102 protein-coding genes (1 of these 102 only partly in view) are annotated in these 113,712 nt (G+C 70.7%); 42 read left to right on the plus strand and 60 right to left on the minus strand.

All coding sequences use genetic code 11. The annotated features are described in order from the left end of the window. The first annotated feature begins 157 nt into the window (after positions 1 to 157). Positions 158 to 1,048: an alpha/beta fold hydrolase gene (locus ABT147_RS11230; RefSeq protein WP_351404327.1), complete on the plus strand. Its 891-nt coding sequence runs from the start codon at positions 158 to 160 to the stop codon at positions 1,046 to 1,048. A 13-nt stretch (positions 1,049 to 1,061) separates the two neighbouring features. Here ABT147_RS11230 and ABT147_RS11235 read toward each other — a convergent pair whose 3' ends face one another. Further along, the gene (locus ABT147_RS11235; protein WP_351404618.1) at positions 1,062 to 1,967 is read right to left on the minus strand and encodes an NYN domain-containing protein; all 906 of its coding nucleotides are present in this window, start codon (positions 1,965 to 1,967) and stop codon (positions 1,062 to 1,064) included. A gap of 237 nt (positions 1,968 to 2,204) precedes the next feature. On the opposite strand from ABT147_RS11235, the gene ABT147_RS11240 reads away from it, so the two are divergent. Then, complete coding sequence (locus ABT147_RS11240; protein ID WP_020113966.1) at positions 2,205 to 2,357, plus strand: DUF8834 family protein; 153 nt, start codon at positions 2,205 to 2,207, stop codon at positions 2,355 to 2,357. Positions 2,358 to 2,447: 90 nt separating this feature from the next. Here ABT147_RS11240 and ABT147_RS11245 read toward each other — a convergent pair whose 3' ends face one another. The 4 genes from ABT147_RS11245 to ABT147_RS11260 form a co-directional block, all read right to left on the minus strand. Continuing rightward, on the minus strand, positions 2,448 to 3,053 hold the full coding sequence (locus tag ABT147_RS11245; RefSeq protein ID WP_351404329.1) for a MarC family protein: 606 nt from the start codon (positions 3,051 to 3,053) through the stop codon (positions 2,448 to 2,450). Positions 3,054 to 3,214: 161 nt separating this feature from the next. Next, positions 3,215 to 4,075: a PHP domain-containing protein gene (locus ABT147_RS11250; protein WP_351404331.1), complete on the minus strand. Its 861-nt coding sequence runs from the start codon at positions 4,073 to 4,075 to the stop codon at positions 3,215 to 3,217. Positions 4,076 to 4,304: 229 nt separating this feature from the next. After that, positions 4,305 to 4,946, minus strand: coding sequence for a DUF6758 family protein (locus ABT147_RS11255; RefSeq protein ID WP_257540894.1), 642 nt, complete (start codon positions 4,944 to 4,946; stop codon positions 4,305 to 4,307). A 242-nt stretch (positions 4,947 to 5,188) separates the two neighbouring features. After that, positions 5,189 to 5,773, minus strand: coding sequence for a suppressor of fused domain protein (locus tag ABT147_RS11260; protein ID WP_351404333.1), 585 nt, complete (start codon positions 5,771 to 5,773; stop codon positions 5,189 to 5,191). A 587-nt stretch (positions 5,774 to 6,360) separates the two neighbouring features. Here ABT147_RS11260 and ABT147_RS11265 point away from each other — a divergent pair. Both ABT147_RS11265 and ABT147_RS11270 read left to right on the plus strand, forming a co-directional pair. Beyond that, positions 6,361 to 7,485 carry a magnesium and cobalt transport protein CorA gene (locus ABT147_RS11265; RefSeq protein WP_351404335.1) on the plus strand — a complete coding sequence of 375 codons (1,125 nt, stop codon included), beginning with the start codon at positions 6,361 to 6,363 and terminating at the stop codon, positions 7,483 to 7,485. 47 nt (positions 7,486 to 7,532) lie between these two features. Then, positions 7,533 to 8,078, plus strand: coding sequence for a hypothetical protein (locus ABT147_RS11270; protein ID WP_351404337.1), 546 nt, complete (start codon positions 7,533 to 7,535; stop codon positions 8,076 to 8,078). 252 nt (positions 8,079 to 8,330) lie between these two features. Here ABT147_RS11270 and ABT147_RS11275 read toward each other — a convergent pair whose 3' ends face one another. Further along, the gene (locus ABT147_RS11275; protein WP_351404339.1) at positions 8,331 to 9,095 is read right to left on the minus strand and encodes a hypothetical protein; all 765 of its coding nucleotides are present in this window, start codon (positions 9,093 to 9,095) and stop codon (positions 8,331 to 8,333) included. Positions 9,096 to 9,271: 176 nt separating this feature from the next. On the opposite strand from ABT147_RS11275, the gene ABT147_RS11280 reads away from it, so the two are divergent. Genes ABT147_RS11280 through ABT147_RS11290 form a run of 3 tightly spaced genes read left to right on the plus strand, consistent with a single transcriptional unit; the run spans position 9,272 to position 12,452 of the window. Continuing rightward, positions 9,272 to 10,582, plus strand: a complete 1,311-nt coding sequence (locus ABT147_RS11280) for a magnesium transporter MgtE N-terminal domain-containing protein (RefSeq protein ID WP_351404341.1) — start codon at positions 9,272 to 9,274, stop codon at positions 10,580 to 10,582. Further along, positions 10,572 to 11,276 (plus strand): DUF1003 domain-containing protein, encoded by a 705-nt coding sequence (locus tag ABT147_RS11285; protein ID WP_502983068.1) that lies wholly within the window; start codon positions 10,572 to 10,574, stop codon positions 11,274 to 11,276. Before ABT147_RS11280 ends, ABT147_RS11285 begins: the two co-directional genes overlap by 11 nt. Before the next feature lie 42 nt (positions 11,277 to 11,318). Further along, positions 11,319 to 12,452 (plus strand): Mrp/NBP35 family ATP-binding protein, encoded by a 1,134-nt coding sequence (locus tag ABT147_RS11290; protein WP_351404343.1) that lies wholly within the window; start codon positions 11,319 to 11,321, stop codon positions 12,450 to 12,452. A 152-nt stretch (positions 12,453 to 12,604) separates the two neighbouring features. On the opposite strand, the gene ABT147_RS11295 is transcribed toward ABT147_RS11290, so the two are convergent. The 5 genes from ABT147_RS11295 to sigE form a co-directional block, all read right to left on the minus strand. Continuing rightward, positions 12,605 to 13,276 carry a hypothetical protein gene (locus ABT147_RS11295; protein WP_351404345.1) on the minus strand — a complete coding sequence of 224 codons (672 nt, stop codon included), beginning with the start codon at positions 13,274 to 13,276 and terminating at the stop codon, positions 12,605 to 12,607. A 302-nt stretch (positions 13,277 to 13,578) separates the two neighbouring features. After that, complete coding sequence (locus ABT147_RS11300; RefSeq protein WP_351404347.1) at positions 13,579 to 14,052, minus strand: sec-independent translocase; 474 nt, start codon at positions 14,050 to 14,052, stop codon at positions 13,579 to 13,581. A gap of 233 nt (positions 14,053 to 14,285) precedes the next feature. Continuing rightward, positions 14,286 to 15,923, minus strand: a complete 1,638-nt coding sequence (locus ABT147_RS47300) for a S1C family serine protease (RefSeq protein ID WP_502983076.1) — start codon at positions 15,921 to 15,923, stop codon at positions 14,286 to 14,288. Between the two features lie 1,348 nt (positions 15,924 to 17,271). Beyond that, entirely contained in the window at positions 17,272 to 18,483 is a 1,212-nt protein-coding gene (locus tag ABT147_RS11310) for a zf-HC2 domain-containing protein (protein ID WP_351404351.1), read from the minus strand. Continuing rightward, positions 18,480 to 19,181, minus strand: coding sequence for an RNA polymerase sigma factor SigE (gene sigE, locus ABT147_RS11315; protein ID WP_086755380.1), 702 nt, complete (start codon positions 19,179 to 19,181; stop codon positions 18,480 to 18,482). The genes ABT147_RS11310 and sigE overlap by 4 nt, the downstream gene beginning before the upstream one ends. 295 nt (positions 19,182 to 19,476) lie before the next feature. On the opposite strand from sigE, the gene ABT147_RS11320 reads away from it, so the two are divergent. Continuing rightward, positions 19,477 to 20,154, plus strand: a complete 678-nt coding sequence (locus tag ABT147_RS11320) for an O-methyltransferase (protein ID WP_351404622.1) — start codon at positions 19,477 to 19,479, stop codon at positions 20,152 to 20,154. Between the two features lie 131 nt (positions 20,155 to 20,285). Here the strand turns inward: ABT147_RS11320 and ABT147_RS11325 are convergent, their stop codons facing one another. Continuing rightward, entirely contained in the window at positions 20,286 to 20,453 is a 168-nt protein-coding gene (locus tag ABT147_RS11325; RefSeq protein WP_009997451.1) for a DUF3117 domain-containing protein, read from the minus strand. A gap of 375 nt (positions 20,454 to 20,828) precedes the next feature. Here ABT147_RS11325 and chcB point away from each other — a divergent pair, with 375 nt between their 5' ends. After that, entirely contained in the window at positions 20,829 to 21,620 is a 792-nt protein-coding gene (gene chcB, locus ABT147_RS11330; protein WP_351404353.1) for a 2-cyclohexenylcarbonyl CoA isomerase, read from the plus strand. A gap of 73 nt (positions 21,621 to 21,693) precedes the next feature. Here the strand turns inward: chcB and ABT147_RS11335 are convergent, their stop codons facing one another. Both ABT147_RS11335 and ABT147_RS11340 read right to left on the minus strand, forming a co-directional pair. After that, complete coding sequence (locus tag ABT147_RS11335) at positions 21,694 to 22,284, minus strand: DNA-3-methyladenine glycosylase I (RefSeq protein ID WP_351404355.1); 591 nt, start codon at positions 22,282 to 22,284, stop codon at positions 21,694 to 21,696. Further along, positions 22,281 to 22,631, minus strand: coding sequence for a DivIVA domain-containing protein (locus ABT147_RS11340; protein WP_351404357.1), 351 nt, complete (start codon positions 22,629 to 22,631; stop codon positions 22,281 to 22,283). Before ABT147_RS11340 ends, ABT147_RS11335 begins: the two co-directional genes overlap by 4 nt. 119 nt (positions 22,632 to 22,750) lie before the next feature. On the opposite strand from ABT147_RS11340, the gene folP reads away from it, so the two are divergent. Further along, positions 22,751 to 23,611 (plus strand): dihydropteroate synthase, encoded by an 861-nt coding sequence (gene folP, locus ABT147_RS11345; protein WP_351404359.1) that lies wholly within the window; start codon positions 22,751 to 22,753, stop codon positions 23,609 to 23,611. A gap of 179 nt (positions 23,612 to 23,790) precedes the next feature. Here the strand turns inward: folP and ABT147_RS11350 are convergent, their stop codons facing one another. Further along, positions 23,791 to 24,549 carry an LOG family protein gene (locus tag ABT147_RS11350; protein WP_351404361.1) on the minus strand — a complete coding sequence of 253 codons (759 nt, stop codon included), beginning with the start codon at positions 24,547 to 24,549 and terminating at the stop codon, positions 23,791 to 23,793. 106 nt (positions 24,550 to 24,655) lie between these two features. Further along, entirely contained in the window at positions 24,656 to 25,735 is a 1,080-nt protein-coding gene (gene dapE, locus ABT147_RS11355; protein ID WP_351404363.1) for a succinyl-diaminopimelate desuccinylase, read from the minus strand. Between the two features lie 118 nt (positions 25,736 to 25,853). Here dapE and ABT147_RS11360 point away from each other — a divergent pair, with 118 nt between their 5' ends. Further along, on the plus strand, positions 25,854 to 26,864 hold the full coding sequence (locus ABT147_RS11360) for a VldE C-terminal domain-containing protein (RefSeq protein WP_502983069.1): 1,011 nt from the start codon (positions 25,854 to 25,856) through the stop codon (positions 26,862 to 26,864). A gap of 312 nt (positions 26,865 to 27,176) precedes the next feature. Further along, complete coding sequence (locus ABT147_RS11365) at positions 27,177 to 27,590, plus strand: ATP-binding protein (protein WP_351404367.1); 414 nt, start codon at positions 27,177 to 27,179, stop codon at positions 27,588 to 27,590. 202 nt (positions 27,591 to 27,792) lie between these two features. On the opposite strand, the gene ABT147_RS11370 is transcribed toward ABT147_RS11365, so the two are convergent. Both ABT147_RS11370 and fdxA read right to left on the minus strand, forming a co-directional pair. After that, positions 27,793 to 28,893, minus strand: coding sequence for a bifunctional succinyldiaminopimelate transaminase/glutamate-prephenate aminotransferase (locus ABT147_RS11370; RefSeq protein ID WP_351404369.1), 1,101 nt, complete (start codon positions 28,891 to 28,893; stop codon positions 27,793 to 27,795). A 137-nt stretch (positions 28,894 to 29,030) separates the two neighbouring features. Next, positions 29,031 to 29,348, minus strand: coding sequence for a ferredoxin (fdxA, locus tag ABT147_RS11375; RefSeq protein WP_086754973.1), 318 nt, complete (start codon positions 29,346 to 29,348; stop codon positions 29,031 to 29,033). 140 nt (positions 29,349 to 29,488) lie between these two features. Between fdxA and ABT147_RS11380 the strand changes: the two genes are divergently transcribed. After that, a complete protein-coding gene (locus ABT147_RS11380) occupies positions 29,489 to 30,610 on the plus strand; it encodes a GNAT family N-acetyltransferase (protein ID WP_351404372.1) in 1,122 nt (373 codons plus the stop codon). Next, positions 30,607 to 31,479, plus strand: a complete 873-nt coding sequence (locus tag ABT147_RS11385) for a transglutaminase-like and tetratricopeptide repeat-containing protein (protein WP_351404374.1) — start codon at positions 30,607 to 30,609, stop codon at positions 31,477 to 31,479. Before ABT147_RS11380 ends, ABT147_RS11385 begins: the two co-directional genes overlap by 4 nt. Positions 31,480 to 31,590: 111 nt before the next feature. On the opposite strand, the gene ABT147_RS11390 is transcribed toward ABT147_RS11385, so the two are convergent. The 8 genes from ABT147_RS11390 to ABT147_RS11425 all read right to left on the minus strand — a co-directional run bounded on the left by ABT147_RS11390 (position 31,591) and on the right by ABT147_RS11425 (position 39,626). Further along, a complete protein-coding gene (locus ABT147_RS11390; protein ID WP_351404376.1) occupies positions 31,591 to 32,205 on the minus strand; it encodes a response regulator in 615 nt (204 codons plus the stop codon). After that, on the minus strand, positions 32,202 to 33,383 hold the full coding sequence (locus ABT147_RS11395; RefSeq protein ID WP_351404378.1) for a sensor histidine kinase: 1,182 nt from the start codon (positions 33,381 to 33,383) through the stop codon (positions 32,202 to 32,204). The genes ABT147_RS11390 and ABT147_RS11395 overlap by 4 nt, the downstream gene beginning before the upstream one ends. Next, the gene (locus ABT147_RS11400) at positions 33,380 to 34,120 is read right to left on the minus strand and encodes an ABC transporter permease (RefSeq protein ID WP_351404380.1); all 741 of its coding nucleotides are present in this window, start codon (positions 34,118 to 34,120) and stop codon (positions 33,380 to 33,382) included. The genes ABT147_RS11395 and ABT147_RS11400 overlap by 4 nt, the downstream gene beginning before the upstream one ends. After that, on the minus strand, positions 34,117 to 35,058 hold the full coding sequence (locus ABT147_RS11405) for an ABC transporter ATP-binding protein (RefSeq protein WP_502983070.1): 942 nt from the start codon (positions 35,056 to 35,058) through the stop codon (positions 34,117 to 34,119). The genes ABT147_RS11400 and ABT147_RS11405 overlap by 4 nt, the downstream gene beginning before the upstream one ends. Before the next feature lie 466 nt (positions 35,059 to 35,524). Then, entirely contained in the window at positions 35,525 to 37,696 is a 2,172-nt protein-coding gene (locus ABT147_RS11410) for a hypothetical protein (protein WP_502983071.1), read from the minus strand. 160 nt (positions 37,697 to 37,856) lie between these two features. Continuing rightward, complete coding sequence (locus ABT147_RS11415; protein WP_351404387.1) at positions 37,857 to 38,288, minus strand: DUF6113 family protein; 432 nt, start codon at positions 38,286 to 38,288, stop codon at positions 37,857 to 37,859. Between the two features lie 64 nt (positions 38,289 to 38,352). Beyond that, positions 38,353 to 39,303 (minus strand): N-acetyl-1-D-myo-inositol-2-amino-2-deoxy-alpha-D-glucopyranoside deacetylase, encoded by a 951-nt coding sequence (mshB, locus tag ABT147_RS11420; protein WP_351404389.1) that lies wholly within the window; start codon positions 39,301 to 39,303, stop codon positions 38,353 to 38,355. Between the two features lie 128 nt (positions 39,304 to 39,431). Then, the gene (locus tag ABT147_RS11425) at positions 39,432 to 39,626 is read right to left on the minus strand and encodes a hypothetical protein (protein WP_005480627.1); all 195 of its coding nucleotides are present in this window, start codon (positions 39,624 to 39,626) and stop codon (positions 39,432 to 39,434) included. Positions 39,627 to 39,850: 224 nt separating this feature from the next. On the opposite strand from ABT147_RS11425, the gene ABT147_RS11430 reads away from it, so the two are divergent. Then, on the plus strand, positions 39,851 to 41,974 hold the full coding sequence (locus tag ABT147_RS11430; protein WP_351404392.1) for a prolyl oligopeptidase family serine peptidase: 2,124 nt from the start codon (positions 39,851 to 39,853) through the stop codon (positions 41,972 to 41,974). A gap of 161 nt (positions 41,975 to 42,135) precedes the next feature. Here ABT147_RS11430 and ABT147_RS11435 read toward each other — a convergent pair whose 3' ends face one another. From ABT147_RS11435 to ABT147_RS11455, 5 genes are read right to left on the minus strand one after another with little or no spacing between them, the layout of a single operon-like run. Beyond that, a complete protein-coding gene (locus tag ABT147_RS11435; RefSeq protein WP_351404394.1) occupies positions 42,136 to 43,245 on the minus strand; it encodes an ABC transporter ATP-binding protein in 1,110 nt (369 codons plus the stop codon). Then, positions 43,202 to 44,221, minus strand: a complete 1,020-nt coding sequence (locus ABT147_RS11440; protein WP_351404396.1) for an ABC transporter ATP-binding protein — start codon at positions 44,219 to 44,221, stop codon at positions 43,202 to 43,204. The genes ABT147_RS11435 and ABT147_RS11440 overlap by 44 nt, the downstream gene beginning before the upstream one ends. Positions 44,222 to 44,230: 9 nt before the next feature. Further along, complete coding sequence (locus ABT147_RS11445) at positions 44,231 to 45,244, minus strand: ABC transporter permease (RefSeq protein WP_351404399.1); 1,014 nt, start codon at positions 45,242 to 45,244, stop codon at positions 44,231 to 44,233. Further along, the gene (locus tag ABT147_RS11450; protein WP_351404401.1) at positions 45,237 to 46,160 is read right to left on the minus strand and encodes an ABC transporter permease; all 924 of its coding nucleotides are present in this window, start codon (positions 46,158 to 46,160) and stop codon (positions 45,237 to 45,239) included. The genes ABT147_RS11445 and ABT147_RS11450 overlap by 8 nt, the downstream gene beginning before the upstream one ends. 50 nt (positions 46,161 to 46,210) lie before the next feature. Further along, complete coding sequence (locus ABT147_RS11455; RefSeq protein WP_351404404.1) at positions 46,211 to 47,857, minus strand: peptide ABC transporter substrate-binding protein; 1,647 nt, start codon at positions 47,855 to 47,857, stop codon at positions 46,211 to 46,213. Positions 47,858 to 48,277: 420 nt separating this feature from the next. On the opposite strand from ABT147_RS11455, the gene ABT147_RS11460 reads away from it, so the two are divergent. The 3 genes from ABT147_RS11460 (at position 48,278) to ABT147_RS11470 (ending at position 52,150) form a co-directional block, all read left to right on the plus strand. Then, the gene (locus ABT147_RS11460; RefSeq protein ID WP_351404406.1) at positions 48,278 to 49,279 is read left to right on the plus strand and encodes an ABC transporter permease; all 1,002 of its coding nucleotides are present in this window, start codon (positions 48,278 to 48,280) and stop codon (positions 49,277 to 49,279) included. Between the two features lie 76 nt (positions 49,280 to 49,355). After that, positions 49,356 to 51,143, plus strand: coding sequence for an ABC transporter substrate-binding protein (locus ABT147_RS11465; RefSeq protein ID WP_351404408.1), 1,788 nt, complete (start codon positions 49,356 to 49,358; stop codon positions 51,141 to 51,143). Between the two features lie 23 nt (positions 51,144 to 51,166). Then, positions 51,167 to 52,150, plus strand: a complete 984-nt coding sequence (locus ABT147_RS11470; RefSeq protein WP_351404409.1) for an ABC transporter permease — start codon at positions 51,167 to 51,169, stop codon at positions 52,148 to 52,150. Between the two features lie 119 nt (positions 52,151 to 52,269). On the opposite strand, the gene ABT147_RS11475 is transcribed toward ABT147_RS11470, so the two are convergent. From ABT147_RS11475 to ABT147_RS11520, 10 genes are all read right to left on the minus strand, one after another. Further along, positions 52,270 to 52,653, minus strand: a complete 384-nt coding sequence (locus tag ABT147_RS11475; RefSeq protein WP_351404412.1) for a VOC family protein — start codon at positions 52,651 to 52,653, stop codon at positions 52,270 to 52,272. Continuing rightward, a complete protein-coding gene (locus ABT147_RS11480) occupies positions 52,650 to 53,354 on the minus strand; it encodes an HAD-IA family hydrolase (RefSeq protein ID WP_351404414.1) in 705 nt (234 codons plus the stop codon). The genes ABT147_RS11475 and ABT147_RS11480 overlap by 4 nt, the downstream gene beginning before the upstream one ends. Before the next feature lie 103 nt (positions 53,355 to 53,457). Beyond that, complete coding sequence (locus tag ABT147_RS11485; protein WP_351404416.1) at positions 53,458 to 54,594, minus strand: ABC transporter ATP-binding protein; 1,137 nt, start codon at positions 54,592 to 54,594, stop codon at positions 53,458 to 53,460. A gap of 14 nt (positions 54,595 to 54,608) precedes the next feature. Beyond that, a complete protein-coding gene (locus ABT147_RS11490; RefSeq protein ID WP_351404418.1) occupies positions 54,609 to 55,670 on the minus strand; it encodes an ABC transporter ATP-binding protein in 1,062 nt (353 codons plus the stop codon). Between the two features lie 15 nt (positions 55,671 to 55,685). After that, a complete protein-coding gene (locus ABT147_RS11495) occupies positions 55,686 to 56,663 on the minus strand; it encodes an ABC transporter permease (protein ID WP_351404420.1) in 978 nt (325 codons plus the stop codon). 98 nt (positions 56,664 to 56,761) lie between these two features. After that, the gene (locus tag ABT147_RS11500; RefSeq protein ID WP_351404422.1) at positions 56,762 to 58,555 is read right to left on the minus strand and encodes an ABC transporter substrate-binding protein; all 1,794 of its coding nucleotides are present in this window, start codon (positions 58,553 to 58,555) and stop codon (positions 56,762 to 56,764) included. 102 nt (positions 58,556 to 58,657) lie between these two features. Continuing rightward, positions 58,658 to 59,701 carry an ABC transporter permease gene (locus tag ABT147_RS11505; RefSeq protein ID WP_351404424.1) on the minus strand — a complete coding sequence of 348 codons (1,044 nt, stop codon included), beginning with the start codon at positions 59,699 to 59,701 and terminating at the stop codon, positions 58,658 to 58,660. A 462-nt stretch (positions 59,702 to 60,163) separates the two neighbouring features. Beyond that, complete coding sequence (gene typA / locus ABT147_RS11510; RefSeq protein WP_351404426.1) at positions 60,164 to 62,071, minus strand: translational GTPase TypA; 1,908 nt, start codon at positions 62,069 to 62,071, stop codon at positions 60,164 to 60,166. A gap of 163 nt (positions 62,072 to 62,234) precedes the next feature. Next, entirely contained in the window at positions 62,235 to 62,897 is a 663-nt protein-coding gene (locus tag ABT147_RS11515; RefSeq protein WP_351404428.1) for a hypothetical protein, read from the minus strand. Positions 62,898 to 62,976: 79 nt separating this feature from the next. Then, on the minus strand, positions 62,977 to 65,268 hold the full coding sequence (locus tag ABT147_RS11520) for an ABC transporter family substrate-binding protein (RefSeq protein ID WP_351404430.1): 2,292 nt from the start codon (positions 65,266 to 65,268) through the stop codon (positions 62,977 to 62,979). Between the two features lie 578 nt (positions 65,269 to 65,846). Here ABT147_RS11520 and ABT147_RS11525 point away from each other — a divergent pair. From ABT147_RS11525 to ABT147_RS11540, 4 genes are all read left to right on the plus strand, one after another. Next, the gene (locus tag ABT147_RS11525) at positions 65,847 to 66,137 is read left to right on the plus strand and encodes an Rv0250c family protein (protein WP_351404431.1); all 291 of its coding nucleotides are present in this window, start codon (positions 65,847 to 65,849) and stop codon (positions 66,135 to 66,137) included. 70 nt (positions 66,138 to 66,207) lie between these two features. Further along, positions 66,208 to 67,044, plus strand: a complete 837-nt coding sequence (sdhC, locus tag ABT147_RS11530) for a succinate dehydrogenase subunit SdhC (protein WP_351404434.1) — start codon at positions 66,208 to 66,210, stop codon at positions 67,042 to 67,044. After that, entirely contained in the window at positions 67,044 to 68,996 is a 1,953-nt protein-coding gene (locus ABT147_RS11535; protein WP_351404436.1) for a fumarate reductase/succinate dehydrogenase flavoprotein subunit, read from the plus strand. The genes sdhC and ABT147_RS11535 overlap by 1 nt, the downstream gene beginning before the upstream one ends. Further along, a complete protein-coding gene (locus tag ABT147_RS11540) occupies positions 68,993 to 69,769 on the plus strand; it encodes a succinate dehydrogenase/fumarate reductase iron-sulfur subunit (RefSeq protein WP_351404438.1) in 777 nt (258 codons plus the stop codon). The genes ABT147_RS11535 and ABT147_RS11540 overlap by 4 nt, the downstream gene beginning before the upstream one ends. Positions 69,770 to 69,921: 152 nt before the next feature. On the opposite strand, the gene ABT147_RS11545 is transcribed toward ABT147_RS11540, so the two are convergent. Beyond that, positions 69,922 to 70,221, minus strand: a complete 300-nt coding sequence (locus tag ABT147_RS11545) for a hypothetical protein (RefSeq protein ID WP_351404440.1) — start codon at positions 70,219 to 70,221, stop codon at positions 69,922 to 69,924. A gap of 465 nt (positions 70,222 to 70,686) precedes the next feature. Between ABT147_RS11545 and ABT147_RS11550 the strand changes: the two genes are divergently transcribed. After that, a complete protein-coding gene (locus ABT147_RS11550; protein ID WP_351404443.1) occupies positions 70,687 to 72,579 on the plus strand; it encodes a hypothetical protein in 1,893 nt (630 codons plus the stop codon). Between the two features lie 124 nt (positions 72,580 to 72,703). Here the strand turns inward: ABT147_RS11550 and ABT147_RS11555 are convergent, their stop codons facing one another. The 6 genes from ABT147_RS11555 to ABT147_RS11580 all read right to left on the minus strand — a co-directional run bounded on the left by ABT147_RS11555 (position 72,704) and on the right by ABT147_RS11580 (position 79,684). Further along, entirely contained in the window at positions 72,704 to 75,460 is a 2,757-nt protein-coding gene (locus ABT147_RS11555; RefSeq protein ID WP_351404445.1) for a SpoIIE family protein phosphatase, read from the minus strand. Between the two features lie 317 nt (positions 75,461 to 75,777). Then, positions 75,778 to 76,185, minus strand: coding sequence for an ATP-binding protein (locus ABT147_RS11560; RefSeq protein ID WP_351404447.1), 408 nt, complete (start codon positions 76,183 to 76,185; stop codon positions 75,778 to 75,780). A gap of 304 nt (positions 76,186 to 76,489) precedes the next feature. Beyond that, positions 76,490 to 76,894, minus strand: a complete 405-nt coding sequence (locus tag ABT147_RS11565; RefSeq protein WP_351404449.1) for a (deoxy)nucleoside triphosphate pyrophosphohydrolase — start codon at positions 76,892 to 76,894, stop codon at positions 76,490 to 76,492. Positions 76,895 to 76,939: 45 nt separating this feature from the next. Beyond that, positions 76,940 to 77,140, minus strand: a complete 201-nt coding sequence (locus tag ABT147_RS11570; protein ID WP_351404451.1) for an SPOR domain-containing protein — start codon at positions 77,138 to 77,140, stop codon at positions 76,940 to 76,942. Positions 77,141 to 77,584: 444 nt separating this feature from the next. Next, positions 77,585 to 78,337, minus strand: coding sequence for a GntR family transcriptional regulator (locus tag ABT147_RS11575; protein WP_351404453.1), 753 nt, complete (start codon positions 78,335 to 78,337; stop codon positions 77,585 to 77,587). Between the two features lie 147 nt (positions 78,338 to 78,484). After that, positions 78,485 to 79,684, minus strand: a complete 1,200-nt coding sequence (locus tag ABT147_RS11580) for a DUF4190 domain-containing protein (protein ID WP_351404455.1) — start codon at positions 79,682 to 79,684, stop codon at positions 78,485 to 78,487. A 257-nt stretch (positions 79,685 to 79,941) separates the two neighbouring features. Here ABT147_RS11580 and ABT147_RS11585 point away from each other — a divergent pair, with 257 nt between their 5' ends. Beyond that, positions 79,942 to 81,048, plus strand: coding sequence for a pyridoxal-phosphate dependent enzyme (locus tag ABT147_RS11585; protein WP_351404457.1), 1,107 nt, complete (start codon positions 79,942 to 79,944; stop codon positions 81,046 to 81,048). 4 nt (positions 81,049 to 81,052) lie between these two features. Here the strand turns inward: ABT147_RS11585 and ABT147_RS11590 are convergent, their stop codons facing one another. Together ABT147_RS11590 and ychF are read right to left on the minus strand one after the other, a co-directional pair. Beyond that, on the minus strand, positions 81,053 to 81,226 hold the full coding sequence (locus tag ABT147_RS11590; RefSeq protein WP_020113949.1) for a hypothetical protein: 174 nt from the start codon (positions 81,224 to 81,226) through the stop codon (positions 81,053 to 81,055). A 79-nt stretch (positions 81,227 to 81,305) separates the two neighbouring features. Beyond that, complete coding sequence (gene ychF / locus ABT147_RS11595; RefSeq protein WP_351404459.1) at positions 81,306 to 82,394, minus strand: redox-regulated ATPase YchF; 1,089 nt, start codon at positions 82,392 to 82,394, stop codon at positions 81,306 to 81,308. 357 nt (positions 82,395 to 82,751) lie between these two features. Here ychF and ABT147_RS11600 point away from each other — a divergent pair, with 357 nt between their 5' ends. After that, on the plus strand, positions 82,752 to 83,300 hold the full coding sequence (locus tag ABT147_RS11600) for a DUF6542 domain-containing protein (protein ID WP_502983072.1): 549 nt from the start codon (positions 82,752 to 82,754) through the stop codon (positions 83,298 to 83,300). Positions 83,301 to 83,348: 48 nt separating this feature from the next. Here the strand turns inward: ABT147_RS11600 and ppgK are convergent, their stop codons facing one another. Further along, positions 83,349 to 84,095, minus strand: coding sequence for a polyphosphate--glucose phosphotransferase (gene ppgK / locus ABT147_RS11605; protein ID WP_351404464.1), 747 nt, complete (start codon positions 84,093 to 84,095; stop codon positions 83,349 to 83,351). 143 nt (positions 84,096 to 84,238) lie between these two features. Next, the gene (locus tag ABT147_RS11610) at positions 84,239 to 85,249 is read right to left on the minus strand and encodes a 4-hydroxy-3-methylbut-2-enyl diphosphate reductase (RefSeq protein WP_351404466.1); all 1,011 of its coding nucleotides are present in this window, start codon (positions 85,247 to 85,249) and stop codon (positions 84,239 to 84,241) included. Positions 85,250 to 85,591: 342 nt separating this feature from the next. Here ABT147_RS11610 and xseA point away from each other — a divergent pair, with 342 nt between their 5' ends. Both xseA and ABT147_RS11620 read left to right on the plus strand, forming a co-directional pair. Next, positions 85,592 to 86,878 (plus strand): exodeoxyribonuclease VII large subunit, encoded by a 1,287-nt coding sequence (xseA, locus tag ABT147_RS11615; protein ID WP_351404468.1) that lies wholly within the window; start codon positions 85,592 to 85,594, stop codon positions 86,876 to 86,878. A gap of 10 nt (positions 86,879 to 86,888) precedes the next feature. Further along, on the plus strand, positions 86,889 to 87,167 hold the full coding sequence (locus ABT147_RS11620) for an exodeoxyribonuclease VII small subunit (protein ID WP_351404471.1): 279 nt from the start codon (positions 86,889 to 86,891) through the stop codon (positions 87,165 to 87,167). 58 nt (positions 87,168 to 87,225) lie between these two features. Here ABT147_RS11620 and ABT147_RS11625 read toward each other — a convergent pair whose 3' ends face one another. Beyond that, positions 87,226 to 87,405 (minus strand): hypothetical protein, encoded by a 180-nt coding sequence (locus ABT147_RS11625; RefSeq protein WP_351404473.1) that lies wholly within the window; start codon positions 87,403 to 87,405, stop codon positions 87,226 to 87,228. Here ABT147_RS11625 and ABT147_RS11630 point away from each other — a divergent pair. Further along, positions 87,404 to 87,994 carry a malonic semialdehyde reductase gene (locus ABT147_RS11630; RefSeq protein WP_351404475.1) on the plus strand — a complete coding sequence of 197 codons (591 nt, stop codon included), beginning with the start codon at positions 87,404 to 87,406 and terminating at the stop codon, positions 87,992 to 87,994. The genes ABT147_RS11625 and ABT147_RS11630 overlap by 2 nt on opposite strands. A 133-nt stretch (positions 87,995 to 88,127) precedes the next feature. Here the strand turns inward: ABT147_RS11630 and ABT147_RS11635 are convergent, their stop codons facing one another. Continuing rightward, positions 88,128 to 88,637 carry a DUF4245 domain-containing protein gene (locus ABT147_RS11635; RefSeq protein ID WP_351404624.1) on the minus strand — a complete coding sequence of 170 codons (510 nt, stop codon included), beginning with the start codon at positions 88,635 to 88,637 and terminating at the stop codon, positions 88,128 to 88,130. A gap of 134 nt (positions 88,638 to 88,771) precedes the next feature. Between ABT147_RS11635 and glpX the strand changes: the two genes are divergently transcribed. Then, the gene (gene glpX, locus ABT147_RS11640) at positions 88,772 to 89,806 is read left to right on the plus strand and encodes a class II fructose-bisphosphatase (RefSeq protein ID WP_351404477.1); all 1,035 of its coding nucleotides are present in this window, start codon (positions 88,772 to 88,774) and stop codon (positions 89,804 to 89,806) included. A 164-nt stretch (positions 89,807 to 89,970) separates the two neighbouring features. Here the strand turns inward: glpX and ABT147_RS11645 are convergent, their stop codons facing one another. Next, positions 89,971 to 90,348: a WhiB family transcriptional regulator gene (locus tag ABT147_RS11645; RefSeq protein ID WP_351404479.1), complete on the minus strand. Its 378-nt coding sequence runs from the start codon at positions 90,346 to 90,348 to the stop codon at positions 89,971 to 89,973. Positions 90,349 to 90,522: 174 nt separating this feature from the next. Further along, on the minus strand, positions 90,523 to 91,245 hold the full coding sequence (locus tag ABT147_RS11650) for a DUF1707 SHOCT-like domain-containing protein (protein ID WP_351404482.1): 723 nt from the start codon (positions 91,243 to 91,245) through the stop codon (positions 90,523 to 90,525). 203 nt (positions 91,246 to 91,448) lie between these two features. Between ABT147_RS11650 and ABT147_RS11655 the strand changes: the two genes are divergently transcribed. The 4 genes from ABT147_RS11655 (at position 91,449) to ABT147_RS11670 (ending at position 98,041) form a co-directional block, all read left to right on the plus strand. Further along, positions 91,449 to 93,113 carry a fumarate hydratase gene (locus tag ABT147_RS11655; RefSeq protein ID WP_351404484.1) on the plus strand — a complete coding sequence of 555 codons (1,665 nt, stop codon included), beginning with the start codon at positions 91,449 to 91,451 and terminating at the stop codon, positions 93,111 to 93,113. Positions 93,114 to 93,381: 268 nt separating this feature from the next. Then, a complete protein-coding gene (locus ABT147_RS11660; protein WP_351404486.1) occupies positions 93,382 to 94,767 on the plus strand; it encodes a class II fumarate hydratase in 1,386 nt (461 codons plus the stop codon). A 114-nt stretch (positions 94,768 to 94,881) separates the two neighbouring features. Beyond that, the gene (gene fomD / locus ABT147_RS11665) at positions 94,882 to 95,574 is read left to right on the plus strand and encodes a cytidylyl-2-hydroxypropylphosphonate hydrolase (RefSeq protein WP_351404488.1); all 693 of its coding nucleotides are present in this window, start codon (positions 94,882 to 94,884) and stop codon (positions 95,572 to 95,574) included. A gap of 355 nt (positions 95,575 to 95,929) precedes the next feature. Next, a complete protein-coding gene (locus ABT147_RS11670; protein WP_351404491.1) occupies positions 95,930 to 98,041 on the plus strand; it encodes an ATP-binding SpoIIE family protein phosphatase in 2,112 nt (703 codons plus the stop codon). 176 nt (positions 98,042 to 98,217) lie between these two features. Here ABT147_RS11670 and ABT147_RS11675 read toward each other — a convergent pair whose 3' ends face one another. Beyond that, entirely contained in the window at positions 98,218 to 100,608 is a 2,391-nt protein-coding gene (locus ABT147_RS11675) for a transglycosylase domain-containing protein (RefSeq protein WP_351404626.1), read from the minus strand. Positions 100,609 to 100,956: 348 nt separating this feature from the next. On the opposite strand from ABT147_RS11675, the gene ABT147_RS11680 reads away from it, so the two are divergent. From ABT147_RS11680 to ABT147_RS11720, 9 genes are all read left to right on the plus strand, one after another. Then, complete coding sequence (locus ABT147_RS11680) at positions 100,957 to 101,481, plus strand: PadR family transcriptional regulator (RefSeq protein WP_033531809.1); 525 nt, start codon at positions 100,957 to 100,959, stop codon at positions 101,479 to 101,481. Then, on the plus strand, positions 101,481 to 102,173 hold the full coding sequence (locus tag ABT147_RS11685; RefSeq protein ID WP_351404493.1) for an ABC transporter ATP-binding protein: 693 nt from the start codon (positions 101,481 to 101,483) through the stop codon (positions 102,171 to 102,173). The genes ABT147_RS11680 and ABT147_RS11685 overlap by 1 nt, the downstream gene beginning before the upstream one ends. Continuing rightward, complete coding sequence (locus ABT147_RS11690) at positions 102,170 to 104,530, plus strand: FtsX-like permease family protein (RefSeq protein WP_351404495.1); 2,361 nt, start codon at positions 102,170 to 102,172, stop codon at positions 104,528 to 104,530. Before ABT147_RS11685 ends, ABT147_RS11690 begins: the two co-directional genes overlap by 4 nt. 96 nt (positions 104,531 to 104,626) lie before the next feature. Continuing rightward, positions 104,627 to 105,160, plus strand: a complete 534-nt coding sequence (locus ABT147_RS11695) for an alkyl hydroperoxide reductase (protein WP_351404497.1) — start codon at positions 104,627 to 104,629, stop codon at positions 105,158 to 105,160. A 231-nt stretch (positions 105,161 to 105,391) separates the two neighbouring features. After that, positions 105,392 to 106,168, plus strand: coding sequence for a class I SAM-dependent methyltransferase (locus ABT147_RS11700; protein ID WP_351404500.1), 777 nt, complete (start codon positions 105,392 to 105,394; stop codon positions 106,166 to 106,168). 787 nt (positions 106,169 to 106,955) lie between these two features. Beyond that, positions 106,956 to 107,729, plus strand: a complete 774-nt coding sequence (locus ABT147_RS11705) for an isoprenyl transferase (RefSeq protein WP_351404502.1) — start codon at positions 106,956 to 106,958, stop codon at positions 107,727 to 107,729. Positions 107,730 to 108,055: 326 nt separating this feature from the next. Continuing rightward, positions 108,056 to 109,381, plus strand: coding sequence for an RNA 5'-3' helicase PhoH2 (phoH2, locus tag ABT147_RS11710; RefSeq protein ID WP_351404505.1), 1,326 nt, complete (start codon positions 108,056 to 108,058; stop codon positions 109,379 to 109,381). A gap of 400 nt (positions 109,382 to 109,781) precedes the next feature. Further along, on the plus strand, positions 109,782 to 110,498 hold the full coding sequence (locus tag ABT147_RS11715; RefSeq protein ID WP_351404507.1) for an aggregation-promoting factor C-terminal-like domain-containing protein: 717 nt from the start codon (positions 109,782 to 109,784) through the stop codon (positions 110,496 to 110,498). Positions 110,499 to 110,686: 188 nt separating this feature from the next. Then, complete coding sequence (locus ABT147_RS11720; protein ID WP_351404509.1) at positions 110,687 to 112,138, plus strand: AI-2E family transporter; 1,452 nt, start codon at positions 110,687 to 110,689, stop codon at positions 112,136 to 112,138. Between the two features lie 61 nt (positions 112,139 to 112,199). On the opposite strand, the gene ABT147_RS11725 is transcribed toward ABT147_RS11720, so the two are convergent. The 3 genes from ABT147_RS11725 to ABT147_RS11735 form a co-directional block, all read right to left on the minus strand. Further along, complete coding sequence (locus ABT147_RS11725) at positions 112,200 to 112,781, minus strand: dihydrofolate reductase family protein (protein ID WP_351404512.1); 582 nt, start codon at positions 112,779 to 112,781, stop codon at positions 112,200 to 112,202. Positions 112,782 to 112,946: 165 nt separating this feature from the next. After that, positions 112,947 to 113,615: an OmpA family protein gene (locus ABT147_RS11730; RefSeq protein ID WP_351404514.1), complete on the minus strand. Its 669-nt coding sequence runs from the start codon at positions 113,613 to 113,615 to the stop codon at positions 112,947 to 112,949. A gap of 1 nt (position 113,616) precedes the next feature. After that, positions 113,617 to 113,712: the 3' portion of a hypothetical protein gene (locus ABT147_RS11735; RefSeq protein ID WP_351404516.1), read on the minus strand. It continues 510 nt past the right edge of the window; the window shows 96 of its 606 coding nt (coding positions 511-606); its start codon lies beyond the right edge, outside the window — the gene reads right to left on this strand; the stop codon is at positions 113,617 to 113,619.

Genomic DNA, 113,712 nt, shown 5'->3' on the forward strand with positions numbered 1-113,712 from the left:
CGCCTCATAGCTCGGGGATGAGTGTGATCGGGCGGGTGCGGGTCGTGAGTGGTTGCTCGCGCCGTTCCTCGCGCCCCTGCGGGGGGCCGCCTGCGAGGGTCGCCTGAGGGGGCTACCGGGGCGTTCGGGGGAGTTGTGGGGCGGTTACTCTCGGGTCATGAGTCGTCCTCCTACCTTCGCCCCGCCCGCCGGTGCCACGGCGCGTCTGTTGCGTACCCCTCGTGGGGAGTTCGCCGTGATCGAGGCAGGGACGGCGGTGAAGGGGACCGTGCTGCTCGTGCCGGGGTTCACGGGGAGCAAAGAGGACTTCATCGCGTTGCACGCGCCGTTGGCCGAGGCAGGGTACCGGTCGGTGGCGGTGGACGGGCGTGGGCAGTTCGAGAGCCCGGGGGCCGAGGACGACGAAGCGCCGTACGCGCAGGCGGAGTTGGCGAAGGATCTGCTCGCCCAGGCGGAGGCCGTGCGCGACGGCACCCCCCTGCACCTCGTCGGCCACTCCCTCGGCGGCCAGATCTCCCGCGCCGCCCTGCTGCTGGACGCGTCCCCCTTCGCCTCGCTCACCCTGATGGCCTCGGGGCCCGCCCAGATCTCGGCCGGCCAGCAGGAGCGCGTGAAGCTGTTGCGGGACGCCCTGGCCGTGATGACCATGGAGCAGGTGTGGGACGCCATCCAGGCGATGGACGCGCCGGAGCCGGAGGAGACCGAGACGGGCGCCCTCGACGAGGGTCTCGACGACCGCGCCGACCTGCGCCGCCGCTGGCTCGCCACCAGCCCCGCCCAGCTCATCGCCACCGGCCGCCAGCTCTGCGCGGAACCCGACCGCGTCGCCGAACTCGCCGCCGTGGACCTGCCCAAGCACGTCCTGTCCGGCGAACGCGACGACACCTGGCCGATCCCGGTCCTCGACGACATGGCCGTACGGCTGAACGCCCACCGCACCGTCATCCGCGACGCCGAGCACTCCCCCAACACCGACCAGCCGAAGGCGACGGCGGACGCCCTCATCGGCTTCTGGGACGGGACCGCCCGCCGATCAGCGGCAGGATGAGCCGCCAAAGCCCCTAGTACTGCGCCCGCAGGTGCTCCCAGAACCCGTCCCGCAGGGCCCGTCTCAGGTCCGCCTGCCCCCGCAGCGAGTACTGGAGCAGCCCCTCCGCCTCGATGAGCAGGTCCTGGTCGACGGAGCCGGGGAGGTACGGGTGGCCGTGGAGCAGCTCCTGCAGGGTCTCCCGGCCCCGGGCTGCGAGCCACTTCGCGGCGATCTGGGCGCCGACGAAGCGGACGTCCTCACGGGTGGGACGGGCACCGCTCGGGGCGTCGTAGGTGGCGGCGGCCCGCCGTGACACGTACGGCTTGAAGAAGTCGAGGTCGAAGGTCCGCTGGCTGTCGACCTCCCAGAGCAGCGGTTCGGCCTGGTTGCGGCCCTCGGGCGCCTCGATGCCCCAGAGATGGACCCGGGCCCCGTAGCCCTGCGCGGCCTCGACCGCCGAGACCAGGTCCTCGTCGCCGCCGATCAGAGCCGCGTCGCTGATCGCGCGATGCCGGGCCAGTGACTCCAGGTCGGTGCGGATGAGGGAGTCGACGCCCTTCTGCTGGTTGTTGGCGTTGAGGTTGCCGAGCCGTACCTTCACGTCCGGCAGTTCGGCGATCGACTGCTGTTCCGCCGTATGGATGCGGCGGCGCGCCCCGTCGTACCAGTAGACCCTCAGCAGCCGGCTGTCCGCGAAGATCGTGCGCGCCTTGTCGATCAGCGCGTCGATCAGCCCCTCGGCGTCGAGGTCGAAGGACCGCCGGTCCTCCGTCCCCGCAGCCAGCCGTCCCACGGCCGCGTACAGATATCCCGCATCGACGAAGATCGCGTGGGTCGAGGGTGTCTTCGCCACCTCGGCGAGCATGCGGTGCAGCAGCTCGTTCGTACGGTCGATGCGGGCGCCGAGCGCCGTGAGGTCGTCGTTCATCGCTTCCATTGTCCCGGCGGTCACGCTGCGAACACAACCGGTCCCAATCAGTCTTCCTGCCTGCCGGTAGACATACCCCCCACACCACTTACCGGCTAGTAATTAGCTTCTCGAAAATTTTCCTTAGCGTAAGGAATGTTTGTAACATGCATACCGTTGACTCCATATGGAACACGGGCACCGATGACCCGCGAACCAGCACCAGTAGTTCTCCTCAGGAGGATGACCAGACGAAGGGAGAAGCCCTTGCGCTTCGAAATCCTGCGACTCGACGATGTCAGCGGCACGCCCGTGGACAGCACCGTCGTGGAAGCCGCCTCCGTCAACCGGATCGTGCAGCAGGCCGCCGCCATCGGGCAGCGCCTCTGGATCCGCCCGGCCGACGTGACCGCCTCGTAGTACGCGGATCCGTTCACGCTTCGGAGCCCCGTACGGCACGACGCCGTACGGGGCTCCGCTACGTCCCGGGCCGAACGGCCCGATCCCGGGCTAGGCGCCCTGTACGACTTGGGTGACGCCGTTGATGATCTGCTGCACGGCGATCGCGGAGAGCATCATGCCCGCGAGCCGGGTCACCAGCACCACACCGCCGTCCTTGATGACCCGGATGATCAGCAGCGAGTACCGCATCGTCAGCCACAGCACCACGTGGATCGCCAGGATCGCGGCCCACACGGACACCTGACCGGCCACCCCGTCCGCCTTCTGCACCGCCAGGATCACCGACACGATCGCACCGGGCCCGGCCAGCAACGGCATCCCCAGCGGCACGAGCGCGACGTTCACGTCCTTCGTCTGCTTCGGCTCGTCCGTCTTGCCGGTCAGCAGATCGAGCGCGATCAGCAGCAGGAGCAGTCCGCCCGCGATCATCAGCGCGGGGACCGACACATGCAGGTAGTCCAGGATCTGGTGCCCCAGCAGCCCGAAGACGGTGATCACGCCACCGGCCACGCATACGGCCTGAAAGGCCATCCGCTTCTGGGTGCGTGCGGGTCGCCCGGCGGTGAGACCGAGAAAGATCGGCGTGATCCCGGGAGGATCCATGATCACGAAGAGGGTGAGGAAGAGGGAACCGAAGACGGCGAGATCGAACACGGGGGTGCCTTGCGAGAGTGGAGAGCTACAGAAAGAGGGCAGCCCACGGTCGAGAACCACTGTGGGCAGTCGTTCCGCAGGACGGAACATATGCGTTCCGCAGGGCGGAACATGTGGGCACAGCCGGCAGACGCCGGGTGCCGAACAAAGCCAAGGGACAGCTAGACGATCCCGCCGGTCCCCGGGACGGGAAACGCCCCCGTGGCCCGCCGCGTGATCTCCCCGTACACCTCGGGGTCGGTCGTGTACTCGCCGAGCACGCAGGTCTTGCGGCTGCCGTGGTAGTCCGAGGACCCGGTGGTGAGCAGCCCCAGCTCCTTCGCCAGGCCGCGCAACCGGGCCCGGGTCGCCGGGTCGTGCTCCATGTGGTCGACCTCGATGCCGTCGAGCCCGGCGGTGGCCAGCTCGGCGAGGGCGGACTCCGGTACGGTCCGGCCGCGCTTGACGGCGGCGGGGTGGGCGAAGACGGCAACGCCGCCGGCGCCCTTGATCAGCCGGATGGCCTCGAAGGGGTCGGTCTCGTGCTTCGCGACATAGGCGCGGCCGCCGTCGGCGAGCCACTGCTCGGTGAAGGCGTCGCTCACGGTCGGGACGACGCCGAGTTCGACGAGGGCGGTGGCCACGTGCGGGCGCCCCACGGAACCGCCGGCGGCGATCCGCGCGACCTGGTCCCAGGTCACCGGCACACCCAGCTCGTTCAGCTTGGCGATCATCCCCCGGGCCCTCGGCACCCGGTCGTCCCGGACCAGCTCGCGCTCGGCGAGCAGCTCGGGCTCCTCGGGGTCGAACAGGTAGGCGAGCATATGCAGGCTGACGCCGTCGAGGCGGCACGACAGCTCGGCGCCGGTGACCAGCGTGAGCCCCTCCGGCAGCGCGGCGATCGCCTCGGCGTGCCCGCGTGTCGTGTCGTGGTCGGTCAGGGCGACGACGTCCAGCCCGGTCGCCCGCGCCTTCCGCACCAGCTCGGCCGGGGTGTCCGTACCGTCGGAGGCGGTGGAGTGGCAGTGCAGATCGATACGCACGACTCGGACTCCAGGCGCGAAGGAAACGGAAGCGGACGCTCAAGGGTAGCGCGATTCCGAACCGCTTCTGTCACACCCGAAACCTGGGGGCGCCCCCTACACGGGGGGGTGCAAGGCCGCGCCCCACAGGTCGGGAGGTTCGGTCGGATCGGCGGCTTCCGGCCGGTGGGGGTTGGTCGCGCAGTTCCCCGCGCCCCTGGAGGGCTTGCCCCCTGGCACCAGAGGCGCCCTACGGCTCCAGGATCCGTGGCGAAAGCGCACCGCACGGCAGCAGCTCCACCTCCGCCCCCGCGTCCCGCAGATCCGTCAGCACCAGCTCGTCGTACATCAGCAGCCCCGTCTGTTCGGGCCACACGATCGCCCACAGCCACAGCCCGAGCGCCTCCCCCGCGAAGACCGCGCGGTCGTCCGGCGTGCCGGTGACATGCCACAGCGGTGTCGGCCGTCCGGCGGCGAGCACCTTCGCCTGGGGCGGCTTCTCGACGCTCAGATACGGCCCGGGGTCGGGTCCGTCGATGCCGGCGTACCGGGAGCCGAGGCCGACGCCGAGTTCCTCCGCGATCAGGACGAGTTCGCCCACGCCCCCGAGCGGGCCGGGCCCGGAACAGGCCACGGCGGTGGCGCGTCCGCCGCTGCGGTCGTCCCCGGCGAAGGCGGCGCCCGTGAACAGCCAGCCCACGGGCAGCGGCCACGGCATCCAGACCGGCACCTTGGCACGGTGCACCACCACGCTGAGGGCCTCGACGCTGGGCGGGATCACGGGCTGCAGCGGGTGCACCGTCCCGTGCACGGCGCACTGCCAGGAGTCGGCAAAGAGGCCGGGAGCCCTGACCCGGCCACCACACTTCGGGCAACTGGGTTCGCCCCTCATAGGGCCCAACGGTCCTCCCCGTGCTTCGTCGCGTCAAGGACGATCACCCGTCCGGCGTGTGCGCGTCACATTCCGCGCACGCACGCCGGTCTCCGGGCGACGGACGGCCCGTCGGACCGACCAACGGAATCAACTACCCACACGGCCAAGGGAAGCGGTGGTTTTCGGCCAGCCGCCGAGCGCCCTCCGGTCACGCATGGGGTGCCGTCCGTCACACGGGGAAGCCGTGCCGGGCCGTCCGGTCAGTCCAGGGGAACCGACTTGCGGACCGGGTCGCGGAGATCCGTCCCGTGGGTGAGCCAGCGCTCCTGGAGGGCCTGGGCGCCGTGCACCCGCTTCCAGGCGGCCTCGTTGGCGGTCATCGGGAGGAGCGGCAGGAACCGTACGGGGTCGGCGGGGGCGTCGAGTTCGAGGTCCTCGACCAGGCCGCCGGACTCGGCGACGAGGACGGAGGTGAAGGGGGCGCCGGGCCAGAGCGGGCCACCCACGTCGAGGGAAGCACCAGGGGCCACGATCACGCCCTCGACCTGCGGTGACGCGGCGAGCACAGCGAGCGGGCGGAGCACCTTGTCGGTGTCGGCGAGGCCGTGCCGCACGGACAGGACGAGCTCGGCGCGGGGCCCCTTGACGGGGTCGGCGAGGACCGCGGTGGGGTCGGCCATCGGCTGGGCGGACATGCCGAGCGTGGCGTAGCGGACGACGTCGCCGTCGGTGAAACGCAGCACCTCGATGCGGTCCGTGCCGAGGAAGGTGACCGCGGCGCGCGCGTCCGGTTCGCCCAGCGCGGTGCGCAAACGGGCCTCCACCAACGGAAGAACATCAGCCATGAGCCGAGCATAGAACTCGTCAGGAACCGGCAAACGGGCGCCTTGACACTTCAGCCGACTGTTACTCTGGGGCGCCGGTCGGGACAGCACGCGGGCAGCACGCAGAAGCCTCGCACTCAAGGCTTCTCACGCCTTCGCGTCCCGGACCGAGAAGACTGACTCCCCTACGGGGAACCCCGAACGGGGTATGGAACGTCCCTTACGGGGGACCGGCCGGAGGAGGTGGGGCTGCGATGGACCGAAGTCGACCTGGCAGTACCACCCGCTCTTCCGCTCGCCGAGTTCCGTAGCTCTTGTCGTAGCCGTAGTTCGCGCTCCGCTGGCTACCACCCTCACTCGCTTCGTGCCGCTTGCCGGTCGTCGCGCATCGGAAGAGCACTTCTTTCCCGTCTTGATCTGAATCGCCGATCAGACGTCACCGGCTCTCACCGGTCGGACGTCGCCTGATCTGAATCAAGCGAAGCTGTCACCGCGACGGTGCGGTGCTCCCCGCTTTGTGGACGTGCCAAACATCCGCAGTCAAAACGTCCCCATTCCGGGTAGTTCCAACCGTCGTCGGCGGCCTTTCGTTGCGAAGGAGCCTGCTCATGTCGATGATCCACAACCTGCGTGCCGCGGTCCGCCCGTCCCGCCCCTCGCGTCTGTCGCTGCGCAAGGACGGCGGCGTGTACGACGCCACGCGTCCGGCGGAGGCGGCGACGGCCGTCGTGGACTGCGCCGTCTACCGCGACGGCGCGCGCGTCACGTTCGAACGCAATCTGACCCCGCACGAGGCGATCCGTCAGGTCCGCCGTGACGGCGGCTTCGTCTGGATCGGTCTGCACGAGCCGTCGGAAGCCGAATTCGCCGGTATCGCCGCCGAGTTCGGGCTGCACCCGCTGGCCGTGGAGGACGCGGTGCACGCGCACCAGCGGCCGAAGCTGGAGCGCTACGACGACACCCTCTTCACCGTCTTCAAGACGATCCACTACGTCGAGCACGACGAACTCACCGCCACCAGCGAGGTCGTGGAGTCCGGCGAGGTCATGTGCTTCACCGGGCGGGACTTCTTCATCACCGTCCGGCACGGCGGGCAGGGCTCGCTCAGGGCGCTGCGTCACCGGCTGCAGGACGACCCGGAGTTGCTGTCCAAGGGCCCCTCGGCCGTGCTGCACGCCATCGCCGACCATGTCGTCGACGGCTATGTGGCGGTCGCGGACGCCGTGCAGGACGACATCGACGAGGTGGAGACGGAGGTGTTCTCCCCCGGGCGCAAGGGCACGCCCCGGGGCACCGACGCCGGCCGGATCTACCAACTCAAGCGCGAGGTCATGGAGTTCAAGCGCGCGGTGCTGCCGCTGGTGCGGCCCATGCAGCTGCTGAGCGAGCGGCCGATGCGGCTGATCGACCCGGACATCCAGAAGTACTTCCGTGACGTGGCCGACCACCTCGCCCGGGTCCAGGAGCAGGTCGTCGGCTTCGACGAACTCCTCAACTCGATCCTCCAGGCGAACCTGGCGCAGGCCTCCGTCGCCCAGAACGAGGACATGCGCAAGATCACCTCGTGGGCGGCCATCATCGCCGTACCGACGATGGTGTGCGGGGTCTACGGCATGAACTTCGACTACATGCCGGAGACGCACTGGAAGTACGGCTACCCGGTCGTCCTCGGCGTCACGGTCGCGCTCTGCCTCGGCATCCACCGCACGCTGAAGCGCAACGGGTGGCTGTAGCCCGGCGGGGCCGGGGGCCTTCGTGGGGGCACGGTTAGGCTGCCCCCATGACCGCCGACTCGCCGGCCTCCGGCTCGCCGACCGCCGACACGCTGCTCGACCGGGCCCTGGTCGAGGAGGCCACCAAGAAGTCCGGGCTCGTCTGGGTGCGGGGGCAGGATGTGCCCTCGTGCGCGCTGTGGCACGTCTGGCACGAGGGTGCGGCGTGTGTGGTCGGTGACGGGCCCGGGGAGCAGCCGTTGCCGGGGCTGGCCGACGGGGGCCCGGCGGTCGTGACCGTCCGCAGCAAGGACAAGGGCGGCCGGCTGGTCAGCTGGGCCGCGAACGTCGTCGAGCTGGCCCCCGGCTCCCCCGCGTGGGAGGCCGCCGTGGGCGAGCTCAAGGGCAAGCGTCTCAACGCCCCCGACGGCGAGGAGATGCCGGCGCGCTGGGCCCGCGAGTGCCGGGTGCTCAGGCTGGAGCCGACGGGGTCGACCCTGCCGCTGCCCGACGGCGACCTGGCGCAGGCACCGGTCGCGACGCCCGCGACGACCCGTCAGCCGATCCCGGCGGGCGTACCCCGGCTGCTCTTCGGGCGCCGCAAGCGGAAGTGATCAGGGGCGGGTTCCCGTTCGTCGGCCGAGCCTTGTTCTGCGCCGCCGGTATCCGACGTCGTGGCTGATCGCCGTTGCGGCGGAGAAAGGGTGAGCGGCAGCGCCGAGCCTTGTTCGGCACCGCCGGAATCCGACGTCGTGGCTGATCGCCGTTGCGGCGGAGAAGGGTGCAGCGGCAGAGACAGGCGAAGCTGCGGAGAAGAGCGACGCGGCTGGGAAAGGCGAGCCGCCGGAGAAGCGCGGGCCGGCGCATTACGACGTCGGCAGCTGCTTGCCGTAGTCCACGACCGACTTCTCGTCCGGTTCCTCCAGCGTGAAGTCCTGGCCCCAGTCGGTGAGGAGGATCGTGCCGGCGTCGCCCGCGCGGACGAGGCGCAGGGGGTAGGGGGTGCCTTCGAGGGAGACGTCGAGGGTGCCGCCGGAGCCCTTGTCGCCGGTGATGCGGATGGTGCGGGTGCCGGACTGCTCGTGGTGGCCCTCCCTGGACAGCGTGCCGTGCAGGGTGAGCAGGCTGTTGAGGAGGACGTCCTTGTCGGTGAAGCCGCTGAAACGCTTGTAGGCGGGGTCCCCGGTCGGCACCTTCACGTACATGCCGTCCAGTTTGTCCGCGGCGGCCGTCTCCGAGTCGCCGTGGTCCTCGCCGCCCTTCTTCCCGGGGTCCTCGTGGTCCCAGAAGTCCGCGTCGGCCTTGAGGAAGAGGTGCTCGCCGACCTTCAGCAGCCGGAAGGTGGAGTCCCCGGACGTCACCGAACCCGTGCCGCCGTCCTCCTTCAGGCGCATGTCCAGCTTGTAGGTCTTGCCGTTGCTCACCACGGCCCCGGACAGCCGGACCGTGTCCGCCGCCGTGGCCGCCGCCTTGGTCGTGCTCTGGATCTTCGCCGGCTCCAGCTTGCCGACCCCGTTGGTGCCCTCGTCGGGATCCTCACCACCGCATCCGGTGAGCCCGAGCCCGCTGACCACGAGGGTGCAGACGGCGCTCACCAGTGCGGCCCTTCGGGTACGGGGAATCACAGTCACAGGCGATGCACCTCTTCGTGGGGAGTCCAGGCGTACCGCAGAGTACCGGGGCTCCCGGCCCACCACGGAGCCAGTCCGTCCGCACCGCTCACCAGGGCATATCCGATCGGGACGGGCTAGCCTGAAGCCCTCCTCGGCGGACAATCCCCTCGCGACGGGAAGGAAAGGGACGGCCCATGGCGGCGGTGGCGCCCCGGATCTTCGTCTCCCACCTCTCCGGTGTCGCCGTGTTCGATCCGAACGGCGACCAGGTGGGCCGCGTCCGCGATCTCGTCGCCATCCTGCGGGTGGGCCGGAAGCCGCCGCGACTGCTCGGTCTGGTCGTCGAACTGTCCACCCGGCGGCGGATCTTCCTGCCCATGACCCGGGTCACCGGCATCGAGTCCGGCCAGGTCATCACCACCGGGGTGCTGAACGTGCGCCGGTTCGAACAGCGGCCCACCGAGCGCCTCGTCTTCGGGGAGCTGCTGGACCGGCGTGTGACCCTCGTCGAGACCGGCGAGGAGGTGTCCGTCCGCGACATCTCGGTCCAGCAGCTGCCGGCCCGCCGGGACTGGGAGATCGACCGGGTGTTCGTCCGCAAGGGCAAGGGCGGGGCGTTCCGGCGGCACAAGGGCGAGACGCTGACCGTGGAGTGGTCGGCGGTCACCGGGTTCTCGCTGGAGGAGAACGGGCAGGGCGCCGAGAACCTCCTCGCCACCTTCGAACAGCTCCGCCCGGCCGACCTCGCCAATGTGCTGCACCATCTCTCCCCCAAGCGCCGGGCCGAGGTCGCCGCCGCCCTCGACGACGACCGGCTCGCCGACGTCCTGGAGGAGCTGCCCGAGGACGACCAGATCGAGATCCTCGGCAAGCTCAAGGAGGAGCGGGCCGCCGACGTCCTGGAGGCCATGGACCCGGACGACGCCGCCGACCTCCTCGCCGAACTCCCGGAGGACGACCAGGAGCGGCTGCTGACGCTGATGCAGCCGGACGACGCGGCGGACGTACGGCGGCTCATGGCGTACGAGGAGAAGACCGCCGGCGGTCTGATGACCACCGAGCCGATCGTGCTGCGCCCGGACGCGACCGTCGCCGACGCGCTGGCCCGGGTCCGCAACGCTGATCTGTCCCCCGCGCTCGCCGCCCAGGTGTACGTGTGCCGGCCGCCGGACGAGACCCCGACCGGCAAGTACCTCGGCACGGTCCACTTCCAGCGGCTGCTGCGGGACCCGCCGTACACCCTGGTCGGCTCGATCCTGGACGACGATCTCCAGCCGCTGGACCCGGAGGCCGCGCTGCGCGCCGTCGCCGGGTTCTTCGCGACGTACGACATGGTCGCGGCGCCGGTGGTCGACGAGAGCGGCTCGCTCCTTGGCGCGGTGACCGTGGACGACGTACTGGACCACATGCTGCCCGAGGACTGGCGGGAGACGGAGTTCCATCTGCACGAGGACGACGTCGACAACGCCGCCGCCGACGACGAGGGGGCCCGCGATGGTTCCTGAGCGGGAAGGGCGCGAAGGGCGTGAGGGACGCCCCGGGGGGCGGGACGGGCGGAGTGCGCGGCGTGAGCGGGCGCACGCGGGCGTGGGCGCCCGGGAGCGCACCTCACCCTCCGGGGCGCCTCCGGGGCATCGCACGCTCTCCGGGGCCACCGCCCGCCCGCGTACGCGTCTCGATCAGCCGCTGCCGCGCCGGACCAGGTTCCTGCCCGAGTGGGACCCGGAGGCCTTCGGGCGGCTCTCGGAGCGGATCGCACGGTTCCTGGGCACCGGGACGTTCCTCGTCTGGATGACCGTCGTCATCATCCTGTGGGTGGTGTGGAACGTCTCCGCCCCGCGCGAGCTGCGCTTCGACAACTACCCCTTCATCTTCCTGACCCTGATGCTCTCCCTGCAGGCCTCGTACGCCGCCCCGCTGATCCTGCTCGCGCAGAACCGGCAGGACGACCGCGACCGGGTCAACCTCGAACAGGACCGCAAGCAGAACGAACGCTCGATCGCCGACACCGAATACCTGACGCGGGAGATCGCCGCGCTGCGCATCGGCCTCGGCGAGGTGGCCACCCGCGACTGGCTGCGCTCCGAGCTCCAGGACCTGGTCAGGGAACTGCACGAGCGCGAAGGCGACGGCGCGCGCGGGACGCGGAGCGTATTCCCGCCGGACCACTCGCGCGGACGTGACATGGGCGACCGCTGACGGGGCTCCCAGGGGCCCCGCGGGTCGCCGTACCATCGTCCTATGGCTACGGAAGACGCGGTGCGTGAAGCACTGTCGACGGTGAACGACCCCGAGATCAACCGTCCCATCACCGAACTCGGGATGGTCAAGTCGGTGGAGATCGGTGCGGACGGAGCGGTCGCGGTCGCCGTGTACCTGACGGTCTCCGGCTGCCCCATGCGGGACACGATCACCCAGCGCGTGACGGAGGCGGTCGCGCGCGTCGAGGGCGTCACCCGCGTCGACGTCGAACTCGACGTCATGAGCGACGAGCAGCGCAAGGAGCTGGCGGGTGCCCTGCGCGGCGGCCAGGCCGAGCGCGAGGTCCCGTTCGCCAAGCCGGGCTCCCTCACGCGCGTGTACGCCGTCGCCTCCGGCAAGGGCGGCGTCGGCAAGTCCTCGGTGACGGTGAACCTGGCGGCGGCGATGGCCGCCGACGGCCTCAAGGTGGGCGTCGTCGACGCCGACATCTACGGCCACTCCGTGCCCCGCATGCTGGGCGCCGAAGGCCTGCCCACCCAGGTCGAGAACATGATCATGCCGCCGTCCGCGAACGGTGTGAAGGTCATCTCGATCGGTATGTTCACCCCGGGCAACACCCCGGTCGTCTGGCGCGGCCCGATGCTGCACAGGGCGTTGCAGCAGTTCCTCTCGGACGTCTACTGGGGCGACCTGGACGTGCTGCTCCTCGACCTCCCGCCGGGCACCGGCGACATCGCCATCTCGGTGGCCCAGCTGGTCCCGAACGCCGAGATCCTCGTCGTGACGACCCCTCAGCAGGCGGCGGCGGAGGTCGCCGAGCGCGCCGGTTCCATCGCCGTACAGACCCATCAGAAGATCGTCGGCGTCGTCGAGAACATGGCGGGCCTGCCCTGCCCGCACTGCGACGAGATGGTCGACGTCTTCGGCAGCGGCGGCGGCCAGTCCGTCGCCGACGGCCTCACCCGCACCACCGGCGCCACCGTCCCGGTCCTCGGCTCCATCCCCATCGACGTCCGCCTCCGCGAGGGCGGCGACGACGGCCGCCCCGTCGTCCTCTCCGACCCCGACTCCCCCGCCGGCGCCGCCCTCCGCGCCATCGCGGGCAAGCTGGGCGGCCGCCAGCGCGGCCTGTCGGGCATGAGCCTGGGAATCACCCCGAGGAACAAGTTCTAGGGCACCTGTCGAAGCCTGGGGCCGCCTCTCTGCTTTTAAGGGGCGCGGGGAACCGCGCGAGCAACCACGACGCACCCGCGGCCCCCAACCCACAGAAGCCCCCACGGCGTTGAAGGGCACCGCAGCACAACCCGGCGGTGCCCTTCAAAGCGCTACGCGTACCCCTCGATGTCCTTGATCACGGCGAAGCCAAGCCCGTACGCGCTCATCCCTCTCCCGTACGCCCCCACATGCACCCCCTCCGAGGTCGACCCGGCGAGCACCCAACCGAACTCGGACTCCCGGTAGTGGAACGGGGTGGGCACCCCGTCCACCGGCAGGGACAGCGTCGACCAGTCCTCCCCGCCGAGGTCGTCCGCCAGGACCCAGGCCGTCTCGGTCTGCTGGTCCAGCCAGTCGTCCCGCCGGGTGTGGTCCAGCTGCCCGGGCCAGGTGAAGGACAGCAGCCCGACGCCGGCCAGCCACGCCGCCGAGGAGACCGACGTGGCCTCCAGCACACCCGTACCGTCCGCGCTGCGCCGTACGTCGTTCGCCGCGACGGTCACCACGACCGCGAACCGCTCCTTGACCTCGTCGTCCGACCCGGCGGTGTACTCGTTGCGCACCGAGGGCTCGTCGCCGTGTCCGATCGAACCGTGCTCGACGGCTCCTTCCGCCGACGTACCGACCTGCATCAACCAGCGCGGCCCCGTGAAGGCCTCGTCGAGGCCGTACCACGGGAAGGGCGCCAGCAGGTAGCCGTCGACCGTGCGTCGGGCGGAGGGGACCTGCTGTCCGCCCTCCGCGGCCGACGCCTGCGCGCCTACCCGACTCGTCGTCTCCATGTGCCCGGACGCCTCCTCGCTCTAGACGGACCGGAGGAGCGGCCCGCCCCCCTCGGGCGACGTCGCTCGCTCTCCTTACGGTCCGCACAACAACTGGGCAGCATAGCCACAGCTCTCCGAGCAGCAGGGAAAGCGCCCGGCGCGTGGGACGGCGTACGGGCGGCTTCAGGCCGTACGAGGGTGCGTGACGGTATGAATCGCATCACGTACGGGGGCGCGGCGGCACACGGGTGTACGGCGCGGAAGGGCAGGCCGGAGCCGGTACGGGTGGTGTGCGGGCGTACGGCGGGCGGGCCTACGGCTCAGGTGGCGTCCATGTCGTACGGCGGACGCTCGGCGGCCTCGGGCTTCTTCGTCATGTCGACCGTGGTGCCGGACGAGCCCGAGGCGGAACCGCCGGAGCCGGAGCCGATGGCGGCGGCGGACGAGGACGAGGTGGACGACGACTCGGAGTCGCGGCCGTGGACCGCGTCCGTGAGGTCGGACACCTCCTTCTTCAGGTCGAAGCCGCTGCGGATCTCCTTCAGCCCCAGTTCGTCGTTGTCCAGCTGCTTGCGGATGAACGTCTTGGGGTTGAGGTCCTCGAAGTCGAAGTCCTTGAACTCCGGGCCGAGTTCGCTGCGGATGTCCGCCTTGGCGCTGTCCGAGAACTCGCGGATCTTGCGGATGGTCCGCGAGATGTCCTGGATCACCTTCGGGAGCTTGTCCGGACCGAAGACGAGCACGGCGAGGACGACGAGCGTCACCACCTCGAGCGCACCTATGTCATTGAACACCTGAAGCTCCTTGCGATGTCCTCGGTCCCGATCCACGGGCCTCGGCAGGTCTTCCGTGGTCCGGCCCGGCTCCACGGTACCCGGCGATCCCGCCGAACCGGTACCGTCGGGCCGCTTCCGTCCACGCCCGGGCGACGGGTTTTCCCAGCTGTTTGCCTGACGGGAGGGGGTGCGGGGCCCCGCCTGTGAAGTTGCTGTCGGTACGCCCCGCCGTCGCCGCCCCCGTCCGGCGGTCAGTCGCCGGACGAGCCGAGGGTGAGGGTGACCGTCCGCTCGTCGCCGTTCCGCAGGAGGGTGAGCTCCAGCCGGTCGCCGGGCCGGTGGGCGCGGACCTTGACGATCAGCTCGTCGTTGGAGTGCACGCGCTGCCCGTCGACCTCGGTGACGACATCACCCGAGCGGATGCCCGCCCGGTCGGCGGGACCGCCCGCGGTCACCCCGGACCCGCCCTCGTCACCGATGCGGGCGCCGTCACCCGCGTAGTCCGTGTCCAGGGTGACCCCGATCACCGGGTGGGTCGCCTTGCCGGTGTTGATCAGCTCCTCGGCGACGCGCTTGCCCTGGTTGATGGGTATCGCGAAGCCCAGCCCGATCGACCCGGCCTGGCCGCCGTCCGACTCGGAGCCGCCGCCGGCCGAGCGGATGGCGCTGTTGATGCCGATCACCCGGCCCTTGCCGTCGAGGAGCGGGCCGCCGGAGTTGCCGGGGTTTATCGGCGCGTCGGTCTGAAGCGCGTCCACGTACGACACGTCGCTCACGTCACCGCCCTCGCCGCCGGCCGTGATGGGCCGCTCCTTGGCGCTGATGATGCCGGAGGTGACGGTGTTGGCCAGGTCGAAGGGGGCGCCGATGGCGACGACCGGGTCGCCGACGCGGACCTCCTCCGAGTTGCCCAGGGGCAGCGGCTTGAGTCCGCTGACGCCGGTCACCTTGACGACGGCCAGGTCGTAGCCGGTGTCCCGGCCGACGATGGTGGCCTCGGCGGTCTCGCCGCCGCTGAACGTCACCGATATGTCGCCGTTCGTGCCGGCGGGGTCGACGACGTGGTTGTTCGTGAGGATGTGGCCGCGCTCGTCGAGCACGAAGCCGGTGCCGGTGCCCTGCGCGCTCGCCCCGCTCACATGCAGGGTCACCACGCTCGGCAGCGCGCCGGCGGCGATCCCGGCGACGCTGTCGGCGGCCCGCCCCGTCACGCCGTCACTGGCCTGCGGCAACTCGACCGCCCCGACCCCGCCGTTCCGCTCCAGATACGCGCCCACGGCCCCACCGACACCACCGGCCACGACGGCGATCACCAGAGCCCCGACCAACAACACCCGCCCCCGCCCCCGACGCCGCCCCCCACTCTGCTGCGACACCCCGGCCCCGGCCCACGGGTCATACCGCTGCCAGGGCCCCTGCGCGCCCTGAGGCATGGCTTGGAGCGGCTGGGCGGGGTCGACGAAGGCGGAGGGCGCGGGCTGGGGGCCGACCGGGTGCGGATGCGGTGCGGGCAGGCCGCCGGCCGGGTGCGGATGGGGTGCGGGCTGTGCCCCACCCGCGTGAGAAAGCGACTCGGGCTGCGCCCCGCCCGCATATGGGGGCGGCACGGGCTGAGCCCCGCCCGCGTACGGAGGCGGCACGGCCGGCCCTCCACCCAGGTGTGGAAGGGGTGCGGACTGAGCCCCGCCCGCATATGGGGGCGGCACGGCCTGCGCCCCACCCGGCTGCGAGAGCGGTGTGGGCTGCGCCCCGCCCGCGTACGGAGGGGGCACGGCCTGCGCCGAGTCACCGAAGGGCGGCGGCCCCGGCTGAGCCGGATACGCGTAGGAGGCCCCCGGGGGCGAAGACTGAGACGCGTCCGGGTACGCCGCTGCGGCGGGCTGGGCCACCTCGGGGAAGGGCTTCGCCGCGGCCTGGGGCGCTCCCGAGAACGGATCGGCCGCGGCCGGGGGCGCCTCCGCGTACGGAGCCGCCGCAGGCTGGGGTGCTTCCGGATACGGGGCCGCCTCAGGCCGGGACGCGTCCGGATACGGAGCCGCCGCAGGCCGGGCCACCTCCTCGTCAGGAACCGCCGCCGACCGGGCCGCCTCCGGGTGCCGAGCCGCATCGGGCTGGGGTGCGTCCGGGTACGGTCCCGTCGGCGCGGTCTGAGGAGTGGTCGGCGGTGCGGCCGTGCCGTGCGCCGGAACCCCCGAAGCGGGCGCGGGTGTCGCCGAAGTCGCCACGGGGTGCGGCGGAGTGGTGGCGGCCGAGGTCGTCCCGGTCTGGACAGGGGTGACTGCCGGAGCCGCACCCTCGTCTGTCGGCGCCCCAACTGCTGCGGGCACGCCGTGTGTCGGCGCACCCACCGCTGCGGGCACCCCGTGTGTCTCCGTCTGAACGTTCGTGCCGGGGGCGGGAGTCGTCGCCGGGTGCTGGACCGGTGGTGCGGGCGCCCAGGGGCCGGGCTCGCCGTACGGCGGGGTGCTGTAGGGATCCGGGTCGTGCAGCGGCTTGCGGCGCTCAGAGGGCGCTCCAGGGGCGCTCAGGGTGCCTTGCTCGTCCGACGGCCGGGCATCGACGACAACGGTGGCGGCCACGGCGGTGACCGCGACACCGGTGGAACCACCGGAATCGGGCACCCCGGGCTCGCCCGGCACACTCGCCCCGGCCGAGGCATCCCCTCCCCCACCCGCCGCACCCGTCGCAGCAGCCGTCGCAGCCGGCAGCTCCAACTCGAAGTCGCCGTCCGGGTCACCGCCCGCGTCGAGAGCCGGCACGGAGTCGGATCCGAGCGGAACTCCGGCGGCCGGGCGGGCCAGTTCGAAGTCGGAGTCGACGCGGGAGCCGGAGTCAGAGTCGACGCCGGAGCCGAAGTCGGAGTCGCTGGCGGCCCCGGCCCCGACCCCGCCGGGGGCAGGTGACGTCGCCGGGCGTTCCAGCTCGAAATCGCCCTCGGTACCGCCCTCAAAGGGTTCCTCGCGGACCGCGTCCGCCGGTGCCCCGGAACCGGCGGTCCCCGTAGGCCCGATGTGGTCCCCCGTCGTACCGCCCCCCGCGCCGTGCGCCCGGGGTCGGCTCCACCACTTCGCCTTCGTGGGCTTCCCCTCGTTCATGCTCTCCCCACACCCTGTGCCTGCCCCAAGGACCGGCACGTCGCCCACCGTTCGCCGACTGCCGCGGGCCGGAACCGGCCCGAGCGGACACGGCCCACTCTGGATTCAACCAGGTTCGCGGGCCGGTGCGCAGAAGTCGGAGTCAGCGGAGGACGGGCGAGGTGGGTGTGGGAGACGAGGTGGCGTCGGGAGCCGTCAGCAGGCCCGGTCCCACGAGCTCGGGTGCCGGGGACCAGTCGGTGAGCTGCAGCGGCGGTGCGGCGGTGAGCGGGCGTATGAGCGGGGACATGATGGCCGCGCCGGCCAACACGGGCGCGGTCAGCGGGTGTACGGCCTGACGGTCCTGGCCTGCCGGGGCGGGGACCCCGGGCAGCAGGGGCGCGGAGATCGCCGTCGGAGCGACGGGCACCTCGCCCAGGGACTGCTGGCCCTGCCCGAGCAGCGGGCCGACGGCTCCCCGGCGGCGCTGCGATTCGGGGGACGGAACCGTGCCCGAGGCCTGCGTCCGCAGCGGTGTGACATTGCTGCCGGAGCCGGCGCCCCGGGCGTCCGCCGTCTCGGCGGGCATCCCGCTGGTCACGCCACCGAGGGCGATCGCGGCCAGGGAGACCGCTCCGGCCGCCACGAAGGCGAAGCGCATACCGCGCGAGGCCGAACGCTCGGCCTCCTGCCGGCTCACGTCATGGATCCGAAAGCCACGGTCGCCCGTGACCCCTCTGCCCATGCCGCCTCTGTCGTCGGAGGCTCTCTCCGCCCGGTCCGCACGGTCGCCCGCGTCCCCGGAGAGGTCGCGTCCGCCGCCCAGGAAGCCCCGGTCGCCCAGCGCGCCCCGGTCGCCGAGGAAGCCGCGCCCGCCCAGGAAGCCACGGTCACCGAGGAACCCACGGCCGCCGGACAGGCCTCGGCCGCCCAGCAGTCCGCGGCCCCCCGACGGCGTCAGCGCGCCGCCGTGTGGTCCCGACGGGATGTATCCGAAGGAGTCGCCGGGTGCGAAGACGCCGAAGTCGGCGAAGTCCCGTGAGTCGGAAGGGTCCCCGGGCAGGCCCGGTCCACCGGCCGCTCCCCCGAGTCTTCCTCCGAAGCCACCGGACAGCGGTGAGCCGCCGTCGCCGTCGCCGCCCGCCGGGAGCATCTGGAGCCGGGCCAGGAAGCTCTCGGAGGGAGGCGGCGGGGCGGCCTCCGCGAAGACGTTCTTCAGGCGGCGCTGTTCGTCCGCTTCCGTCTTGCACTTCGCGCAGGTGGCGAGATGTGCCAGGACGCGGTCACGCGCCTCATGACCGAGCTCTCCGTCGACCAGGGCGGAGAGACGGTCTCCCAGGTGCTGCTCGGCAGGCGTAGGACGGGATCCACTCACGCGGTCGCGCCCCCTCCTCCCAGCACGGGCACCCGCGGCACCGTGAACCCGCGGCGCTGCTCGGCCCGGGCCTCCGGGGAGCGGTGAGCCAGGGCCTTGCGGAGCTGGGAGCGGCCTCGGTGGATCCGGGAGCGGACCGTGCCGAGCTTGACGCCCAGGGTCGCGGCGATCTCCTCGTACGACAGTCCTTCGATGTCGCAGAGGACGACGGCCGCGCGGAACTCGGGCGCGAGGGTGTCGAGGGCCTGCTGGACGTCGGCGTCGAAGTGCGCGTCGTTGAAGATCTGCTGGGGGGTGGGCTCGCGGCTGGGCAGACGCTCGGCCGCGTCGTCGCCGAGGGCGTCGAAGCGGATGCGCTGCTTGCGCCGGACCATGTCCAGGAAGAGGTTGGTGGTGATGCGGTGCAGCCAGCCCTCGAAGGTGCCGGGCGTGTAGGTCGACAGAGAGCGGAAGACGCGGACGAAGACCTCTTGGGTGAGGTCCTCGGCGTCGTGCTGGTTGCCGGTCAGACGGTAGGCGAGCCGGTAGACGCGGCCGCTGTGGGTGCTGACGATCTCCTCCCAGGTGGGCGGAGTCCACGCCTGCGCGTGCGCGTCCGTGGTGAAGGTCGCGGTCTGTGCGACGGCGGCGTGGCTGTGGTCAGCGGTGTCGTTCACGGATTTCGGCCTGCCCGCCGATCCGAGAAAGCGCCGAAGCACTCCTCCCCGATCCACAGGCGCAGCCGCACCTCCCCTGTCGGCTCTGGTGGTGTCCAGTGGAGCCCCTACCATAGCCACCTCGCCCGTTAGCTCCGGATAAGCGGTTTTATAAGAAATTGATGTGCGCTGATGTGGCTCATATGGCTGATGCGGCTCATATGGCTTGGTCAGCACCTGCGTCGATGCCCGCACCTGTTCCTCTGACCGGTCCATCCCGTGCCCCCCGTCGCGGCCCCCGTCACTCACTCATCCCTTTAAACGACCGGTCCCATCAGCAGGTTCCCGACGGCAACGGATACAGTCACGCCCAGGCAACCCACGGGGACATAAGGAGAGGGCCATTACCGGCAACCGGCTGACGAGCTGGGCGTTCGCCGACGCCTTTGTCGCCGAGGACGAGGCGCTGCGCTGGGCCCGTGACCGGGCCCGGGATGCAGGGCTGCGCTCGGTGTCGCCCGGCACGGGCGCCGCGCTGCGGGTGCTCGCCGCCACCGTGGACGCGAAGGCGGTGGCGGAGATCGGGACCGGTACCGGTGTCTCCGGGATCCATCTCCTGCACGGTATGCGGCCGGACGGGGTGCTGACCACCGTGGATCCGGAGCCGGACCACCAGCAGTTCGCCCGGCAGGCGTTCCGCGCGGCCGGCTTCGCCAGCAACCGCGCGCGCTTCATCCCGGGCCACGCCCTGGACGTCCTGCCCCGACTCGCGGACGCGGGCTACGACCTGGTCTTCTGCGACGGCGACCGGCTGGAGTGCCTCGACTACCTCGCTGAATCGTTGCGCCTGCTCAGGCCCGGTGGACTCGTCGCCTTCGAGGGTGTCTTCGCCAGTGGCCGCACGGTGGACTCCAACCCCCAGCCGACCGAGGTCATACGTCTGCGGGAGCTGCTGCGCACGGTCCGAGAGAGCTCCGAGCTCGTGCCGTCCCTGCTCCCGGTGGGCGACGGCCTGCTGTGCGCGGTCAAACGCTGAGGCGCCTTCCCCGACCTGACCGCCCCCGGTCGCATCCCTCGGTCACGCCCCCTGGCACAACAGCGCCCCGGCACCGCCGAGTGCGGCGGTGCCGGGGCGACTGAAAGGGTATGGTCGCGTCGCTACGCGCGTCAGCCGACGACCTTCTTGAGGGCGTCGCCGAGGGCCTCTGCCTCGTCAGGAGTCAGCTCGACGACGAGCCGACCGCCGCCTTCGAGCGGAACGCGCATGACGATGCCCCGCCCCTCCTTGGTCACCTCGAGCGGGCCATCGCCCGTCCGCGGCTTCATGGCCGCCATGCTCGTACCCCTTCCTGAAACCAGCTCATCGCCAAGCCGACGGCCCGGGAGGGCAGGCGCGGGCCCACCTGGGGACACGCGACACCGGCATCGAACACATTGCTTCCAGGCCATTATCCCGCATCTCATGACCCGATGACCAACATCGGTCGGCATCGCTTGGGCAACGCGCGCGAGCAAAACCACCCAATTCGGCGGTGTGACTGCGATACTGCGCCACCGCATGGTCCCGGGGCGGCGCTCGGCCATTGGTGATTCTTTGACACAGGTCACACGTCCGGCCCCCGCCGTCACCTGTGAACTCCGCCATGCTGTGCTGTGACGAGGGCGTACTGACCAGTACGTCACCAGCCGCGACATCGGAGGGGAACCCCCATGGCCGACACCGTGCTCTACGAGGTGCACGACGGACTCGCGACGATCACGCTGAACCGCCCCGAGGCGATGAACGCGCTGAACATCGCGACCAAGGTGGCACTGCGGGAGGCCGTGGAGGCCGCCGCCGGGGACGACGCCGTACGGGCGGTGCTGCTGACCGCGGCCGGGGAGCGGGCGTTCTGTGTGGGCCAGGACCTGAAGGAGCACATCGGGCTGCTGGCCGAGGGCTCGGGGCAGGTCATGAGCACGGTCAAGGAGCACTACAACCCGGTGGTGAAGGCCCTCACCGGGATGGCGAAGCCCGTGGTGGCCGGGGTGAACGGTGTCGCCGCCGGCGCCGGCCTGGGGTTCGCGCTCGCGGCGGACTTCCGTGTCGTCGCCGACACGGCCTCCTTCAACACGTCGTTCGCCGGCGTCGCGCTGACCGCCGACTCGGGGATCTCGTGGACCCTGCCGCGGGTGGTCGGTCCCGGCCGGGCCGCCGATCTGCTGCTCTTCCCGCGCAGTATCAGCGCGCAGGACGCGTACGAGCTGGGGATCGCGAACCGGATCGTGCCGGCGGCCGCGCTCGCGTCGGAGGCGGCGAAGGTCGCTCGCGCGCTGGCCGAGGGGCCGACGGTGGCGTACGCGGCGATCAAGGAGGCGGTGGCGTACGGGTTCTCCCACACGCTGGCGGAGACGCTGGAGAAGGAGGACGAGCTGCAGACCCGGGCGGGGGCGTCGGAGGATCACGGGATCGCTGTGCGGGCCTTCGTCAACAAGGAGACGCCCAAGTATTTGGGGCGGTGACGGTGCCTGGGGAACTGCGGGTCCGATGTGGTCGATCGCGCGGTTCCCCGCGCCCCTTGGGAGGCGGAGCCTCCTAGAGGGGCGCGCTTCTCGCCGCGCATGTCTCCAAGTGGTCGTTGACCAGGCCGCACGCCTGCATAAGGGCGTAGGCCGTGGTGGGGCCGACGAAGCGGATGCCTCGCTTCTTGAGGGCCTTGGAGAGGGCAGTGGACTCGGGGGTGACCGCCGGGACGTCCGCGAGGGTTCTCGGGGCCGGGCGGGTCGTCGGGTCCGGGGCGTGGGACCAGATCAGTTCGTCCAGCTCACCGGGGGCCCAGGCGGACAGCTCGCGCGCGTTGGCGATCGTCGCCTCGATCTTGGCGCGATTGCGGATGATGCCGGGGTCGCCGAGGAGACGCTCCTGGTCGGCCTCCGTGAAGACGGCGACCGAGGCGATCTTGAAGTCGGCGAAGGCGGAGCGGAAGCCCTCGCGGCGGCGCAGGATGGTGATCCAGGAGAGGCCGGACTGGAAGGCCTCCAGACAGAGCCGCTCGTACAGCGCGTCGTCGCCGTGGACCGGGCGGCCCCACTCCTCGTCGTGGTACGCCACGTAGTCCTCGGTGGACAGGGCCCAGGGGCAGCGCGGCGCGCCGTCGGGGCCGGGCAGAGCGGTGCCGTCGCTCACTGGTGGTCGCCCTCCTCGGGCTTGCGCAGCGAGGTCACGCCGGCCGTGCGGGCGCCCGCGAGCGCGGACTCCAGGTCGGCGATCCGGGCGTCCCGCTCGGCGATCTCGGCGCTGAGGCGGCCGAGGACGTCGTCCACGTCCACCATGCGGTAGCCGCGGACGGCGACCGGGAAGCGCAGTGCCTCGACGTCGGCGCGGTTGACCGGGCGGTCCGCCGGCAGCGGGTCCTGGAGCCGCTCGCCCTCGGCCTCCGGCAGCACCGCGTTGTCGCCGCCGCCCACGACGGCGAGCGTCACCGCGGCGACCACCACGGCGAGCGCGACGACCAGGAACAAGAACATGAGCATCGCTGGGTCCCCTCGACTGTGTTCGGCTCCGATCGTGCCATGCGAGTCTGACAGTTAGGGTCGCAGGCGGTTGCGCAAGGCCGTCGGTCGACGGGACGTACTGGGAGAGGTCACAGCGGATGCTCAGGCTGGGCAAGCGGGAATTCGGCCCGCACGAGCCGGTGATCATGGCGATCGTGAACCGGACCCCGGACTCGTTCTACGACCAGGGGGCCACTTTCCGGGACGAGCCGGCGCTCGCGCGTGTGGAGCAGGCGGTAGCCGACGGCGCGGCCGTCATCGACATCGGCGGGGTGAAGGCCGGGCCCGGCGAGGAGGTGACCGCGGCGGAGGAGGCGCGGCGGACCGTGGGGTTCGTCGCGGAGGTGCGGCGGCGGTTTCCCGATGTGGTCATCAGCGTCGACACCTGGCGGCACGAGGTCGGTGAGGCCGTGTGCGAGGCCGGGGCGGATCTGCTGAACGACGCGTGGGGCGGGGTCGATCCCCGGCTCGCGGAGGTCGCCGCGCGGTATCGGGTGGGGCTGGTGTGTACGCACGCGGGTGGGGCGGAGCCTCGTACGCGGCCGCATCGGGTCGCGTACGACGATGTGATGGCCGACATTCTGCGGGTGACCGTGGGGCTGGCCGAGCGGGCGGTCTCGCTGGGGGTGCCTCGGGAGTCGGTGATGATCGATCCGGGGCACGACTTCGGGAAGAACACGCGGCACGGTCTTGAGGCGACTCGGCGACTGGGGGAGATGGTCGCCACGGGGTGGCCGGTGTTGGTGTCGTTGTCCAACAAGGACTTCGTGGGCGAGACGCTGGACAGGCCGGTGAAGGAGCGGGTGGTGGGGACGTTGGCGACCACCGCTGTCTCGGCCTGGCTGGGGGCTCAGGTGTATCGGGTGCATGAGGTCGCGGAGACTCGGCAGGTGGTGGAGATGGTGGGGGCCATCGCGGGGTGGCGGGGGCCGGCCGTGGCCCGGCGGGGGCTGGCCTAGATTTTTTCGACCCCGCCGCCCCTACCCGTCCCGTCCTCAAGGGGCTGTGCTGTGCCCCTTTGACCCCCCGCCTGCCGACTCGGGACTTCGGGTGGGTGGACGGGTGCGGGTTCGTGGGGGTCGATCGCGCAGTTCCCCGCGCCCCCCGAAAAACGGGGGCGCGGGGGTCAGCCCGATGGTTACCTGCCCGCCTCCTTCGAGACCAGGGCGACCGCCTCGTCCACGTCGTCCGTCACGTGGAAGAGGGTCAGGTCCTTTTCCGATGCCTTGCCCTGGGCGATGAGGGTGTTGGAGAGCCAGTCGACGAGGCCGCCCCAGTAGGACTCGCCGAAGAGGACGATGGGGAAGCGGGTGACCTTCTGGGTCTGGACGAGGGTGAGGGCCTCGAAAAGTTCGTCGAGGGTGCCGAGGCCGCCGGGGAGGACCACGAAGCCCTGGGCGTACTTGACGAACATCATCTTCCGGACGAAGAAGTAGCGGAAGTTGAGGCCGATGTCGACGTACGGGTTGAGGCCCTGTTCGAAGGGGAGCTCGATGCCGAGGCCGACGGACATGCCGCCCGCTTCGAGGGCGCCCTTGTTGGCCGCCTCCATCGCGCCCGGGCCGCCGCCGGTGATGACGGCGAAGCCTGCCTCCACCAGCCCCCGGCCGAGGCGGACGCCCGCCTCGTACTCCGGTGAGCCGGCCGGTGTGCGGGCGGAGCCGAAGACGCTGATCGCGGGCGGGAGTTCGGCGAGGGTGCCGAAGCCCTCGATGAACTCCGACTGGATGCGCAGGACCCGCCAGGGATCCGTGTGGACCCAGTCCGAGGGACCGCCCGCGTCCAGCAGCCGCTGGTCCGTCGTGCTCGCCTGAACCTGGCCACGTCTGCGCAGCACCGGCCCCAGCCGCTGCTCGTCCGGTGGCTGCTTCTTGCCCTCGGGGTTGCCGGTCGCCATGTCCGCTCCCTCCGCCGTGCTGGTGGTTCACCTCAGCGTAGATCCATACGGGTTACGGACGGGGGACGTGAGCGTGTCCGCCACGCGATCCCCCGCCGGCGGCGCTTCAGGCCGTCAGCCAGGACCTCAGGCGCTCCTCGCCCGTCAGGATCTTCGCCGGGTCGACCCGCTCGTCGCGCCGGTGCGCCAGATGCGGGTTGCCGGGGCCGTAGTTGACGGCCGGGACGCCGAGTGCGCTGAAGCGGGAGACGTCCGTCCAGCCGTACTTGGGCTGGGCGGTGCCGCCGACCGCCTCGATGAAGGCCTCGGCCGCCGGGTGCGACAGACCGGGCAGTGCGCCGGGGCTGTGGTCGTCGACGACGAACTCCTCGACCCCGCAGTCGGCGAAGACCTCGCGGACGTGGGCGATGGCCTCCTCCTCCGTACGGTCGGGCGCGTAGCGGAAGTTGACCGTGACCACGCAGGCGTCGGGGATGACATTGCCGGCGACACCGCCCGAGATACCGACCGCGTTCAGGCCCTCGCGGTACTCCAGGCCGTCGATCACCGGGTAGCGGGGCTCGTAGGCCGCCAGCTTCGCCAGGATCGGGGCCGCCGTGTGGATGGCGTTGGAGCCCATCCAGCCCCGGGCCGAGTGGGCGCGCTCGCCCTTGGTCGTCAGCAGGACCCGCAGGGTGCCCTGGCAGCCGCCCTCGACCTCGCCGTTCGTGGGCTCCAGGAGGACCGCGAAGTCCCCCTCCAGCCACTCGGGGTGGGCCTCGGAGACGTGCTTCAGGCCGTTCAGGTCCGCGGCGACCTCCTCGTTGTCGTAGAAGACGAAGGTCAGGTCGCGGTTGGGGGCCGGGACCGTGGCCGCGATGCGCAGCTGGACCGCGACGCCGGACTTCATGTCGCAGGTGCCGCAGCCCCACAGCACGCCGTCCTCGTCGAGGCGGGAGGGGACGTTCTCCGCGATGGGAACCGTGTCGATGTGGCCGGCCAGGATCACGCGCTCCGCCCGGCCCAGGTTCGTACGGGCGACGATGTTGTTGCCGAACCGGTCGACCGTGAGGTGCGGCAGGGCGCGCAGGGCGCTCTCGATCGCGTCCGCGAGGGGCTTCTCGGTGCCGCTCTCGGAGGGGAAGTCGACGAGCTGCGCGGTCAGCCGCGCGGCGTCCAGCGTGAGGTCAATGGGGGTCTCGGCCATGTCCCCGACCCTAACGCGCCGACGGGGCGGGGCCGCCCGGCCGGCGGATCCGGTCCCTCCCGCACCCATGTTCACAACTCCTGCACGACGGCCATTACTCTCCAGTACCTTGGACCGCGTGTCAGAGCCGTACCCCTTCCCCCCAGGTCCCCGTCCCCGCCGTCGCGGCCGTCGTGTGCTGCAGTTCATGGCGGCTTTCGTCGTGCTCGCCGCGATCGGGGCGTATCTCACCGTGCAGTATCTGACCGGAGGGAACGGCACACCGCGCTGTGTGGTCGTGTCCGGGACGGACGACAAGACGTCGTACGAGTTCACGCCCGAGCAGGCGGCGAACGCGGCGACGATCTCGGCGGTCGGCACCTCGCGTGAGCTGCCCGAGCGGGCCGTGACGATCGCGCTGGCGACCGCGCTCCAGGAGTCGGGCCTGCGCAACATCGCGCACGGCGACCGGGACTCCCTCGGACTCTTCCAGCAGCGGCCGTCGCAGGGCTGGGGCACCGAGCAGCAGATCCAGGATCCGGTGTACTCGGCGGGCGAGTTCTACGAGCATCTCGTGAAGGTCGACGACTACGAGCAGCTGCCGCTGACGGTGGCCGCCCAGCGGGTGCAGCGCAGCGGCTACCCGGAGGCGTACGCCAAGCACGAGCCCGACGCCACCCTGCTCGCCGCCGCGCTGACCGGGCGGTCGGCGGCCACGCTGACCTGCGAGGGCCGCCGGGACACGACCGGCACCGGGACCGCCTACGCGGGCGGCCCGAGCGCGGTGCGCAGCGCGCTCGCGCGGGACTTCGGGGACGACGCGTTCGAGGCCGCCGGGGCGGTCGTCAGCACCGAGAACGGCGCCCCCGCCCAGGCGAGCCCGACGCCGAGCCCGAGCGTCTCCCCCGTCGCCGGCACCGTCACCGTCCCCCTCAAGGGCGCCGGGGACGCCGGCCAGGTCCGGCAGCGCGGCTGGGAGCTGGCGCACTGGGCCGTGGCCAACTCCTCCCGGCTGGGCGTCGAGCGCGTCACGTACGCGGGCCGGGAGTGGGTCGCCGAGGGCCGGGCCGGTGCGTGGCGCAAGGCCAAGGGCACGGCGGGCGCTCCCGCGGATTCCACCACCGAGGTCCGAATCGTCACTGGACAGTAGACCGCGCGGCTCACCCGTGCGGGGTATGCGCGGCGCGTCGGGTGGACGGGGTGCGCAGGTTTTCACCTGCTCACCCCCACCTCACGGGATCCCTTGGGCGCACCGGGCCGTAAGGATTCTGCAGACTTTCGGACCGGGCGGCGTTTGTCCGACTGAATCCGGATTTGATAATGCGACGCATTGCGAACTCTTTACATTCGGTCGCCGCAACCTTCGAGGGCTTCGAGCGGTAGTCACTGCGTCCGAGCCCGGAACGATCAACTCCCGGGCACGGTCGGACACTTCAACGTTCTCTTCCGTCTAAGGAGCACCATGTCCCTCCCCCTGACCCGCCGGATCGCCCGTGCCGCGCTGCTGACCGCAGCGGGAGCGGCCTCCGTGGTCGGTGCGGCCGGCTCCGCGAGTGCGGCGCCCGAACTTCCGGCCACCCCGAACCTCAGCGGCCTGTCCGCCGTGGACGGGGCGAACGCCGGCACCACCGTGGACGGCGCGACGCAGAACGTCACCGGGGTCGCGAGTGACGCCGGCACCAAGGCGGCCAAGCAGACGCTGCCGACCGTGAGCAAGACCGGCGGGAAGGCCGTCAAGACGACGACGCCCGTCGCGCAGAAGGCCGCCGGGGAGGCCGCGGGGTCTGCCGGGACCGTGTTGGGTGACACGTCCAAGACGGCGACGAAGGGTGGGCTTCCCACGGGGCAGCTGCCGGCGCAGAGCCCGCTCGGCTGACGCCTGGTCCAGCCGATCGAAGGGGTCCGGGGTTTTCCCCGGGCCCCTTCGGGTTTCGTGCAGCTGGGCTCTTGCTTCGTTCGGCGCCCGGCGCTGTCGGCTGTGCCCACCCTCCCCCACTCTCGGCTTCGCTCGAGCGGGAGGTGCCCCCATCGCCCTGCGGAACGATTGCCCACAGGGGTAGGGATACGAGCAGGCCTCGCTACGCCTGCTGGAGGCGGGCTGCCGCTGCCGCCACCCGTTCGTCCGTCGCTGTGAGGGCCACGCGTACGTGGTGGGCGCCTGCGGGGCCGTAGAAGTCGCCGGGGGCTACGAGGATGCCGAGGTTGGCGAGGTGGGCGACGGTGGTCCAGCAGGATTCGCCTCGGGTGGCCCAGAGGTAGAGGCTGGCTTCGCTGTGTTCGATGCGGAAGCCGTGGGAGACCAGGGCTTCGCGCAGGGCCGTGCGGCGGGCCGTGTAGCGGGCGCGCTGTTCCTGCACGTGGGCGTCGTCCCCGAGGGCGGCGACGACGGCGGCCTGGGTGGGGGCCGAGGTCATCATGCCGCCGTGCTTGCGGATCTGCAGGAGGGGGCCGAGGACGGCCGGGTCGCCGGCGAGGAAGGCCGCGCGGTAGCCCGCCAGGTTGGACCGCTTCGAGAGGGAGTGGACGGCGACGATGCCCTCGTACGAGCCGCCGTTCACGTCCGGGTGGAGGACCGAGACCGGGTCAGCTTCCCAGCCGAGCTCCAGGTAGCACTCGTCGGAGAAGAGCAGGACGCCGTGCTCGCGGGCCCAGGCGACGGTCCGGGTCAGCTCGGCCTTGGAGAGGACCTTGCCGGTGGGGTTCGAGGGTGAGTTCAGCCAGAGGAGCTTGAGGCCGGCCGGGTCCAGGGCCGTCGGGTCGTCGTAGACCTCGTGGTCGGCGCGGGCGAGGCGGGCGCCCACCTCGTACGTCGGGTAGGCCAGGCGCGGGTACGCGACCCGGTCGCCGGGGCCCAGGCCCAGCTGGGTGGGGAGCCAGGCGACCAGTTCCTTGGAGCCGACGATCGGCAGGACGTGGTGGTGGGTGACGTCACGGGCGCCGAGGCGGCGCTCCAGCCAGCCCGTGATCGCGTCGCGCAGCTCGACGGTGCCCCAGACGGTCGGGTAGCCCGGTGAGTCCGCCGCCGCGACCAGCGCTTTCTGGATCAGGTCGGGCACCGGGTCGACCGGGGTGCCGACGGAGAGGTCGACGATGCCACCGGGGTGAGCGGCGGCCGTCGCCTTGTACGGCTCCAGCTTGTCCCAGGGGAAGGTGGGGAGGCGGTCGCTGACTGCGGACACGGGATCTGGCTCACTTTCTCGGCTCGTACGGCGAACGCCTCGGCCCCGTACGGCGATCAAGATGATCGGGCCGTACGGGACCGAGGCGGCGCGGATGCTGGCCGCAGGGGCCGTGCCCCGGGCCCGCGGCGTCGCTCTCAGGCCTGCGGCGGCAGTCCGGCGACGAAGGGGTGGTCACGCTCGATCAGACCGAGCTTGCTGGCACCACCGGGCGAGCCGAGCTCGTCGAAGAACTCGACGTTCGCCTTGTAGTAGTCCTTCCACTCCTCCGGAGTGTCGTCCTCGTAGAAGATCGCCTCGACCGGGCACACCGGCTCGCAGGCACCGCAGTCGACGCATTCATCCGGGTGGATGTAGAGGGATCGCTGCCCCTCGTAGATGCAGTCGACCGGGCACTCCTCGATGCACGCCTTGTCCTTGACGTCGACACAAGGCTGCGCGATGACGTAGGTCACGCTGTCGTTCCTCCTCGATAGGGCGCTGGCGGGCCTCCTCAGGCTCCGCCGCCTGGCGCGCGGGAGCGCGGCGTCGTCGATGCCCGCACCTAGTATCTCCGTTCCGGGGCATGATCCGAACAGGAGGGGTGGACGGACCTGTGGAAATCTCTGCCGGTGGACGTCTGGAGATCCGTGTCTCCGCCGCTGACGTGGGCAAACGTGTGTCGGTGCGGCGGGTGGACGAGGATGCCGCCGGGGGTGGGAAATTCACCGACACGGTTGGTGTTCTCACATCATGGGACGACGGTGTCCTGCTGATCACCCGGCGGAACGGGGAGCGGGTACGGATCGAGGAGTCGTCGCTGGTGGCGGGGAAGACCGTGCCCGCCGCCCCCGCCCGCCGACGCGGCCCCGCCGCCTCGTACGCGGAACTGGCGCACGTCTCCGCGCGGGGCTGGCAGCCGGTCGAGCGGGAACGGCTCGGCGAGTGGGAGCTGCGGGCCGCCGCCGGGTTCACCCGCCGCGCCAACTCGGTGCTGCCGCTGGGCGATCCCGGGATGCCCCTGGACGAGGCGCTGACGGCCGTACGCGGCTGGTACGCGGCCCGGGGGCTGCCCGCGTTCCTCCAGCTGGCCACGGGCGCCGAGGGCACCCAGGAGTTGCTGTGCGCCGAGGTCGAGGACCGCGGCTGGGTCCGTGACGTCACCGCCGAGCTGTGGATCGGGGCGCTCGCGCCGGTCGCGGACCGGGAGACGGCCGGGGTCGGGCTGTCCCGGACGGCGGACGAGGCGTGGCTCGGCCGCTATCAGCGCAAGGGGCTCGGCGAGGTCGCGCTGAAGGTGCTCGGGAGCGGGCCGTCGGTGTGGTTCGCGACCGTGCCGGGGGCCGAGGGCGAGGGTCCCGCCGCGATCGGGCGGTGCGTCGTGGACGGGCGGTGGGCCGGGTTCTCGGCCGTCGAGGTCGATCCCGCCCAGCGGCGGCGGGGGCTCGCCACGACCGTGATGGCCGCGCTGGGGCGGCGGGCGCTGGACGAGGGCGCCTCGGCCGGCTGGCTGCAGGTGGAGACGGACAACTCGGGGGCGCGGGCGTTGTACGAGGGCATGGGGTTCGCGGCGCATCACTCGTATCACCACTACCGGGAGCCGGAGCGGGGTCACGACGGCCGGGAGCCGGCGGGTGGTCACGGCGGTCGGCAGGCGGAGCGGGGTCACGGCGGTCCGGAGCCCGAGCGTGCGGTCGAGGGCTTCGGCGGCGGCTCGCGGCCGCGTGGGGCGTCATGAGCGGGCACCAGTCCGCCCTGCCGGGTCCCTGTCCTCCCGAGCCGGAGCGGGCCGCCGAGGTGCGGCGGCGGTTCGCGGAGGCGGCACGGGCCGAGCGGCCCGACCTGGCCCTGCTGTGTCTGCTGGTGGGGGCGGCGGGCGACGCTTCGCTCGACGACGCGGGTCTCGACGCCGCCGAGATCGAACTCGACCGGCTGGCCGGGCTGATGCCGTACCGGCCCGGCGGGCCCCGCGCCTGGGCGGTCGCGACGGCCGAACTCCTCGGTGAGCGGCACGGGTTCCGCGGCTCCCCCGGCGACTATCAGCGCCTGGAGTCGTCACTGCTGCATCAGGTGCTCGTACGGCGGCGGGGGCTGCCGATCCTGCTGTCCGTGGTGTGGATGGAGGTGGCCCGGCGGGCGGGGGCTCCCGTGTACGGGGTCGCGCTGCCGGGGCACTTCGTGGTGGGGTTCGGGCCGCCCGAGGAGCAGGTGCTCGCCGATCCGTTCGACGGGGGGCGGGTGTTGACCGGGAGTGATGCGGAGCTGTTGGTCGCGGGGGCGACGGGGGCTCCGCTGGATCCCGGGATGCTGACTCCCGCGGATCCGATGGACGTGGTGGTGCGGGTTCTCAACAACGTGCGGGCGTGGGCCGCCGCCCGGCCCGAGCGGACGGATGTCGCGTTGTGGGCGCTGGAGTTGTCGCTGGCGATGCCTTCGCATCCGGCGCGGTTGCGGTACGAGTGGGCGCGGTTGCTGGTGCAGCGGGGGGAGTATGTGCGGGGCGCCGCCGCGTTGGAGGAGTATGCCGAGGTGGTGGGTGGGGTGGACGCGGGGGCGGCGGAGAAGGTGCGGCGGCAGGCTTCTGCTGCGCGGGCTCTGCTGAATTGAGGGCAGGGCGCCTGATCGCCGTGGGGGGCCTGTTGTCGGGCGGGTACGGGTGGTTCGTGGCTGGTCGCGCAGTTCCCCGCGCCCCTTGAGCCTGCCGCCCTGCCCCGGCGGTTACAGCCAGCCCTTTTCCCTTGCTGTGCGGACTGCTTCCGTTCTGTTGCGGACGGCCAACTTGTGGATCGCCGTCGACAGGTAGTTGCGGACCGTGCCCTGGGAGAGGTGGAGGGCCTTGGCCAGTTCGGCGTTCGTCGAGCCGTCGGCCGCCGCTCGGAGGACCTCGCGTTCCCGGTCCGTCAGGGGGTTCGCGCCCTCGGCCAGGGCCGCTGCCGCGAGGGTGGGGTCGATGACACGCTCGCCCGCCAGGACTCTCCGTACCGCGTCCGCGAGTTGGGCGGCGGGGGCGTCCTTGACCAGGAAGGCGTCGGCGCCGGCCTCCATGGCGCCGCGGAGGTAGCCGGGGCGGCCGAAGGTGGTGAGGACGACCAGTTTCACGGCCGGGAGGGCCCGGTGGACCTCGGCGGCGGCTTCGATGCCCGTCGCGCCCGGCATCTCGATGTCGAGGAGGGCCACGTCGACGTCGTGGGCGCGGGCGGCGGCCAGGACCTCGTCGCCGCGTGCCACCTGGGCCACGACCTCGATGTCGTCCTCCAGGCCGAGCAGGGCGGCCAGGGCCTCGCGGACCATGGACTGGTCCTCGGCGAGCAGGACCTTGATCGTGCGGGTCATGCGCCGGATCCTACGTCCGGGTCCGGGGGCGTGGCGGGGGCCCTGGCCAGCAGGCGGAAACCGTGCCGGGAGCGGCCCGCCACAAGGGTTCCGCCCACCTGCTCCAGCCGTTCGGTGAGGCCCGCCAGACCGCTGCCGCCGGCCTCGCCGGGGGCGACGGCCGGGGTGCCCGTTCCGTCGTCGTCCACGGTCAGTTCGAGCATCGGGCCGTCGAGGGTCTGGCGGCGGACCAGGTCCACCGTGCAGCGGCGGGCGCCGCTGTGCCGTACGACGTTGGTGACGGCCTCGCGCAGGGCCCAGGCGAGGGCGGACTCGATGTCCTCGGACACGTCGGTGAGGGCGGAGCCGGGGTCGGCGGGCAGTTCGGCGGCGATGCCGGCCGCCGTCAACGCGTCGCGGGCGCCCGCGAGTTCCGCGCCGAGGCGGGGGCGCCGGTAGCCGGTGACGGCCTCGCGGACGTCCACCAGGGCCTGACGGCTGACCTGTTCGATGTCGGCGATCTGCTGGGCCGCCTTGTCCGGGTGGCCGGGGAGCATGCGGCCCGCCAGTTCGCTCTTGAGCGTGATCAGGGAGAGGGAGTGGCCGAGGAGGTCGTGCAGATCGCGGGCGAGGCGCAGGCGCTCCTCGTTCGCGGCCAGCTGGGCGACCGTCGCCCTGGCCTCGCGCAGTTCCCGCGTCGTCCGCACGAGTTCGCGTACGCCGGTCATGGCGAAGCCGCCGAGGAGGGCCGGGAGGAGCAGGGAGGCGAGGTAGGCCTCGCCGCCCGGTACGGCGAGGGCGATGCCGGTGAGCAGGGCCGACACCGCCGGGATCGTGAGGCGGGCGAGCCGTGGCGGGAGGGCCGCGCCGGACGCGACCGACACGTAGACGAAGAGGACGAGCCACTCACGGCCGAGGCTGAGGGCGAGGAGCGAGGACTGGGCGGCGAGGACGGCGAGCGCGCCGAGCACCATCGGGGTGGTGTCGCGGCGGCCGGTGCGGAAGATCAGGACGAAGTACCAGGTGACGAAGGCGACCAGGCCGATCCAGCCGAGGACGACGACGCCGTCGCTGTGGCCCCCCTCCAGCAGGTCGCTGACGGGGGCGCTCAGATAGGCGAGCCAGATCCCGGTCCAGAGGAACTTGATCGCCCTCTGTCTGCGGTTCTCCGGGCGCTGCCCGATGCCGACGCCGCTCACGCCTTCAGCGTGTCCTTCCGGTAGAGCCAGGCCGCGCCGCCCGCGAACACGGCGAAGGAGACGGCCAGGATGACGAGGTCCTGGGTGTGCGGGGTCCGGCTCTGCTCGATGGCCTGGCCGAGGGAGGCGTACGCGTGGGTGGGCACCCACCGGGAGATGTCCTGCAGCCATCCGGGGAACGTCGTCGTCGGCATCCACAGGCCGCCGAGCATCGACAGGCCGAAGTAGACGATCATCGTGATCGGTCGGACCGCGTCGCCGGTGGCGAGATAGCCGAGGGCGACGCCGAGCGCGGCGAAGACGAGGCTGCCGGCCCAGATCCCGCCGGTCAGGGCGAGCCACTGCCAGGCGTCCAGGCGTACGTCCTTCACGGCGGCGGCCACCACGAAGACGATCACGATGGACGGCAGGCTGACCACGGCCGCGCTCGCGGTCTTCGCGAGGACATAGCCGCGCCCCGGCAGCGTGGTGAGCCGCAACTGCCGTACCCAGCCGCCCTCGCGCTCCCTGGCGATGCGTTCGCTGTTGCCCATCAGGACGGCCGTCAGGGCGCCGAAGGAAGCCATGGAGACCATCATGTAGGTCGGCAGGGTCAGACCGGTGTCGCCGAGCTTCTCGGTGCTGCTCGCGTTGCCCGCGATCAGCAGGAACAGCAGCGAAGGGTAGAGCACTGAGAAGAACATGGCCTTGCGGTTGCGCAGGGCTCGGACCAGCTCCAGCTTGATCAGGCTGTTCATGACTTCTGCTTCGCCTCCTCGGCGGCCGTGATCGCGACGAAGGCCTGCTCCAGGCCGAGGCCGGTGACTTCGAGATTGCGGGGGTGGAAGCCGAGGCCGTACAGGGCGTGGACGGTCGCGTCGGCATCGGTGGACCGGATGCGGACGGTACGGCCGGACACGTCGAGTGTGGCGAGGAAGGGGAGGCCGCGCAGGCGAGCCTCGTCGGCCGGGCCGTCGGGCAGGTCGAAGGAGATCCTGCGGGCGCCCGCCTTGGCCTTGATCTCGGCCGCCGTGCCGTCGGCCAGCAGGCGGCCCCGGTGCAGGACGAGCACGCGGTCGGCGATGGCGTCGGCCTCTTCGAGGTAGTGGGTGGCGAAGAGGACGGTGCGGCCCCGGTCGGCCTGTTCGCGCATGGTGGCCCAGAACGCCTGGCGGGTGGTGACGTCCATGCCGGTGGTGGGCTCGTCCAGGACGATCAGGTCGCTGTCACCCGCGGTGGCGAGGGCGAAGCGGACGCGCTGGGCCTGGCCGCCGGAGAGCTTGTCGACCTTGCGGCCGGCGATCTGGGTGATGCCGGCGCGGGCGAGGACGTCGGAGACCGGGTACGGCCTCGGGTGCAGGTCGCAGGCGAGGCGGACCAGTTCGGTGACCGTGACCTCGTCCATCAGGCCGCCGCTCTGCAACATCGCGCCCACGCGGCCGGCGACGATCGCCTCGCGCGGGGTGGTGCCGAAGACGGTGACCGTGCCGCTGTCGGCGTTCTTGAGGCCCAGCAGCAGGTCCAGGGCGGTGGACTTGCCCGCGCCGTTCGGGCCCAGCAGGGCCACGGTCTCGCCGGGGTGGAGGGCGAGCGTCAGGCCGTCCACGGCCCGGACGTCGCCGTACGCCTTCGTCACGTTGTCGAATCCCGCCACCGTGGTGTGGGTGGCCGTCGTCGTGGTCGTCATACGCACCATCGTCGGCGGGCCGGGGGTGCCCTCGGCAGTGTCGGGGGTCCTGAACCCGGGATGACAGAAGTCATACCCGGGACGGTGACACCTTCGCCTACGGCGAGGGGGCACCCGGCCGTGCGGCTGGTGCCCCTTGCCGTGCCGGACGGAGGCGGGTTTCGCTCACCGGCGCTCGCAGGGTGCCGCCGCACCCACCCGTGCCGCCCCAGCGGCACGACTGCCCGCGGTGGGGTCGGGGCGGGCGGGGCAGCGCGACACTTCAGCCGCGCGAGTGCCGCGCGGCGGAGCGGGGACAGCTGAGCGGCACCCCGGCCGAGCGGCTGCCCGCGGCCGAGTACGTACGGCGCCTCAGCACCCCCGCCACGCGACCGCCGGCAGCTGACTACGGACGGCTGCCCGACACCCCCACCGCCCCGCAACCCGCAACCCGGGCAACGGGCGGCGGTCCGCACCGGTGGTGGTCTGGCGGTGTTTAGTTCGGGTTTGTTTCGATTACCGCTGTGCGGTCCGTCTTGCTCTTGAGGGCCTGGCGGAGGGCGCCGTAGACGTCCTGGACGGTGACCGGGGTCTTCTCGCCGTTGCCCCGGGTGATGCGGACGTCGTCGAAGGTGCTGCCGTAGAGGTCCTTGAGGGCCTTCTCGTCGTAGGAGTCGACGAGTTTGCCGTCGACGGCCTTGACGGTCAGGAACTTCCACAGGGAGTTCTCGGGGCTCATGGGGAGCGGGACGCTGCTCGCGGGGTTCGTCTGCACGACGACGTTGGCGGACATCGCCGGCTCCGCGAACTCCTTCATGAACCGGTCGACCTCGGCCTTCCCGACCGACGGCTCCTTCGTGGTGGTCGGGAGCTCGACCGCCGCGACCTCGCCGGTCTCGACCTGGGTGCGGTAGGCCTTCTCGACCGCGTCGGTGGACTGGTCGACGGCGATGCCCTTGCCCGCCTTGCCGTAGACGGCGACGGCCTTGCCGGCCTCGTACTTGACGGTGCCGTCGCTCGCCGTGCCGGCGCCGCCGGCCGCGCGCCGCAGGGCGGCCTCCAGCTTCTCCTCGTCGACGGGCATGACGGGCTCGACCACGCGCTCCTGGCCGAAGAGCGAGCCGATCACGGAGACCGGGTTGTAGTCGCTGACGGCGGCGGCGCTGACCGTGGCCTGCTTGTCGAACTGGAGTCCGGCCTGGTCGGGCTTGAGGGAGACGGTCTCGCCGTCGACGGTGAGCTTCAGCGCCTCGTTCGTGCTCTTGCCGAAGGCCTGGTCGAGCTTGTTGACGGCCTCGTCACGGGTGCCGCCGCCGATGTCGACGCCGAGGACGGTGGTGCCCTTGGGGACGTCGGAGTGGTTCATCAGCAGCCCGGCGCCGTAGACACCGCCGCCGAGGACCACCACACCGCCGACGAGCAGGCCGAGCTTGCCGCGGCCCTTCTTCTTGGCCGGCTTGGCGGACTTCGTGTTCTTCGCCGGGCCGGACTTCTGCTGCTGCGGGCCGGGGTCGGGCAGCTTCGGCGGGGTGTGGCGTACCGCGCCGTCGGGGCCGTCCGCGCCGAACGGTGTGCCCTGGGTGCCGGGGGGCACGACCGGGATACCGCTGGTCAGGGTGTGCCCGGAGGGGTTGTCGACGAGGGGGCCGGGGCCGCCGTAGCCCGGGGTGCCCGGCTCGGGGGCGGGCCGCTGCGGGGTGAGGACCGCGGTGTCGTCGCTGAGACCGCCGCCGGGGCGGGCGTAGCCACCGGAGGCGGCGGGCGGGGCGGAGAAGTCGGCGTCGGGGCCGAAGGGGTTGCCCTGGTAGCCGGGGTTGCCGGAACCGCCCTGGCCGGGCGGCGGGCCGAGCGGGCTGTCGCCGGTGACGGGGCCGCCGGTGGGGCCCGCCGGACCGGAGCGGCCGTTCGGGCCGCCGGGGTGGCCGCCGTTGTCGGAGAAGTACGGCAGGTCGTCGCGCTCGGGCTTGGTGCCGGCCAGCGCGGCGGAGACGTCGAAGGAGCCGGTGCCGCCGCCGTGGCCGGGGGCGACCGGCTGGCCGCCGGTCGCGCCGGGCAGTCCGGCGCCGTTCGTCCCGCCGGGCCTGGCGCCGACGCCGGGGCGCGGACCACCGGGCTGCGCGCCGCCGGGGCCGCCGGAGCCCCCCTGACCGCCCGTGCCGCCCGCACCGGGGCCGCCCGGCGCGCCGGAGCCCGGGCCGCCCATCGTGCCGGTGGAGAACCCGGCGCCGTTGCTCGGGCCGCCGCCCGCGCCCTTCGGGGGCGGGGTGGAACCGCGGCGGGGCGCGAACCAGTCGCTGGTGGGCTTGTCGTCGGCGGGCCCGGCGGGCTCCGGCGCGGGAGCCGGGGGCTCCGTGAACACGGGCATGGCCGTGGTGCCGGTGGTCTCCGACACCGACCCGGTGTCGTCCGCGGCGCCCTCGCCGTCGCCGACCGGCTTGCGGACGACGACCGGCGGGATCGGACGCGACCCGGGGATGTTGATCCGGACGCGCGTCGTCAGCGTGGTCTCGGTCTTGGGTCCGTCCGGTCGCTCGCCCGCGCCCGACCGGGCCGCGTCGGCGCCGGCCTCGGTGGCCATGGGCGTGCCGTACGGCGGTGTCCCCGACGGGTACGCGGTGCTGCCGCGCCCATTGGCCCCGGAGGACGAAGTGTCAGTTTCACGACTCAAGGCAGGTTCTCCCGGTTTGCTCCGCCGCCCGTCACTACCTCAACTCAGCGGGCGGCTCGGCGGCGCGCACCACCATACTGGCCACTTCCGGCGCGTATCCCACGACCGCGTGGGAAACCATCACGGGACCCGCACCTGGGTACCGCGGCGAAGTGGTACGTCACTTCCCAAGTCGGGCGTCGGACCCGGCCGGTTGCCTCCCCCACCCAAGGGTGGCGCACATCACAGCCACAGCCATGCCACCGAGCAGGAAGAGATACGAGCCCGCTCCCGCGCCGAACAGGAAGTCTCCCTCCGGCCGGGTGGACGTCAACAGGACGACGGAGATCATCCAGCCGGCGGCCGGCGCAACGGCCCCCGCCCGGCCCCCCGTCGCCCGGGCGCCGCCCAGGAAGAGCCCGGTCGCGCCCAGCAGCGCGAGCAGCAATCCGCCGGGGAACCAGGCCGCTTGGAGCAGCCCGCCGGCCACGCCGACCACCGCTCCCAGCAGGAAGAGCCCCAGGTGGGCGGCTGCGCGCGCCACCGGGGGGAACGTCAACGGCTGGGCGAGCGCGCCGCCTTGCCCGCCCGAGGGACGGTCCGCCTGGTTCATCGCCGGCCCGCCTCTCGGCGGCCGGACGAGCGCACCACTCGTTTGTCATACACATGCGTACGCATCACAGGGCCGTTCCGTTCTGCCGTTCCTCGAAAGTCTGCCGTTCCTCGAAAGAAACACCGGGAATCCCCTCGAACAAGTCGTCCTCCCGGCCCCCTCCTTCACGTCTGCCACGTACCAATTCGTAGTACTCGGTGGTCAGCAGGGGCTGTGCGAGTTTGTTGGAGAGGGCGAAGTACGGCTCGGCGACCTCGATCTGGGTGGCGTGCGCGCGCATGGCGGCGGCCTTCGCTGCCGCGAAGCCGGTGCCGTCGATCTCGGTCGTGACGATGTGGTCGTCCACCACTCCGGGCACATCGGTGACGCTCGCGGCCTGCTTGAACGGCAGCCGTCCGGGCTCGGCGAGATCGCGGCGGAGCCGGCCGAAGCCCTCCAGGAGCACCCCGCGCGGCACCCGGTTCCAGTAAACCTTGTCGATCTCCCAGGGGGCGCCCAGGTCGGGGCGGAAGTCCGGGTCGGCGGTCAGGCCGGCGGCGCGCATGGCGACGCGGTGGGCCTGGATGTGGTCGGGGTGGCCGTAGCCGCCGTTGGGGTCGTAGGTGACGAGGACCTGGGGGCGTACCTCGCGGATCACCTCGACCAGGTGGGCGGCGGCCTCGTCGACGTCGGCGGACCAGAAGGCGCCGGGGCGCTCGTTCTGCTCGACGCCCATCATCCCGGAGTCGCGGTAGCGGCCGGGGCCGCCGAGGAAGCGGTGGTCGGTGACGCCGAGTTCCTTCATGGCCTCGGCCAGTTCGTCCACCCGGTACGGGCCCAGCGTGTCGTCACGGTCGGGCGCGAGGTGCGCCAGGCGGGGCGGGATGACCTCGCCCTCCTCACCGAGGGTGCAGGTCACCAGGGTCACCCGCGCTCCCTCGGCCGCGTACCTGGCCATGGTCGCGCCGTTGTTGATCGACTCGTCGTCCGGGTGCGCGTGCACCAGGAGCAGTCGGCGGGTGGGCAGATCCGTCATGGGGCCCACCCTACGAGGCGCCCGGCCCGCGCCCGCGCCGGGCGCGGGCATTCACAGGAACGGTCGGGCCGCGGGGGTCGGGGACCCGTGGGACGGGCCCTACGAGCGGACCCCGGCGGCCGGAGGCGTCAGAACTTGATACTGCCGATCATGCCCGCGATGTTGGTCGTCAGCTCGCTGATCGTCGGCGCGATGGTCGAGGAGGCGAGGTAGAAGCCGAGCAGGATGCAGATGATCGCGTGTGGTGCCTTCAACCCTGACTTCTTGATCAGGATGAAGACGATGATCGCCAGCAGCACCACCGCCGAAATCGAGAGTGCCACGGCGGCTCACCTCCAAAAGTTCCCTGGGACCTGGGGAGCGAAGCAGTTGTCGAAGGCTGACGGCGGGACCGTCGTCAACCGGTGACGTGGGTGACGCAGTTGTAAATCCATACAGCGGCCAGCAGGTTCATACCCACCCAGCGGTAGTGATCATAACTATCCATACGCGCGCATCGATCGGCGCACGGCCGCACAAGGGGGCGCATGGCCAATATGGTCGGACCATGACGACCCAGCCCGAGTCCTTTCCCCGACGACACGCCCGGACGCAACGTTTCACCCTCGGCGCGCCGCGGGCGTTCTCCGTCGCCCCGGACGGTTCGCGTGTGGTGTTTCTGCGGTCTTCGTCCGGCTCCGAGCGGGCCGGCAAGCTGTGGGTCCTGGACCTCCGGGACGGTGACGAGCGGCTGGCGGCCGATCCGGGCGAACTGCTCGCCGGTTCCGTGGAGGAGTTGTCGGCCGAGGAGCGCGCGCGCCGTGAACGCCTGCGCGAGGGCGGCGCCGGGATCGTCGGCTACGCCACCGACGCGGCCGTGGAACTGGCCTCTTTCGCCTTGTCAGGGCGGCTGTTCATGGCCGAGCTGCGGGCCGGCACGGCACGTGAACTGGCGGTCCCCGGGCCGGTGATCGACCCCCGCCCCTCCCCCGACGGCCGGTACATCGCGTACGTGGCCCGGGGCGGACTGCGGGTCGTCGAGGCGGAGGGCGGCGAGGATCTGGCGCTCACCGAGGAGGGGCCGAAGAACGTCACCCACGGTCTGGCGGAGTTCATCGCGGCCGAGGAGATGGGCCGTTCACGTGGTTTCTGGTGGTCGCCCGACTCGGACCGCCTGCTGGTGGCGCGCGTGGACGACACGCCGGTGCGCCGCTGGTGGATCTCGGACCCCGCGCAGCCGGAAAGGGACCCGCAGCGGGTGGCGTATCCGGCGGCGGGGACCGCCAACGCGGACGTACGGCTCTTCGTGATCGACCTCTCCGGGACCCCCACGGAGGTCGTGTGGGACCGGGCGCGCTATCCGTATCTGGCGCATGTGCACTGGTCAGCGGCGGGTGCGCCGCTGATCCTGGTCCAGGCGCGGGACCAGCGCAGCCAGCTGTTCCTGGCCGTGGACCCGGACTCGGGGGCGACCCGGATGGTGCACGCCGACGAAGATCCACATTGGCTTGATCTTTTCCCTGGGGTGCCCGCGTGGAGTCCGTCGGGGCGGCTCGTGCGTGTCGCGGACGAGGGCGGCGCGCGGGTACTGGCGGTCGGCGAACGTCCGCTGACGGGACCGCAGTTGCACGTCCGCGCGGTGCTCGACGTGTCCGACGACGACGTCCTGGTCTCCGCGTCGGCCGGTGAGCGGGCCGCCTCCCCGGAGATCGGTGAGATCCACGTCTATCGAGTGAACGAGCTGGGCGTGGAGCGCGTCTCGCAGGAGCCCGGCGTGCACTCGGCGGTACGCGCCGGGGGCGTGACCGTACTCGTCTCGGCGGTCCCGGAGAGGGCGGGCGCCCAGGTCCAGGTGCTACGGGACGGCAAGCGAGTGGCGACCGTGGCGTCTCATGCGGAAGATCCCGGTATGTCACCGCGCGTGCGGTTTACACAGGGGGGCGCACGCCGCGTACCGTGCGCCCTGCTTATGCCGAGGGACTACGACGGGGTCACACCCCTGCCGGTTCTCATGGACCCCTACGGCGGTCCGCACGGCCCGCGGGTGCTCGCCGCGCACAACGCGCACCTCACCTCGCAGTGGTTCGCCGATCAGGGGTTCGCGGTGGTGGTCGCCGACGGGCGCGGCACTCCGGGCCGGTCCCCCGCTTGGGAGAAGGAGATCGACGGCGACTTCACGCTCTCCCTGGACGACCAGGTGGAGGCGCTGCACGACCTGGCGACGTCGCATCCGCTGGACCTGAACCGGGTGGCGATCCGCGGCTGGTCGTACGGCGGCTGGCTCGCGGCCCTGGCCGTACTGCGCCGTCCGGACGTCTTCCACGCCGGTATCGCGGGTGCCCCGGTCACCGACTGGCGGCTGTACGACACGCACTACACCGAGCGGTATCTGGGCGATCCGGCGACGGCTCCGGCGGCGTACGCGAAGAGTTCGCTGATCACGGCCGAGGGGCTGTCCGCGCCCGCCGAGCCGCACCGCCCGCTGATGATCGTGCACGGCACCGCCGACGACAACGTGGTCTTCGCCCACGCCCTGCGCCTGTCCTCCGCACTCCTCGCGGCCGGCCGCCCGCACGAGGTCCTGCCGCTCTCGGGCGTCACCCACATCACCCCGCAGGAACAGGTCGCGGAGAACCTGCTGCTGCTCCAGGTGGACTTCCTGAAGCGTTCACTGGGGCCGGGCCCGGGCTAGAGGGGTACGCGCACGGCAACGGGCCGGAGCTACATGGCGAAGCTCCGGCCCGTTTACGGCACCCGCACGGCCGTACGTGATTTAGATTCGCGTGTCCGTATATCGGAACGACGTCAGCGAAGTTGCCTGCGTGTTAACGCGGTTGGTGCGCATTTGTACGCCTATTCCACCCCATCCGCATGATCGTCCGTCGACCCGTCCGCCGACTCGTCCGGCGGCACCACCCGCTTCTCCTCCGCGAAATGGCAGGCCGAGTCGTGCGCGGCCGGGCCGGTCGTGAGGCGGAACTCCGCCGGGACCGCGAGCAGCGGCACCTCCAGCGCGCAGCGCTCCTGGGCCTTCCAGCAGCGCGTGCGGAAACGGCACCCGGACGGGATGTTCGTCGGGGAGGGCACATCGCCGAAGAGGATGATCCGCTCCCGGTGCTCACGGGCCTCGGGGTCCGGGACGGGCACGGCGGAGAGCAGCGCCTGGGTGTAGGGATGCGTCGGATGGTCGTAGATCTCGGCGTCGCGGCCGATCTCCACGATCCGCCCGAGGTACATCACGCCGACCCGGTCGGAGATGTGCCGCACGATCGACAGGTCGTGCGCGATGAAGACGTACGACAGTCCGAACTCGCCCTGGAGGCGGTCCAGCAGGTTGATGACCTGGGCCTGGACGGAGACGTCGAGGGCGGAGACGGGTTCGTCGGCGACGATGATCTCGGGGCGGAGCGCCAACCCCCGGGCGATGCCGATGCGTTGGCGCTGGCCGCCGGAGAACTGGTGCGGGTAGCGGTTGATGTACTCGGGGTTGAGGCCGACCACGTCGAGGAGTTCCTGCACCCGGCGCCGGCGGTCGCCCTTGGGCGCGACCTCGGGGTGGATGTCGTACGGCTCGCCGATGATGTCGCCCACGGTCATCCGGGGGTTGAGGGAGGTGTACGGGTCCTGGAAGACCATCTGGATGTTGCGGCGGACGGTCTTGAGGGCCTTGCCGGAGAGCTTGGTGATGTCCTCGCCCTTGTAGCGGATCGAACCGGCGGTGGGCCGTTCCAGATGGACCAGCATCTTGGCGACCGTGGACTTGCCGCAGCCGGACTCACCGACGATGCCGAGGGTCTCCCCGGGGCTCAGGGCGAAGTCGACGCCGTCGACGGCCTTCACCGCGCCGACCTGCTTCTTGAAGAGGATGCCCTGGGTGAGCGGGTAGTGCTTGACCAGGCCGCTGACCTCCAGGATCGGCTCAGCCGGTGGGGCCGTCGTGGTCGAGTCGGGCGTCGTGGTCATCGAGGCACTCCCTCCAGAAGTGGCAGGCGCTCATCCGGATCCCGTCCGACGGCTCCACGTCGTACAGCGGGGGTACGTCGGTCCGGCACAGGTCGCGGGCCATCGGGCAGCGGGGGTTGAAGGCGCAGCCGGGCGGGATGTGCAGGAGGTTGGGTGGCAGGCCCTTGATCGCGTACAGCTCCTGGCCCTTCTGGTCCAGACGCGGGATCGAGTCGAGGAGGCCCCGGGTGTACGGGTGGGCCGGGGCCTTGTAGATGTCGTGGACCGGGGCGGACTCCACGATGCGGCCCGCGTACATCACGGCGATGCGGTCGGCGACGTCGGCGACGACGCCGAGGTCGTGGGTGATGAGGACGAGGCCCATGCGCAGTTCGCGCTGCAGTTCGGCCAGGAGGTCCATGACCTGGGCCTGGACGGTGACGTCCAGCGCGGTGGTCGGTTCGTCGGCGATGATCAGCGCGGGTTCCAGGGCCAGCGCCATGGCGATCATGATGCGCTGGCGCATACCGCCGGAGAACTGGTGCGGATAGTCCCGTACGCGCTCCTTGGCGGCCGGGATGCGGACCCGGTCCATCAGCTCGACGGCCTTGGTCCGGGCGTCCTTGCGCGACATGCCCCGGTGCACGACGAACATCTCGCCGAGCTGGTCGCCGACGGACAGCACGGGGTTGAGGGAGGACAGGGCGTCCTGGAAGATCATCGCCATCTCGGCGCCCCGGATCCTCCTTCTCTCCTCCTCCTTGAGCTTCAGCAGGTCCTGGCCCTTGAAGAGGATCTCGCCGCCGGTGATCCTGCCGGGCGGCATGTCGAGGATGCCCATGATCGCCTGGGCGGTGACCGACTTCCCGGAGCCGGACTCGCCGAGCACGGCCAGGGTCTGTCCCTCGTCCACCCCGTAGTCGACCCCGTTGACCGCCTTGGCGACCCCGTCCCGCGTCTTGAACTCCACATGCAGATCACGCACTTCGAGCAGCATGACGACGCCTCACCTCAGCTTCGGGTCGAGGGCGTCGCGCACGGCGTCGCCCAGCATGATGAACGCCAGGACGGTGATCGCGAGGGCGCCGGAGGGCCACAGGAGGGCGTGCGGGGCGTTGCGGATGTACGGGGACGCGGCGGAGATGTCGATGCCCCAGGAGACGCTCGGGGGCTTCAGCCCGACGCCCAGGTACGACAGGGTCGCCTCCAGGGCGATGTACGTGCCGAGCGCGATGGTGGCCACGACGATGACCGGGGCGACCGCGTTCGGGGTGATGTGGCGCAGCAGCATGCGGGAGTTGGAGGCGCCGAGGGCACGGGCGGCCTGGACGTAGTCGTTCTGTTTGGCGGTGATGACCGAGCCCCGGGCGATGCGGGAGATCTGCGGCCAGCCGAGCAGCACCATGAAGCCGATCACCGGCCAGATGGAGTTGCTGGTGACCACGGACAGCAGCACCAGGCCGCCGAGCACCACCGGGATCGCGAAGAAGACATCGGTGATCCGGGACAGGATCGAGTCCGAGAACCCGCCGAAGAACCCCGCGAGCCCGCCGAGCACCGACCCGAGGAGCGCGACCCCGAGCGTGGCGCAGACACCGACCGCGATGGAGATACGGGCCCCGTAGACGGTCCGGGTGTACACGTCACAGCCCTGGCCGTCGTACCCGAACGGGTGGCCGGGCTGCGCGCCCTCCTGGGCCTTGGACAGGTCGCACTTGAGCGGGTTCCCGGAGGCGATCAGCGAGGGCCACAGGGAGATGACGACCAGGAAGAGGATCACCAGCGACGAGATGATGAAGACGGGGTTGCGGCGCAGGTCGCGCCAGGCGTCGGACCAGAGGCTGCGGGCCTTGTCGGCGGGGTCGCCGCCCGCCGGGTCGCCGAGGCGCTTCTCCAGGGTCTCCCCCTCGGTGGTGGCCAGGTCCATGGTGCCGTCCAGCCCCGTCGCGGCGATCGCCCCGTCCTCGGGAGCGCGCTGGCCGCCCGAGACGTGCGGCTCCGGGGGCTGCGGCTCAGGCATAGCGGATCCTCGGGTCGAGTACGGCGTAGAGGAGGTCGACGATCAGGTTGGCGGCCAGGAACACCAGGACGAGGACGGTCACGAAGCCGACGACGGTCTGGGTGTTCTGGCGGAGGATGCCCTGGTAGAGCTGGTAGCCGACGCCGTGGATGTTGAAGATCCGCTCGGTGACGATCGCGCCGCCCATCAGGGCGCCGATGTCGGTGCCGATGAAGGTGACCACGGGGATCAGCGAGTTCCGCAGCAGGTGCTTGCGGATGACGCGGTGCCGGGGCAGGCCCTTGGCGACGGCGGTGCGGACGTAGTCGGCACGGGCGTTCTCCGCGATGGACGTCCGGGTCAGCCGGGTGACGTAGGCGAGGGAGACGGAGGCGAGGACCAGCCCCGGCACGATCAGCTCGTCGAAGGGGGCCTCGGAGGAGACCGACGGACGGATCCAGCCCCACTCGACGCCCAGCAGCAGCTGGAGCAGCAGACCGGTGACGAAGGTGGGCACGGAGATGACGACCAGGGTGACCACCAGGGCCCCGGTGTCGACGGGCCGCCCGCGCCGCAGCCCGGTGACGACCCCGAGGGTGATGCCGATGACGATCTCGAAGAGGATCGCGACGATCGTCAGCCGGATGGTGACGGGGAAGGCGGAGGCCATCAGCTCGGTGACCTCCTGCCCGTTGAACGCGGTGCCGAAGTCGCCGGTGAAGACATTGCCCATGTAGGTCAGGTATTGCTGCCAGACGGGCTTGTCGAGGCCGAACTCCCGGCGCAGCTGGGCGGCCGTCGCCGGATCGCACTCCCGGTCGCCGCAGAGGCCCGCGATGGGGTCGCCCATCACGTTCACCATCAGGAAGATCAGGAGGGTGGCGCCCACGAAGACCGGGATCATCTGGAGCAGGCGCCGGACGACGTACCGTCCCATACGGACTCCGGGGGTAGTGGGCGGGCGCCGTGAGCGCCCGCCCGGTCGGCTCAGCTGACCTTGATCTGGTCGTACACCGGCACGCTGAACGGGTTCAGGGAGACATTGGAGAGGCGCTCCGAGTAACCCGCGCTGCCGTTCTGGTACCAGAGCGGGATGGCGGCCATGTTGTCCCGGACGACCTCCTCGGCCTGCTGGAACGTCTGGACGGCCTTCGTCGTGTCGGCCTCCGCGTTGGCCTCGTCGACGAGCTTGTCGAACTCGGCGTTGGACCACTTGCCGTCGTTGGAGGAGGCGTTGGTGTAGTACAGCGGCTGCAGGAAGTTCTGGATGAGCGGGTAGTCCATCTGCCAGCCGGCACGGAACGGGCCGCTCATCTTCCGCTGGGTGATCTGGTTGCGGTAGTCGGCGAAGGTGCCGACCGGGTTGCCGACGCACGCCTTGTCGTTGTCGAGGGCGTTGTTGATGGAGTTGCAGACGGCGTCGACCCACTGCTTGTGGGAGCCGGTGTCCGCGTTGTACGTGATCTTGACCTGGCCGCCGGGGAGGCCGCCGCCCTCCTTGATCAGCTGCTTGGCCGCGTCCGCGTCGTACTCGCAGGCGTCACCGCACAGGCCCTCCTTGTAGCCGCCGTCCTCGCCGAGGACGGGGGAGGTCCAGTCGGTGGCGGGGGTGCGGGTCTTCTGGAAGATGGTGTCGGTGATCTGGTCGCGGTCGATGGCCCGGGACAGCCCCTCGCGGACCTTCTCCATGCCGTCCTTGCCCCACTCCTCGTCGTAGAACGGGAAGGACAGGGTCTGGATGATGCCGGCCGGGGTGTTGATGTACCGGTCGCCGAGGTCGGCCTCGACGTTCTTGAGCTGGGCGGCGGGGACGTCGTCGACGAGGTCGAGGTTGCCGGCCATCAGGTCGGTGTAGGCGGTGTTGTTGTCGGTGTAGACCTTGAGGTCCACGCCACCGTTCTGCGCCTTGTCGTCACCCGGGTAGTCGTCCCATTTCCGCACCGACAGCTGGGAGCCCTTGGTGTACGAGTCGACGGCGTACGGGCCGTTGCCGACGGGCTTGGCCAGCCAGGCGTCGTGGTCGGTGAAGAACGACTGCGGCAGCGGGGCGAACGCGTTGTAGCCGAGGGTGTCGGGGAAGGTCGAGAACTTCTGGGTGAGCTTGACGGTGAAGGTGTCCGTGTCCACGACCTTCAGCCCGGAGAGGGTGTCGGCGGTCTGCTTGCTTCCGTCGTCGGGGTGCGTCTTGTCGTAGCCCTCGATGTACTCGAAGAAGTACGCGTTCTTCTGGTTGTTCTTCAGGCTCGCCCCGTAGTTCCAGGCGTCCACGAAGGACTTGGCGGTGACCTTCTCGCCGTTGCTGAAGGTCCAGTCGTCCTTGATGGTGATGGTGAAGTTCTGCGAGTCGGTCGTCTCGATCTCCTCGGCGAGCATGTCCTTCGCCTCACCGGTCTTGGGGTCGTACCGCTTCAGCCCGCGGAAGATCATGTCGAGCACCTTGCCGCCCTGCACCTCGTTGGTGTTGGCCGGCTCCAGCGGGTTCTGCGGATCTCCCCATGAGGAGCTGAGCACCGCGCCGCCGTTCGCGCTGCCGCTGCCGCCGCCGTTGTCGTCGTCCCCGCCCCCACAGGCGGTCGCGGCGAGAGCGACCGCCGCCGCGCCGGCGATCCATCGGGCGTGCGTGGCTCCACGCATGGGGTGCCTCCTCGTACGTGCGCGGGTGTGCGCTGTGCTTGTTATCGGACAATATCGGGGCATATTGCTCGTAGCGCGCATCTTGGGGGCCGTATGGGGTTCGTGTTCGGGTGCGGGTCCGGTGGGGGCTGGTCGCGCAGTTCCCCGCGCCCCTGAAAAGCCGGGGCCGCGCCCCATGCTTTTCAGGCCCGCAGGGGCCTGAATCCTTAGGGGCGCGGGGAACTGCGCGAGAAGCCCCACCGGACCCGCACCCGCCGACGCACCGAACCCACCCGAACCCTCCGCACATCCCAAAATCCCGAAGAGCCGGTAAGAGAAGGGTTCGCCCCAGTAAGGGCGGGGTCGGCAATCCCCCTCCCCTTGGTCAAAGCCCCCGCGAACGCATTGACCCACCGCCGGAGCCGGTTGAAGGGTCACGTCATGGGGACCACGCCAACACTCACCGCCGCCCCCTTCGAGACGGCATCCACCCCGCCCCGAACCGGCGCCACCAGCTCACCCGGCCGTATCGCCTGGCGCCGCTTCCGCAGGGACCGCGCCGGCACCGTGTCGGCGTACATCGTGCTGCTGTTCTTCGCCGCCGCGATCGCCGCCCCGCTGATCGCGAAGGTCTACGGCAAGGACCCGTACACGACGTACGGCCAGAACCAGCCGGGCCTGCTCAACCAGTTCGGTTTCCCGGTCGCGCCGAACGGCGGCGTGAGCGGCGACTTCTGGTTCGGCGTCGAACCGCAGCTCGGCCGGGACGTCTTCACCCTCCTCCTCTACGGCATCCGCAACTCCCTGCTGATCGCCACGGTGACGACCCTGCTGGTCACGGCGCTCGGCATCGTCGTCGGCGTGACGGCGGGCTATCTCGGCGGCCGGATCGACAGCCTCGTGGGCCGGATCGTCGACATCCTGCTGGCCTTCCCCTCCACGCTCTTCTTCATCGCCATGTGGCCGGTGATGATCTCGATCCTGGTCCCGCCCGACGAGAACACCCCGACCTGGCTGACGGTGGTGAGCCTGATCTCGGTGATGACGGCGTTCGGCTGGGCGCCCATCGCCCGGCTGCTGCGCGGCGAGGTACTGGCCCTGCGGGAACGGGAGTTCGTGGAGGCGGCCAAGGTCACCGGCGCCTCCCCCGCCCGGATCGTGTTCCGGGAGCTGCTGCCGAACCTGTGGACGCCGGTCCTCATCCAGGCGACCCTCGCGCTGCCCATGTACGTCACCACGGAGGCGGCCCTCGCCTTCCTCGGCGTCGGCCTCAGCGACCCCACGCCCGACTGGGGCGTGATGATCCAGCGCGGCGCGCAGGTCTACCAGAGCGACATCACGTACATGCTCTTCCCCGGCCTCTCGATGGTCGTCTTCGTGATCGCCTTCAACCTCCTCGGCGACTCGGTCCGCGACGCGCTGGACCCGAAGACCAGACGCTGAGCCCCTTTCCCACCAAGGGCTCCCCCTCCCCCCGAAGCGGGCCCCTCCCCTTCTCCCTGATTCAGGCAGGACACCCATGTCGATCTCCCGCAGAAACTTCGTCATCGCAGGCTCCGTCGCGACGGCCGGCGGCTCCCTGGTCCTCAGCGCGTGCAGCAGCGGAGGCGGGGGCGGTACGGCGGGCGGCGCGGCCTCCGGCTCCGCCGCCAGGTACTCCAAGGTCGCGGTGGGCACCGCGGCCGACTCCACCGGCCCCGCGCCGGAGGTCCCGGGCGCGCGCAAGGGCGGCACCATCCGCCCGATCGGCCCGGACGACTTCTCCCATCTGGACCCGCAGCGAATCTACTTCGCCTGGAACTCCACGGTCGCGAACCTCTACGTCCGCTGCCTCACCGGCTACAAGATCGCCTCCGACGGCTCGATGAAGCTCGTCGGCGACCTCGCCACCGACACCGGCACCATGTCCGACGGGGGCAGGACCTGGACGTTCACCCTCAAGGACGGGCTGAAGTGGGAGGACGGCAGCGAGCTGACCGTCGACGACGTACGCCACGGCATCGAGCGCGGCTTCGCGAGCTTCACCACCGAGGGCGCCACCTACGTCCAGACCTGGCTGACCGGCTCGAACGACTTCCGGTCCGTCTACAAGGGCCCTTACGGCGGCAAGCACCTCTCCTCCGTGGTCACGGACACCGCGAAGAAGACCATCACCTTCCACCTGAAGACGGCCCGCCCCGACCTCGACTGGGCGCTGGCGATGCACTCCTACGGTGCCGTGCCGGTCGCGCACGACAGCAAGGAGAAGTACGACAAGGACCCCGTCTCCTGCGGCCCGTACCGGATCAGGCAGCACTCCGTCGACAAGTCCCTGACCCTGGTGCGCAACACCCACTGGGACCCGAAGTCGGACCCGATCCGCAACGCCTACCCGGACTCCGTCGTCTTCGAGTTCGGCCCCGAGGCCCTCCAGGCCACCGACCGGCTGATCGCCGACTCCGGGACCGACCAGTACGCCGTCATGGCCTACAGCGGGGTGCCGGCCGAGCGCATCCAGAAGGTGATCAGCGACAGCACCCTCACGCCCCGCACGATCGACGGCCTGCTGACGGGCCTGTACTACTACGCCATCAACTGCCGCCGCATCAAGGACGTCCGGGTCCGCCAGGCCCTCAACCACGCCTGGCCGCTGGAGCAGATCCGCTCCATCTACGGCGGCCCGTCGGCCGGCGACTACGCGACCACCATCCTCAGCCCGGACATCGCGGGCCGGGAGAAGTTCGACGTCTACGGCAAGCTGAAGAACCCGCGGGGCGACACGGCGAAGGCGAAGTCCCTGCTGAAGGAGGCCGGCAAGCTCGGCCAGAAGATCGTCTACACCTATCCGCAGGGCGGCAACGACGCCTACGAGAAGACCAAGGTCGTCATCGCCAACGCCCTGAAGGAAGCCGGCTTCGACCCGGTGGTCAAGCCGGTGGAGTCCACGAGCTACTACGACCAGGTCGGCCAGATCGACAACCAGTTCGACGTGATGTGGTACGGCTGGTCCCCGGACTGGCCCGCCGCCTACACCCTCCTCCAGCCGCTCTTCGACGGCACCACCATCGCCGACAACGCCCCCAACGTCTCGCAGCTGAACGTCGGCTGGGTCAACGCGGCGATCAAGAAGGACGCGGCCATCACGGACACCGCGAAGGAGAACGCGGCCTGGGCGGCGCTGGACAAGGAGATCATGGCCAAGGAGGCGCCGATCATCCCGGAGACCTACCAGCGGCGCTACTACCTGTACGGCTCCAAGGTGGGCGGCGCCGAATTCGACCCGCTGTTCTCGGCGTTCATCATCCACAAGCTGTACGCCAAGGCCTGAGCCGGCCCGGGACGCGTACCGCCATGCTCCGCTTCGTCGCCCGCAGGACGCTGAGCGCGCTGCTGATCCTGCTGATCATCAGCGCCATCACGTTCCTCCTCTTCTACGTCGCCCCGCGCGACCCCGCCCGCGCCGCCTGCGGCAAGCTGTGCACCCCGCAGACGCTCGCGCTGGTCCGGCACAACCTCGGCATCGACGATCCGCTCCCCGTCCAGTACGGGCACTGGCTGGCGGGGGTGTTCGCCGGCCGGGACTACGCCGGGCTCGGCCACTGCCCGGCGCCCTGTCTCGGCTACTCCTTCACCAACCACGAACCGGTCCTCGGCCTGATCACCGACCGCTTCCCGACCACGCTCGCGCTCGCCCTCGGCAGCACGGCCGTCTTCGTCGTGTTCGGGGTGGGCACCGGAATGATCGCGGCGGTGGCGCAGGGCCGCGCCCTGGACAAGATCGCGTCCTCGGCGTCCCTGGTCGGCTCGTCCCTGCAGATCTACATCGTCGGCGTGGTGGCGATGTACTACCTCTCCGACCAGTGGGGCCTGCTCCCCCGCCCCTCGGACGCCGTGGGCGTCACCCAGGACCCGCTGGCCTGGTTCAAGGGCCTGCTGCTCCCCTGGCTGGTCCTCGCGATCATCTTCACCGCCAACTACACCCGGATGACCCGCTCCCAGCTCGTGGAGACCCTCGCCGAGGACTACGTCCGCACGGCCCGCGCCAAGGGCCTGTCCCGGCCCACGGTCTTCTTCCGCTACGCCTGGCGCGGCGCCATGGGCCCCATCGTCACCATCCTCGGCCTCGACATCGGCTACCTCCTGGGCGGCGCCATCATCACCGAGGAGACCTTCGGCCTCCACGGCATCGGCGCCCTCTCCATCAAGGCCGTCCGCGACAACGACCTGCCCCTGCTCCTGGGCGTGGTGCTGGTCGCCGCGGCCGCCATCGTGGTCGCGAACATCGTGGTGGACGCGGTGTACGCGCTGATCGATCCGCGGGTGCGGCTGGCGTAGGACGGGTGCGGCTGGCGTAGGCGGCGGGGCGGGACCGGGCTGAGTCGGGTTTGGCCGCCGGGCCGGGCCGGGCGGGAGTTGGGCCAGGCCGAGTTGAGCCGGGCCGGGTTGGGCCGGGGTCAGCCCGACTCCCCCCGTTCCACGCAGAATTCGTTCCCCTCCGGGTCGGCCATGAGGACCCAGCCGCCGCCGTCGGGGCGGGTGTGGTCCGCGACCACCCGGGCGCCCAGCGCGAGCGCCCGCTCGACCTCCTCGGCGCGGGTCCGGCCGTGCGGCTTGAGGTCGAAGTGGACCCGGTTCTTCACCGACTTGCCCTCGGGCACCCGCACGAACAGCAGCCGAGGCCCACCCGCCGGATCCGCGATCAGCGCCTCCGGGTCCCCCGGCTTGTCGTCGTCGGCCAGCGGCCGGCCGAGCAGTTCGCTCCAGAACAGGGCGACGTCGTACGGGTCGCCGGCGCAGTCGAAGGTGATGCTGTGGATGCTGGGGTGACTGTGGGTCAACTGGTGTCTCCCTGAGGTCGGTCGGGTCGTACGTGCCCAGTGTGTCGTGCGCCTCGCACATGCCGCCGTACGGCCCTCGCCGCCTCCGCCAACGACCCGAAACACCCCTGCGCGTCCCGGAGTTCCTCGGGCCGGTGCGTGGTCGCCACCGCGTACACCGTGCAGCCGGCCGCGAGCCCCGCCGCGATGCCCGCCGGTGCGTCCTCGACGACCAGACACCGGGCCGGGTCGACGCCCAGCCGGGCGGCGGCGGTCAGATAGCCCTCGGGTGACGGCTTGCCCTCGAAGACGTCCTCGGCGCAGACACGCACCTCGGGCACCGGCAGCCCCGTACGGGCGAGCCGCTGGGCGGTCGGCTCCGCGCGGCTGGAGGTGACGACGGCCCAGCGACCCGGCGGCAGGGCCCGCAGCAGCCCGGCGGCCCCGTCGAAGGCCCGGAAGCCGGGTTCCTCGGCGGCCATCAGCCGGTCCAGGGCCCGGTGTTCCTCCGCCGGATCGCGCTCGGGTGCCACCAGCCGCAGGATGTCCGCCCGCCGCCGCCCCTGCGTGGCCGCCCACACGGCCTCGGGGTCCAGCCCCCGCGCCCGGGCCCAGGCCCGCCAGACCCGGCCGTGCGCGTCGGCGGTGTCGATCAGCACACCGTCCACGTCAAAGAGGACGGCGGCCGCCGTACCGTCCTCCACCGTCCGCGCCCACCGCATCTGAATCCCCCCGATATCCCCCCGACGACAAAGACGGGCGCGGCTCATCCTGGGATGAGCCGCGCCCGGGCGAAGCCATGAACCGGAGACCGGCCGGTCGGTCCTACAAGGTCTTCTCCACGGACGTCTTGGCCGCGCCGCCCTCCAGCGCCTTCAGCGCCGGGTCCAGCACCACGTCCTCCCCGCGGGCCTCCGTCGTCGGGTCCTCCGGGAAGTGGCAGGCCGTCAGGTGGCCTTCGCGGTTGCCGGAGATCTGGAGGAGCGGGGGCTCCTCGGCGGCGCACTTGTCCTGTGCCTTCCAGCAACGGGTGCGGAAGCGGCAGCCGGACGGCGGCGAGATCGGCGAGGGCACGTCGCCGTAGAGCCGGATCCGCTCCTTGTCCTGGCCCTCGTCGGCGATCTCGACCTCGGGGACCGCGGAGAGCAGGGCGTGCGTGTACGGGTGGCGGGGCCGGTTGTAGATCGAGTCCCGGTCGCCGACCTCCACGACCTTGCCGAGGTACATCACCGCCACGCGCTGCGAGAAGTGCCGGACGATGGCGAGGTCGTGGGCGATGAACAGGAAGGCGATGCCCAGCTCCTGCTGCACCTTCTGCAGCAGGTTCACCACCTGGGCCTGGATCGACACGTCCAGCGCCGAGACCGGCTCGTCCGCGACGATCAGCTTCGGGTTCAGCGCCAGGGCGCGGGCGACACCGATGCGCTGGCGCTGGCCGCCGGAGAACTCGTGCGGGAAGCGGTTGTAGTGCTCGGGGTTGAGGCCGACCAGCTCCAGGAGCTCACGGACCTTCTTCTCCCGGCCGCCCTCCGGCTCGATCCCGTTGACCTCCATCGGCGACTTGATGATCGAGCCGACGGTCTGCCGGGGGTTCAGCGAGGAGTACGGGTCCTGGAAGATCATCTGGATCTCGGACCGGACCGGCGCCAGCTTCCGGCGCGAGGCGTGCGTGATGTCCTGGCCCGCGTAGGTGATCTTCCCGGCGGTCGGCTCCAGCAGCCGCGTGATCAGCCGGCCCGTCGTCGACTTGCCGCAGCCCGACTCGCCCACCAGGCCGACGCTCTCGCCGACGCCGACGGTCAGATCGACGCCGTCGACCGCCTGCACGGCGCCGACCTTGCGTTTGATCGGGAAACCGCCGTAGATGGGGAAGTGTTTGGTCAGGCCCTGGACCTCGAGGAGGGTTTCCTTCACGGCGTCGGTGGGGCCCTGCTGTGCGGGGAGGGTGAGGTTGTCGCTCATGATCTCGGTTCTCCCTAGCGCAGCCGGGGCTGGATCTTGTCGATGAAAATGGTCTGCTTCTGCTCCGCCGTCAGGTGGCACGCGGAGGCGCGACCCTCACCCAGCGGGGGCCGGCTGTCGGTGCACAGTGTGCCGGTGACCTCTCCGGTGAACGCGCACCGGGGGTGGAAGGGGCAGCCGGAGGGCGGGTTGAGCAGCGAGGGCGGGGAGCCGGGGATCGGCGTCAGCATCTCGTGGATGTCGCCGTCCAGACGCGGCATCGAGCTCAACAGGCCCCAGGTGTACGGGTGCTTGGGGGTGCGCAGCACTTCCTTGACGCTGCCGCGCTCCACGGCCCGGCCCGCGTACATCACCAGCAGGTCGTCGGCCATGTTCGAGATGACGCCGAGGTCGTGCGTGATGAAGATGATCGCGGAGCCGAACTCCTGCTGGAGGTCCTTGAGCAGGTCGAGGATCTGGGCCTGCACGGTCACGTCGAGCGCGGTCGTCGGCTCGTCGGCGATCAGCAGGTCGGGGTCGCACATCAGCGCCATGGCGATCATCGCGCGCTGGCGCATACCGCCGGAGAACTGGTGCGGGTAGTCGTCGAAGCGCACCTTGGGCTGCGGGATGCCGACCTTCTCCAGCATCTGGATCGCCCGCTCCTTCGCCTCCTTCTTGGAGGCGCCGCGGTGCTTCATGAACGGCTCGGACAGTTGCCGGCCCACCGTGTAGTACGGAGACAGCGCCGTCAGCGGGTCCTGGAAGATCATCGCCATCTTGTTGCCGCGGAGCTGCTCCAGCTCCTTCTCGGTGGCGGTGACCAGCTCCTTGCCGTCGAAAAGGATCTCCCCGTCGACGGTGCTGGTGCGCGGGTTGTGCAGGCCGAGAATCGTCAGGTTGGTGACGGACTTGCCGGATCCCGACTCACCGACGATGCCCAGGGTCTTGCCGCGCTCGACGTCGAAGGAGAGCCCGTCGACGGCCTTGACGATGCCGTCCTCGGTGGAGAACTGCACCCGCAGGTCACGGACCGAGAGGAAGCTCTCGGGCCCGCTCGGGGCCGGGGCGTCCTCGGTCTTGGTCAGTGTGGTCACGGTGGTTCGTTCTTCCTAGGAGAGCCGGACGCGCGGGTCGATGTAGGCGTACGCGATGTCGGTGAGGATGTTCACGATGAGGATGAAGAAGGCGCCGAACATCATGACGCCCATCGTCAGCGGGAGGTCCTTGGACCCGGCGCCGTCCACAGCCAGACGTCCGATCCCCTGGAGGGAGAAGGTGATCTCCGTGACGACGGCACCGCCGAGCATGGAGCTGATGTCGATGCCGAGGACGGTGACGATCGGGGTGAGCGAACCGCGCCAGGCGTAGCGGAAGAAAACGTACCTCTTCGCCATGCCCTTGGCGCGAGCGGTGCGGACGTGCTCCTCCGCGAGCTGCTCGATCATGGCGGCACGTGCCATACGCGTGTACTGCGCGGTGAAGATGGTGGCCATCACGACCACGGGAATCGACATCCCGATGAACCAGCCGACCGGGTCCTCGGTGATGGGGACGTACTTCGGGTCCTCCATGATGCCCGTGCCGTAGACGAAGATGACCAGCACGATCGGGCCGAGGAAGTAGATCTGGAAGGAGCTGAGCACCATGGACGCGCCCGTGGCCACCTTGTCGATCATGGAGCCCCGCCGGTACGCGGCGATCATGCCCGCGCCGACGCCGATGACGAGGAAGCAGATCGCGCCACCCGCGGTGAGCGTGAGGGTGGTCGGGAACCGGTCCATGATCGTGTCCCAGACCATGTCGCCCGAGTGGAACGACTGGCCGAGGCACGGGGCGGCGCAGTGCGCGTCCGGGAAGTCACGGCCGACCACGATGCCGGACATGAACTGCCAGAACTGGGTGGCGAGAGGGAGGTTGAGGCCGAGCGCCTCGCGGATGTCCTCCAGTCTCGTTACGGAGCAGTCCCTGCCACAGGCCAGCGAGGCATAGTCGGACGGCGCGGCGACGAAGAGGAAGAACGTGGCGGCGCCGATGAGGAACAGGGTGACGATGGCGCCGGCCAAGCGCCGAATGATGAACTGAAGCATGGCGGGAAGGCTGCTCTCTACGGAGACGGTGGGAGGTTTCACGGAACCGCGGGAGTGCGCTCCGCCTGGTGCGCACCCCCGCGATCAGCCGTCGGACGTTACGACTTCAGGAACAGTCGGGTGACGTCGATGTAGCTCGACTCGGTGCTGTAGCGGGCACCGCCGATGTTCGAACCGTAGAGCTGGAACTGCTTGACGTACCACAGCGGAGCGGCCGGGTTGACCTTCTCCAGGATGTAGTGGTGCGCCTCCTGCCAGGTCTTCGACGCCTCGGTCGGCTCCTGGGTCAGAGCCTTCTTGATCAGCTCCTGGACCTTCGGGTCGTTGATGTGCGAGTAGTTCGGCGAACCGTCGGCGATCTGGTCACCGTCGTAGACCGGCGTGACGACCGTACCGGCGGACGGCCAGTCCTGGCCCCAGCCGGAGATGTAGATGTCGTACGGGTTGTCGAGCTTGCCGATCTGCTCGTAGTAGCTCGCCGCGTCGACCTCCTTGGAGACGACGTCGAAGCCGACCTTGGTCAGCGCGTCCTCGATGGCGACCTTGCGCTTCTGGCCGGCCTCGCTGTTGGCGTAGGCGAAGACGAGCTTCTTCTCCGCGGCCGGGACGTCCTTCAGAAGCTTCTTGGCCTCTTCGAGGTTGCCCTGCGGCGTCGCCAGACGGCCGTACGGGTCGTAGGAGTCCTCGTAGCCGGGCAGGGTCGGGGCGAAGAGGTTCTGGGCGACGTCACCGCCGTAGACACCACCCTCACCGGCGATGAGCGACTTGGAGTTCACCGCGTAGGTGATGGCGTCGCGGACCGTCTTGTTCTTGACCCGGTCCAGGTTGAAGTTGAGCACCTGGACGTAGGGCGCGTAGCCCTTGATCGTGCGCTTGCTGGTGGCCGGGTCCGTGACGACGTCCTGGATCTGCGTGGACTCGACGGAACCGGTGAGCTGGATGGCGTTCTTGGACTCACCCTGGTCGGCGATCAGACGCTTGGTCTGGGTCGACTCGGTGACACCGAAGTTGATGTTCCAGCCGTCCACGAACTGGTGGCGGACGGAGTCGGTCTTCGGGTCCCACTGGTCGTTCTTGACGAGCTTGAGGGACTTGCCGACCTTGTACTCGGCGATCTTGTACGGGCCGAGGGCGACCGGGGCCTTGTCGTACTTCTCCTTCGTGTCCGTCTTCTCCGGGACGATGGAGTAGCCAGGCATGGCCAGCGTCTGCGGCAGGTCCGGACGCGCCGTGTCGAAGTGGAAGACGATCGTCTTGTCGTCCGGCGTCGCCAGGACGCTGTCCGGCAGGTGCTTCTTGCCGTAGCCGCCGTCCGGCAGCGCCTCGCGGTACTTCGCGCCGCTCAGCCAGGTCTGCAGGTAGGTCGGACCGTCGAAGATGAACTTGGCGTACTGACGCTCGATGGTGTGGCGGACGTCGGCCGAGGTGATCTCGTTGCCGTTCTGGTCCTTGACGCCGTCCTTGAGCGTGAACGTCCAGGTCTTGCCGCCGTCGGAGGACTTGCCCGAGTCGGTCGCGAGGTCACCCACGACCGCGGTGCCGCCCTTGCCGTCCTCCTCGAAGTTCGTCAGCCCGCGGAAGAGCAGGTTGGCGACCTGGCCACCGTCGGAGACGTAGATCTGCCCCGGGTCGATGTGGGAGAGGCCCGCCTCCTGGTAGACCTCGATGGTGCCGCCGGTCTTGGCGCCGGGCACCTCCTCGGCCGGACCGGTGGAGGCCGCGGCGTCGGCGTAGGTCACGGGCTTCGCCTGCGCCGCCGCGCCCTTCTGGTCTTCCTTGGCGTTCTTGTCCGAGCTGGTGCCCTTGTTCTCCGAGCACCCGGTCAGGACGAGGGAGCCGGCCGCGAACGCGACCACTATGGCGCGCGCTCTGCGCGAGGTGAGCGACTTCATGACGGTGTATGCACCTACCTGTCGTTTGTTATCCATGAGTACTGCCTGACGCGGCTGGTAGGCCGACGCGGGGGCGGCAGTCACCCCCCACCAATGGACGATTCAGCGCCCGGACTTGGGGTCGAACGCATCCCGTACGGAGTCTCCGAGGAGGTTGAAGCACAGGATGAAGATCACCAACGCCACGCCCGGGAAGAACATGAACGCCGGGTCCTGCTCGGCGTACTTGGCGCCGGCGGCGAACAGCCGTCCCCAGTCCGGGGTGGGCTCGACGAAGCCCACACCGGCGAAGGAGAGGAACGCGATGGTGAGGATCGTGCTGGGCAGCTGATACGTGAACTGCACCAGGATCGGCGAGACGACGTTCGGCAGGATCTCCTTGCGGACGATCCGCCACGGCGAGGCGCCGGAGACCTTGGCCGCCTCCACGAACTCCCGCTCCCGCAGGGACAGCACGGTGGAACGGACCAGCCGGGCCATACCCATCCAGCCCAGCAGCCACAGCACGATCAGCATCGCGAGCGCCCGGAAGTACGTGGGCGTCTCCTCGCGCGGGTCCACGAAGAACGCGGTCACCACGGGCATGAAGGCGATGAAGAACAACTGCTGCGGGAAGGACAGGAAGAAGTCGGTGACCCGTCCGATCCAGTAGTCGGTCCTGGCGCCGAAGTAGCCGCCGATCAGACCGATGACGACACCGGTCAGCATGACCAGCGTGGTCACACCCAGCGCCATGAACAGCGACGTGCGCATGCCGTACATCAGCATGGCGAACAGGTCACGGCCGTACTGCGGCTCGACACCGAACCAGTGCTCCCCCGAGACACCGCCGAAGTAGCCGAGCGGAAGGCCGAACTCGTCCAGGACCGGCGTGTCCGCGTACGTCGGGTCCTGGCCGTACAGCGTGTACGGGTTCGTCCCGCTGAGCGCGGTGAGGAGCGGCGCCGACAGCGCGATCACGAAGTAGAAAATCACTACCCCGGCGCAGAGCATGCCGGTACGGTCGCGCCGGAAGCGCTGCCACATCAGCTGGCCGGGGGAACGGCCTTCAAGCTTCCTGGGCTCGTCGACCTGAGAGGTCGAATCCAGCTCGGGGTCCAAGGCGACCGCGGACCCGGAGCCCTCGGCCTTGGTTGGACTGGTCATGTCTGTTCTTCCCCCGGGGGGTTGGAGAGTTGAGCGCAGCACAGTTACCGGCAGGTTCTGTGGTTTGGGGGAACTTTCGCCAAATGGGTCAACGCGCGTCAAGGGCGGAAGGCATAGGGATCTCCCTACCGTCCATATTTTGAGCAAAAATTGCAAAGATTGACACCTGGTCGCGCTTGACAAGCGGTAAGAGAAACCGACCAAGCGGACATTCGGGGTACGATTTTTGTTTACATGTCCGAAACTTGATCGCCGGATCACCGATATCCGAACAGGGCTTCACAGCTCACAGACAGCCAGCCGAACACCTGCGGCGGAAGTCCAGCCTCCCCCGCGGTCCCTTCACATGCTCCCCGGAATCCCCGACATCCCCACGGGATCCCCCGCGTGCGGGCAGGCCGGAAGCCCGGTTCTCCCGAGGAGCGGAGAACCGGGGCTTCACAAAAGGCAATTGGCGGAACGTCAGCCGTGCTTCGCGCGGCTCGCGGCCCGGGCGCGCTCGCGGGCGTCCAGGTTGACCTTGCGGATGCGCACGGCCTCCGGGGTCACCTCGACGCACTCGTCGTCGCGGCAGAACTCCAGGGACTGCTCCAGGGAGAGCTTGCGCGGCGGGACGATGGCCTCGAACGAGTCGGCCGAGGACGACCGCATGTTCGTGAGCTTCTTCTCCTTGGTGATGTTCACGTCCATGTCGTCGGAGCGCGAGTTCTCACCGACGATCATGCCCTCGTAGACCTCGGTACCGGGGTCGGTGAACAGCACACCGCGCTCCTGGAGGTTCGTCATCGCGAACGCGGTGACGGCGCCGGCGCGGTCGGCGACGAGCGAACCGTTGTTACGGGTCGTCAGCGTGCCGAACCACGGCTCGTGGCCCTCGTGGATGGAGTGGGCGATGCCCGTGCCGCGCGTGCCGGTCAGGAACTCCGTACGGAAGCCGATGAGGCCGCGGGACGGCACGACGAACTCCATGCGCACCCAGCCGGAGCCGTGGTTCGACATGTTGTCCATCCGGCCCTTGCGGACACCCATGAGCTGCGTGACCGCGCCCATGTGTTCCTCGGGCACGTCGATCGTCATGCGCTCGACCGGCTCGTAGACCTTGCCGTCGACCTCCTTGGTGACGACCTGGGGCTTGCCGATGGTCAGCTCGAAGCCCTCACGGCGCATCTGCTCGACCAGGATGGCCAGCGCCAGCTCACCACGGCCCTGGACCTCCCAGGCGTCCGGGCGCTCGGTGTCGAGCACGCGGAGGCTGACGTTACCGACCAGCTCGCGGTCCAGGCGGTCCTTGACCTGCCGGGCGGTCACCTTGCGGTCCTTGACCGCGGCCTTGTTGTCCGCGCCCTTGCCCGTGCCGCCGCGGCCGACCAGCGGCGAGGTGTTCGTGCCGATGGTCATCGAGATCGCCGGCTCGTCGACCGTGATCAGCGGCAGCGCGATCGGGTTCTCGGGGTCGGCGAGGGTCTCGCCGATCATGATGTCCGAGATACCGGCGACGGCGCAGATGTCACCCGGGCCGGCCACCTCGGCGGGCTTGCGGGTGAGCGCCTCGGTCATCAGCAGTTCGGTGATGCGCACGTTGGACATGGAGCCGTCGCGCTTGATCCACGTGACGGTCTGGCCCTTGCGCAGCTCGCCCTGCTCGACGCGGAGCAGCGCGATACGGCCGAGGAAGTTGTCGGCGTCCAGGTTGGTGACGTGCGCCTGGAGCGGGGCCTCCTCGTCGTACGACGGGGCCGGGACGTGCGACAGGATCGTGGAGAAGAACGGCTCCAGGCTGTTGCTGTCGGCCGGGACGGTGCCGTCCTCCGGCTTGGTCAGCGAGGCGACACCGTCACGCGCACACGCGTAGACGATGGGGAACTCGATCTGGTCCTCGTCGGCGTCGAGGTCGAGGAAGAGGTCGTAGGTCTCGTTGACGACCTCGTCGATGCGCGAGTCCGCGCGGTCCGTCTTGTTGATGCAGAGGATGACCGGCAGGCGCTGCTGGAGCGCCTTGCGGAGCACGAAGCGGGTCTGCGGCAGCGGACCCTCGGAGGCGTCGACGAGCAGGACCACCGCGTCGACCATCGACAGACCGCGCTCGACCTCGCCGCCGAAGTCGGCGTGACCGGGGGTGTCGATGATGTTGATGGTGATGACGTCGCCGCCATCCTTCGGGTGGTACTTCACCGCCGTGTTCTTGGCGAGGATCGTGATGCCCTTCTCACGCTCCAGGTCGTTCGAGTCCATCATGCGGTCGTCGAGCGACTCGGCGGCGTGCGCGGCGAAGGCACCGGCCTGCTTGAGCATGGCATCGACCAGAGTGGTCTTGCCATGGTCGACGTGGGCGACGATGGCGACGTTGCGGATGTCGTGGCGCGTGGCCATAGTGAGGCGCTTCTCCCGGGTGTGAGGACGGCCTGCGCTGACATCTGTGTCGCGCGGACCCTGCCGGGCTGGACACGCCACGGCCTCACCCCATGGTACGGGGCCGCGGGCACCAAGGCTCCCCGGGCCGTTCCGGCCCCGCTCGAACCGGCTCAGCCCCAGCTCAGGACCGTTGCGCCGCCGCCCGGGCGGCCTTCGCCGCCCGCGAACCGGCCGGACACAGCTCCTTGGCCGCGGCCCGCCCGGCCGCCCCGTCCGGCGGGGTGTCGCAGGACAGGAATCCCGTGCCGACCGTCTCCCAGGTGTGGACGTGGCCCCGCGCCGGATCGGCGTCACCGCAGGTGTAGGTGAAGCGGGCGTCGACGAACCCGATCTGCTTCCAGAGGTAGTACGGGCCGTCGAGCCGCCCAGCGTGCCAGCCGAAGGCCGTCTCCTCGGGCGGCTCCTCCTCGGACGGGTCCGCGAGCGGCTCCTCCGCCTTCAGATGCGCCCCGAGCGCCTTGATCACCCGGGCCGGGGACACCCCGTGTGGCGCTCCGGTCACCGTGGGCCGGTGGACCGTGCCGGGTTCCAGGGGCTCCAGGCGGGTCTCGTAGGAGTCCGTCCCCTTCGCGAAGGTGACCGGCTCGCCGAGTGCCGTCAGCTCGGTCCGGTGCCGGACGCGGGACCAGGCGTACGCGCCGTCCGTGCAGGGCGCGGACCGTACACGGTCGTCGGTGCGGGCGTTCGCGTCACCGGAATCGCCGGTGCATGCCGTCGTCCCCACCCCCAGTACCAGTGCCACGGCACCCACCGCGCAGGTCCGCCGTACCGTCGTCGTCTGCATGGCCCAGCCCCTCCCCCGTACACAGACCGCCGCCCCGCTTCATGCGAGGCGGCGGCCCAGGTCTGTGAACAATGATCTCCTATTTCCCTGTAGGCCGCGCCGGTCCCTTCGCGCCCTTCTTCAGGAAGCCCATGTCCTCGTAGACCGGGGTCTGGAAGCCGAAGGCGCCCGCGTTCGCGAGGGTGGTGCGGGCGGCGACGAGCTGGGGCCGCTGGTACAGGGGGATGGACCCGGCGGCGGCCCAGATGCGGGCGTCCGCCTTGCGGATCAGCGCGCGGGTCTTCGACTCGTCGAGGGTGGAGACGGCCTGGTCGAACAGCTGGTCGACGCGGTCCGTGCCGACGCGCGTGTAGTTCTGCTCGACGTTCAGCGAGCCGTCGGCCGCCGGCACCGGCTTGGCGTAGATCGGCCGGGCGTCGGTGGCGGGGTACGCGGAGGTCGGCCAGGAGTACAGCGCGAGGTCGTACTGTCCGTTCGCGATGTGGTCCTTGAAGTAGCTCTCGTCCGGGACCTTCGTGATCTCCGTCCGGATCCCGACGCGCTCCAGCATCACCGCGATCCGCTCGCCGACGGCCCGCAGCGACTCCGTCCCCGGTCCCGACGGCAGCACGAACCGCAGCGTCAGCAGCTTGCCGTTCTTGGCGAGCGGCCCCCGCGCGGCCTCGGCGGGCGCCCGCGTCCCCTGCGGGGCGTACGCGCCGGGCGCGCCGCCCGGGGCGTACTGCTTGCCGTCCTGGGCGAGGTGCTCGTCGGCGTCGTACGGCTTGTTGTCCTCGCCGACGATGTACGTGCTCTCGTCCTCGGAGGAGCCGGAGGCGGGCTTGCGAGCAGGTTCGGCGTCGGGCTTGGAGTCGCCGGAACCGGAAGGGGCCGTCTTCTCGGGTGTCTCGCCCTCCGCGCCGGCCGCCTTCTTGCCCTCCTTGGCGGGCTTCAGCGGGCCGCCCTGCTCCCATCCGGCGTCGGCGAGGAGGGCCCGGGCCTCGTCCGCGTCCTGGCCGCCGAGGGCGCCGCTGTTGTCGGCGTAGGCGGCCTGTCCGGCGAGGGCGAGGTGGCTGCCGACGGGGACGGCGGGCAGGCCGAGGGGTTCCAGGACGAGGGCGGCGAGCTTCTCGCGGTCGAGGGCGCGGGCCACGGCGCGGCGGACGCGCTCGTCGGAGAGGGGGCCTTCGGAACCGTTCAGGGCGAGCTGGGTGAAGGCGGGTTCCAGGGAGCGGCGGACGACGAAGCCGCCCAGGGCGGACTGCTGCGCGGTGTACTCGGCGAGCGCCTCGCGCCGCTTCTGCCGGGCGCTGATCTCGTCGCCGGCGGCCGCCTTGTCCTTGCCGTGCGCGATGGCCCAGGACCGCAACGACTTCGCGGCGGTCAGATCGGAGCCGGGGCCGTGGGCGGGGGCGCTCCCCGCGGTGAGGGGGCCGCTCTGCGAGAGCGGCCCGGCGCCCTGCGACTTCTTCTTGTCCTTGTCCCGGGAGGCGAGCATGATCCGCTCGGCCTGAACCGAGTCGACCTCGGCGATGTCGACCTTGTCCTGGGCCAGCGCCTCGGCCCGCTCGGCGCGCGGTACGGCCCGCAGCACCAGCTCGGAGAGCTTGGCGGGGCGGCCCCACCAGCGGGGGTTGCGGGCGAGCGTGACCTCGCCGGCCTTGCGGTCGACGCCCTTCAGCGCGAACGGCCCGGCGGTGACCTTGAGCCTCTTGCGGGCGCCGTCGTTGAAGGAGTCGGGGGTGCCCATCACCTGCTTCGGGTACAGCGGCGAGAACAGCGACTTCCAGTCGGCGTACGGGCGGGCGAAGGTGACCCGGACCTCCAGGTCGTTGTCGCCGCGTTCGATCTTCTCGATACGTTCGTAGCCGGCGTTCCTGGCCGTCCAGTAGGCGGAGTCCTTGCCGGACAGGGCCCGCCACTGCGCGACGAAGTCGGCGGCGCCGATCTCCCGGCCGTCGCTCCACACCGCTTCCTGGTGGAGCTTGTAGAGGACGACCTGCTCGGGCTCGCGTTCGACGACCTTCGCGGACTCCAGATAGTCGGAGTTGAGCTGGGGGCGGCCGCTGGTGTCGAGGCGGTACATCGACGGCAGTACGGCGCCGGCGATCCGTGCCGTGGCCGGGTCGGCGTCCGCCTGGAAGGTGTTCAGCGTCTCCGGTACGGCGTCCACGGCCCAGCGCAGGGTGCCGCCGTCGGCGACGAGGTTCCGCGCGGCCGGCGCGATGTCCTGTCCGGCGACGGGTCTGCCCGCCGGGTCCTCCTCACCGCACCCGCTCAGCAGGGGCATCGTGAGCACGCCGGCGGCCAGGAACGCCAGGGAGCGGCGCGGGGTGCGCGGGGCGCGAGGTGGGACGCGGTCGTGTCGATCGCGGTCGTGGGGAATCGGCATCACTGCGACCTCCTCGCTCCGCGGTGGGAGAACGGGGACGGGGGTGGCTCTGATCACGTTCGGCGGTATATGGAGCTGATCAGACGGATGCGGCCCACTGAAGAGGACGGGGCCCCTGCGGGGCGGCCGACACGACGGGGGGTGAGCCGGAACCCACCCGTTTGGGCGCGTTTCCCCCGGGGGTGCGGCCGAGGGACGACTGGCGGGTGAGTGGGGCTTCTCGCGCAGTTCCCCGCGCCCCTAAAGGATTCAGGCCCTGCGGGCCTGAAAGACCACGGCCCCGCATGCCTGAAAGACGACAGGCCGGTGAGCCTGAAAGTCGACGGGCTCGTGGGCCTGAAGGCGACGGGGCTTCGGGCTGAAAAGCACGGGGCGCAGCCCCTGCTTTTCAGGGGCGCGGGGAACTGCGCGAGAAGCCCCACCGGGCCGCACCCGACAACGCACCCCGGCCCCCGAGCTCCCCCGCCGCAAAAGAACCCCGCACACCGCTTCCCACCGGCAGGTGTGACGCGCAACACTCTCAGGCGCATGAACATTGCCGCCTTGGGGCCACCACCCCGTGAAAGCGAGGGCAAGTCATGTCCGTGCACGACGACTTGACGTCGGTCCGGCGCTGCCTGGACGAACTGACCCGGTCCGTACGCCGCCTGGAACAGCAACTCGGCGGCAACGGCCTGGAGATACGCCGCGTCCGCACCGACGCCGACCACCTCCGGGAGAGCATCGCGTTGCTCGACGAGGCCGCCCCCGGCCTGGCCAAGCCCCGCCGCCCCGATCTGGTCCCGATGTCCGACGCCCCGTACGACACCTCCCTGTGGACGGACTCGGACGACGAGGGCCTCGGCGCCCGCGACCGCCGCGCCCCCTGACCGCCGTAACCGCCCACCCCGACCACCCCGACCACCGAAACCAACCGACCGCCCGTCCGGGAGTCCCCCGTTGGCCACTGGTACGGAACCACCCGCAACAGAACCCCATCCACAGCGCGGCGGCGTGCGGACCCGTACGCGCGCCGCGATCTCCGCTCCGCATCTGCGCACCGACCGCTGGTGGCTGGCCCCCGCGGCGACGGCCGCCGGGCTGCTGGCCTTCATCGTGTACTCGACCTGGCGGGCCTTCGCGGACGCGCACTACTACGCGGCCCCGTACGTCTCGCCGTTCTACTCGCCCTGTCTGGCGGAACGCTGCGAGCCCATGCGCTCCGGCCCCAACTGGGAGATCTTCGGCGGCTGGTGGGGCATCTCACCGGCGATCATCATCCTGATCTTCCCGCTCGGCTTCCGTCTGACCTGCTACTACTACCGCAAGGCCTACTACCGCGGCTTCTGGGCGTCCCCGCCGGCCTGCGCGGTGGCCGAGCCGCACAAGAAGTACTCGGGCGAGACCCGGTTCCCGCTGATCCTGCAGAACCTCCACCGGTACTTCTTCTACGCGGCCCTGCTCGTCGCCGGCATCCTCACCTACGACACGGTCCTGGCCTTCCGCGACGAGCACTACGAGTGGGGCCACATGGGTCTCGGCACCCTCGTGTTCCTCGTCAACATCGTGCTGATCTGGGCGTACACCCTCTCCTGCCACTCGTGCCGGCACATCGTCGGCGGCAAGCTCAAGCACTTCTCCAAGCACCCCGTGCGCTATCGGATGTGGCAGTGGGTCGGGAAGCTGAACGCCCGCCATATGCAGCTCGCCTGGGCCTCGTTGGTGAGTGTGGGGCTCGCCGACTTCTACGTCTATCTGGTCGCGTCCGGCGCCTTCGACGATCCGAGGTTGTTCTGATGTCCGTGGTCGAACGACAGGAGTGGGACGTCGTCGTGATCGGCGCCGGCGGCGCGGGACTGCGCGCCGCGATCGAGGCCCGTGAGCGGGGCGCCCGTACGGCCGTGATCTGCAAGTCCCTGTTCGGCAAGGCCCATACGGTGATGGCCGAGGGCGGCATCGCGGCCGCCATGGGCAACGTCAACTCCGGTGACGACTGGCAGGTCCACTTCCGCGACACCATGCGCGGCGGCAAGTTCCTCAACCAGTGGCGGATGGCGGAGCTGCACGCGCGCGAGGCCCCCGACCGGGTGTGGGAGCTGGAGACCTGGGGCGCCCTCTTCGACCGTACGAAGGACGGCCGTATCTCGCAGCGCAACTTCGGCGGCCACGAGTACCCGCGTCTCGCCCACGTCGGCGACCGTACGGGCCTGGAGCTGATCCGCACCCTCCAGCAGCGGATCGTCGCGCTCCAGCAGGAGGACCACAAGGAGACCGGCGACTACGAGTCCCGGCTGAAGGTCTTCCAGGAGTGCACGGTCACCCGGGTGCTGAAGGACGCCGACCGGGTCTCCGGGGTCTTCGGCTACGAGCGCGAGTCGGGCCGGTTCTTCGTCATCGAGGCGCCCTCCGTCGTCATCGCCACCGGCGGCATCGGCAAGTCGTTCAAGGTGACGTCGAACTCGTGGGAGTACACGGGCGACGGCCACGCGCTGGCGCTGCTCGCGGGCGCGCCGCTGCTGAACATGGAGTTCGTGCAGTTCCATCCGACGGGCATGGTCTGGCCGCCTTCGGTGAAGGGCATCCTGGTCACGGAGTCGGTGCGCGGGGACGGCGGGGTGCTCAGGAACTCCGAGGGCAAGCGGTTCATGTTCGACTACATCCCGGACGTCTTCAAGGAGAAGTACGCGGAGTCCGAGGAGGAGGGCGACCGCTGGTACGAGGACCCGGACCGCAACCGGCGCCCGCCGGAGCTGCTCCCGCGCGACGAGGTGGCGCGGGCCATCAACGCCGAGGTGAAGGCGGGCCGGGGCTCGCCGCACGGCGGGGTCTTCCTGGACGTGTCCACCCGGATGCCGGCCGAGACCATCCGGCGCCGACTGCCGTCCATGTACCACCAGTTCAAGGAGCTGGCGGATGTCGACATCACGGCGGAGGCGATGGAGGTCGGGCCCACCTGTCACTACGTGATGGGCGGCATCGCGGTCGAGTCGGACACGGCGGCGGCGCGTGGGGTGCCGGGCCTGTTCGCCGCCGGTGAGGTGGCCGGCGGGATGCACGGCTCCAACCGGCTGGGCGGCAACTCCCTTTCCGACCTGCTGGTCTTCGGCCGCCGGGCAGGCCTGCACGCGGCCGAGTACACGGCGGGCCTCACCGGTGCGCGCCCCCCGGTGGACGACATCGAGGTCGACACGGCCGCCGCCGAGGCGCTGCGCCCGTTCTCCGCCGAGGGCCCGGCACCCGGGCAACTCGAAGAGGCGGTGGGCAGGCCGCCGGAGAATCCGTACACCCTCCACCAGGAACTCCAGCAGGCCATGAACGACCTGGTCGGCATCATCCGCCGCGAGGGCGAGATGGAACTGGCGCTGGAGAAGCTGGCCGACCTGCGGGTGCGGGCGCGGCGGGCGGGGGTGGAGGGGCACCGGCAGTTCAACCCCGGCTGGCATCTCGCCCTCGACCTGCGGAACATGCTGCTGGTCAGCGAGTGTGTGGCGAGGGCCGCGCTGGAGCGTACGGAGTCCCGTGGCGGCCACACCCGCGAGGACCATCCGACGATGGACCGCGACTGGCGCCGGATCAACCTGCTGTGCCGGCTCGCCGATCCGACGGGCGGGCCGGAGACCTGGGATCCCGCCGCCGGCCAGATCGCCCTCACCCGTGAGACCACCGAAGCCATCCGTCCCGACCTGCTCGCCCTCTTCGACAAGGAGGAGCTGGTCAAGTACCTCGCCGAAGAGGAGCTGTACGAATGAGCGGCTACGCGGCCCACTTCAAAGTGTGGCGGGGTGATGTGAAGGGCGGCGGCCTGAAGGATTTCAAGGTCGAGGTGAACGAGGGCGAGGTGGTCCTCGACATCATCCACCGCCTCCAGGCGACGCAGGCCCCCGACCTCGCCGTCCGCTGGAACTGCAAGGCGGGCAAGTGCGGTTCGTGTTCCGCCGAGATCAACGGGCGGCCCCGGCTGCTGTGCATGACCCGGATGTCGGTGTTCGAGCGGGACGAGACGATCACCGTGACACCGCTGCGGGCCTTCCCGGTGATCCGCGACCTGGTCACGGACGTGGGCTTCAACTACACCAAGGCGCGCGAGGTCCCGGCCTTCGTGGCACCGGAGAAGCTCGGTCCCGGCGAGTACCGCATGACGCAGGAGGACGTGGACCGCTCGCAGGAGTTCCGGAAGTGCATCGAGTGCTTCCTCTGCCAGGACACCTGCCATGTCGTCCGCGACCACGAGGAGAACAAACCGGCCTTCGCGGGCCCGCGCTTCCTGATGCGCGTCGCCGAACTGGACATGCACCCGCTGGACGCGGCCGAGGACACCGGCCTGGACCGCAAGAGGACGGCCCAGGACGAGCACGGTCTCGGCTACTGCAACATCACCAAGTGCTGCACGGAGGTGTGCCCCGAGGGCATCAAGATCACGGACAACGCGCTGATCCCGTTGAAGGAGCGTGCCGTCGACCGCAAGTACGACCCGCTGGTGTGGCTGGGCTCGAAGATCAGGAGGCGGTCCTCGGCGGGGTGAGGGTCCGAGGGCGCCGGCGACCGCCGTACGGACGCCGGATCGGCGTGGCCGAGGGCGGGTGACCGCCGTACGGGTGCCGGATCGGCGGCGCTGCGGGCCGGTGACCCCGTACGGGCGCCGGATCGCAGTGGCCGAGGGCCGGCACCCGGCCGTCACGGGGTGGGGACGCGGCCGGGGCGGGTCGCGAGATACGACAGCACCGCGTTCGTGACGAGCAGAAGCACACCCGCCAGGGCGAACACCTCCGCGTCCGCGCGATCGCTCCTCATGCCGACGGCCCACAGGCCCATGCCCGCGCCGCCGGCGAGCGAGGCGTAGCCCCACAGAACCGGCCGGAACGTGCTGCGGCGCAGCCACGGCAGCATCCAGCGCGTACGGATCGCGACGACGCCGAACACGACGGTGGCCACCATCGCCACCGCGAGGCACCCGCTCACGAGGTTCGTCAACATGTCCCGCCGCCCCTCCTCCCCCTAGGAACGAGGCGATCATGACATGCCCCCGCCACCAGCACCAGCGTCCACCTCCCCCTCCGCTCGCGACCGCGCGACCCCGGCCATACGCTCCCAAATGTGACGTCGCGTCTGAGAAGAACCCGAACGCGGGGCGCCACGTCGCACATACCCGTGCGCCTGGCCCACACCGCGTTCGGGGCACTGGCAGCCATGGCCTGGCTCCTGCTGCCCACGACGACGCCCTCTCCCACGGACGCGCCTCCCCTGGGGCCGACCACCGTCGAACGGCCAGTGAGCGGGCCGCCGGCGGCCCCGGGCGTGGGCGGGCGGACTGGGGGGCCGGTCGTGCATGGGCGCCTCCCGGATGTCGGCGGGCGACCTGTGGGGCCGGTCGTGGGCGGTCACCCCGCAGGACCGGTTGCCCCCGGACGGTCTACGGTCCCGGGCGCCGACGAGCGACCCGTGGGTCCGGTGGTGGGCGCGCAGTCGGGGGCCTGGGGCGTCGACAGCGGCCCCGTGGCACCACTCCTGCGCCCCACGCAGCCCTTGGCTCCGACCCCCGTCGGTGGGGCGGCCCCGGCCGACGACGGCACCTCCGGGGCGGACCTGATCCTGCCGGTGGCCGCCGCGGGTACGGCTGTCGCCGTGGCCGCGTACTCACTCGTACGACGCAGACGCCGCGCCCGGCTGCGCACGACCCCCACCGGCACCTTCGAACCGCCGACCACCCCCCTCCCCGACCTCCACCGCCGCGCCCAGCGCCTCCTGGTCGAGACGGACGACAGCGTCCGCACCAGCACCGAGGAACTCCGCTTCGCGGCGCCCCGACCGGGCCGAGGGGCCGCCGAGGCGGACCGGGACGACACCGAGACGCGCCCGGAGGGGGCTGCGGGGCGTGACGGCGCCGAAGTGTCCGCAGCGGGGTCCGCCGACGACGGCGCCCCCGCGACACCGCCAGCCCCCGAGGCCACCCAGCCGCCCACGGAAACTCCTGCCGGCTCCGAAGACACCCGAGCGACCACCGCCGACCCCACCGACCGCGGCACCGCCGAGACACCGCCAACCCACGAGGCCACCCGGCCGTCCACAGACACCCCCGCCAGCCCCGACGACGCCCAAGCACCCGCAGCCGGCCCCACCGACCGCGACGACGTGCAAGCGCCTGACGCCGGCCCCACCGATCGCGAAGGCGCCAAGGCGCACGCGGCGGGTGCCGGCCCCGTGTCGTCGCGCCCGGAGAGGGCGGGCGGGCTCGATCCGGGCAGGCTCGATCCGGGCAAGCCCTTTGTGGAGACGCCCGCGGCGCGGGACGCGGTGCGGCCGTTCGTGGAGGCGTTGGCGGATGCGCGGGGTGAGCTGGTGGTGGCCTGCCGGGCGGGGCTGCGGCTGGACGAGGAGCGCGACACCCTGTCGCCCGACGAGGAACGCGCGCTGCTGGAGGAGATCCTCACCCGGTGCACGACGGCTCAGCGCCGGCTCGACACGGCGACGCCGGCCTTCGATCAACTGCGGGCCCTCGAAAGGGACATCACCCCGGCTCTGGAGTACGCGGAAACCCGCTTCCGCGAGCTGACCGGCCGTACGTCGACCGCGTCCACCACCCTCACCGCCCTCCGCGACAGCTACGCTCCAGCCGCCTCCCTCCCCGTCACCGGCCACGTCGAACAGGCCAAGGACCGCCTGGTCTTCGCCACCACCGAGCTGAACCGGGCCCGCCAGGCGGCCTACCCGGGCGACCTGGACACCGCGGCCGTACACCTCCGGGCCGCCGAGGGCGCGATCCACCAGGCGGACCTGTTCGTGACCGGGGTGGAGCGGCTCGCCGCCGAGCTGGCCCACGCCACCGCGACCGCCGGGCGGGGCGCCCCGGACACCGGCCCGTACGACGACCCCCTCGACGTCCTCCGCCGTCAGGACCACTGGCTCCTCCCGGCCCGCAGCGCGGTCGCCGCCGCGGCCGACTTCATCACCACGCACCGGGGAGCGGTGGGAGCGAAGGCCAGGACCCGGCTGTCGGAGGCGGAACGGCACTTGGAGTCGGCGACGGAAGGGACACCGAAGGATCCCGCCGAACCTGCCGAAACTGCCGCACCCGACGCACCCGCCGAGAACACCCGGCACGCGCGGCGCGCCCACGCCCTCGCTCAGGAGGCCCGGCACCTGGCCGAGCAGGACGTCCGGGCGTACGGCAACCCGTACGGCGGCCCCGTCGGCGACGGCCTGGCCGGCGCCCTGCTGGGCGGCATCATCCTCGGCGAGCCCCCCGACGGCGCCGGCCGGGCCGACCTGCGCGGCCCCGCCTGCTTCGGCGGCACGGCAACCCGCGCCCGCAGAACGTCAGGCGGCCAGTTCTGAACTCCGCCGTCCCACCCCCGCGCCCTCCAGAGGCGCGAGGAACCGCGCGACCAGCCACAACGCACCGCCGGTCCGGACACAACCGCGACCGCCCCTTCGCGACGGGCAAAGGGAACCGCGCCGTCTAGAACAGGCTCAGCAACGCCTCCGCCGGATCCGTCAGCCGGTGTTCCCCACCCGGCAACGGCAGTTCGAACCACACGGTCTTGCCGCGAGGCGTCCGGCGGGACCCCCACGCGGCGGACAGCAGGCCGACGAGCTGGAGCCCACGCCCGCCCTCGTCCGTGTCGCGGGCCCGGCGCCGACGCGGCTGTACGAGACCCGCGTCCCACACCTCGCAGACGAGCGTTCTGTCGAGCAGCAGCCGAAGCCGTATCTCGCCCTCGCCGTACCGCAGGGCATTGGTGACCAGCTCACTGACCAGCAGTTCCGCCGTGTCGATGAGGGGTTCGAGGTCCCAGGCCTGCAGCCGGCCGCGCGCGTACTCACGGGCGCGGCCCACGCTGCGCGGCTCACGCGGCAGGGTCCAGTCGCCGACGGAGTCCTCCGGCAGCCCCTGGACACGAGCCATCAGCAACGCGATGTCGTCCTCGCCGTGGTGGGTGTCGAGGGTGTTGAGGACGTGATCGCAGACGTCCTCCAGCGACCGGGGCGTGTCGGCGCGCAGCGTGGTCGGCGGCTGCCCGGGGTCGGTGAGCGCGCCGACGAACGCCTGGAGGCCCTCGTCGAGGGGATGGTCGCGCGATTCGACCAGTCCATCCGTGTAGAGCGCCAACAGTGCGCCTTCGGGTAGTTCGACCTCGACCTCCTCGAACGGCTCGCCGCCGACGCCGAGCGGCATCCCGGGCGGCACGTCGAGCATCAGCGCGCTCTCGCCGGGTTCGACCAGGACGGGCGGCAGATGGCCCGCGTTGGCGAAGGTGCAGCGCCGGGTCACCGAGTCGTAGACGGCGTAGACGCAGGTCGCGAGGTAGACCTCGGAGAGGTCCTTGTCACGGGGGCGGCTCGCGGACGTACGGGAGGCCGACTGGACGCCGCCGGGGGTGCCGAGGCCGCGCGCGATCTCGTCGAGCGCCGAGAGGACCTCGGCGGGTTCGAGGTCCAGCAGGGCCAACGTACGGACGGCCGTACGGAGTTCACCCATCGCGACCGCCGCCCGCAGTCCACGGCCCATCACGTCGCCGACGACGAGCGCGGTGCGGTGGCCGGGGAGTTCGATGACGTCGAACCAGTCGCCGCCGACCTCGGTGGCCGCGTTGCCCGGGAGATAGCGGCAGGCGATGTCGAGCCCGGAGGCCTCGGGGTCGCCCGGCGGCAGCAGGGAGCGCTGCAGGATGAGGGCGCGCTCGTGCTCTCGGCGGTAGAGGCGCGCGTTGTCGATACAGACGGCGGCGCGTGCGGCCAGTTCGACGGCGAGGCCCCGGTCGCGTTCGCCGAACGGCTCGCTGCCCTTGGTGCGCGAGAACTGCACGAGTCCCACGACGGTGTCGTGCGCGACCATCGGCACGGCGAGCGTCGACTGGATCAGGCTGCCGTCCTCGGGCACCTGCTGGGTGCGGGCGGTGCGCAGGGCGTCCGCACAGGGCGAGTTGAACGGGTAGTGGTGGACGGCGCCGACCCGCACGGGGGCGGGCCCGCCGACGAAGGGCGCGTCGGAGACGGCGCTGGCGAAGGCGACCCGGCGCAGTTCGGCGCTGCCGTCGGCGAGTCCGGGCGGGGTCTCGTCGCCCGTCAGGAGGCCCTGGTAGAGGTCGACGGTGGCCAGGTCGCAGAAGCCGGGGACGACGACGTCGAGGAGTTCGCGTGCGGTGGTCTCCAGGTCGAGGGAGTTGCCGATGCGCGTCCCGGCCTCGTTGAGGAGGGCGAGATTGCGCCGGGCGGCGGCCGCTTCACGGGCGGCGGAGCGGCGGGCCGTGATGTCGGTGGCGAGCCAGGCGATGCCGATGGGGCGGCCGGTGCCGCTGTGCACGCGGAAGAGGTTGATGGACCAGTGGCGGCGCTCTTCGGAGCCGGGCACGAAGCCCGTGATGTGCATGTCCGTGATCGAGTCGCCGGTCTCCATGACCCGCCGGAGGGTCGCCTCGACCCGCTCGGCCTCCGGTGACTGCAGATAGTCGTGGACGCCCCGGCCGCGGTGGTCGTCGACCTCGCCGCCGTAGATGGAGGCGAAGCGCTGGTTGGCGCGCCTCACCCGAAGATCGGTGTCTATCAGAAGGAACCCGAACGGAGATTGGCCGAAAATGGCCTGCGAAGCGGCAAGGTCGGTCTCGATCCGACGCAGGGTCCGGACGTCCACGACGATGCACACGGCGGCCCGTTCGCCGCCCTCCACGGTGGTGGGCATCACATAGACCTCGGCGAGCCCCTCCACTCCCTCGGGACCCGGGACCCGGAAGGGGACCACTCCGGTCCACTCCCGGCCGTCGAGGACCTCGGCCATCTTCCGCTGGCCCTCTTCACGCCGGTCGGGGTCGATGAACGCCTCGATGGGGTCCATCCCCACGGCCCGCTCCGCCGAGATGCCGAACAACTGCTCGGCACGCAGACTCCACTGATCGACCAGCCCGTCAGGACCGATCGAGAACGACGCGACCTTGATGTAGTCGTACATGGACCCCGGCGGGCTGGTCTGCCACATCGGGTCACCGGTCCCATGACCGCCCATGACGACCGCGCCACCGTCGGCATCACCGCCCGGCGCGCCGGACGCCCGGCTCCCGGGCACGCGGCCCGCCGGGCTGTCGCCCGATTTGTCGCGTGCGGCCCCGCTGTCGCGCGTGGCTCCGCCCAGGCCGGAATCGTCTGCGGCCTCGGGCCTCGCGCGGTCCGACGGGTTCCGGGAACCCGTGGACTCCGTGGCCTTCGCTGGTATCTCGCTCACGCGAACCGTCCCCTCCAGCTCACCGCGTCCGGCTTCGGTCACCAGGGGCGGCTGCCCGCAGTATCCAGCACTACGGCGCCGCACAACACGGTGTTCACGATCACAGCACGGTCCCGATCGTTTTTGGACCGGCCGCGACATACTCCCAAGTCTTCTAACCAGGCGATGCCCCGTCGAATCAAAGACTCCAGCCAGCCCTACTGGCTTGAACCAGTCGGTCGCACGCGCGCCCCGGGGAGCCGCCCCCTCCCCCTGGCCGTACGCCGTGGACTCCCCCCGTGCATCAGGACCTTCGCCTCATACGTCGACAGGGCCGCTCAGCCGGGAACCGCCAGCTCGAACCAGACCGTCTTGCCCGCCGCCCCGGGGCGGGTACCCCAGGCGCGCGAGGAACAGGCCACCAACTGCAGACCCCGGCCGCTCTCGTCGTCGACATCGGCCGCGCGCTCGCGCGGTGGATCGGGCAGCGGGTCGGAGACCTCGACCAGGAGAGCGCCCGAGGGGCCGGCGGGACGCACGAGCCGCACCCCGATGGGTCCCGTCGCGTGCCGCAGCGCGTTGGTCACCAGTTCGCTCACCAACAGGACGGTGATGTCCCCGAGCACATCGAGTCCCCACTCACGCAGTTGCCGTCGCACCACCGCGCGAGCGTCCCGCACCGCCCCCGGCTCCGCCGGAAAGGTCCACTCGGCGCAGTCGTCTCCGCTGTCGATCACGCCGATCACTTCCCAGTCCAGAAGCGGGCCCTGTCCGGTTTCATGGGGTTAATGGGCACATACCCGATATCCCTCGCGAAGTACCGCGCACGAGGGCGCACTGTGGCACGAACGGCGTAGGGGGCCCACACCGCCCCTCCAAGGGGCGCGGCGAACCGCGCGACCGGCCACACTCAACCCGCGCAGCCAAGATACTCACCGCCGGAGACGGCGGGCGGCGATTCGGGGACGGGATCCGGGGACGAGGATCAGGGGACGGGGATTCGGGGACGGGATCCGAGGTAGGGGATCCGGGGACGAAGGGGGCCGGTGCTCAGCCCCCGTCCCCCCAGGCCATCCGCGCCGCCTCCATCACGGCCGGCACATCCTGGTCCAGCCAGTCGACGTCCCACACCTCGTCCACGGTCAGCCAGCGCAGCTCGTCGTGGTCCTCCAGCGGCTTGGGCTCACCGGACAGCAGATGGGCGATCCAGACCCTCAGCACACACCCCGGCCCGACCACCCACTCACCGGGCACCCGCTCCGCGGACTTCGCCTCGACGCCCAGCTCTTCCCGCAGCTCACGTACGAGCGCCTGTTCGGGAGGCTCACCGGGCTCCACCTTGCCGCCCGGCAGTTCCCAGCGTCCGGCCAGCTCAGGCGGTGCGCTGCGGCGCGCGGCGAGCAGTCGCCCGTCGTTCAGCAGAGCGGCTCCCACCACCACGATCGGTTCGGTCATGCGCGGGAGCCTACGGGAGCGGGCACGGACGCCGGGCGGAGAGAATCAGTTGCTCCCGCTCTGCCCGTTCTGGCCGTTCTGTCCGACGCGTTCGACCCAGTAGAGCTGCTTGTGGCCGCGGCTGTCGAGACTGTCCGCGATCTGCTGCGCCTCGGCACGCGTCGCATACCTGCCCACCCGGTAGCGATTGCCGTTGTCGTCCTGCCTTATGACGAGCCAGGGAAGAGTGATCGTGCCGTCGTTCATCGCCCCCCACCGCTCCTTCCCGTCCCGGCTCGCCCAGGTCCCACCCCCGGATGCCGCCGCGCCTCGCCGCCTAAGGAAACCGCAATCCGCATATGCCCGAGCGTACGCCTAACCTTCACGCAGCGAATCTGCGTTTTCACAAAGAGGTACGCAACCGGCCAAGATGAGAGGCGCGCACCCCGTCGAACGCGCCGCCGATCACTACTCGCACGCCCCCCAGCGCTCCGACGAACAGCGATCCCGTGCCGTTCGTACGAAACATGCCGCTACCGGACGCTATGACGACCCGGCGTAAAGAACGACCGAATTCGAACTACGTTCGGACGGGGCCCCGAGGCTCCGACAAGCCCAACTTCCCTCCGGCAAGGGCCACTTGACCCATGCCCACGTCACCGTCCGCTACACACGGAATCAGCCGGTCCCCGAACGAGCGGCGCCCCGCGCTCACTTCACCGGCAGGTGGTACGCCACCTGATAGCGGTCCGCCGGGACCACCACGTCCGCCGTCTCCACCGGGCGGCCCGAGGCGAAGTACGTACGGTGGACGACCAGGACGACATGCCCCGGGACACCGCCGAGAGCGAGCAACTCCTCGGCGAGGCCGGGGCGGGCGCCGACCTCCTCGGTGACGTTGTCCACGACGACGTCGATGGCGGCCATCCGCTCGACGACACCCATGCCTCCGAGCGGCCCCTCCTCGGGCAGCATCACGGGGGTGCGGCCGGTGACGGCGAGGGGCTCCCAGGAGGTGGAGAGCATCATCGTCTCCCCCGCGTCCCGGAAGGTGTACCGGGTGCACATCACGCGGTCGCCGATCTGGATCGCGAGGCGCTCGGCGACCGTACGGCCCGCCTCGATCTGTTCGCTGCGCGACTCCCAGGTGCCACGCGCCGCGGCGTCGGCCTGCTCCTGCCGGAAGGGGGTGGCGCCGCCCGCGGGCCGGAACCCGGAGCGGGCGACCCGACGCGGCACGGGACGCTCTCGCACATACGTGCCCGATCCGGAGCGGCCTTCCACCAGCCCCTCGGCCATGAGCACCTTGCGGGCCTCCAGCGCGACCGTGTCCGAGACGCCGTACTCCTCGCGGATGCGGGCCTGGGAGGGGAGGCGGGTGTGCGGCGGCAGCGAACCGTTCACGATCTTTCTGCGGAGATCACCCGCGACACGCAAGTACGCCGGCTGCTCACCGAAAGTCACTGGCCGCTCCCATCTGGATGTACAGACAGCAACAGCGTGGCAACCGTGGGTTCGGCCATGCAAGCAAAGGCCAGAGAATCACTCGATGTGATGACATGTGCGCGGGGAGGGCTTTACGCAGGCACTTTCTCCCCACTATGGGTGCCGTCACACCTCCGCGTCGGAGCCGTCCTCGCCGTCGCCCTCGCCGGTGTCGTCGTACTCGTACGCCGGCGGCTCGGTGGCCAGCCCCAGAGCCTCGCGGGCGGTGACCACCTTGGGGCCGTCGGTCAGCCGGTGCGCCTTGCCCCAGTGGGCGTTGAAGTCCTCGCCGTCGCCCGCCTCGCTCGCCGCCTCCCACTCCTCGCGCGCCCGGTCCAGGGCGTCGGCGTAGTCGGTGACCTCCGGCTCGGCGGCGGGCTCCCAGTCGTGCGCGCGCAGGGCGGACGACTGCCGCTCCAGGGCGCCCGCCACCTGCGACGCCCACACCTGGTGCCCGGGCAGATCATCCTCGACGTACTCCGTGTCGGGCATCCGGTCGAATGCGTCGTTCAGGATCGCCTCGGCCTCCAGGAAGGCGAACTGATCGTCGTCGAGGGTCGTCTCGTCCTGGCGCAGCGAGCCCGTCAGGCTGCCCTCGGGATCGATGTTGCCGAACATGCAGGTGATCTCACGGTCGCCGTACCGCCAGCTCTGGCGGGTGGGCGTGAAGTAGTAGACGTCGGCGTCGTCCGGGAACGCCCAGGGGTCCATCGCGTACGTCTCCGAGCGCGCGTAGCACTCGTCGTCGGCGGCGTCGGTGACCGTGCCGTCGCCGGGGTAGGCGCCGTCCGGCATCGAGAAAGCGGCGAACACCTCCGCGTCGTGCTCGCCGGCGCACGGCACGATGTCGACGTCGTACGCGTACCCCTCCAGCGAACCGCTCGGCGAGTCGAAGCACTCGCCACTGGCCACCGAGAAGGTGCCGCCCGCGCCGTTCGCCGCGTCGCGGAAGCCGTCCCACGCGTCGCGCGCGCCGCCCGTGGTGAACGCGAGCGTCATCAGCAGCGCGCCGACCGTGGAGAGCACGATTCCGGCCACCGCCATGCCCTTGCCGCGCTCGCCCCTTCTCCGGATCTGCACCAGCGCGACGACGCCCAGCAGCAGCCCGATCCCCGGCAGGAAGCACAGCACCCCGAGCACGAGCGCGGCGATCGCGAGCCCGTTGACGGGCGGGGGCGGCTGCAACGCCGGATACGGCTGCCCCCAGGCCTGACCCCATGGCTGAGCGGTCGCCCCGTACGGATACGGCTGCGGCGGCTGCCCCGACGACGGGAACGAGCCACCGCCATGAGGCGGCTGAGGCCCGGGGGGCGGGGGTGTGGCCACGGGTACAGGTGCTCCTTGCGGCGAGCAGGGTGGGAACTGACGTACGACTGGGCGCATGGTAAGCGGGTGACGGGCCCGGGCGATACGTCGGGTGGGCGCGGGGGAGGACGGGACACGGAACGGGCCGGACCCGGTCACCGCCCCACCCCCACCGCTCCGACCCCCCACCGCCACCCGGCACACCCAGCCCCCACCCGACATGACGCACCGTCACCAGCCGTCCCGGCCAACCCGGCCGCCCCAACTACCCTTCGCTCATGACCCCTCTGCCGGATCGCTTCTGCCCCACGGACGGCACGCGCGTCCCCGCCGCCTCCCTGGCCTGGTGCTGCCCGGCCTGCCGCGGCCCCCTGGACCTGGACTTCGCGCCCACACCGGCTTCGCTGAAGTCCCTGGCCGGCCGGGTGAACTCCCTCTGGCGCTACGCGGAATGCCTCCCCCTGGCGGCGCCCACGATCTCGCTGGGCGAGGGCCGGACCCCGCTCGTCGAGCTGAAGGACGGCATCCGGGCCAAGCTCGACTTCCTGATGCCGACGCTCTCCTTCAAGGACCGGGGCGCGGTGCTCCTCGCCGAGCTGGCCCTACGGCTCGGGCACCGCCAGGTGATCGCCGACAGCAGCGGCAACGCGGGCACGGCGGTCGCCGCGTACTGCGCCCGGGCCGCGCTGCCCTGCACGGTGTACGTCCCGGCCGGTACGTCGGACAAGAAGCTGGAGCAGATCGGGGCGCACGGCGCGCAGCTCCACATCGTCGACGGCGACCGGGAGGCCACGGCGCGGGCGGCCCGTGAGGCGGCGGACGCGGACGGTGTCTTCTACGCCTCGCACGTCTACAACCCGTACTTCCTGCACGGCACCAAGACCTACGTCCACGAACTCTGGGAGGACCTCGGCGGCCGGCTCCCCGAGGTGCTCGTCGTCCCCGTCGGCAACGGCACCCTGCTGCTGGGCGCGGCCCTCGCCGTCGCCGAACTGCACGCGGCGGGGCTCATCGACCGCCGCCCCGCCCTCTACGCCGTCCAGTCGGCCGCCGTCGCGCCCCTGGCCCACGCCTGGACCGAGGGCGCCGACGACCTCGTCGGAACCACCCCGACGGCCCCCACCTTCGCCGAGGGCATCGCCATCCCCCACCCGCCCCGGGCCCGCCAGATCCTCCGCGCGGTCCGCGACTCCGGCGGCGCCTTCCTCACCGTCAGCGAGGACCAGCTCCGCCACGCCCAACGCGACCTGGCCTCCCGCGGCCTGTACGTCGAGTCCACGGGCGTGGCCTGCTGGGCGGCCGTACGGGAGGGGGCGCTGGGGGCGCGCACGGCGGTGGTGCCGTTGTGCGGCGCGGGATTGAAGACGGGGCTGGCGGGGAGCTAGGCGGTCAGTACGCCGCGTACAGCATCAGCGCGAGGAACCCCGCGCCGATCGCCGTCAGCAGCATATTGCTCCGCTTGTGTCCGACCCAGAGCAGGAGCGCGCCGGCGGCGACCGCCAGCACCCGGAACTCACCGTTGAACACGACGAGCACGCCCAGTATCGCCAGTGCCACCCACATGCGGGCCCCCTCCCAGCCGGCTGTCCCTGCCTGTTGAAGGACTGCCCGCCCCGGGAGATCGACACCCTGTCGAATCAGGTCAGACGTTGAACCTGAACTCGACGACGTCCCCGTCCTGCATCACGTACTCCTTGCCCTCCATACGGGCCTTGCCCTTGGCGCGGGCCTCGGCGACCGAGCCGGTCTCCACCAGGTCGGCGAAGGAGATGACCTCGGCCTTGATGAAGCCCTTCTGGAAGTCGGTGTGGATGACTCCGGCGGCCTCGGGGGCGGTGGCGCCCTTCTTGATGGTCCAGGCGCGGGATTCCTTGGGGCCGGCCGTGAGGTAGGTCTGCAGGCCGAGGGTGTCGAAGCCGACGCGGGCGAGGGTGGCGAGGCCCGGCTCCTCGGCTCCGACCGACTCCAGGAGCTCCATGGCGTCGGCCTCGTCCAGCTCGGCGAGGTCCTGCTCCAGCTTGGCGTTGAGGAAGATCGCCTCGGCGGGGGCGACCAGGGCGCGCTGCTCGTTCTTGAAGTCCTCGTCGGTCAGCTCGTCCTCGTCGACGTTGAAGACGTAGAGGAACGGCTTGGTGGTGAGCAGGTGCAGGTCGTGGAGGAGCTCCTCGTTGCCGGAGCCCTGCACGATGCCCTGGGAGAAGAGGGTGTCGCCCTTCTCCAGGATCTCCTTGGCGGCCTCGACGGCGGCGACCTTCGGGGCGATGTCCTTCTTGATGCGCGACTCCTTCTGGAGGCGCGGCAGGACCTTCTCGATGGTCTGGAGGTCGGCGAGGATCAGCTCGGTGTTGATCGTCTCGATGTCGTCCTTGGGCGAGACCTTGCCGTCGACATGGACGACGTTCTCGTCCTGGAAGGCGCGGATGACCTGGCAGATCGCGTCCGACTCGCGGATGTTCGCGAGGAACTTGTTGCCGAGGCCCTCGCCCTCGCTGGCGCCGCGGACGATGCCCGCGATGTCGACGAAGTCGACGGTCGCCGGGAGGATCTTCTGCGAGCTGAAGATCTCGGCCAGCTTGGTCAGGCGCGCGTCCGGGACGCCCACGACGCCGACGTTCGGCTCGATCGTGGCGAACGGGTAGTTGGCCGCCAGCACGTCGTTCTTGGTCAGGGCGTTGAACAGGGTCGACTTGCCGACATTGGGCAGACCGACGATTCCGATCGTGAGCGACACGTTTGCGACTTCCCGTTGCGTAGGAGGGCCAGGCGGCCGGTCCCCCAGTTTACGGCGTGCCGGAACCCGGCCCGGCGACGTATCGAACGCTTGGCCAAGGTCCGCTCAACGGCGTGTCTCTGAACCCATTCGGCACATTAACCGACCTAAGTTGGACGAGTGGAGCAGCAGCAACGGACGTATCCCCCGCACCCCCGTCGGACCGGGCCGCAGCGCGGCGCCTCTTCTCTTCCCCCGCAGGTGGGCAGAGGGGGCCGGGTTCCCGGCGCGGGCGTACCACGTCGTGCTCCGGTCGCGCGCGGGCCCGTACCACCACCGGTCCGAGCCGTGCGGAGCGTCGCGCGGGCCGTGCGCCGGATGCCGAACCCACGCCTCACCGGGCTGGGCTGCGGGGTGTTCTGCGGGGTGTCGATGTTCGCGCTCGCCGGCCTCGACCGACTGCTGTTCGACGCGTCCCCCGCCCTGTACGGGGTGCTGTTCCTGCTGGTCAGCGCCTTGAGCGCGGTGTGGGTGCGGGGCGGTGACCTGGCGAGCGCGCCCGTGGTCGTACCGATCGCCTTCGCGGCCGGTCTGCCGCTGCTCGCCGAGGGCGAGGGCGGCCTCGGCGGTCATCTGATGGCGCTGGTCACCGCCCTCGCCATGCAGGCGGGCTGGCTGTACGGCGGCACACTCGTCGCCGGGGTGATCGTGACTGTGCGCAAGCTGCGGCTGATGGCCCAGCGGGCGGCCGAGCGGGAGTTCGAGAGGGAGCGGGGGGACGGAGAGGTCCGGGAGCGGGTCGGGGGGCCGGAGCAGGTCCGGGCGCCCGGTGTCCAGGGCCGGCCTCCGTACGACCACCGGCCGGTCGGCCCCCGGGCCCCTAGGACTCCGGCCCAGCCACGCCGCACCGTCCCCCGGGGCTCCTAGGGTCTGTCGCCTCCCGGCCCACCGCGTGGGCCGGTCCGCTCTCCACTCCTAGCCGGCCTTCGCCGCCCGCATCGCCGCGCCCACGATGCCCGCGTTGTTCTGCAGCTGGGCCGGGACGATCTCCGCCTTGATGTCCTCGATGAGGTGGAGGAACTTGGCGGACTTGCGGCTGACGCCGCCGCCGATGATGAACAGCTCGGGCGAGAAGAGCATCTCGACGTGGGCGAGGTACTTGGTGACGCGCTTGGCCCAGTGCTCCCAGGTCAGCTCGTGGTCGTCCTTGGCCTTGGTGGAGGCACGGGTCTCGGCGTCGTGGCCGTGCAGTTCCAGGTGGCCCAGCTCCGTGTTCGGGAGGAGGACGCCGTCGGAGAAGACGGCGCTGCCGATGCCCGTGCCGAAGGTGAGCAGGATGACCGTGCCCTGACGGTCGCGCCCGGCGCCGAACTGCATCTCGGCGACGCCCGCCGCGTCCGCGTCGTTGATCACGGTCACCGCCAGGCCGCCGAGCCGGTCGCTCAGCAGGGCGCGCGCGTCGGTGTCGATCCAGGCCTTGTCGACATTGGCCGCCGTACGGATCGTGGCACCGCCCGTGACCACGCCCGGGAACGTGATGCCGACCGGGCCGGTCCAGCCGAAGTGGTCGACGACCTCCTTGACCCCGTCGGCGACCGAGTCCGGCGTCGCCGGGTGCGGGGTCAGCACCTTGTACCGCTCGTCCGCCAGGTCGCCCAGGTCCAGGTCCACGGGAGCGCCCTTGATCCCGGAACCGCCGATGTCCACGCCGAAGATGTGCATGGCCCTACGTTACGTCGTACGACTGACAGTCACGCGAACGAGGTGCCCGGTCGCCGCCGGGTGCGGGAATCCGCACGCTCTCGCACGCGTACGGCCCCGGAACCTTCACGTTCCGGGGCCGTACGCGGGGGTGTTCGGGCGGGTCAGGCGCCCTGTCCGGTGCGCTCGGCGACCAGGGAGGCGGCCTCCTCGCGCAGGTCGCGGCGGAGTTCCTTGGGCAGGGAGAAGGTGATCGACTCCTCGGCTGCCTTGACCAGTTCGACGTCCTCGAAGCCGCGCAGGGAGAGCCACTCCAGGACCTCTTCGACGAGGACCTCCGGTACGGAGGCGCCCGAGGTGACGCCGACGGTCTCCACGCCCTCCAGCCAGGCCTCGTCGATCTCGTTCGCGTAGTCCACGAGGTATGCCTCGCGGGAGCCGGCGAGCTTGGCGACCTCGACGAGGCGGACCGAGTTGGAGGAGTTGCGGGAGCCGACCACGATGACCAGCTCCGCCTCGGCGCCCATCTGCTTCACGGCGAGCTGGCGGTTCTGCGTGGCGTAGCAGATGTCGTCGCTGGGCGGCGAGACGAGCAGCGGGAACTTCTCCTTGAGCGCGCCGACCGTCTCCATCGTCTCGTCGACGGAGAGCGTGGTCTGCGAGAGCCAGACGATCCTGGACGGGTCGCGGACCTCGACCTTGGCGACGTCCTCGGGGCCGTCGACCAGCTGGATGTGGTCCGGGGCCTCGCCCGAGGTGCCGATGACCTCTTCGTGGCCCTCGTGCCCGATCAGGAGGATGTCGTAGTCCTCATTGGCGTACCGGATCGCTTCCTTATGCACCTTGGTGACCAGCGGGCAGGTCGCGTCGATGGTGGCGAGTTTGCCGCGGGCGGCTTCGTCGTGGACGGTCGGGGCCACGCCGTGCGCGGAGAACATGACGATGTTGCCCTCGGGGACCTCCTCCGTCTGTTCGACGAAGATGGCGCCCTTCTTCTCCAGCGTCTGCACGACGTACTTGTTGTGGACGATCTCGTGACGGACGTAGATCGGGGCCCCGTACTGCTCCAGGGCCTTCTCGACGGCGATCACTGCGCGGTCGACTCCCGCGCAGTAGCCACGCGGGGCGGCGAGGAGGACACGGCGGCGGCCAGGCGAAGCGGTCATGTTGTCCATCGTAGGGGGTGGCTCCGCCGGGGGGTGGGGGAGCGTGGTGGGGGGCGACGGTGCGTTGTCGGGTGCGGCTCCGGTGGGGGCTGGTCGCGCAGTTCCCCGCGCCCCTGAAAAGCAGGGGCTGCGCCCCGTGCTTTTCAACCCGCAGCCCCGTCGCTTTTCGGGCCTGCAGCCCTGTCGCTTTTCGGGCCTGCGGGGCCGTGGTCTATCAGGCCCGCAGGGGCCTGATCTTTTAGGGGCGCGGGGAACTGCGCGAGAAGCCCCCACCGGAGCCGCACCCGCCAACGAACCCGCACCCCCGAGCTATTAGGCGCCCTTGTCCGTGCCCCCCGTTACGCTCGGCGCATGGCTCTCAACACGTCCGCCGAGTCCCCCCTCCCCGTCGGCGAGGTCTCCCGACTCATCGGCGGCTGGATCGACCGCCTCGGCGCGGTGTGGGTCGAGGGACAGATCACCCAGCTGTCCCGCCGCCCGGGCGCCGGCGTCGTGTTTCTCACGCTGCGCGACCCCTCGCACGACATCTCCGTGGGCGTCACCTGCTACCGGCAGGTCTTCGACGCCGTGGCCGACGTCGTGAGCGAAGGCGCCCGCGTCGTCGTCCTGGCGAAGCCCGAGTGGTACGCGCCACGCGGACAGCTGTCACTGCGGGCCACCGAGATAAAGCCGGTCGGGGTCGGCGAACTGCTGGCCCGGCTGGAGCAGTTGAAGAAGTCCCTGGCCGCGGAGGGCCTGTTCGCGCCCGAGCGGAAGAAGGCGCTGCCCTTTCTGCCACAGCTGATCGGGCTGGTGTGCGGCCGGGCCTCCGCAGCCGAGCGGGACGTGCTGGAGAACGCCCGCCACCGCTGGCCCGCCGTCCGCTTCGAGGTGCGCAACGTCCCCGTACAGGGCGTCCACGCGGTGCCGCAGGTCGTGCAGGCGGTGAAGGAGCTGGACGCGCTGAACGGCGTGGACGTCATCGTCGTCGCGCGCGGCGGCGGCAGCGTGGAGGACCTGCTGCCGTTCTCCGACGAGCAGCTCGTACGGGCCGTGGCGGCGTGCCGTACACCCGTCGTGTCGGCGATCGGGCACGAGCCGGACACCCCGCTGCTGGACTATGTCGCGGACCTGCGCGCGTCCACGCCCACCGACGCGGCCAAGAAGGTCGTGCCGGACGTGGGCGAGGAGTACGAGCGGGTGCGGTGGCTGCGGGACCGGGCGCGGCGGTGCGTGGAGGCGTTCGTGGAGCGGGAGGAGCGGGGGCTCGCGCATGCCCTCGCGCGCCCCTCGATAGAGGATCCGCACCGCATGATCGACGAGCGCGCCGACCATGTGGCCTCGCTGCTCGACCGGGGCCGCCGCTGCCTCGGGCACCATCTGGACCGCGCCGTCTCGGAGTTGACGCACACGCACGCGCGCGTGGTGGCCCTCTCCCCCGCGGCGACGCTCCAGCGGGGGTACGCGGTACTGCAGAAGGCGGACGGGCATGTGGTCCGCGCCCCCGGCGAGGTCGGGCCGGAGGAGTCGCTGCGGGCGCGGGTGGCCGAGGGCGAGTTCGCCGTACGGGTCGACGGGGCGGGAACCGGGACAGGGACGGGGACTGGCGGAGGAGCGGTGCCTGTCGACGGAACAGGGACTGTCGGAGGGGACGCATAGGGTGGGCCGCATGACCAGCAACGTGAGCGAGGCCGACGGGACGACCGAGGCGGCCGGGGCCTCCGAGGCCGACCGCGCCCTCGGGTACGAGCAGGCGCGGGACGAACTGATCGAGGTCGTCCGGCGGCTGGAGGCGGGCGGTACGACGCTGGAGGAGTCCCTCGCCCTCTGGGAGCGCGGCGAGGAGCTGGCCAAGGTCTGCCGCCGCTGGCTGGACGGCGCGCGGGCGCGGCTGGACGCGGCGCTGGCGGAGGGCGAGGACGGGGACGGACAGGGCAAGACCGGCTGACCCCCGCCGGTGAGCCTGACCCCCGCCGGTGAGCCTGACCCCTGCCGGTGGGCACCCGTCAGCCACCGGGCACCAGCACCAGCACCAGCACCAGCACCAGCACCGAGCCATGTGATCCGTCGCGCCGAACAGGCGCTGTGAAGCAGATCACCAGACCCCGCTTTTGGTTGAACCTTGAACTTCCTTGGCGTACCGTCGAGGACGTAATTCCCACATCGCTCGTACGAAGGTTGATCATGTCCCTCGTTCTCGACCCCACCGCCCAGGACCTGCTGTTCCGCGAGGCCCACACCGCGAACACGTTCACCGACGAGCCGGTGACCGAGGAGCAGGTGCAGGCGATCTACGACCTGGTCAAGTACGGCCCGACCGCCTTCAACCAGACCCCGCTGCGCATCGTCCTGGTCCGCTCCGCCGAGGCCCGTGAGCGTCTGGTGCCGCACATGGCCGAGGGCAACCAGGCCAAGACGGCCACCGCCCCGCTGGTCGCGATCCTCGCCGCGGACAACGAGTTCCACGAGGAGCTGCCGACCCTGTTCCCGGCGTTCCCGCAGGCCAAGGACCTCTTCTTCGCCGAGCGCACGGCCCGTGAGTCCGCCGCCGGTATGAACGCCGCCCTCCAGGCCGCGTACTTCATCATCGGCGTCCGCGCCGCGGGCCTGGCCGCCGGCCCGATGACCGGCTTCGACTTCGCCGGTGTCCAGAAGGAGTTCCTGGACGACGACCACACCCCGCTGATGGTCGTCAACATCGGCAAGCCCGGCGAGGGCGCGTCCCACCCGCGCTCCCCGCGCCTGGACTTCGACCACGTCGTCACCACGGTCTGAGTCCCACCACGGTCCTGGTCACCGCGCAGCCGTCACGAAGGGCCCCGGCGATCCCGCCGGGGCCCTTCGGTGTGTTCGGTTCACGGCTCACGCCGCCATCCGCGCTCGACGCGGGCTCACGCCCCGCCCGCGCTCACTCCGTCCTGAGTGCCTCGGCCATCTTCGCCAGTTGGCCGAACGACGCCGAACCGGTGACCACGGTCGTGGAGCCCGTGTCCTCCAGGACGAGGGCGTCGTAGCGCTCGCCCTCGTACCGGGTCCAGGTCTCGTCGCCGATCTTCTGTGTGGCCTCGGTCCTCCGCGCGTCCTGGGTGGCGTCCGCGATGAAACGGGACGGCTTCTCGGCGGACTGCTCGATCGCCACGTACTGACCGTCGGGGTCGTGGAACCCGAGGTGCCAGTGGTCGGACTCGTCGCCCCGGAAGCGGACGGAGGTCGCCTTCCAGGTCTCGGGCAGACCCTCGGGCGCGGCCACCGGGTACGAGGCCGCGCGACGCGCCGTCAGCAGCTCGACGCGGTAGTCGACGCGCGGGAGTTCCTGCTCGGTCTCGTCATGCGGGATGAAGAGATAGATGACCCATGCCGCCAGGACGATCAGCCCCAGGGAGAGGACCATGTCGCGAACGGTCTGCTTGCCTTTCATGCCTGCCACGCCCTCATCGTCGCAGGTGCACCACTCCGCTCATCCGTGGGGTCCCCTGCTCATTTTGTCGGACTGACGATAGAGTCGGGCGGAACCCTCATCCGGCCGTCGTCGTATCAGAAAGGTGCGCTCCGATGACCGAGAACCATCATCTGCCGTCCGAGCTCGAAGTCCCGAGCGAGGCCCCCGACCGCAACCTCGCCCTGGAGCTCGTCCGGGTGACCGAGGCGGCCGCGATGGCCGCGGGCCGCTGGGTCGGCCGCGGGGACAAGAACGGGGCGGACGGAGCCGCCGTGCGCGCCATGCGGACCCTCGTCTCCACCGTGTCGATGAACGGCGTCGTCGTGATCGGGGAGGGCGAGAAGGACGAGGCCCCGATGCTCTTCAACGGCGAGCGCGTCGGCGACGGCACCGGCCCGGAGTGCGACATCGCCGTCGACCCGATCGACGGGACGACACTCACGGCCAAGGGCATGACCAACGCGATCGCCGTGCTCGCGGCGGCCGACCGGGGCACGATGTTCGACCCGTCGGCCGTCTTCTACATGGACAAGCTGGTCACCGGGCCCGAGGCGGCGGACTTCGTCGACATCGACGCGCCCGTGTCGGTCAACATCCGCCGGGTGGCCAAGGCGAAGCGGTCCGCCACGGAGGATGTGACCGTCGTCATCCTGGACCGTCCCCGGCACGAGGGGATCATCCAGGAGATCCGGGAGGCCGGCGCGCGGATCAAGCTGATCTCCGACGGGGATGTCGCGGGCTCGATCCTGGCGCTGCGGGAGGGCACGGGCGTCGATCTGCTGCTCGGTGTCGGCGGTACGCCCGAGGGCATCATCTCGGCCTGTGCGGTGAAGTGCCTGGGCGGCACGATCCAGGGCAAGTTGTGGCCGAAGGACGACGCGGAGCGGCAGCGGGCCATCGACGCCGGGCACGACCTCGACCGGGTGCTGACGACCGACGACCTGGTGTCCGGGGAGAACGTGTTCTTCGTGGCCACCGGGATCACCGACGGTGAGTTGCTCCGTGGTGTGCGGTATCGGTCGGAGACCGCGACCACCGACTCGATCGTGATGCGGTCGAAGTCGGGGACGGTGCGGCGGATCGACTCGACGCATCGCTTGAGCAAGCTGCGGGCCTACAGCTCCATCGATTTCGAGAAGCCCAAGTAGGCAGTAGGCGGATCGGTCGACCAAGGGCGTGGGGGTTTCGGGGTGTTGTCGGCCGCGGGTGCGCCGTGGCCGGTCGCGCGGTTCCCCGCGCCCCTGAAGAGCCCCGCGCATGAAAGGCGCCCTCTTGTGCGGAGAGGGCGCCTTTCTCGTGCGTGTCGGTAGCGTCAGCCCGCCGCCGCTATCGTCCCGTTCGTCCTCGCCGCCTTCTGCAGCTCCAGGTCCCGGCGGCGCCTGCGGGCCAGGACCACGCGGCGTTCGGCCGCGGTCAGGCCGCCCCAGACTCCGTAGGGCTCGGGTTGCAGGAGTGCGTGTTCCCGGCACTCGACCATGACGGGACAGCGGGCACAGACGCGCTTGGCGGCTTCCTCCCGGGAGAGCCGGGACGCGGTGGGTTCCTTGGAGGGGGCGAAGAACAGCCCGGCCTCGTCACGCCGGCACACGGCCTCCGTGTGCCACGGGGCGTCCTGGTCCCTGTCGCGCACTGGCACCCGCTGGGGCGGAACAGCAGCGACCTGCAGGGACGAATGCGGCGGATGCAGCACGGTCTACTCCTGACGACGGCTTCGCGAGCGAGAGACGATGCAGCAAGGCCTACCCGCTGTGCGCGTGCCTATGCACTGAGTCCCGATCCACTGGAATTCGCCGTCAACACCACGCGCTCACCACCGGATCGGATCCCTTCGGGCCGTGTCCGGGCGTGGTCGAATTCACAAGCGTCAACGGTCCTGGTGTTTGCGCAAATGATCGTCCACCTTGCGGGAGACATGGTCGGCGACCCGGCCGAGGAGATCGGCGATCACCTTGCCCCGCTTGGGCCTCGCCTCGATGCTCCCGAGGACGGCCAGTCCGTCCACGAAGACCACGGGCGCGTCCCGCTCCTCCGAATCGAGCGCGTCCACCTCGAAGTTGCCGAGGATGCCGACGCCGCTGCCGCGCAGCGAGACATTCTCGGGGACGCGGATCTCGACGCTGCCGAAGACCGAGACCGCCTTGATCATCACCTGGCGGTGCTCGAAGAGCGCCTCGCTGAGGTCTATCTCGACGCTGCCGAATATCGCGTACGAGTGGATACGGCGGCCGGCCCGCCAGCGGCCCTTGCGCATCGAGGCGCTGAAGACCGCCATCAGCCGGTCGTCGGGGTCGATCGGGATGGCGCCGGGCGTGGGGCGGTTGGGCACGGAGGAGACCGGCGGCACATACGCCCGCCCCGGCTTCCGGGCCTGGCCGGCCGGCAGATCCCGTACGAAGACGTCCAGCTCGCCCACGGTCTTGGCGGCGAGCACGCCCTCGACCCGCTCGGCGTGCTCCTCCGCGGTGAGGCGGCCCTCGGCGAGGGCGTCGCGCAGGAGGTCGGCGATCCGGTCGCGGTCGGCGTCGGAGGCGCGCAGCTCGGCGGAGGACAACGGCGGTTCCTGGATGGGGCGCTTCTGAAGGTCCACGACAGCAGATTACCCACTCGCGATAGATCGCGACCAGGGGTGTGGACAACTCGGGGGCGACGAACTGAGCCTTACCTCACAAGCCCGCCCTCCCGGCCAGGTTCTACGCTGGTGAACGCTGCCAACGGAGGTCAGCCGTCGGCGAGTGAGCCGCAGGGGCGCGCGAGCCTGACAACAGCCTTGTCGAGTGAGGAATGGGCGACATGCCTGAGTTCGAGTACACCGATCTGCTCCCCATGGGAGAGGACACCACCCCGTACCGGCTGGTGACCTCCGAGGGTGTCTCCACCTTCGAGGCCGACGGGCGGACGTTCCTCAAGGTGGAGCCGGAGGCGCTGCGCAAGCTGGCCGCCGAGGCGATCCACGACATCCAGCACTATCTGCGCCCCGCGCACCTCGCGCAGCTCCGCCGGATCATCGACGACCCCGAGGCGTCGAGCAACGACAAGTTCGTCGCCCTGGACCTGCTGAAGAACGCGAACATCGCGGCCGCCGGTGTGCTGCCCATGTGCCAGGACACGGGTACGGCGATCGTCATGGGCAAGCGCGGACAGAACGTGCTCACCGAGGGCGAGGACGAGAAGGCCCTGTCCAAGGGCATCTACGACGCGTATACCAAGCTGAACCTGCGCTACTCGCAGATGGCTCCGCTCACCATGTGGGAGGAGAAGAACACCGGGTCGAACCTGCCGGCGCAGATCGAGCTGTACGCCACCGACGGCGGCGCGTACAAGTTCCTGTTCATGGCCAAGGGCGGCGGGTCCGCCAACAAGTCGTTCCTGTACCAGGAGACGAAGGCCGTGCTGAACGAGGCCTCCATGATGAAGTTCCTGGAGGCCAAGATCCGTTCGCTGGGGACGGCCGCCTGTCCGCCGTACCACCTCGCGATCGTGGTGGGCGGTACGAGCGCCGAGTACGCGCTGAAGACCGCGAAGTACGCCTCCGCGCACTACCTGGACGAGATCCCGGCCGAGGGGTCGCCGCTCGGGCACGGGTTCCGGGACAAGGAACTGGAGGAGAAGGTCTTCGAGCTGACGCAGCGGATCGGGATCGGGGCGCAGTTCGGCGGGAAGTACTTCTGCCACGACGTGCGGGTGATCCGGCTGCCGCGGCACGGTGCCTCGTGCCCCGTCGCGATCGCCGTGTCCTGCTCGGCCGACCGGCAGGCCGTCGCGAAGATCACCGCCGAGGGTGTGTTCCTGGAGCAGTTGGAGACGGACCCGGCGCGGTTCCTGCCGGAGACGACCGACGAGCACCTGGAGGAGGGCGACGTCGTCAAGGTCGACCTCAACCAGCCGATGGACGACATCCTCGCCGCGCTGACCAAGCACCCCGTGAAGACGCGGCTCTCGCTCTCCGGGCCGCTGGTCGTGGCCCGGGACATCGCGCACGCCAAGATCAAGGAGCGGCTCGACGCGGGTGAGGAGATGCCGCAGTACCTGAAGGACCACCCGGTGTACTACGCGGGGCCCGCGAAGACGCCCGAGGGGTACGCGTCGGGGTCGTTCGGTCCGACGACGGCCGGGCGGATGGACTCGTACGTGGAGCAGTTCCAGGCGGCGGGCGGGTCCAAGGTGATGCTGGCGAAGGGGAATCGGTCGCAGCAGGTCACGGACGCGTGCGGGGCGCACGGCGGGTTCTACCTGGGGTCGATCGGCGGGCCGGCCGCGCGTCTCGCGCAGGACTGCATCAAGAAGGTCGAGGTCGTCGAGTACGAGGAGCTCGGGATGGAGGCCGTCTGGAAGATCGAGGTCGAGGACTTCCCGGCGTTCATCGTCGTCGACGACAAGGGCAACGACTTCTTCAAGGACCCGGCGCCGGCGCCGACGTTCACGTCGATTCCGGTGCGGGGGCCTGGGCTGGCCTAGGGGTTCGGGGCGGGTCCGGGAGCGGTTCTTCCTCGCCCCCGCCGCCCCTACCCGTTCCCGTCCCCAGGGGCGCTGCCCCTTCGACCCCGGACCGCCCCCGGGGGCTGCGCCCCCGGACCCCCCTTTCGGCCTCCGGCCTCGTCCTCAAACGCCGGACGGGCTGAAGAGGGGTCAGACACCGGACGGGCTGGAGGGAACCCTTCTTTCCTCGTCACCCTCACGGGGTACGGACGGGAACATCACGGCCGGCCCGGACGCTGTACGGGGCATGAGTGACTACCGCGTCGAACATGACTCCATGGGTGAGGTCCGAGTGCCGGCGGACGCCAAGTGGCGGGCGCAGACGCAGCGGGCGGTGGAGAACTTCCCGGTGTCGGGGCAGCGTATCGAGCGGGCCCATATCGAGGCCCTGGCCAGGATCAAGGGCGCCGCCGCGACGGTCAACGCCGAACTGGGGGTGCTCGACAAGGATGTCGCCGAGGCGATCCGGGACGCGGCCGACGAGGTCGCGGAGGGGCGCTGGGACGAGCACTTCCCGGTGGACGTGTTCCAGACGGGGTCCGGGACCTCGTCCAACATGAACGCCAACGAGGTCATCGCCACGCTGGCGAGCGAGCGGCTCGGGCGGGATGTGCATCCGAATGATCATGTGAATGCGTCCCAGTCGTCCAACGACGTCTTTCCCTCGTCCATCCACATCGCCGCCACCGCCGCCGTCACCCGTGATCTGATCCCCGCCCTGGAGCATCTCGCCGACGCGCTCACCCGCAAGTCCGTGGAGTTCGCGGACGTCGTGAAGTCCGGTCGTACGCATCTCATGGACGCCACACCGGTCACTCTCGGCCAGGAGTTCGGCGGGTACGCGGCTCAGGTGCGGTACGGGATCGAGCGGTTGGAGGCCTCGCTGCCCCGGCTCGCCGAACTTCCGCTGGGCGGTACGGCCGTCGGCACCGGGATCAACACGCCGCCCGGGTTCTCCGCCGCCGTCATCGCGGAGGTCGGCCGGGTCACCGGGCTGCCGCTCACCGAGGCCCGGGACCACTTCGAGGCTCAGGGCGCGCGGGACGGGATCGTGGAGACGTCCGGGCAGCTCCGTACGATCGCCGTGTCCCTCACCAAGATCGCCAACGATCTGCGGTGGATGGCGTCGGGGCCACGGACCGGTCTCGCGGAGATCTCCCTCCCCGACCTCCAGCCCGGTTCCTCGATCATGCCCGGCAAGGTCAACCCCGTGATCCCGGAGGCCGTTCTCATGGTCGCCGCGCAGGTCACGGGGAACGACGTCACGGTCACCACGGCGGGCGCGTCGGGCAACTTCGAGCTGAACGTCATGCTGCCCGTCATCGCCAAGAACGTCCTGGAGTCGATCCGGCTGCTCACGAACGTCTCACGGCTGCTCGCCGACCGGACGGTGGACGGGATCGTGGCGCACCGGGAGCGGGCCCGGGAGTACGCCGAGTCCTCGCCGTCGGTGGTCACCCCGCTCAACAAGTACATCGGGTACGAGGAGGCCGCGAAGGTGGCCAAGAAGGCGCTGGCCGAGCGGAAGACCATCCGGGAGGTCGTCCTCGCGAGCGGGTACGTGGAGCGCGGCGATCTCACCCTGGAGCAGCTCGACGAGGCGCTGGATGTCCTGAGGATGACGCGGCCGTGACCGGACGGCGAGTTCCGGCCGTCCCAGGTGTCACTCGGGTAACCGATTCCCGCCAAGGCGTGAACCGTGACCGGTACCGCAGCGTCATATGCGCATGACACCTAATATCTGCGCATGGGAGACGACGGAGTGGTGAGACGAGTGGAAGCGGGCCGATCGACGGCGTTCTGGGAGCCGGGGAGTCAGATTCTGTGGCGCTACCGGGAGAACGGCGGCGAACACTTCCATATCGCACGCCCCGTCACGGTCGTACGCGACGACGAGGATCTGCTCGCCGTGTGGATGGCGCCCGGAACCGAGTGTGTACGGCCCGTGCTGGCGGACGGCACCTCGCTGAACTCCGAACCGCTCACGTCCCGCTACAAGAAGCCGCGGAGCGTACGGCTCGGCCGCTGGTCCGGCGCCGGGGTGCTGAAGCTGGCGCGGCCGGGCGAGCCGTGGTCGGTGTGGCTGTTCTGGGAGCAGGGTTGGCGTTTCAAGAACTGGTACGTCAACCTGGAGACGCCGCTGGCCCGTTGGGACGGCGGTGTGGACTCCGAGGACCACTTCCTGGACATCTGCGTGTATCCGGACCGGACCTGGACCTGGCTCGACGAGGACGAGTTCGCGCAGGCTCAGCAGGACGGCCTGATGGATGCTCACGCGGCCGAGCGGGTGCGGGAGGCGGGTCGGGCCGCGGTGGAGGTGATCGGCGCGTGGGGCCCGCCGTTCTCGGAAGGATGGCAGCACTGGCGCCCGAATCCGGCGTGGGGAGTACCGTCTCTCCCGGACGACTGGGACCGTACGCCCGCGCACTTGTCCTCATGAGACCCTTGATACGCCCCCGGTCCGCAACCGTAGGATCGTCCTCCGCAATAGTTCACAGGGGCAACTCCCGCAGTTCGGGCAGGGCTTGACCGTACGTCACCGAGGGGCGGCAAGACGTGATCAAGGGGTACGAGGGTTACACCGGGACGAGCCGGAGACGGCCTGACGGACGAACAGTACTGTCGTCCGGCGAGCCCGCCGGTACCGTGTGTGGCACAGGAACTGCCTCTGACCACGCGGGAATTCCGTTCCCAGGACACGTAATCCGGGTATCGGCCTTTCTGCGGGACGAAGTACGGGACGAAGTATCGGGTATGCGGGACGCACTGCGTACACAACGCGCAGTCCCGGACGGATGGATTCGACACGCGTGACGGAGCACCCCACCTCCCACGAGCGCCCTGAGAGCGGCGCCGGCCCCACGGATCCCCGCGGGGCGCTCCTGCGTACCCAGGAGCCGCTGCGAACCGCGCCCGCCTCGGCCTTACCCGCTCAGGCACGCATGGGTGACGCCCCGGCGGAGCCGGGCACGGCGGCCCAGTGCGCGAAGAGCGGACAGGCACCCTCGGAGCACGCCCAGCCGGCGCTCTCCGAGCATTCGCAGCCCGCGGCCACCGAGCCCGACCCGCACCGCCCGCGCCCGGCGCCGGAGACCATCCCGGCGCAGCCCGGCGGTGAGCCGGACCGGTCCGGCGGCAGTGGTGGCGGGCTCGAACGGCGCGGCGGGCAGGGTGTGCCTCCGGGTGCCCCCATGCCCATGCGGCGGGACGGCGACCGGCTGCGCTTCGTGGGCGCCGCGACCCGGCGGATCGCCCGCGGCATCGACCTGGACGAGATCGTGATGGGTCTGTGCCGGGCCACCGTGCCGACGTTCTCGGACGCGATCCTCGTGTATCTGCGCGAGCCGCTGCCGGTCGGCGACGAGCGGCCCACCGGGCCCATGGTGCTGCGGCTGCGCCGCACCGACCGGATCCCCGAGGAGCGGGACACCGAGGGCGGCTTCATGCCCGCGCTCCAGCCCGAGCAGCCCGTCGATCTGGCGGTCGTCACCGCCGAGCAGTGCGAGGTACGGCCCGGCGGCGCGCTCGCCGAGGTGCTGCGGGGCGTACGGCCGGTCTTCGCGGACGCGCCCGCCGCGCACGACGCGCTGCCCGAACTCCTCGGCCCGGACGCCGAACTGACCGTGCCGACCGGCCAGCGGGCGATCCTCGCCCCGCTGCGCGGCCGGCGCCGGGTGATCGGCGCGGCGGTCTTCCTTCGCCGCCCGGAACGGATGGCGTTCGAGCAGGACGACCTGCTGGTCGCCGCCCAGCTCGCCACCCACAGCGCGCTCGGCATCGACAAGGCGGTGCTGTACGGCCGCGAGGCGTACATCGCCGACGAGTTGCAGCGCACGATGCTGCCGGAGGCGCTCCCGAAGTGCACCGGCGTACGGCTCGCGCACCGGTATCTGCCGGCCGCCGAGACCGCGCGGGTCGGCGGCGACTGGTACGACGCGATTCCCCTGCCGGGGAGCCGGGTCGCCCTGGTCGTGGGCGATGTGATGGGTCATTCGATGACCTCGGCCGCGATCATGGGGCAGTTGAGGACGACCGCTCAGACGCTCGCCGGGCTCGATCTTCCGCCGCAGGAAGTGCTGCACCACCTCGACGAGCAGGCGCAGCGGCTCGGTACGGATCGCATGGCGACCTGTCTGTACGCCGTGTACGACCCGGTCTCGCACCGGATCACCATCGCCAACGCCGGGCATCCGCCGCCGGTGCTGTTGCATCTGGGCGGCCGTGCCGAGGTGTTGCGGGTGCCGCCGGGCGCGCCGATCGGTGTGGGCGGGGTGGACTTCGAGGCGGTCGAGCTGGACGCGCCGGCCGGTGGCACGCTGCTGCTGTACACCGACGGGCTCGTGGAGTCCCGGCTGCGGGATGTGTGGACCGGGATAGAGCAGTTGCGGGAGAAGCTGGCCGCGACCGCGCAGCTGACCGGGCCGGATCACCCGCCGCCGCTGGAAGCGCTGTGCGACGAGGTGCTCGACATGCTCGGCCCGGGGGACCGGGACGACGACATCGCGCTTCTTGCCGCGCGGTTCGATGGGATCGCTCCCAGCGATGTCGCGTACTGGTTCCTGGAACCGGAGGAGATGGCTCCGGGGCGGGCTCGCCGGCTGGCCCGGCATGCCTTGTCCCGCTGGGGTCTTGAGGAGTTGACCGACTCCGTCGAGCTGCTCATCAGTGAGGTCGTCACCAACGCGGTGCGGTATGCGACTCGGCCGGTGACCTTGCGGTTGCTGCGGACCGATGTGCTGCGGTGCGAGGTGACCGACGACGTGCCTCAGCTGCCTCGGCTTCGGCAGGCTCGGGCGACGGACGAGGGGGGCCGTGGGCTCTACCTGGTCAATCGGCTGGCCAAGCGGTGGGGGGCTACTCGGTTGAGTGCGGGGAAGGTCGTGTGGTTCGAGCTCAACCAGGCGTGACCGCTCCGCTGGGGTGAGCCGCTGAGAACTCGGGGGCGGCTGTGCTCTGCGGGGTGCGGGTTCGTCGTGGCTGGTCGCGCAGTTCCCCGCGCCCCTTGACGGGCCTGCGGCCCTCCAGGGCGCGAAAGGGCGCCCGGTGGTTTTCGCCACCGGGCGCCCTCTGCTTGTCACGTGCGCTAGTCGTCCACCTGTGGATCGTTCGGATCCGTCGGTAGTTCGATTTCGCCGTCGTCGGACGGGGTTTCCTCCGGGGTGGTCTCCGGAGTCGTCTCGGGAGTCGTCTCCGGGGTCGTCTCCGGGGTGGTTTCCGGAGTCGTCTCCGGGGTCGTCTCCGGGGTTTCCTCCGGTGTCGTCTCCGGGGTGGTCTCCGGGGTCAGGCTGGGGGTCGGGCTCTCGGTGGGCGCGACCGCCGCGCCCTGCTTGGTCTCCAGGTCGAACTTGGTGACCTTGCCCATCACGCCGAAGGTGTAGGTGGCCCAGATCCGGGCGGGGAAGCCTCCACCGTTGATCCGGGGCTCGCCGACGGCCTTGTACATCGAGACGTGCTTGCCGTTCTTGCTCATGTCCTCGCCGAACATGCCGACGGAGGTCACGAGGTTCGGCGTGTAGCCGGTGAACCAGGCGGAACGGTTCTCGTCGGAGGTACCCGTCTTGCCGGCGACCTGCTGGCCGTTACGGGCCGGGTTGTCGCGGACGGACGTCTTGGCCGTACCGTCGTCGACCACACCGGTGAGGACCGAGGTGACCGTGTCGGCGGCCTCCTCGCTGATGACCTGCTCGCCGATCGGCTCGGGGAACTCGACCGGCTCGTCCCGGCGCGTGGCCGAGCCGATGATGGTCGGGGTGACCTTCTTGCCGTGGTTGTCGAGGGTGGCGTAGATGCCGGCCATCTCCAGCGGGCTGGCACCCATGGAGCCCAGGGTCTGGGCGGGCACGGCCTGCATGCCCTCGGTGTCCATGCCGAGCTTCCCGGCGACCTCCATGACCTTCTCCATGCCCACATCGACGCCCATCTGCGCGAAGACGGAGTTGATGGACTTGTTCATGGCGGTCTGCACGGTGACGTCGCCGTAGTCGACGTTGTCCTCGTTCGGCGGGTTGAAGCCGACCGCGGTGCCGTCGTCCATGACCTTGTGCCGGCTGTCACCGTCGTAGACCGTGCTGGCGGTGATCGGGTCGCCGTCCTGCGTCTCGGCGTCCTCGTCGACGGCCGCGGCGAGGATCACCGGCTTGAAGGTGGAGGCGGGCTGGTAGTCCCGGCGCATGGCGTTGTTCGTGAAGTGCTTCACGTAGTCGACGCCGCCGTACATGGCGAGGACCTTGCCCGTCTTCGGGTCGACGGAGACGGCGCCGGCCTGGATGTACTTGTCGACCTTGCGCTTCTTCGGGTCGAGCTTGCTGGTGAGGCGTTCCTTGACGGCCTTCTCCAGCGCGACCTGCTTCTTCGGGTCGACGTTCAGCGTGATGGTCCAGCCGCCAGCGTCGATCTTCGTCTTGGCGTCCTCGAAGTCCTCCGCCTCGCCGTTGGTCACGAGCTGCCTGGCCAGCTGGTTCTGGGCGGCGACGACCAGATAGCCGTTCTGGCCCTCCATGTCGGGGGCGGCCTGGGGCTTCTTCAGCTTGGGGAGCTTCAGGCCCTCCCGCTTCGAGGCGGTCAGCTTGGTCAGATCCTTCATCTCGACCATGTTGTCCAGGACGTAGTTCCAGCGGTTCGTGACCAGCTTCCGGCCCGTGGGGGTGGCGGTGGCCAGGTCGTACTGGCTGGGGGCCTGGAGCAGCGCGGCGAGGTAGGCGCCCTCCGCGACCTTGAGGTCCTTGGCGTCCTTGCCGTAGTACGCCTGGGCTGCGGCCTGGATGCCCCAGGCGCCGCGGCCGTAGTAGCTGGTGTTGATGTAGCCCGCGAGGATGTAGTCCTTGGACTTCTCGCGCTCCAGCTTCAGGGAGATGACCAGCTCGTTGAGCTTGCGGGTCACCGTCTGGTCGGACGTCAGGTAGTAGTTCTTGACGTACTGCTGGGTGATCGTCGAACCGCCCTGCTTGCCCTTGCCGGACAGGGTGTTCAGCAGGCCTCGGGTCATGCCCTTGAAGTCGACGCCGGGGTCCGAGTAGAAGGTCTTGTTCTCGGCCGCGACGAAGGCCAGCTGGACCTGCCTGGGAACGTCCTTCAGCTCGACGATCTCGCGGTTGGTGTTGCCGGTGCGGGCGAGGATCTTGCCGTCCGAGTACTTGTAGACGTTGCTTTCCTGGGTCGCCTCGGGGTTCCCCTTGGGAATGTCGATCATCAGGTACAGCACGACGAAGGCGCCCATGGCGAGCAGGCAGAGACCGAAGAACGTGCCCAGGATCTTCTTCCAGGTGAAGAGGCGGCGCAGGAGGCTCCTCTGTTGTGGCTTCTTGCCACCGCCCTTGGCCGCCGCCCTGGCCGCCGCCCGGCCACCGCTCTGGCCGCCCGTCTCGGGCGCGCCTATGACGGTCGTCGTCGACCCTGCTTCGCCCCCGGACGAGCGCTTGGGCGCCGCGCGGCGACCGCCGCGCTGCCGCGCTCGTCTTTCTTCCGCTCGTCCCATGGCTCCGGTCCGCTCCGCCTTCTGCTCGGTCGTCTCATACGTCACTCAGGTCATGTCAGCTCAGCAAGCTAACACCGAGGACTATGACAAGAGGGAGTCGGTCCGCCCTGCGGCGGCGTGACAATGCGCACGCGAGGCGCGTGCCCATAGAACTCATCCCACCGGAACGGACGTTCCAACAGGGCCGATGGTTGCCCCACCCGACTCATGAGTTGCCACTCCGTGGTCGCCGATCTCAGTGACAGAATCGTGACAATCGGCTCTGACCTGGGCCCTCTTCACACCCGACGGCGACCTATACACAGTAGGTATACGTGCGGTGTATACCCCCTGTGTACAGTCGTGCTCATGTCCATCGGTCACACCCTCCTGGGACTCCTGGAGTCCGGGCCCCGACACGGTTACGACCTGAAGCGGGCCTTCGACGAGAAGTTCGGTCACGACCGGCCGCTGCACTACGGCCAGGTCTACTCGACGATGTCGCGGCTGCTGAAGAACGGCCTCGTGGAGGTCGACGGCATCGAGCCCGGCGGCGGCCCCGAGCGCAAGCGGTACGCGATCACCGAGGCGGGCATCACGGATGTCCAGCGGTGGCTCGCGACGCCCGAGAAGCCCGAGCCGTATCTGCAGTCGACCCTCTACACGAAGGTCGTCCTCGCCCTGCTCACCGACCGGAACGCGGCCGACATCCTCGACACCCAGCGTTCCGAACACCTGCGCATGATGCGCATCCTCACCGACCGCAAGCGCAAGGGCGACCTGGCCGATCAGCTGATCTGCGACCACGCCCTGTTCCATCTGGAGGCCGATCTGCGATGGCTGGAGCTGACCGCCGCCCGACTGGGCAAGCTGGCCGAGGCGGTGACCCGGTGATGACGACACCCCCCGCCGGCTCCCTGCTCGTCGCGACCGATCTGCGCAAGGCGTACGGTCCGACCACCGCGCTGGACGGCGCCGAGTTCTCCATCCACCCCGGCGAGGTCGTCGCGGTGATGGGTCCCTCCGGCTCCGGCAAGTCCACGCTGCTGCACTGTCTCGCAGGGATCGTGCCGCCCGACTCGGGCTCGATCATGTACAACGGCCGCGAGATGGCCACCATGAACGACGCCCAGCGCAGCGCGCTGCGGCGCAGCGAGTTCGGGTTCGTCTTCCAGTTCGGCCAGCTGGTGCCGGAGCTGACCTGTGTGGAGAACGTGGCGCTGCCGCTGCGGCTGAACGGCGGCTCCCGCAAGGAGGCCGAGAAGATCGCCCTCGGCTGGATGGAGCGCCTGGAGGTCGACGACCTCGCCCGTAAGCGTCCCGGTGAGGTCTCCGGCGGCCAGGGCCAGCGGGTCGCCGTGGCCCGGGCGCTGGTCACCAACCCGCGGGTGCTGTTCGCGGACGAGCCCACCGGCGCGCTCGACTCGCTCAACGGCGAGCGCGTGATGGAACTGCTCACCGAGGCCGCCCGGTCCACCAACGCCGCCGTCGTCCTGGTCACGCACGAGGCGCGGGTGGCCGCGTACTCGGACCGCGAGATCGTCGTACGGGACGGGAAGTCGCGGGACATGGAGCGCGTCGTATGAGCTCGGCCGTGGTCCGCCAGTGGTACCGGGACCTGGCGATGGGGGTGCGGTTCACCTTCACCGGGGGCCGTGAGGGCTGGGTGCGTGCCGTGCTCACCGCGGTCGGCGTCGGCCTCGGAGTGGCGCTGCTGCTGCTCACCGCGGCCATACCGAACGCGTTGGCGACGCGGGGGGCCCGGGAGGAGGCCCGGCAGGACATGGGGATCGGCTATCTGGAGAACAACCCCACGTCCAAGCCGACCGACAGAAGCCTGCTCGTCGCCGACACCGACACCGAGTACCAGCAGCAGGAGATACGGGGACGGCTCCTCGAACCCGAGGGCGCGAAGGCGCCGACGCCGCCGGGGCTGGACAAGTTCCCCGCGCCGGGCGAGATGGTCGTCTCCCCCGCCCTCGCCGACCTGCTGAAGTCGGACTCCGGGAAGCTGCTGCGCGAACGGCTGCCGTACGACACGGTGGGCACCATCGGCGAGGCCGGGCTGATCGGCTCGGGCGAACTCGCCTACTACGCCGGTGCCGACGGGCTCGCCGAGCGGCTCCAGGAACCGGTGGCCTACCGGATCGACCGGTTCGGGGCGACCGAGCAGCCCCCGGCGGAGGAGATGGACCCGGTCCTGCTGCTGCTCACCCTGGTCGTCTTCGTGGTGCTGCTGATGCCGGTGGCCGTCTTCATCGCTACGGCCGTACGGTTCGGCGGCGAGCGGCGCGACCGGCGGCTGGCGGCGCTGCGGCTGGTCGGCTCCGACGGGCGGATGACACGTCGGATCGCGGCGGGCGAGGCGCTGGCGGGTGCCGTGCTGGGGCTGGTCTTCGGCACCGCGTTCTTCCTGGCGGGCAGGGAGGTCGCCGGTTCGGTCGAGGTCCTCGGCGTCAGTGTGTTCCCGAGCTACCTGAACCCCTCCCCCGGCCTCGCCCTGCTGGTGGCGCTCGCGGTGCCGGCCGCCGCCGTCCTCGTCACCCTGTTCGCGCTGCGCGGCGTCGTCATCGAACCGCTCGGCGTGGTCCGTACGGCGAAGCCCGCGCGCCGCAGGCTCTGGTGGCGGCTGCTGCCGCCGCTCGGCGGTCTCGCCCTGCTCTACCCGATGGTCGGCCAGGGGTCGGAGAACGGGGAGTTCAACGAGTACATGGTGACCGGCGGTGTCGTCCTGCTGCTCTTCGGCATCACCGCGCTGCTGCCGTGGGTCGTCGAGGCGTTCGTCGCCCGGCTGGGCTCCGGCGCCGTCTCCTGGCAACTGGCCGTCCGCAGGCTCCAGTTGAGCAGTGGCTCGGCGGCCCGCATGGTCAACGGCATCGCGGTGGCGGTGGCCGGCGCGATCGCCCTGCAGATGCTGTTCGCCGGGGTCGAGAGCAGGTTCACCAAGTCGACCGGACAGGACACCACGCGGGCCCAGATGGAGCTGAGCCTGCCGGACGACCTGCAGGTGAGCGTCGCCGGCAAGGAGATGAAGCGGGCCAAGGGCGCGGAGACCACCGCGGTGCTGTCGACGGCGGAGGTCTCCGCCACCGCCAAGGACCCCGAGGAGTGGGGATCCGTGACCGTGGGCGACTGCGCCGCGCTGCGCGAACTCGCACGGATCTCCTCCTGCCGCGAAGGCGACGTCTTCATACTGGAGCACCCGAGGGACCCGGAAGCGACAAAGCTCGCCACCGCCGGCAGGACGCTGTACTTCGACGCGTCCTTCAGCGGTGAGAAGCCGGGCGCCGAGCTCGCCTGGAAGCTGCCGGGCGGGTTGCCGAAGGTGTCCGAACGCGCCGACTCACTGCGGCCCGGGACGGCGGGGCTGCTGGCCACTCCGAGCGCCCTGCCCGCCAAGGCGCAGACGGAGACCGTGTTCGCCAGCAGCGTCTACGTACGGACCGATCCCAAGGTTCCGGACGCGCTCGACGAGGTGCGCAACGCCGCCGTGGCGATCGATCCGCTCATCAGGACCTGGGAGTGGCAGACGACCAGGCAGGCGGACGAGTTCGCGGACATCCGCACGGGTCTGCTGGTCGGCGCGACCGCCGTGCTGGTCCTCATCGGCGCGAGCCTGCTCGTCTCCCAGCTGGAGCAGCTGCGCGAACGCAGGAAGCTGCTGTCGGCGCTGGTCGCCTTCGGCACCCGGCGCCGTACGCTCGGCCTGTCCGTGCTGTGGCAGACGGCGATCCCGATCGCGCTGGGCCTCGCCCTCGCCTCGACGGTCGGTCTGACCCTGGGCGCGGTCCTGCTGAAGATGACGGACATGCCGGTGGCCGTGGACTGGCCGAGCGTGCTGTCGATGACCGGCATCGGCGCGGGCATCGTCGTCCTGGTGACGGCGCTGAGCATGCCGCCGCTGGTGCGGCTCATGCGGCCGGAGGGGCTCCGTACGGAGTAGACCGGTGCCGCGGTGACCAGACCGGTGCCGCGGCGTCCCCGCGGCACCGGCCACACTGGACCCCGCCAACCGCTCGCCCCCGGGAATGAGGACGCCATGTCGCTCGACAGCTTGAGGTCCGCGATTCCGGACTACGCCAAGGATCTGCGCCGGAACCTGGATTCCGTCCTCGGTGACTCCGAGCTGTCGGCGCGGCAGTTGTGGGGGACGGTGCTGGCCACGGCGATCGCCTCGCGTTCGGCGATCGTGCTGCGGGAACTGGCACCGGAGGCGCGGGCCCGGCTGTCGCCGGAGGCGTACACGGCGGCGAAGTCCGCGGCGGCGACGATGGCGATGACCAACGTCTTCTTCCGCACCCGGCATCTGCTGTCCGACCACGAGTACGACGGGCTGCGGACGGGGCTGCGGATGAATGTCATCGGTGACCCCGGGGTCGACAGGGTCGACTACGAGTTGTGGGCGTTCGCCGTGTCCGCGATCAATGGGTGCGGGTTGTGTCTGGACTCGCACGAGCGGGTGCTGCGCGGGGCGGGGGTGGGCCTGGGGGCCGTGCAGGAGGCGTTCAAGATCGCGTCGGTGGTTCAGGCGGTCGGGGTCACGTTGGATGCGGAGGCGATTCTCTCCGAGTAGGGCCTGGTAGGGCCTGGTAGGGCCTGGGGCGGCGGCTTGTGTGGGGTCGCCTGAGAGCTCGGGGGCGCGGGTTTGTCGGCGGGTGCGGGTCCGGTGGGGGCTGGTCGCGCAGTTCCCCGCGCCCCTGAAGGAGCCTGCGGCCCTTCAGAAAACCAGTCGCGCGTGCCCCTTGCTATCAGGCGCCAGTAAATCGATCGCGGGCCTCTACTCCCCCTGCGAAAATCCTGTCCCATGCCCTCCTCCCACCCCCGCGCCTTCGAAGCCCTCGTCGCCGAAGGCGATGCCGTGCCCACCGAGGGGTGGGACTTCTCGTGGTTCGAGGGGCGGGCGACGGAGGCACGGCCGTCCTGGGGGTACGCACGGGGGATGGCGGAACGGCTGGGGCGGGCCTCGGCCGCGCTGGACATCCAGACCGGGGGCGGGGAGGTACTCGCTTCGGCTACGCGGTTTCCGGCGGTGACGGTGGCCACGGAAGGGTGGCCGCCGAACGTCGCCAAGGCCACCGCGCTGCTGCACCCCCGGGGCGCCGTGGTGGTGGCCAGTGCGCAGGACGCGCCGCTGCCGTTCGCGGACGGGGCGTTCGACCTGGTCACCAGCAGGCATCCGGTGCGGGCCCACTGGTCGGAGATCGCCCGGGTGCTCGGGCCCGGTGGCACGTACTTCGCCCAGCACGTGGGGCCGAGCAGCGTCTTCGAACTGGTCGAGCACTTCACCGGGCCCCTGCCGGAGGAGACCCGCCTCGGCCGCCACCCGGACCGCGAGCGCGCCGACGCCGAGGCCGCCGGACTGGAGATCGTGGATCTGCGAGCCGAGCGGCTGCGGATGGAGTTCCACGACATCGGCGCCGTCGTGCACTTCCTCAAGAAGGTCGTCTGGATGGTGCCCGGCTTCACCGTCGAGGCCTACCTGCCGCAGCTCCGCTCGCTGCACGACCGGATCGAACGCGAGGGCCTCTTCGTCGCCCACAGCGCCCGCCATCTCTTCGAGGCCCGCAGACCGGCCGGATGACGGCTCAGGCGTGCGGGCCGACGGTGATCTTCCCGATTCCAGGTGACCGTCCTGACCTGCATCGTCTCGCGTCCCTCGCGCTCGTCGTCGGCGTCATGGGGCGACGCTATGACCTGTCGAGGTCAGGTCTTGACCTCTTTGTCGGTGTCCACATCGTTACCGCTTCCGGCTTGGCTTCGCCGGGTCTACTCGCGTAGGTTCAGACCAAGGTTATTCGCGCGAGCAAAGCTGCGCGGTACGGCATCGCGCAGCGGAGGGGGCTGCGCGAAGCCGTGCGCCCCGCCGGGCGCTTCGCCGGCGGCGTCAAGCTCGCGTTCCGGTCGCGCGTCACCCGTACGGGGGCGCCGGGCCGCTTCTTCTCGGAAGTCGCACAAGGATGCGCAAAGCCCACATTCCCGCCGGGATTTCTCCTTCCTCCCTTCGAATCCGCCGGGATTCGGCCATGATCACCCCTCGATCACACCCTGAATGAACGCTTCCGCACTCACCGCCACGCTGTCGTCCGGCTCCGGAGAGTAGTTGTGGCACGCCGATGCACGCAGCATCACTCACGAAGGGTTATGGTGGAAACCCCCCCTCGGGCCGGTCCGTCTCCCCCCCACGGACCGGCCCGTTTTTTCTGCCCGGATGTCGGCCCTCCGGAAGCCGGGGACGGACTCCGGGGAAGGCCGCCCGCCCGGCCCCGGGACCGCCCCAACCCCGCACACCCCTTGGCGGAGTTGGCCTCCAGCCCCGGTAGGCTCTGCCAACCAAGGGGACCGTCACCGCACCGGAGGGGCTGGAACACGTGAACCTGCGCGACACACTGCGCGGCCTGTTGGTCAAGGTCTACGCACGCAGGGTGGAGGGGCACCTCGACCACGCCCAGGTGCCCAAGCACATCGGCGTGATCGTGGACGGCAGTCGGCGCTGGGCGAAGGCGGCGGGCTCCACCACGATGGAGGGTCACCAGGCCGGCGCCCACAAGATCGAGGAGTTCCTCGGCTGGTGCACCGAGACGGACGTGAAGGTCGTCACTCTCTGGCTGCTCTCCACCGACAACTTCAACCGGCCCAAGGAAGAACTCGTCCCGCTCCTCGGGATCATCGAGGACACGGTCCGCTCCCTCGCCGCCGACGGCCGCTGGCGGGTGCACCACGTCGGGGCGATGGACCTGCTCTCCCCCGGGATGCAGCGCGCCCTCAAGGAGGCCGAGGAGTCGACCGCCGACATCGACGGGATAGTGGTCAACGTCGCCATCGGGTACGGCGGGCGCCAGGAGATCGCCGACGCGGTGCGCTCGATGCTCCTCGAAGCGCAGGACAAGGGCACCTCGATGGACGAGCTCGCCGAGTCCGTCGACATCGACATGATCGGCCGCCACCTCTACACCGTCGACCAGCCCGACCCCGACCTGGTGATCCGTACGAGCGGCGAGCAGCGGCTGTCCGGATTCATGCTCTGGCAGACCGCGCACTCCGAGTACTACTTCTGCGACGTCTTCTGGCCGGCCTTCCGGAAGGTCGACTTCCTGCGCGCGATGCGTGACTACGCGGTGCGACACCGTCGTTACGGAGGCTGAAACTCCGCATTACGGGTGAGGTGTACCCCACCCCCATCGGGACAGAAGTAACGAGGAGTTCACCGGGACGCCGTCGTACCGCTTGGCATGGCGGCGCATGTTCGAGGGCATAAGCCAGTCAGGTCGACGCCCGAACCACGGGTGTCGGATCTCAGCGGGCGGCTCGGGGCCGTCCGCCCGGGAGGCCCTTTGCACCAGCCCGATCGTGCGGTCACAGCACGGACGAAGCAGCGGAGGGCCGGTCACCGGCCCGTGCAACGGCGCCGACGACCGGCCCAGTTCGAACCCGTCGCTCCCCGACCTCATCCGAGGGGGTACGTCCTTCCGTGGTGACCAGCACAAAGCGCCGTATGCCAGACCGGCGCACCTACGTCCTCGACACCAGCGTCCTGCTGGCCGACCCGAACGCTTTGAGCCGCTTCGACGAGCACGAAGTCGTGCTGCCGATCGTCGTGGTCACAGAGCTGGAGGCGAAGAGGCACCATCCCGAACTCGGCTACTTCGCCCGGCAGGCCCTGCGCCTGCTCGACGAGTTCCGGGTCCGGCACGGCCGCCTCGACGCCCCCTTCCCGATCGGGGAACTCGGCGGCACCGTGAGGGTCGAGCTCAACCACTCGGATCCCAGCGTGCTGCCGAGCGGCTACCGCCTGGGGGACAACGACTCCCGCATCCTCGCGGTCGCCCGCAATCTGCAGGCCGAGGGCTTCGACGTCACGGTGGTGTCGAAGGACCTCCCCCTCAGGATCAAGGCGTCCTCCGTGGGCCTCCTGGCCGAGGAGTACCGCGCGGAGCTGGCCATCACGGACGCCTCCGGGTGGACCGGGATGTCCGAGCTGACCCTGCCGGGAGAGCAGGTCGACATCCTCTTCGAGGAGGGGTCGATCTACGTCCCGGAGGCCAGCACGATGCCTGTGCACACCGGCCTGACGATCCAGTCGGAGCGCGGCAAGGCACTGGGCCGGGTGACGCCCGACGGCAACATCCGCCTCGTACGGGGCGACCGGGAGGCGTTCGGCATCAAGGGCCGCAGCGCGGAGCAGCGCATCGCGCTGGATCTGCTGCTCGACCCGGACGTGGGCATCCTGTCGATGGGCGGCCGGGCCGGCACCGGCAAGTCCGCCCTCGCGCTCTGCGCGGGCCTGGAGGCCGTGCTCGAACGGCGGCAGCACCAGAAGGTGATGGTCTTCCGGCCGCTGTACGCGGTCGGCGGGCAGGAGCTCGGCTATCTGCCCGGCTCCGAGTCCGAGAAGATGAGCCCCTGGGCGCAGGCCGTCTTCGACACGCTCTCCGCGGTCACCAGCCGCGAGGTCATCGAGGAGGTCACCGCACGCGGAATGCTGGAGGTTCTGCCGCTCACCCACATCCGCGGCCGGTCCCTGCACGACGCGTTCGTGATCGTGGACGAGGCACAGTCGCTGGAGCGGAACGTCCTGCTGACCGTTCTGTCCCGGATCGGCGCGAACTCCCGCGTCGTCCTCACCCATGACGTGGCCCAGCGCGACAATCTGCGCGTCGGCCGCTACGACGGCGTGGTCGCCGTGGTCGAGAAGCTGAAGGGCCATCCGCTCTTCGCCCACGTCACGTTGACGAGGTCCGAGCGGTCCCAGATCGCGGCCCTGGTGACCGAAATGCTGGAGGACGGGCAGATTTAGCCCCCTCCTTCCGGCCCCAACCCCTGGGCGCCGTCCGGCAAAAGGCTCAGCAGCCTAGCCGGGCGGCGCCTTGGCGCGTGCCGCTTTCCTTGAATCACCGGCGTCAAACGAGGTGTGAGCTTTCACACTCACCACTGAATTGCCTCGCGGTGTCGGGTTACGGCAGAGTCTCATTCCTGTCAGGCCCCGCATACGACACACCTGTACCCCCAGCGGTACGGAACCTCAGCAGTACCGGGCACCACCCGGATCAACTCCATAGCGTCGTCGTATGCCGCCCGAGCACCACGCGGCGCTCCCCGCAGGGGAGTTGCCCACCGGGCCCGCGCCTCCGTGACCCCGCAGTTGGAGGCCAGCGTCAGGGGCACGATTGCGTCCGCCAGGGTCACCGAGGCGGGCGATGCTGGAAGGAAACCGTGTGAGCCGGATTTCGGTCCGGGGATTCGCAGTGGCTTCGGCCACCGCGGTCACCGCAGTCGGCAGTGTCGTCGGAGTTGCCTCGGGCAGCACCGCCCAGACGACGACCACTGACGACGCCGAGGCGGTCGCGAACGACACCACGTTGCTCGCCGACATACCCGTGGGCCAGCAGGCCCAGGTCCAGACCGCGTCCCTGACAGCACAGGCCGACGCCCAGGCCATCGCCGCCGACGCGAGCGCCCGCAAGGACGCCGAGGAGTCCGCCCGTAAGAAGGCGGCCCAGGACGCGATCGACAAGCAGAAGGCGGCGGAGCAGGCCGAGCAGGAGCGCAAGGCCAAGGAAGAGGCCGAGGCGAAGTCCGAGGCCGCCGGTTCCCTCGGTGACGCCCCCGTCCAGAGCTCCTACACCGTCGCCGAGATCCAGGCGATGGCGAAGGCGGTCGTGGCGAGCGACCAGTGGACGTGCTTCAGCAACATCGTGAACCACGAGTCCACGTGGAACTACCAGGCCGTCAACCCCTCCTCGGGTGCCTACGGTCTCTTCCAGGCGCTGCCCGCCGGCAAGTACGCCTCCGCGGGTGCGGACTGGCGGACCAACCCGGCCACGCAGATCAAGTGGGGCCTCAACTACATGGACCAGCGCTACGGCAGCCCGTGCGAGGCCTGGGCGTTCTGGCAGGCCAACAACTGGTACTAGGCCCGTCGGCCGCCGGATGAGCGCCGCCCGGTCACCGGGTGCCCAGCACCCGGCCGCTCAACCTTTTGAAGCCCTCCACCGTCCTTTGGTGGGGGGCTTCGGGCATGTACGGTCGGAACCACCGAGAGGGATCGCGGCCTCCGGGAGGAGTGGTGACCAAGAGGGGCGACGGGGGAAGAGGACGGATGATGTCGCGAGTTCCCGGGTGGCTGGGCCGGATCGGCGCCGGACTGAGCGGGTGGGGCGAACGGTTGGAGCGGCGTCGGGCGGAGTTCGAGTCCGGGTCCGGGTCCGAGTCCGATTCTGCTTCCGATTCCGAGTCGAAGGCGGAGGGCTCGGGCGTCGGGCGGGGGCGCGACGGCGGGGGCGGTGACGGCGGTCGCGGTGGCGGTCGCGGGGACAGTGGTCTCGGCTCCGGCTCCGGCTCCGGCTCCGGTGAGTCCCAGGGGGCCGAGGGGTCCGAGAGGGCCGGCGTCGGGAGCGCGAAGGGGACCGGGGGCGTCGAAGGCGGTCCCGGTGGCTCTCCGGGTGGGGCCGAGGGCCGGGCGGCCGCCCCTGTTCTCTACTCCCGTCCTGACCCCGCCTCCGCCGTGCCCTGGGGCATGCGGGTGGCGGCGGAGGCCGGATGGCGGCTGCTCGTGCTCGCGGGCACCGTCTGGGTGTTGATGCGGATCATCAGCTCCGTACAACTGCTGGTGCTGTCGTTCACCGCCGCGCTGCTCATCACCGCCCTGCTCCAGCCGACCGTGGCACGGCTGACCCGGTACGGCGTACCGCGCGGCCTCGCCACCGCGCTGACCGCCGTTCTCGGCTTCGTCGTCATGGGGCTGATCGGCTGGTTCGTCACCTGGCAGGTCATGGAGAACATCGACGATCTCTCCGACCAGATCCAGGACGGCATCGACGAGTTGCAGCGCTGGCTGCTCGACAGCCCGTTCCACGTCACCGAGAACCAGATCAACGACATCGCCAAGAACCTCCGCGAGGCGATCAGCGACAACACGGACACGATCACCTCGGCGGGCCTGGAGGGTGTGACCGTCATCGTCGAGGCGCTCACCGGCATCCTCCTGACGATGTTCTCGACGCTCTTCCTCCTCTACGACGGCAAGCGGATCTGGCAGTGGACGCTGAAGCTGGTGCCGGCGGCGGCCCGGCCCGGTGTCTCGGCGGCCGGGCCGCGCGCCTGGCAGACGTTGACGGCGTATGTGCGCGGCACGGTGGTGGTGGCGCTGATCGACGCGATCTTCATCGGTCTGGGGATCTACTTCCTCGATGTGCCGATGGCGGTCCCGCTGGCCGTGTTCATCTTCCTGTTCTCCTTCATCCCGCTGGTGGGTGCCGTCGTCTCGGGCGCGCTGGCGGTGGTCGTGGCGCTGGTGACACAGGGCGTCTTCACGGCCGTCATGACACTGGCCGTCGTGCTCGCCGTCCAGCAGATCGAGGGGCACATCCTCCAGCCGTTCATCCTCGGACGGGCCGTAAGGGTGCACCCCCTGGCCGTCGTCCTGTCGGTCGCCGCCGGCGGCATGATCGCGGGGATCGGGGGTGCGGTGGTGGCCGTGCCGTTGGTCGCGGTCACGAACACGGTGGTGGGGTCGTTGCGGGCGTACGCGGACGAACACGGGCGAACGGGTTAGACGGCGCCCGGGCGGGTTGGTCGGCGGCCGGGCGGGTTGGTCGGTCAGGCGGTCGCCACGGTCAGTCGGCCGGGTGGCGCGCGCGTTCGTGGTGGAGGAGTACGACTCCGTTGCCGAAGGTGTGGGTTCCGATCAGGCGTAGGCCGGTCGGGGTCTCGGTCTCGGCCGCCGGGAAGAGGCGTTTGCCGGCTCCCAGGATCACGGGGTGGACGTAGAGCCGGAACTCGTCGACCAGGTCGTGCCGCATGAACTCGGCCGCCAGTTCGGCGCCGCCCACGGCGAGATCGCCGCCGTCCTGTGCCTTGAGCGCCTCGATGTCCTTCACGACGACGTCCCGGACGATCGTCGTGTGCCAGTCGGCGCGCTGGAGGGTCCGGGAGAAGACCAGCTTCGGCATGTTCCGCCAGATCGCGGCGAAGTCGGCGACGGGGCGCGGGGCGTCGGGGTCCCGGTCGGCCGTGGGCCAGAAGGCGGCCATCATCTCGTAGCTGACGCGGCCGTCGAGGAAGGCGCCCATGTCCTTGAGCACGTCGTTGAAGTGCGTGTGCAGTTCGTCGTCGACCAGGTGCCAGTCGAGCGAGCGGTCCGGGCCCTCCATATAGCCGTCGAGGGACACGGACATCATCAGGACGATCTTTCTCATGGCTCGGCTCCCGGTCCTCACTGTGTCGGCTCTGTCCGTCGCTCGTCTCGGCTCGGCAGGGACAGGATCGCGCGGGTGGCCGCCGGCCGCACGGACGTGAGCCCCGGCGGCGAGTTCGAGGGGACGGGAGGCTGGGGGGATGGGGGGATGGGGGGATGGGGGGCGTCAGCTCTGTTCGCTGTCGGAGCCCGTGTTCGTCGTGGTGCGGGGGAAGGAGACCTCCACCCGGCGGTTCTTCTTGCGGCCCTCCTCGGAGGAGTTGTCGGCGATGGGGTAGTCCTCGCTGTAGCCGCGTACCTCGAAGGTGACGTTGCCGCCCAGGTCGGCGGCGAGGAGGTCGTGGACGGCCTCCGCGCGCTTCTTGGAGAGGGTCAGGCCGTGGGCGTACGAGCCGAGGTTGTCCGTGAAGCCGAAGACGCGGACCGTGCCCGCGCTCTGTGTCTTGATCTCCTCCGCGATCGTCTGGATGCGGGAGCGGGCCTGGGGGTTGAGTTTCGCGCTGTTCTTCGGGAAGAGGACCTCCGCCTGGAGCGCGAACGTCACGTTCTCGTTCGTGTCCTCCCGGCGCTCCTCGCCGCCCAGGTCCTCCACGACCGACTTGATGTCCAGGACCTTCGCGGGGGCGAGCGTGGCCCCCTGGGCGAGCTTCAGGCCCGGGCTGTTCGCGTCCACCTCCGGGGGCGGGGACGTGGTGACGGTGCCCGGGGGTTCGCTGGGGTCGTCTGCGGCCCGGGCGGGCGTGGCGAGCGTGAGGGCGGCCAGGACCGCCACGGCTGCGGCCAGCGCGGCGGTGCCCGTGGTCGCGGCGCGGGAGGTGGGGGCGGGCATCGTCACGTCACTCGTCCTCGGAGAGTTCGATCGTGGCGGGGGGCATGGAGCCGACCTGGAAGTCTACGGAGGTGGTGGATTCGGGCGGGGCTGGGAATTGGGC

It is taken from the genome of Streptomyces sp. NPDC001868 (assembly GCF_040297125.1).
Taxonomy (GTDB): Bacteria; Actinomycetota; Actinomycetes; order Streptomycetales; family Streptomycetaceae; genus Streptomyces.

What these genes read in the sequence shown, in the direction of transcription:
- ABT147_RS11720 (WP_351404509.1), top strand. Translation starts at nt 110,687, where the DNA reads ATGTCGCGAGTTCCCGGGTGGCTGGGCCGGATCGGCGCCGGACTGAGC.
- ABT147_RS11535 (WP_351404436.1), top strand. Translation starts at nt 67,044, where the DNA reads ATGTCCGTGGTCGAACGACAGGAGTGGGACGTCGTCGTGATCGGCGCC.
- ABT147_RS11675 (WP_351404626.1), bottom strand. Translation starts at nt 100,608, where the DNA reads ATGGGACGAGCGGAAGAAAGACGAGCGCGGCAGCGCGGCGGTCGCCGC.
- ABT147_RS11295 (WP_351404345.1), bottom strand. Translation starts at nt 13,276, where the DNA reads ATGGAGACGACGAGTCGGGTAGGCGCGCAGGCGTCGGCCGCGGAGGGC.
- ABT147_RS11590 (WP_020113949.1), bottom strand. Translation starts at nt 81,226, where the DNA reads ATGTGGGTGGCACTGGCGATACTGGGCGTGCTCGTCGTGTTCAACGGT.
- xseA (WP_351404468.1), top strand. Translation starts at nt 85,592, where the DNA reads ATGGCTCTCAACACGTCCGCCGAGTCCCCCCTCCCCGTCGGCGAGGTC.
- ABT147_RS11630 (WP_351404475.1), top strand. Translation starts at nt 87,404, where the DNA reads ATGTCCCTCGTTCTCGACCCCACCGCCCAGGACCTGCTGTTCCGCGAG.
- ABT147_RS11565 (WP_351404449.1), bottom strand. Translation starts at nt 76,894, where the DNA reads ATGACCGAACCGATCGTGGTGGTGGGAGCCGCTCTGCTGAACGACGGG.
- ABT147_RS11655 (WP_351404484.1), top strand. Translation starts at nt 91,449, where the DNA reads ATGCCTGAGTTCGAGTACACCGATCTGCTCCCCATGGGAGAGGACACC.
- ABT147_RS11415 (WP_351404387.1), bottom strand. Translation starts at nt 38,288, where the DNA reads ATGAACCAGGCGGACCGTCCCTCGGGCGGGCAAGGCGGCGCGCTCGCC.
- ABT147_RS11500 (WP_351404422.1), bottom strand. Translation starts at nt 58,555, where the DNA reads ATGAAGTCGCTCACCTCGCGCAGAGCGCGCGCCATAGTGGTCGCGTTC.
- ABT147_RS11715 (WP_351404507.1), top strand. Translation starts at nt 109,782, where the DNA reads ATGCTGGAAGGAAACCGTGTGAGCCGGATTTCGGTCCGGGGATTCGCA.
- ABT147_RS11400 (WP_351404380.1), bottom strand. Translation starts at nt 34,120, where the DNA reads ATGAACAGCCTGATCAAGCTGGAGCTGGTCCGAGCCCTGCGCAACCGC.
- chcB (WP_351404353.1), top strand. Translation starts at nt 20,829, where the DNA reads ATGGCCGACACCGTGCTCTACGAGGTGCACGACGGACTCGCGACGATC.
- ABT147_RS11280 (WP_351404341.1), top strand. Translation starts at nt 9,272, where the DNA reads ATGGCGGCGGTGGCGCCCCGGATCTTCGTCTCCCACCTCTCCGGTGTC.
- ppgK (WP_351404464.1), bottom strand. Translation starts at nt 84,095, where the DNA reads ATGCACATCTTCGGCGTGGACATCGGCGGTTCCGGGATCAAGGGCGCT.
- ABT147_RS11430 (WP_351404392.1), top strand. Translation starts at nt 39,851, where the DNA reads ATGACGACCCAGCCCGAGTCCTTTCCCCGACGACACGCCCGGACGCAA.
- ABT147_RS11660 (WP_351404486.1), top strand. Translation starts at nt 93,382, where the DNA reads ATGAGTGACTACCGCGTCGAACATGACTCCATGGGTGAGGTCCGAGTG.
- ABT147_RS11465 (WP_351404408.1), top strand. Translation starts at nt 49,356, where the DNA reads ATGTCGATCTCCCGCAGAAACTTCGTCATCGCAGGCTCCGTCGCGACG.
- ABT147_RS11495 (WP_351404420.1), bottom strand. Translation starts at nt 56,663, where the DNA reads ATGCTTCAGTTCATCATTCGGCGCTTGGCCGGCGCCATCGTCACCCTG.
- ABT147_RS11540 (WP_351404438.1), top strand. Translation starts at nt 68,993, where the DNA reads ATGAGCGGCTACGCGGCCCACTTCAAAGTGTGGCGGGGTGATGTGAAG.
- ABT147_RS11695 (WP_351404497.1), top strand. Translation starts at nt 104,627, where the DNA reads ATGTCGCTCGACAGCTTGAGGTCCGCGATTCCGGACTACGCCAAGGAT.
- ABT147_RS11460 (WP_351404406.1), top strand. Translation starts at nt 48,278, where the DNA reads ATGGGGACCACGCCAACACTCACCGCCGCCCCCTTCGAGACGGCATCC.
- ABT147_RS11390 (WP_351404376.1), bottom strand. Translation starts at nt 32,205, where the DNA reads ATGACCCGCACGATCAAGGTCCTGCTCGCCGAGGACCAGTCCATGGTC.
- ABT147_RS11620 (WP_351404471.1), top strand. Translation starts at nt 86,889, where the DNA reads ATGACCAGCAACGTGAGCGAGGCCGACGGGACGACCGAGGCGGCCGGG.
- ABT147_RS11480 (WP_351404414.1), bottom strand. Translation starts at nt 53,354, where the DNA reads ATGCGGTGGGCGCGGACGGTGGAGGACGGTACGGCGGCCGCCGTCCTC.
- ABT147_RS11525 (WP_351404431.1), top strand. Translation starts at nt 65,847, where the DNA reads ATGTCCGTGCACGACGACTTGACGTCGGTCCGGCGCTGCCTGGACGAA.
- ABT147_RS11265 (WP_351404335.1), top strand. Translation starts at nt 6,361, where the DNA reads ATGTCGATGATCCACAACCTGCGTGCCGCGGTCCGCCCGTCCCGCCCC.
- ABT147_RS11505 (WP_351404424.1), bottom strand. Translation starts at nt 59,701, where the DNA reads ATGACCAGTCCAACCAAGGCCGAGGGCTCCGGGTCCGCGGTCGCCTTG.
- ABT147_RS11255 (WP_257540894.1), bottom strand. Translation starts at nt 4,946, where the DNA reads ATGAGGGGCGAACCCAGTTGCCCGAAGTGTGGTGGCCGGGTCAGGGCT.
- ABT147_RS11600 (WP_502983072.1), top strand. Translation starts at nt 82,752, where the DNA reads ATGCCGAACCCACGCCTCACCGGGCTGGGCTGCGGGGTGTTCTGCGGG.
- ABT147_RS11515 (WP_351404428.1), bottom strand. Translation starts at nt 62,897, where the DNA reads ATGCAGACGACGACGGTACGGCGGACCTGCGCGGTGGGTGCCGTGGCA.
- ABT147_RS11290 (WP_351404343.1), top strand. Translation starts at nt 11,319, where the DNA reads ATGGCTACGGAAGACGCGGTGCGTGAAGCACTGTCGACGGTGAACGAC.
- ABT147_RS11435 (WP_351404394.1), bottom strand. Translation starts at nt 43,245, where the DNA reads ATGACCACGACGCCCGACTCGACCACGACGGCCCCACCGGCTGAGCCG.
- ABT147_RS11385 (WP_351404374.1), top strand. Translation starts at nt 30,607, where the DNA reads ATGAGCGGGCACCAGTCCGCCCTGCCGGGTCCCTGTCCTCCCGAGCCG.
- ABT147_RS11685 (WP_351404493.1), top strand. Translation starts at nt 101,481, where the DNA reads ATGACGACACCCCCCGCCGGCTCCCTGCTCGTCGCGACCGATCTGCGC.
- ABT147_RS11350 (WP_351404361.1), bottom strand. Translation starts at nt 24,549, where the DNA reads ATGGCGACCGGCAACCCCGAGGGCAAGAAGCAGCCACCGGACGAGCAG.
- ABT147_RS11405 (WP_502983070.1), bottom strand. Translation starts at nt 35,058, where the DNA reads ATGGTGCGTATGACGACCACGACGACGGCCACCCACACCACGGTGGCG.
- ABT147_RS11635 (WP_351404624.1), bottom strand. Translation starts at nt 88,637, where the DNA reads ATGAAAGGCAAGCAGACCGTTCGCGACATGGTCCTCTCCCTGGGGCTG.
- ABT147_RS11610 (WP_351404466.1), bottom strand. Translation starts at nt 85,249, where the DNA reads ATGGACAACATGACCGCTTCGCCTGGCCGCCGCCGTGTCCTCCTCGCC.
- ABT147_RS11570 (WP_351404451.1), bottom strand. Translation starts at nt 77,140, where the DNA reads ATGAACGACGGCACGATCACTCTTCCCTGGCTCGTCATAAGGCAGGAC.
- ABT147_RS11445 (WP_351404399.1), bottom strand. Translation starts at nt 45,244, where the DNA reads ATGCCTGAGCCGCAGCCCCCGGAGCCGCACGTCTCGGGCGGCCAGCGC.
- typA (WP_351404426.1), bottom strand. Translation starts at nt 62,071, where the DNA reads ATGGCCACGCGCCACGACATCCGCAACGTCGCCATCGTCGCCCACGTC.
- ABT147_RS11440 (WP_351404396.1), bottom strand. Translation starts at nt 44,221, where the DNA reads ATGCTGCTCGAAGTGCGTGATCTGCATGTGGAGTTCAAGACGCGGGAC.
- ABT147_RS11340 (WP_351404357.1), bottom strand. Translation starts at nt 22,631, where the DNA reads ATGCTCATGTTCTTGTTCCTGGTCGTCGCGCTCGCCGTGGTGGTCGCC.
- ABT147_RS11325 (WP_009997451.1), bottom strand. Translation starts at nt 20,453, where the DNA reads ATGGCGGCCATGAAGCCGCGGACGGGCGATGGCCCGCTCGAGGTGACC.
- ABT147_RS11260 (WP_351404333.1), bottom strand. Translation starts at nt 5,773, where the DNA reads ATGGCTGATGTTCTTCCGTTGGTGGAGGCCCGTTTGCGCACCGCGCTG.
- ABT147_RS11485 (WP_351404416.1), bottom strand. Translation starts at nt 54,594, where the DNA reads ATGAGCGACAACCTCACCCTCCCCGCACAGCAGGGCCCCACCGACGCC.
- ABT147_RS11625 (WP_351404473.1), bottom strand. Translation starts at nt 87,405, where the DNA reads ATGATCAACCTTCGTACGAGCGATGTGGGAATTACGTCCTCGACGGTA.
- folP (WP_351404359.1), top strand. Translation starts at nt 22,751, where the DNA reads ATGCTCAGGCTGGGCAAGCGGGAATTCGGCCCGCACGAGCCGGTGATC.
- glpX (WP_351404477.1), top strand. Translation starts at nt 88,772, where the DNA reads ATGACCGAGAACCATCATCTGCCGTCCGAGCTCGAAGTCCCGAGCGAG.
- ABT147_RS11725 (WP_351404512.1), bottom strand. Translation starts at nt 112,781, where the DNA reads ATGAGAAAGATCGTCCTGATGATGTCCGTGTCCCTCGACGGCTATATG.
- ABT147_RS11670 (WP_351404491.1), top strand. Translation starts at nt 95,930, where the DNA reads ATGGATTCGACACGCGTGACGGAGCACCCCACCTCCCACGAGCGCCCT.
- ABT147_RS11455 (WP_351404404.1), bottom strand. Translation starts at nt 47,857, where the DNA reads ATGCGTGGAGCCACGCACGCCCGATGGATCGCCGGCGCGGCGGCGGTC.
- ABT147_RS11270 (WP_351404337.1), top strand. Translation starts at nt 7,533, where the DNA reads ATGACCGCCGACTCGCCGGCCTCCGGCTCGCCGACCGCCGACACGCTG.
- dapE (WP_351404363.1), bottom strand. Translation starts at nt 25,735, where the DNA reads ATGGCCGAGACCCCCATTGACCTCACGCTGGACGCCGCGCGGCTGACC.
- fomD (WP_351404488.1), top strand. Translation starts at nt 94,882, where the DNA reads ATGGGAGACGACGGAGTGGTGAGACGAGTGGAAGCGGGCCGATCGACG.
- mshB (WP_351404389.1), bottom strand. Translation starts at nt 39,303, where the DNA reads ATGACGGATCTGCCCACCCGCCGACTGCTCCTGGTGCACGCGCACCCG.
- ABT147_RS11230 (WP_351404327.1), top strand. Translation starts at nt 158, where the DNA reads ATGAGTCGTCCTCCTACCTTCGCCCCGCCCGCCGGTGCCACGGCGCGT.
- ABT147_RS11700 (WP_351404500.1), top strand. Translation starts at nt 105,392, where the DNA reads ATGCCCTCCTCCCACCCCCGCGCCTTCGAAGCCCTCGTCGCCGAAGGC.
- ABT147_RS11680 (WP_033531809.1), top strand. Translation starts at nt 100,957, where the DNA reads ATGTCCATCGGTCACACCCTCCTGGGACTCCTGGAGTCCGGGCCCCGA.
- ABT147_RS11470 (WP_351404409.1), top strand. Translation starts at nt 51,167, where the DNA reads ATGCTCCGCTTCGTCGCCCGCAGGACGCTGAGCGCGCTGCTGATCCTG.
- ABT147_RS11450 (WP_351404401.1), bottom strand. Translation starts at nt 46,160, where the DNA reads ATGGGACGGTACGTCGTCCGGCGCCTGCTCCAGATGATCCCGGTCTTC.
- ABT147_RS11365 (WP_351404367.1), top strand. Translation starts at nt 27,177, where the DNA reads ATGTCCCTCCCCCTGACCCGCCGGATCGCCCGTGCCGCGCTGCTGACC.
- ABT147_RS11235 (WP_351404618.1), bottom strand. Translation starts at nt 1,967, where the DNA reads ATGGAAGCGATGAACGACGACCTCACGGCGCTCGGCGCCCGCATCGAC.
- ABT147_RS11520 (WP_351404430.1), bottom strand. Translation starts at nt 65,268, where the DNA reads ATGCCGATTCCCCACGACCGCGATCGACACGACCGCGTCCCACCTCGC.
- ABT147_RS11585 (WP_351404457.1), top strand. Translation starts at nt 79,942, where the DNA reads ATGACCCCTCTGCCGGATCGCTTCTGCCCCACGGACGGCACGCGCGTC.
- ABT147_RS11285 (WP_502983068.1), top strand. Translation starts at nt 10,572, where the DNA reads ATGGTTCCTGAGCGGGAAGGGCGCGAAGGGCGTGAGGGACGCCCCGGG.
- ABT147_RS11690 (WP_351404495.1), top strand. Translation starts at nt 102,170, where the DNA reads ATGAGCTCGGCCGTGGTCCGCCAGTGGTACCGGGACCTGGCGATGGGG.
- ABT147_RS11545 (WP_351404440.1), bottom strand. Translation starts at nt 70,221, where the DNA reads ATGTTGACGAACCTCGTGAGCGGGTGCCTCGCGGTGGCGATGGTGGCC.